Origin of the sequence: Amycolatopsis orientalis DSM 43388 (genome assembly GCF_000411975.1) — a bacterium.
Classification (GTDB): Bacteria; Actinomycetota; Actinomycetes; order Mycobacteriales; family Pseudonocardiaceae; genus Amycolatopsis; species Amycolatopsis orientalis_D.
The window spans coordinates 1-85158 of the sequence record NZ_ASXG01000014.1; the positions used below are offsets into that span (position 1 = coordinate 1).

Here is an 85158-nt window from a genome sequence, read left to right on the forward strand (position 1 = left end):
CATCCTTCCAGGCGAGGCCGAAGCCTCACAGGTGAGGTGTCAACCAAACCCTGAGCAGACCCCTTCACCGCCCAGCGCCACTAACCAGCCACACCCACGCAGTACCCGGCTGCACCGCCCAGCGGCGCAAAGACGCACGCTCCGCGCGCGAGAAACCACACCCACCCCGCACCGCCTAGCGGCGCGAAACGACCATGCCCGCCTAACCGCCCAGTTCCCGCAGCAAAGTCCCCGGCCCCAGCACCCGTGCACCGAGGTCGCCGACCCGGCCGCGCAGTTCGCGGTCTGCCGTGACGACCACGACGTGGTCGTCCGGGCGTTGCCGGGCGGCGGCGGTCACCTCGACGATCTTCGCGTCGCCGTCGGCCTCCGCCGAGACGACTTCGACGCCTGGGATCGGTTCCACGCCCCTGGCCTTGCCTTCGACCACCAGCACCACCCGGGGCCACCACGACCACGCCGGACCAGCGCCGATGCCCGTCACGTCGTCGCGCAGGCCGTTTTCGGCCGGGGCGGTCAGCTGGTCGCGCAGGCGTTCGGCGGCGCCGCGGCGGTCGCGCCACCAGCCGTCCGGGCGGGAGCCCATCACGTTCGCCGCGTCGACCACCAGCACCAGTTCCCGGCCCAGCTGTTCGCGCAGCACCGGCCAGGCGAGGGCGAAATCGCGGTGCAGGTCGAGCGCCGCCACCTCGTCCGGCGGGACCCAGCGCATCTCGGCGCTTTCCTCGTTCGCGACCTGTGCCTGCAACGCGCTGTCGGCCAGGCCGAGCACAGTCGTGTACCGCCATTCGCCGTGGTCCAGCACCGACGCGGACATCGCGCGGAACGCGGACGCCGGGATCGCGGCTTCCTCCCACGCCTCCCGAGCGGCGGCCTCGTGCACGGTCTCGCCGGCTTCGAGCGCGCCTCCGGGCAAGGCCCAGGTGCCGCCGTTGTGCACCCACCACGCACGCCGCTGCAGCAGCACGCCGCGAGCGGGATCGCACAACAACAACCCGGCCGCACCGAACGCACCCCAGTGCTGCCTGCCGCAAGAACACCGCACGAAGCGGTTGGCGGTCATCGGCGTCACCCGGCCAAGCCTTCCACAGAACCCTGCGAGTGCCTATGCCGAGGCTAACGGCTCACAGCGTGTCCATCGCCAGCGCCGCCGCGCCCACGATCGCCGTGTCGTCGCCGAGGTGCGCGGTGCGGATCCGCGCCAACGGCCGGTGCCGCGCCCCGGTGATCGCCCCGGCGTAGTGCTCGCGGGCCTCGTCCAGGAACAGCGGCGCGGACTCCGACACTCCCCCGCCGATCACGATGATCTCCGGGTCGAAGACGTCCGCCACCAGCGCCAGTCCCTCGCCGAGCCATTTCGCCAGCTCCGCCATGGCACGCAAGGCGATCGGGTCGCCCTCGCGGGCCGCGCGGGCCACCCGGCGGCCGGTGACCGACCCGGGATCGCCGGCGATTTCCCGGGACAGCACGGTGGACCGGCCGGGGTACCGCGCCAGCAGCTCGACCGCGGTCGCGGCCAGCGCCGTCCCGCTGCAGTAGCGCTCCCAGCAGCCGTACTTGCCGCACGGGCACGCCCGCCCGTCGCGCACCACGGTGAGGTGGCCGAGTTCCGGCGCGACTCCGTGCGCGCCGCGGTAGATCTCGCCGTCCAGCAGCAAACCCGCGCCGATTCCAGTGCCCAGCGCGACCAGCGCGGCCACCCTCGCCCCGCGCGCGGCGCCGAACCGGTGCTCGGCGACGACCGCCGAATTGACGTCGTGCTCCAGCGTCACCGGCAGCCCGACCCGCTTGGCGATCCGGTCCGCGACCGGCGCGTCGCGCCAGGCGAGATGCGGCGCGAACATCACCGTGCGGCGGTCCCGGGCCACGAACCCGGCCACCGCCAGGCCGACCGCGGCGACCTCGTGCCGGTTGCGCAGGCTTTCGATCACCCCGGCGATGGCGTCCTCGAGGGCGCTCTCCTCGCTCGGCGTCCCGACGCGCGCCGTGTCGAGCAGCGAACCGCGCTCGTCCACTACGCCGGCGCGCACGCTGGTGCCGCCGACGTCCACCCCTACGGTCAGCAATCAGTTCTCCCGCTCCGGCTGCCAGTCCGCACGCTTGCGGACGACGATGTGCTGGACCCGCGACGACGGCTCCGAAGACGCCGTCGCGGCGGCAGCGGCCGGATGCGCGGCGGGCCGGAACCCGGGCATGTGCACGCCCTCCTCCGGTTCCCACCGGTCCGCGAGCACCGCCCGCAGCAGCGCGACGAGCTGGGCAGCCTGTTCGAGGAGCCTGGCCACGAACTCCGGCCGCTCGCCGCGCACGACGGCGACGATCGCACACAGCGGGCACCAGCCGCATCCCGAAGTGCTGTCCTCCACATCGGGCGCGCCGGGTTCCTCCGGACGCGAGTGGTCCCCGTGCCCGGCCGCCATGACGCCTTCCAGCCACGGCGCGGCGCGTTCGATCACCATCTCGACCAGCAGCCGGATCTCCTCGGCCAGCTTGAGGCCGTCCGCGGAATACCCCGTCTCGTGCTCTTCGCTCATCCGGCTCCCCGGTTTCCGGCCAGGCTGACCACCAGGCCGTCGGCGTCGGATTCCGCGCCGGTGATCCGGCACGGGCGCAGCGTCTCGGGCAGGGCGACGAGCCGGCGGAACCCGTCCACGGTGATCGCCAGGTCGTCGTCCACGCGGGCCAGGTCGACCGCCGAATCCCGGTCGAGCGGGAGCGCGACCCGCAACCGGAAGCCGTCCCCGTCGGCCGCCACCGACAGCAGCGGCGTGACCGGTTTTCCGTTGCCGGACAACGGATCCCGGCTGCCGTACAGCTCGCGGGCCAGCTCGGCGAGTGCTTCCGCGCCCACCGGTTCGCTCGCCCGGTGCTCGACGCGGGCCAGCTCGCCCGGACCGAAGCCGGCCTCGGCCAGTTCCGCCAGCACCGCGTCCTGCTGCTCCCGCCGGGTGCGCAGCCACTTCGCCGCCGAACCGCGCCAGAACCCGGGTGCGGGCATGAGCCGGTTGGCGATCAGGCCGTCGACCGCGATGCCGCGCAACGCCAGCGACGTGAGCGTGCGCCGGGCCTCGGCGACCACCACGCGTTCCGGCGTCAGCACCAGCCGCACCGTCGTCACTCGCGGGTCGGTGAGCAGTTCGCGCAGCGCGTCGAGATGCGCGCCGAGCTTTCGCACCGAAGCCGCGACGCGCCGGTTGCCGAACACCCGGCCCAGGTAACCGGAGACGGCTTCCGGCAGCGAAAGCAACCGCAACGTTTCCGCGGTCGGACCGCAGTCGACGACCACGGTGTCCCACGGCCCCTGCGAAGCCAGCCGCCGCACCTCGCTCAGCGCGAGCAGCTCGTCGACACCGGGCAGCACGGTCAGCTCTTCCGCGTCCAGCACGTCCAGACCAGCCCCGGCCAGCACCTTCCGCAGTTCGCCGCGCAGCTCGTGCCAGGTGCGATCAGCCAGCGCCCGGGAGTCGACCTGCGCCGCCCACAGGCCGGCCGGCGTGCCGTCGCGGCGGAGGTCCACTTCGGCGGGTTCGGTGCCCAGCGGCGTGCCGAACGCGTCGCCGAGCGAATGCGCCGGGTCGGTGGACACGACGAGGGTCTTCCTGCCGCGGCCGGCGAGCGCGGCAGCGGTGGCCGCGGCGAGCGTCGTCTTCCCGACACCCCCCTTGCCGGTGAACAGCAGGATGCGCATCTAGCCCTCGGCCCTGCGCTTGAGCTCCTTGAGCGCGGTGTCCATGACCATTTTCTCCGCCTTGCGCCGCAGCAGCCCGATCATCGGCAGCGCCAGCTCCACCGACAGCGTGTAGGTGACGCGGGTGCGCCCGCCGCCGAGCGGTTCGAGCGCGTACCGGCCGTTCTGCGCCTTCTGCATCTGGCCCTTGACCAGATGCCAGCTGACGCCGAGGCCGGACTCGTCCCAGTCGTACTCGAGCGTGTACACGTCCTTGATGGGCCCGGCGTCGAGGGTGAGCTTCACCTGTTTCGCCCGGCCCCCCTCGTCGGTCGCGAGCACCTCGGTCTCGCGGACCGCCTTGGCCCACTCCGGGTACGCGGGGAAATCGGAGATCACCGACATGACCCGCGCGGGCTCGGCGTCGACCTCGATGGACTGCGTGGACTGCTCGGCCATGGGACGAAGCGTAGCCGGACGGCACAGTCACCAGCGCAGCACGTAGGGCTGCCCGGTCTCCTTGAAGTGACCCACGTTACGGCACTCAGTGTGCCCGACCCGGCGCCGCGCGGCCAGCGGCTGGTGCACGTGCCCGAACACCGACCAGCGCGGACGGTCGCGCCGGATCAGGTCCAGCAGCGCCTTCGACCCGAGTTCGGCGCGGCGCGCGACCACGTCGTAGGTCAGTTCGGGCACCGCCGGAGGGATGTGGGTGCAGAGCACCTCGACCCGGTCCAGCAGCGAAACAGCGGCGTCGAACTCCTCGCGCGCCCGCAGGTAGGGCCGCCAGGCCGCGCCCTTGCGCGGCCGCGGGAGCACGCCGTCCGGCAGCACCGCGCCGCCGGCGAAGCCGAACCGCAGGCCGCCGATGGTGACGACCTCGCCGTCGACCAGGTGCACGCCTTCCCCGGCGAACTCCGGCCACGCCGAGGGCGCGTCGACATTGCCGGGGATCGCGTACGTGGGCGCGGTCATCGAAGCGAACAACGTGGAGTACTGCTCCCGGACCGCTTCGTCGACCGCGGCGGCCGGATCGTCCAGGGTGGCCCACAGCGTGCGCGAGTAGGCGACCGTCTCGTCCCTGGTGCCTTCGCGGCGCAGGCGGGCGAACTCGCCGACCTTCTCCGCGCCGAACAGCACGCCCATGATGCCTTTGTCGTGGTCGTGGTAGTCGACGAAATCGAGCAGGTCGCCGAGCACGACCAGCGCGTCCGCCCCGTCTCCCGCCCGCTTCAGCGCGTCGGCGTTGCCGTGCACGTCCGAAACGACGTGAACCCGCACAAGAGCCTCCTACTCGACGGTCCGGGGCGGAACCCCCGGCTCGCGCCCGTCCTCGAGGATCTCCTTCAGCCCCAGCGCCACGTCCTTCGCCGCGCGCGCCCGCCGGTCGAATTCGCGGCGCAGTTCGCGCGGGCTCAGCTCGCGCGGGACGCCGCCGGGACCGGCGGGAGTGGCCCGGAGGAAGTAGTGCAGCACGGTGCCGTCGAGAACAGGTTCCAGCCAGACCTCCATGGTACCGATCAAGACGCCCGTGACGGTCCAGCGCAGACCCTTGTCCCCCCGGTCGGTGTAGACCCGCAATTCCAGGTCGGGCCAGTACCGCCGCCACGAGCGCGGGTCGGCGAAGGCGGCCGCGACGGTGGACGGGGGCACGACGAGGAAGGTCTCGTCGACAATGTCGAGAGCTGGCTGTTCGTGCACCCCGACACGATGTCACGACCTCGCCGCGCGCCCCGTGCCAGCATGGTCTTAAGGTCTACGGCACGCTAAGTTGACTGGCGGGTAACCGCACGCGTCGAACACGGAGGTCCACGTGCGCGAATACAGCGCCCCCGCCGGGAAGCCGGTGACCGACGACGAGAACCTGGCCGATGTCGTCTGGGCGAACGCGGAGCGGTTTTCCGACGTGGTCAGCTTCCGCAGGCAGGTCGAGGGCACCTGGCTCGACGTGACCGCGAAGGACTTCGCCGACCAGGTCGCGGCCGTGGCCAAGGGCCTGATCGCGGCGGGCGTCGGGCACGGCGACCGCGTCGCGCTGATGTCGAAGACCCGCTACGAGTGGACGCTGGTCGACTTCGCGATCTGGGCCGCGGGCGCGGTCACCGTTCCGATCTACGAGACGTCGTCGCCCGAACAGGTGTACTGGATCCTTTCCGATTCGGCGGCCAAGGCCGTCGTCGTGGAGACCGCCGCGCACCGGAAAGCGGTCGAGGAGATCAGCGGGCGGCTCAGCGCGCTCGAGCACACGTGGCAGATCGAGGGCGGCTCCCCCGCGGTCGACGAGCTGACCGCGCTGGGCGCCGAGGTCGCCGACGAGGACCTGCACACGCGCCGCCGGAGCGTGACCGCGAACGAGACGGCGACCATCGTCTACACCTCGGGCACCACCGGGCGGCCCAAGGGCGTCGAGCTGACCCACCGGAACCTGCTCGCCGAGATCCGCGCGGACATCGAAGCGTTCCCGGAGCTGATGGAGCAGGGCAATTCGCTGCTGTGCTTCCTGCCGCTGGCGCACATCCTCGCCCGCGCGATCGCGATCACCGCGCTCACCGCCCGGGTCACCCTCGGCCACACGCCGGACGTGAAGAACCTGGTCCCGGACCTCGGCACGTTCCGTCCGACCTTCGTGGTCGCCGTGCCGCGCGTGTTCGAGAAGGTCTACAACACCGCCAAGCAGAAGGCGCACTCCGAAGGCAAGGGGAAGATCTTCGACGCCGCCGAGGCCACCGCGGTCGCGTACAGCGAGGCACAGGAAAAGGGCGGTGCTTCGCTCGGACTGCGCGCGAAGCACCTGCTGTTCGACAAGCTCGTCTACGGCAAGCTCCGCGCCGCGTTGGGCGGCCGCTGCATCGCCGCGGTGTCCGGCGGGGCTCCGCTGGGCGCGCGGCTGGCGCACTTCTTCCGCGGCATCGGCGTGCCGGTGTTCGAGGGCTACGGCCTCACCGAGACGTCCGCCGCGGCGAACGTGAACACCAGCGCGGCGTTCCGCGTCGGCACCGTCGGGCGGCCGGTCGCGGGCACCTCGGTGCGCATCGCCGAGGACGGCGAGGTCCTGTTGAAGGGCGACGTCGTGTTCGGCCGGTACTACAACAACCCGGAAGCGACCGCGGAAGCGCTCACCGACGGCTGGTTCCACACCGGCGACCTCGGCGAGCTGGACTCGGAGGGCTTCCTCAAGATCACCGGCCGCAAGAAGGAGATCATCGTGACGGCGGGCGGCAAGAACGTCGCCCCGTCCGGGCTCGAGGACACCATCAAGGCCGCGCCGCTGGTGAGCCAGGTGATGGTGGTCGGCGACCAGCGGCCGTTCATCGCCGCGCTGGTGACGATCGACGAGGAGTACTTCCCGGCCTGGAAGTCCGCGCACGGCAAGCCGGAAGCGGCGACGGTTTCCGAGCTGGCCGAGGACCCGGACCTGCGCGCGGAGATCCAGGCGGCGGTCGACGAGGCGAACAAGCAGGTGTCGCACGCGGAGGCGATCAAGAAGTTCACCGTGCTGGCGAACGACTTCACCGAGGCGGGCGGCGAGATCACGCCGAGCCTGAAGCTGAAGCGCAATGTGGTGAACAAGAACTACGCTTCCGACATCGAGGCGCTGTACCGGAAGTAGCGCGAAACCGCGGCAGCGGAAACAGGCGAATGCCCGTGCGTCCGCCGGACGGCTGGACGCACGGGCACGTCTGTCGAGGGGCTCAGGCCTGCGGCGGCTGAGCCTGGTACTGCTGCTGCGGCGCCTGCCCGTACTGCTGCTGCGGGGCGGCCTGCTGCTGTTGCGGGGCCTGCTGCTGTTGCGGGGCCTGCTGGTGCTGCGGGGCCTGCTGCTGCGGCTGCTGCGGAGCGCCGTCCGGGACCACGTAGACCGCGGTGCCGTACGCGGCGATTTCGCTGGCCGTGCCGGCGATCTCGTTGCAGTCGAAGCGGAGCGCGAGCACGGCGTTGGCCCCGTGCTGCATGGCCTCCTGGCACAGCCGGAAAAGGGCTTCGTGGCGCGAGTCGGACAGCAGCTTCGTGAGGCCCTTGAGCTCGCCGCCTCCCATCGCCTTGAACCCGGACCCGATGTTGGAGAACATGTTGCGGCTGCGGACGGTGAGCCCGAAGACCTCGCCGAACACGCGGACAACGCGGTACCCGGGCAGATCGTTCATCGTCGACAGCAGGATCGGGAACTGCTGCGGTGGCGCGGCTTGAGTCATGCGCGGATCGTATCGTCGGCGAGCCGCTCACGCTGTGATTCGCGCGGTCCAGTCCAGATGATGCCGGTATGCCCAACCTCGCTCTTCGCCGACGTCCTGCCCCGCGCTGGCGGCCACGAGCTTCTCGACGCGGGCGCGCCGCAACCGTTCGTACGCCGCGAACGCGGCGGGCGCGTCCGGCAGATCGCGCAGGCACTGGCCGAGCACCACGGCGTCTTCCAGGGCCATCGACGCGCCTTGCCCGGCCGCCGGCGACGCGGCGTGCGCGGCGTCGCCGGCCAGCACCATCGACGGCGTAGACCACACGCGGGTGGTCGGCAGGTCGTAGGAGTGGCCGCCGTGCACGTTTTCGCCAGTCGCGGCCACGATCGCAGCGCAGGGCAGCGGATCGTCCGCGAAGGCGGCGTAAGTGAACTCCCGCCAGCCCTCCGGCGTGACGGCAGCGATCTCGGCCCGCGAACGCTCGGAATCGGGGACCCGGGCGAACCAGTACGTCGCGCCGTCCGGGTCGGTGGTGTAGCCGAACGCGGCGCGGCTGCCGCGGCACATCCGGTAAATGCCGGGCGCGGCGGGAAATCCTTCGTCGCGGGTGTAGCCGTAGACGACGGTCAAGCCGGTGAAGCGCGGCGGTTCGGCCCGCGGGTCGATGAGCGTGCGGACCACGGAATGCAGACCGTCCGCGCCAACGAGCAGATCGCCGGACGCGGTGGTGCCGTCCTGGAACGTCGCGGTGCCGCCGTCGGTCGCGGAAACGAGGCGCTTCCCGTGGACGATCTCGACACCGCGGCGCTGCGCTTCTTGTTGCAGCGCACGGTAAAGCGCGGCACGGGTGAGGGTGCGCGGGCCGTCCAGTTCGCGGTCGAATTCGTGGGCGCCGAGCGTGGTTCCGTCCGGGCCGAGCAGCGCCATCCCGGTCGAAGGGAAGGACGCTTCGATCACCGGACGGTCGGCGTCGATCGCGCGCAACGCGTTCATCCCGTTGTGCATCACGACGAGGAACGCGCCCGCGTCCGCTCCCCCGCTGGGATGCGCCTCGTACACGACCGGCTCGTGCCCGGCCAGCTGCAGCGCCATCGCCGTGACCGTGCCCGCGACTCCGCCGCCGGCGATCAAAACCCGCATCACGCCCCCCCTGGAAACGACTGTGCCGCCGCCACCGTAGCGGGTGGCGGCGGCACAGACCGGACCGAACATGACACCGGGGCGCGGCGTTTGCGGCCCGTGAAGGCCCCTTGAAGGAATCCGATTCCCTCAAGGGGCCCTTCACGGACGTCGAGATGCGGCCAGCGGGCCGGTCCGCGCGGTGAGTTTCCGGTGCCGGGCGATCAGCCGCGCTGGGCGACCGCGAGCCGCACGCAGACGGCGAGGGCGCGGACGGCCTCCTCGACCTCGGCCAGCTCGGGGAAGGTCGGCGCGATGCGGATGACCGCGTCGGCCGGGTCGTTGCCGTGAGGGTGGGTGGCCCCGGCCGGGGTCAGCGCGACGCCCGCCTCCTTGGCCAGCCGCACGACCTCCTTCGCGGTGCCCTCGGGCACGGTCAGCGAGATGAAGTAGCCGCCGGTCGGCTTGGTCCAGGTCGCCAGGTCGCTCAGCTCCTCGGTGAGGATGCGGTCGACGGCGGCGAACTTGGGCGCGATCAGCTCGGCGTGCTTGCGCATCAGCGCGCGGACGCCGTCGGCGTCCTTGAGGAACAGCGCGTGGCGCAGCTGGTTGACCTTGTCCGGGCCGATGGTGCGCTTGCTGAGCACGCTCTGCCACCAGGCGAGGTTCGCCTCGGACGCGCCGAAGAACCCGACGCCGGCCCCGGCGAAGGTGATCTTCGAGGTGGAGCCGAACACGAACGCGCGGTCCGGGTTCCCGGCCTCGGCGCAGAGCGCGAGGATGTCGGCCAGTTCCGGCTCTTCGTCGGTGAGGTGGTGCACCGCGTAGGCGTTGTCCCAGATGATCCGGAAGTCCGGCGCGGCGGCCGGCATCGCGGCGAGCCGCCCGGCGACCTCGGCGCTGAACGTGACGCCGGTCGGGTTGGAGTACTTCGGCACGCACCAGATGCCCTTGACCGCGGCGTCCTCGGCGACGAGCCGCTCGACGAGGTCCATGTCCGGGCCGGTCTCGGTCATCGGCACCGGGATCAGCTCGATGCCGAACCGCTCGGCGAGCGCGAAGTGCCGGTCGTAGCCGGGCACCGGGCACAGCATCGCGATCCGGGGCTCGTCGGCCCAGCGGCGCTCGGCGCCCGGCAGGGTGCTCAGCATCGCCTGTGCGATCGTGTCGTGCATCAGCTCCAGGCTGGAGTTGCCCGCCGCGAACAGCTGGTCGACCGGCACCTGCAGCGCGTCGGCGAAGATGCGGCGCAGCTCCGGCAGCCCCTTGAGCCCGCCGTAGTTGCGGGTGTCCGTGCCGTCCTCGGCTTGGTACCGGCCGTTGGGCAGCGTCAGGAGATCCGCGGAGAGGTCGAGCTGCCGGGGCGACGGCTTGCCGCGGGTGATGTCCAGGGACAGTCCGCGCTCGACCAGCGCGGCGTAGTCGCGACGGGCAGTGTCGACATCGACAGGAGCTGTGGTCATACCACCACGCTAAACCGCGCGCGCAAGCCAGTTCGGGTGACCCCCGGCTCGCGTGGGCTAGCGTGGGGGCCGTGCGGTACCTGGTGCATGCCGACCAACGGCAGTTCTCCTTGCGGGACAAGGACGCCTGGCGTCCCGGCGACGGCGGATGGACCGACGAGGCGGTGTCGGCGCACCGCGTCGCGGTAGAGCCTTCGTCGCTCTCCGTGGCGACCGCGCGCTCCGATTGGGTCGAGGTCGACGTGTCGGTCGGCACGTCCGCGCCGCCCCTGCGGCCGGAGGCGTCCCACGTGGTGGAAGCCGATCTCGACGTCCCCGGCGGCGAGGCGACGCTGGCCGGTCCCGCCGATTACGCCGGCCAGGAGCACCGGATCGCGGTCCCGCCCGGCCGGCACCGGGTCCGAGTGTCCTATGTGGAGAGCGGGCCGCCGGACGCGGACTGGCACGACCACGAGTTCGGCGAGCATTTCCGGTACGTGCTCGACCTGTGGCCGTCCGCCGGGGCCGCCCCGGTCGCCGTGCTGCGCCAGGGCCCCGAGGTCTGGGACGGCTGATATCCCGTTGGCGGCGGGCGGGCGCGGACGGCAGACTCGGCGGCATGCAGTGGATCACCACCGAGATCGGCGAAGAGTTCGTGCGCGGTGCGCTCGAACTGGAACCCACGCCGCGGGGTTTGCTGCCGCACCGGCTGACCTCGCGGGCGCGGGCGCAGAACACCGACAGCAGGCTCGCGATGGCGGAAACCCAGCCGTCCGGCGTCCGCCTGGTGTTCCGCACCGAGGCGACGGCGATCGAACTGGACACCCACCGCACGAAAGTCGGCTACGTGGGCGTTCCGCCGCTGCCGGACGGCGCGTACGACCTGGTGCTGGACGGGCGCCCGGCGGGCTCGGCGACCGTCTCCGGCGGCGACGAACTGATCCTCGACATGATGACCGGCGAGGGCGAAACCCGCCCCGGCCCGTCCGGCACGGTCCGGTTCTCCGACCTGCCTTCAGGCCCCAAGGACGTCGAGATCTGGTTGCCGCACAACGAAACCACGCGGCTGATCGCGTTGCGCACCACCGCCCCGGTCTCTCCGCTGCCGCCCGCGCGCCGGGTCTGGCTGCACCACGGCAGTTCGATCAGCCACGGCACCGGCGCGGCGGGCCCGTCGCAGACCTGGCCCGCGCTGGCCGCCGCTGCCGCCGGGGTCGACCTGATCAACCTCGGGTTCAGCGGGAGCGCCTTGCTCGACCCGTTCACCGCCCGGGCGATGCGGGACACGCCCGCGGACCTGGTGAGCGTGAAGCTGGGGATCAACGTGGTGAACGCCGATCTGATGCGGCTGCGCGCGTTCGGCCCGGCCGTGCACGGGTTCCTGGACACGATCCGGGAGGGACATCCAGACGTTCCGCTGGTCGTCGTTTCCGCGCTGCGGTGCCCGATCCACGAGGACACGCCGGGACCGGGCGCGCCGGACTTCAGCGCCGGAACGCTCCGGTTCAAGGCGACGGGCGATCCCGCTTCCGTGGCGGAAGGGAAGCTGACCCTGAAGGTGATCCGCGAGGAACTCGCGCGAGTCGTCCGCGACCGCGAGGATCCGGCGCTGCATTACGTGGACGGGCTTTCGCTGTACGGGGAAGAGGATTTCGCCGCGCATCCGCTTCCGGACGCGCTGCATCCGGACGCGGCGACGCATCGGCTGGTGGGAGAACGGTTCGCCAAGCAGGTCTTCGGCGACGGCGGCCCGTTCGCGGAGTGAAGTCCGTGGCCTCAGGCTGGCCGGCCTGAGGCCACGATCGTTCAGCGGGCGAACCGGCGGGCGAACTCCGCCATCCCTGTCGGGCGGATGTCCGGGTAACGGTCGTTGTCGAGCGGTTCCAGCTTCGCCTTCCCGGTGACCATCGCCCAGACATACTGCAGCGCAACGTAATCCGCGGGGGCGGCCGCGACAGACTTGCGCCGCTCGATCTCCGCCGCCAGGTCTTCGGTGCTGCCGAGGCGCCGCAGAGCGAGGCTCCGGCCCGAACCGCGCTCCAACGCCGCGTGGAAGTCCTTCATGGACAACACGTCCCCGGCCACCCGGACCGGTCCGGAAACCTCCGGGTCCAGCGCCACCGCGGCGGTGTAGGCCGCTGTGTCCGCGACGGTGGTGAAGTCGCACGGCTCGTCGCCGTCGCCCCAATAGCCGAACGTTCCCTTCTCCCAATCCACGATTTCCAGGAACGGCGCGGTCATCACCTCGTGGAACGCGCCGTTGAGGACCGACGTCACCTGGATTCCGGCCCCGGCGAACGCCTCGTGGGCCTTCCGCCGGTCGTCGAGGAAGACGTTGTCCCCGTCGTCGAGCCGGAACAAATCGACCGCGAAATCCGACGGGATCAGCCGGGACACGCCCGCCTTCTCCGCGGCGCGCAGCAGCGCGGCCTGCCCGTCCACGACGACGTCCGGGCCGCCTTGCACCGCCGAGACGACCACGTCCACGCCGTCGAGCGCGCGGTCGGGGCGCTCGAGCGTGCCCTGGACGATTTCCACTCCGCGTTCCTTCAGCGTCCGCGCCGCCTCGCTTCCGGCGGACTCCGGCCGGACCAGCGCCCGCACCTGCGCGCCGCGGCGCGCCAGGCTCGCCGCGATCTCGCTGCCGAGCATTCCGGTGGCCCCCGCGACCAGCACCTTCGTCACTTCTCATTCCTCCAGGATCACTGCCGCTTGACTTCGGCGATCGCGACGCTAATCCTTGAAACCCATTACAAGGTCAAGTCAGCGGAGCCAGGTCACATGCGCATCGGGGAACTGTCCAAGCGGACCGGCGTCGACGAGCAGCTGCTGCGGTACTACGAAAAACAGGGCCTCCTGCACCCGGCCCGCACGCCGAACGGCTACCGCGACTACGCGGAGGCCGACGTCGCCGCGGTGCGGCGCATCCGGGAACTGCTCGCCGCGGGCCTGCCGACCGCGACCATCGCCGAGATCGGCTCGTGCGTCCGGGACGAACCGCTGACTCCCGCGTGCGACGGGGTGCTCGAGCGGCTGCGCGGCGAACGCGACCGGATCGACGCGGCGCTGGCCCGGCTCCAGTCGTCCCGCGCGGCGCTGGACACAGTGATCCAGCGCCGGGCCGCGCCCTGACGGTCCCGGCTGCTAACTTCCGCCTCATGGCGGACCACACTCTCCAGCAGCTGCTCACCAGCGCCGACAGCGGCGTTCTCCTGTTCGGCATCACCCCGCCCCGCCTCAGCACCTCGCCGGAGCGGATCCAGGAGATCACCGCCGCCACGCTGGCCCGGCTCGGCTCGCTCGACGTGGACGGGCTCGCCCTCTACGACATCGACGACGAGAGCGACCGCAACCCGCAGGAGCGGCCGTTCCCCTACCTGCCGACCCTCGACCCGGCGGTCTACCACGCGGACTATCTCAGCGAGTGGGACCGGCCGGCGGTCATCTACCGCTGCGTCGGCAAGTACCCCGAGGCCGAGCTGCGGGACTGGCTGCGGGCCGCCGACACCGACCGCGTCCTGTCGGTTTTCGTCGGAGCGTCCTCGAAGGGCAAAGAGGTGCACACGCGGCTGCCCGAAGCGCAGAAATTGCGCCGGGAAGTCCGCCCGGACCTGCTGCTCGGCGGCGTCGCCATCACCGAACGGCCGGACGAGCACCTGCGGCTGATCTCCAAACAGCAGGCCGGTTGCGCGTACTTCATCTCGCAGGTGATCTACAGCGCCGACGCGGCCAAGAGCATGGTTTCCGACTACTTCTACACCTGCCGCGAGCAGGGCCTCGAACCCAAACCGGTCCTGTTCACCCTGTCGGTCTGCGGCTCGGCGAAAACGCTGGCCTTCCTGAAGTGGCTCGGCGTCCACGTCCCGCGCTGGCTGGAAAACTCGCTGCGGCACGCGGACGACACGCTGGCCGAGTCGTACGAGCAGTGTCTGGCGAACGCCCGCGAGCTGGCCGCGTTCTGCCGCAAGCTCGGGATGCCGTTCGGGTTTCTGGTGGAGAGCGTGTCGATCCGCAAGGTCGAGATCGAGGCTTCGGTGTCTCTCGCGCGCGAGGTGAGCGGGCTCCTCGGCCGGACAGCTACAGCGGGTCCAGCGCGGTGATCTTCCACTGACCGCCGGTGCGATGCGCGGTCACCGACAACTGCCCCACCGACGACTGCGGCGCACCACCACCGGGCAGGATCGTTTGCTGGTCAAGGAAAAGCAGCAAGCTCGCGTCGTCGCCGTGCAATGAGCGGACTCCGATCGCGCGCACTGTCGTCGTCCGGACGAGCTTTTCGTTCGTCGCGCGCTGGCGGGCCACGGCGAACTGGCTTTGGTACTGGCTCACCGCCGAGCCGGACAGGACGTCCGCGGCGGCGCGGGCGGTGCGGTCCAGATTCGCGTAGTCGTACGAAAAAACCGCCTTCACCGCCGCACTGACCTGATCCGTGACCTGTGCGGTCGCCACCGGATCGACCATCGCCTCGTCGTCCTCGGGCTGCAGCAGCGACGCCTGCACCCCGAACCACACCGCGCACGCCAGTGCTACCGCGGCCACCCCGGCGGCGATCGTCCGCCGGTTCACGAGCCCACCGCCTGCACGCCGCCGATCTTCCACGTGTCGCCGTCCCGCGCGAAGTCCACGGCCAGGCGGGCCTGTTTCGCCGCGGGCGGACCGTCGCCGGTGCTCACGCGGACATTCAGGACCGCGATCAGCCGTGCCGTTCCTTGCGCGGGATTCAGCTCGGTGACCGCGGCCTGCACCAGGGAAGCCGTCGACACCGTTTTGGTCCGCTTGGCGCGGTCGATCTGCAGTTGCCGGTCGCCGGAGAGGTCCTTGCCGTACTGGCCGGTGGTCGCGGCGATCCAGCGGTCCACGTCGACCGCGCTGGTGCGGTAGTCGATCGTGTTGAGCGTGACCAGTTGCGTGCTCGCGGCGGCCAGCACGGCGTCCCGGGCGCGGCCGCGGGCGAGGCTGTCGTCGTGCGCCGCGCTCCACCACGACCAGCCGAACCACGCGGCGGCCAGCACCGCGACCGCGGCGAGCGCGGTCAGCACCCGAGTGTTCCGGAAGACGCCCTCAGCCATCACGAACCGCCCAGCAACGCGCCGAGCCCGCCCTTCACCGGCGCGGTCAGCTGCCCCAGCAGGCCCGGCAGCTGCTGCTGCGAGCCCTGATCCGAAGGCGCGGAAGCCTGGGGCGCAGCCGGAATCGCGGGCGGCTTCCCCGCATACGGCGCGTTCTGCGCCCCGCGCACCTCGACCGGGCTGCCCGGCGGTTCCGCACAGTAAGCGTTCATGTTGACCGGCGCTTCGCTCGTGTCGTTGGCCGGACGCTGCTTCGTGCCCTCGTACCCCTTCGTGCACGAATGCGGATCGAAGAAGTTGAACACCACCCCGAGGTGCCCGGTGCCGTCCGGAGAGGTCGTCGGCGAGAACGCCGAGATCACCGGGTACGCCACCAGCAGCTCCTCGATCGCGTCCTTCCGCATCGACGTGACCTGCGCGGTGGTGAGCGAGTTCGCGAACAGCACCCCGAGGTCGGTTCCGGAGGTGGCGAGCACGTCGCTGATCTGGCGGCTCAGCTGCGGAGCCTCGTCGATCACCTTGCGGATCGCCGGATCCGACGACTTCAGCTGCCCGGCGATCGTCTTGAGTCCCGACGCGAACGCCGTGATGTTCTGCGCCTGCCGCTCCTGCGTCGCGAAGACCGTGCGCGAATTCGCCAGCAACCCCTGCGTGTCCGGCACGTACTGGGCGGCCGTCGCGGTGAGCGAACTGGTGCTGTCCAGCAGTTTCTGCAGCTGCGGCCCGGAACCGGCGAACGCGTCGTACGTCTCGTCCACCACGGTCTTCAACGAGTCCGGATGGACGCTCGCGACCAGGCCGTCGAGATGCGTCAGCACCGAATCCGGCGTCGCGGGCAGCGACGTGCGGTCCTGCGTGATCACCGACCCGTCCTCCAGATACGGCCCGGATTCGCGGTCCGGCAGCAGGTCCACGAACTGCTCCCCCACCGCCGAGCGGTTCGCCACCTGCGCGTGCAGCGCGGACGGGATGTCCGGGCCGCCGGAGTCGATGTCCAGCCGGACGTCGATGCCGTGCGGCGTGAGCGTCATCGCCCCGACCCGGCCGACCGTGACGCCGCGGTACGCGACCTCGGAGTTCACGAAAACCCCGCCGGAATCCGGCAATTCGAGCGTCACGTGATAGCCGCGGTTGCCGAAGATCCGGTCGAGACCGGCGTAGTGGCCGCCCGCGTACGTCACCGACACCACGGCGATCACGAAGAACACCAGCAGCTGGATCCGGGTTTTGCGCGTGGTCATCAGCCGCCTCCCGTCAGACCGCCGAGCAACCCGCCCAGCACGCCGCCGTAACCCGGCTTCGTCCCGCCCGCGGGCGGCGGAGTGGCGGGCAGCGGCAACGGCAGCTGCGGCGTTCCCTGCCCGGCGACCGGCGGAGTGGCGCCCGTCGCCGGCGGCGCCGGCAGCTGGAACGGCGGTTGCGACGAGTTCGTGAAGTTCTGCACCAGCTTGTCGAGATCGAGGTCGACCCGCGCGTCGACGTTCGCGTAGTCGCCCTTGATCACGTTGCCCGCGTAGTCCGGGAACGGGTAGGTGAGCAGGATCCGCAGCGCGTTCGGCAGGTCCTGGCCCGCCGCGCTGAGCTGGCGCAGCGTCGGCTCCAGCGCCTTGAGGTTCGCGACGAGCTGGTCCCGGCTGCGGTTCACCGTGTCGACCGCGACGCTGGACAGCTTGTTCAGCGCGTTCAGCATCCCCACGAGCTGGTCGCGCTGGTCGGCGACGATCTTCAGCCCCGGCGCGAGTTTGTCCAGCGCGGTGGCGAGATTCTGCTTCTGCCCGGCCAGCGTCGTGGACAGCTTGTCCAGCCCGTCGATGGCGCGAAGGATCTCGCCCTTGTGCCCGTCGAGCTGGGTGGCCAGTTCGTCCACTCGGGACAGCAGAGCGCGCATCTGCGGTTCGTTGCCCGACAGCGCGTCGTTGAGTTCGTGGCTGATGTTCTGCAGCTGGTCGACGCCGCCGCCGTTGAGCAGCAACGACAACGCGCCCAGCACCTCTTCGATCTCCGGGTTGCGGTTCGTGCGCCCGAGCGGGATCTGCGCCCCGTCTGCGAGCCTCCCCGCCGGTTTCTCCGCGGTCGGCGCGCTCAGCTGCACGAACTTCTCGCCGAGCAGGCTGGACTGGCGCAGTTCGGCCCGCGCGTTGGCAGGCAGCTGGACGTCGCCGTTCACCGTCATCGACACGAGCGCGGACCGGGTGTCCGGGGTGAGCGCGATGCGGTCGATCCGGCCGACCGCGACGTCGTTCACCTTCACGTTCGCCTGCGGCACCAGGTCCAGCACGTCGGTGAACAACGCCGTGACGTGGTACGGATGGTCGCCGACGTCCGGACCGCCGGGCAGCGGCGTCGAGTACAGCCCGTTGAACCCGCCGTCGCTGCACCCGGCGAGCACCAGCACCCCGGCGAGCACGCCCGCGAGTCGTTTGCGGAGGCGTTTCACTTGGCGCCTCCGGGTTTCTGCGTCAGCACGTCCGACAACGGCAGCGGCAACGGCGGCAGCTGGCCGTTCTGCAGCGAGTTCAGCGCCTGCGGGATGGACGGCAGCTTGAGCGTGCCGTCGAGCACCGGCGCGAGCTTCTTGCAGATGGCGCCGAGCGCGTCCGGCACATGCTTCGGCGTGCCCGCGCTGATCAGCCGGCAGACGGTCAGGATCGGCGGGTTGGTGATCTCGTTCAGGTTGTCGCGCACCGCGATCGTCCCGGACGCCGCGTCGTAGGTGTTGATGAAGTTCGTCGCCCCGGTCGGCGCGATGTCGAGCACCTCGGCGAGCGCGGCCCGCTGGTCCACCAGCACCTTGGTGAGCGAGGCCAGTTTGGCCACATTGGACGAAAGCCCGTTCTTGTTGTCCGCCACGAACTGCTTCACGTCCTGCAGCGAGGCGGACAGCGAATCGAGCGCGGCCCCGACGTCGTGCGAATCGTCGGCGAGGAACCCGCTGACGTCCGCGAGCCGCTGGTAGAACTCGTTCAGCTGACTGTCGCTTTGGGACAGTGCGGCGGTGAAGGAGTTCAGGTTCTTCACCGTGGAGAACAGGTCGTCCTTCGAATCGTCGAGCGTGCCGGCCAGTTCGGCGAGCCTCGTGACGGTCGAGTTCAGGTCCTTGCCGTTGCCCTTGAGGTTGGCCGCGGCGGTGTCCAGCAGATCGGAGAACGCGCCGTTTTTGTTGGCCCCGTTGGGCCCGAGCGCGGTGGACAGCTTGTCGAGACTCGCGTACAGGTCGTCCAGTTCGACCGGCGTCGCGGTTTTGTCGCGCGCCAGCACGGTTCCGCTCGCGATCGTCGGACCGCTGTCGTACGCCGGGGTCAGCTGGACGTACCGGTCGCTCACCAGGCTCGGCGCGACGACGACCGCGCCGACGTCCTTCGGGATCGGCACGTCGTCGTTGACCTTCATGTCCACGCGCACCGCTTGGCCCGCGGGCGTCACCGCGGTGACCTCGCCGACCGCGACGCCCAGCACCCGCACCGACGAACCGGCGTAGAGGCCGACGGTTTTGCCGAAGTAGGCCGAGATCTTCGTGCCGCCGGTGTCGCGCAGCACGAGATAGATGCCTGCGGTGAGCAGGAGGGCAGCCACGCAGGCGAGGGAAAGCCAGGTGACGAGGGAGCGGCGGGGCTTGGTGTCTACTGTCATGACAGTGCCCCCTTGAGTTCTCGTGAGTGTTCATGCCGGTTAGAACCGGCATGAACACTCACGACGAGCCGAGCGGTCATCGTCCACCCATCCCCTGATCCGGCGCGGAGATCGGCGGCGTGCAGCCCTCCGGGTTGATCGACAGCCCGCCCGCCGTGATCGTCGGCGGCAGCAAACCGCACAGATACCCCTCGAACCAGCGCCCGTTGCCGGTCGCGTTCGCGCCGACCCGGGCGAACGGGGCCATCAGCTGCAGGCTCCGGTCGAGGTTGCCCTGGTTGCGCTGCAGCACGTCGGTCACCTTCCCGAGCGCGGCGAGCGTCGGCCCGAGCTGCGTGCGGTTGTCCGCGACCAGCCCGGACAGCTGCTTGGAGATCTCCTGCGTGCCCTTGAGCAGCGTGCTGATCTGCTCGCGGCGCTGCTGCAGTTCGGTCAGCAGCAGGTTGCCGTCGCTGATCACCTGCTGCAGCTGCGCGTTCCGGTCGGACAACGTCTTCGAGATCTTGCTCGTGTTGGCCAGCAGCGCGTGCAGATCGGCGTCGCGCGAGGACACTGTCTTCGACAACGCCGACAGCCCGGACAGCGTGTCCTTCAAGTACTGCGGACTGTCCTTGAGGGAATCCGACAGCGCCGTGAAGCTCTGCGCGAGCTGCTTGGTGTCGATGTCTCCGACCGTGGTGGACAGCTGGTTGAACGCGTCCTGCAACTGGAACGGCGTCCGCGTGCGCTGCACCGGAATCGTGTCTCCGGGCTGCTGCGTGCCGCTGCCCTTCGTGTCCAGCGCGAGGTACTTCTCCCCCAGCAGCGTCTTGATCTCGATCGAGGCCGTGGAGGCGTCGCCGACGCGCACGCCCTTCACCCGGAACTTCACCAGCACCTGCTTGTGCCCCAGTTCCACCGAGGTCACCTGCCCGACCTTGACGCCTGCCACCTGCACCTCGTTGTCCGGCGCGAGCCCGGCGGACTCGGCGAACGCCGCGGTATAGGTGGTGCCGTTGCCGAACATCGGGATGCTGTCGGAAAAGTACGTCACGGCGGTGATCAGCACGATGAGCACGAGCGTCACCGCGCCGACGCTCGCCTGGTTCCGGTCCTTCAGCCGCTTCACGGGCCACACCTCGGCGCGCGTTCGGTGCCGGGGATCGGGACGATCGGCAGCGTCACGTCCAGCGAGGAAATGCCGACGGTGCCTTCGATCCCGCACAGGTAGTAGTTGAACCAGCTGCCGTAGCTCAGGGTCCGGGTGAACTTCTCCAGGTTGCCCGGCAGCACCTGCAGCAGATGCTCGACGAGCGGCTGCGCGTCGTTGAGGTTGTTCGACAGCTTCCCGAGCTGGGTCACGTCCTGCTGCACCGCGGGACGCGCGTCGGCGAGCAGGCCCGCGGTCGCGTTGGTCAGGTCGCCCAGCGCGCCCACCGCGTCGCCGATCGGCTTGCGCTGCTCGGCCAGACCGCTCACCAGCCGCTGCGTCTGGTCGACGAGGTCGCCGAGCTGCGGGCCGCGCGCGTTGACCGTGCTGAGCACCTGGTTGAGGTTGTCGATGACCTGCCCGATCACCTTGTCCTTGCCCGCGATCGCCGTCGTGATCGACGCGGTGTGCGACAGCAGGCTGGTGATCGTGCCGCCCTCGCCCTGGAAGACCTGCACGATCTCGGCGGAAAGCTGGTTGACCTCCTTCGGGTCCAGCGCCTTGAACAGCGGTTTGAACCCGTTGAACAGCACGGTCAGGTTGAGCGCCGGTTTCGTCCGCTCCGGCGGGATGGTGTCGCCGGGAGACAGCGTGTCGCCGCCGCTGACGTCGGTGCCGAGCGAGAGGTAGCGCTGGCCGACGAGGTTGCGGTACTTGATGGTCGCGGTGGCGAGCGAGGGCAGCTTGTACGCCGATTCGACGAGGAAGCGCACCTCGGCGTAGTTCTGCTCGCCCTGGTCGACCCCGATCGACTCGACCTGGCCGACCTTCACGCCGGAGATGCGCACGTCGTCGCCGGCCTGCAGACCGGACGCGTCGGTGAACTTCGCGACGTACGACGCGGTGTCGCCGAAGTTCGTGTTCGCGATCGTGGTGGCCAGCACCCCGGTCAGCAGCACGGTGACCAGGGCGAAGACGGCGATTTTGACCAGTGCCGGAACGAACGACCTCATTTCAGCTCCACCTCCGCCCCGCGGTACAGCGGTCCGACCAGCAGCGCCGACCAGCCCGGCACGTTGTCCGGCGTGGTGTTCAGCGTCGGCGAGGCCAGCAGGTCGAGCAGCTTCTGCTCGTCGGCCGACCCGGCGATGCTCGGCGCGCCGCCGGTCGAGCCGGACCCGCCGGGCAACGGGCCGTTCGTGAAGTCGCCGGGCAGCGTCCCGTCCGGATCGTGCGGCGGCGCGGGCTTGGTCGACCCGTCCTTCACCGCGCCGTCCGGCGGATACTGCGGCCAGCGCCCGGGTTTCGGCACCTGCGGGTAGCAGCGCGGGCCGCGCTTGTCGTCGTACTTCGGCTCGTCGACGCCGGGCAGGTACTTGCCGCGGCTCGCCGAGAACTCGATCGTCACGCGGCTGACCTCCGGATGCGCGGTGCCCTTGCCGAACGCCAGCTCGGCGTTCGGCACCGACCCGGCGAGCTGCTTGAGCAGGCACGGGTATTCCGGCGCGTACTTCGCGAGCACGTCGAGCGTGGGCTGCACGGCGGTGGTGAGGCGGATGATGTTGTCCTTGTTGACTTCCAGGAAGCGCGTCAGGTCGGTGGCGGTGCCGGTCACCGAGGAGTACAGATCGGTCAGGCCGCGCTGTTTCTCCACGATGGTCTGCGTCGTCGTGGTCAGGTCCGCCAGCGCCTGCAGCGCGTCCGGCGCGGCCTTGTCGTAGATGCCGGAAACGTTGGCCAGCCCGGTGATGTCGGCCTTCAGGTCGGGCAGCGACGGGTTGAGCTTGCCGAGGTAGTCCGACAGCTGGGTCAGCGTCTCGCCGAGCTTCTTGCCGCGCCCGTCGAGAGCGGCGGACACGGCGTTGAGCGTGCTCGAAAGCTTCTCCGGCTGCACCGCCTGCAACAGCGGCATGACGTGGTTGAGCACCTGCTCCAGCTCGATCGCGGTGCTGCTGCGGTCCTGCGGGATGACGTCGCCCGCCTTGATCGGCCGCTGCGGCCGCTCGGGCAGCTGGAGCGCGACATACCGTTCGCCGAACAGGGTTTTCGGCAGCAGCCGCGCCGAGACGTTCGACGGGATCACGTCGGTCTTGTCCGGCTGCAGCGCCAGTTCCAGCTCCGCGTGGTCGCCGGCCGGCCGCACGTCGCGGATCTCGCCGACGAGCATGCCGCGCACCTTCACGTCGCCGCCGACGCGCAGCTGGCTGCCGACGTGGTCGGTCTCCAGCTTCACCAGCGTGACCGGCGTGAACACCTTGCGGTAGGCCGCGATCGTCGTGGTGAAGAACAACGCCGCGACGACCAGGAAAACCAGCCCCAGCAGCTGGTACTGGAGCCGTTTGCGCAACTCTCGGCGGGTGCTCATCCGGATATCCGCACTGTCGTGTTCGCGCCCCAGATCGCGAGGCTCAGGAAGAAGTCCAGCACCGAGATCAGCACGATGGACGTGCGCACCGCCCGGCCGACCGCGATGCCCACCCCGGCCGGCCCGCCGGACGCGGTGTAGCCGTAGTAGCAATGGGAAAGGATCACCAGCACGCTGAACACGATCACCTTGGCGAACGACCACAGCACGTCCTCCGGCGGGAGGAACAGCGTGAAGTAGTGGTCGTAGGTGCCCGCGGACTGGCCGTAGAGCCAGATGGTGATCTGCCGCGACGCGAGATACGAGGAGAGCAGGCCCACCGCGTACAGCGGGATCACCGCGGTGACGCCGGCGAGCACGCGCGTGGTGACCAGGTACGGCATGCTCGGCACGGCCATCACTTCGAGCGCGTCGATCTCCTCGGAGATCCGCATCGCGCCGAGCTGGGCGGTGAACCCGCAGCCGACGGTCGCCGACAGGGCGAGCCCGGCCGACAGCGGAGCGACCTCGCGGGTGTTGAAGTAGGCCGAAATGAACCCGGTGAGCGCGGCGGTGCCGAGCTGGTTCAGCGCCGAATACCCCTGCAGGCCCACGATGAGACCGGTGAACAGCGTCATCCCGATCATCACGCCGAGCGTGCCGCCGATCACCGCGAGCCCGCCGGTGCCGAAGCAGACTTCGGTGAGCAACCGGGTGGTTTCGCGGCCGTAGCGGCGGATCGTGCGCGGCGACCAGGCCAACGCCCGGCCGTAGAAGGACAACTGCCTGCCGAGTCCTTCGAGACTCGCGCCGGGGCGCGCGATGATCTCGAGCGTCCGGTCGGACGCGCGCGTCTGCTCGATCGGTTCGGCCGTCATGTCACAACGCCTTCGGGGGCACGACTTTGAGGTACACGGCGGTCAGCACGACGTTGATCAGGAACAGCAGCAGGAAGGTGATCACCACCGCCTGGTTCACCGCGTCGCCCACGCCCTTCGGCCCGCCCGCCGGGTTCAGCCCGCGGAACGCGGCGACCACGCCCGCGACGAAGCCGTACAGGAACGCCTTGATCTCGCTGATCCAGAGGTCCGGCACCTGGGCGAGCGCGTTGAAGCTGGCCAGGTACGCGCCCGGCGTGCCGCCCTGCAGGACCACGTTGAAGAAGTAGCCGCCGAGCACGCCGACCACGCTGACCAGGCCGTTGAGCAGCACCGACACGACGATCGCGGCGAGCACCCTCGGCACCACGATGCGCTGCACCGGGTTGACCCCGAGCACCTCCATCGCGTCGATTTCCTCGCGGATCTTGCGCGCGCCGATGTCGGCACAGACCGCGCTTCCCCCGGCTCCGGCCACCAGCAGCGCCGTGATCAGCGGGCTCGCCTGCTGCACGATGGCGAGCGCGCTGGCCGCGCCGGTGAAGGACTGCGCGCCGATCTGCGTGGTCAGCGATCCGAGCTGCAGCGCGATGACCGCGCCGAACGGGATCGCGACCAGAGCCGTCGGCAGGATGGTCACGCTCGCGAAGAACCAGCACTGCTGGATCCATTCGCGGAACTGGAACGGACGCTTGAAGATCGCCCGCAGGACCTCCCAGGACAGCGTGGCGAGCCGGCCGACCTGGGTCAGCGCCGCGGTGCCCGGGAGAGTGACCGAGCCGCTTCCGCCCACCGCACCTCCCAGTAGTCACCCCCGAGTCTTGCCCATCCCCGCCCGCCGATTTCGGTTAGCGGTGTTCACTCCCGTCCCTTCGGCCCCCAGCCGTCACCCTAGGCGCACCAGCACCGGACGACCTCACAATTTCAGCGCGTGCGTCGCGGTCGCCCCGCCGTCGGCCACGAACTCGCCGCCGGTGCAGTACGAACTCTCGTCGCTGCCGAGGAACACCAGCAGCGGGGCGATCTCGTCGGCCCGGCCCACCCGGCCGAGCGCGACCTTCTTGCCCACCCAGGACACGTCCACGTCCGCGCCCGCCGCGTCGGACACCATCTTCGTGTCGATCATGCCCGGATGCACCGAATTGACCCGGATGCCGCGCGCGCCCAGCTCGAGCGCGGCGACCTTGGTCATCCCGCGGATCGCGAACTTGGTCGCGGTGTAGGCGACGAGGAACGGCATCCCGGCCAGACCCTCCACAGAGGACACGTTGACGACGGAGCCGCCGCCGGCCCCGGCCATCGGTTCAACGACCGAGCGCATGCCGAGAAACGTCCCGATCTGGTTGATCCGCACGACGCGCTCGTACTCGGCGAGCGGCGTCTTCGCGAGTTCGGAAAAGTACAGCACCCCGGCGTTGTTGACCAGCACCGTCGGCGGCCCGAACTCGGACACCGTGGTCTCGACCGCCGCGGTCCAGCCTTCCTCGTCGCTCACGTCGAGATGGCAGAACACCGCCGCGTCGCCGAGTTCGGCGGCCAGCGCCTTGCCTTCTTCGTCGAGAACGTCGGCGATCACCACCTTCGCGCCCTGCGCGACGAACGCTCGCGCGGCAGCCGCTCCCTGCCCGCGGGCCGCGCCGGTGATGAGGGCGACCTTGCCGGCCAGCCGGTGCTCAGTCATGCGTCCTCCGGTTTCAGGGCAGCGAGAGCAGTTCGGTCGCGGCGAACATCCGCTCCGGGTCCCGACCGGCGAAGTGCGCGCCGACGGTCGCGGCGAGTTCGCCGGTGGTCCAGGCGCCGTTCGCGGTGTCGAACCGCTCCTCCACCGACGGCGGCTTCAGCAAGGCGACCATGCCGCCGTGCACGACGAAAACCTGGCCGTTGATCGCGTCCGCCTCCGGGGAAGCGAGAAAAGCGACAAACGGAGCAACATGCTCGACGGACAACGGATCCAGGCCGTCCTTGGGCGCTTCGCCGAAGACGTCCGCGGTCATCGCGGTGCGGGCGCGCGGGCAGATCGTGTTGGCGCGCACGCCGTATTTCGCCAGCCCGCGCGCCGCGGACACGGTGAGCGCCGCGATCCCGGCCTTGGCCGCCGAGTAGTTGGGCTGACCGGGCGAACCGACCAGGAACGCCTCGGACGCCGTGTTCACCAGCCTGCCGTATACCGGCTGTCCCTCCATTTTGGAGCGATCGCGCCAGTACGCGGCGGCGTTGCGGGACAGCAGGAAATGCCCGCGCAGGTGCACCGCGACGACCTTGTCCCAGTCCTCGTCGGACATCGAGAACAGCATCCGGTCGCGGAGCACGCCCGCGTTGTTCACGACGATGTCGAGGCCGCCGAAGTGGTCCACCGCGGCCGACAGCAGTTCTTTGGCGGTCTCGGCCGCCGAGACGTCCCCGGCCACCGCGAGCGCTTTGCCGCCGCGCTGTTCGATCTCGGCCACGACGTCTTTCGCCTCGCCGATGTCGTTGACCACGACGGCCGCGCCTTCGCGGGCCAGCGCGAGCGCCTCGGCCCGGCCGAGCCCCGCTCCGGCCCCGGTGACGACAGCGACCTTGCCCTCGAGCGTCATCGAACCGCTCCAGCCCGTCGTGCGTTGTCCCAGCGGAGTAGTTCCACCCGCGAGCCTCCTCGTCGAAGCCTGCCTGTCGCAGCACAGACTAGAATCTGTTCTCGTATTGAGCAAGCCCCGATTAATCGGTCGTGAACAGGGCGTTCTTTGGGCAGTTCAGCACCGCTTGCGAAACACGTTCTACTTCTTCGTCCGGCACCGGTCCGATGACCAGGTTCTCGTCGTCGTCGAGATCGAAGACCTCCGGCGCGAACCCGACGCAGACCGCGTTCGCCTCGCACCGCGACCGGTCGACACTGACCTCCATGCTTCCTCCCGTCCGCCACTCCTGGTACAACTAGAACAGGTTCTAGCTTACCGCCGGGGCCCGGTACGACACCACAACGAGACCGGCGGGGTGGAGGTGACGGGTGCGGATCGACTACACGCCGCGGCAGCGGGCATTGGCCGCCGAGCTGCGGGAGTACTTCGCCGAACTGATGACTCCGGCGCGCCGCGAAAGCCTCGCCGCGCCGGGCGGCGAGTACGGCGACGGCTTGGCGTACAAGGAAATCGTCCGGCAGCTCGGCAAGGACGGATGGCTCGCGCTCGGCTGGCCGCGCGAGTACGGCGGGCAGGACCGGAGCATGCTCGACCAGCTGATCTTCACCGACGAAGCGGCGGTCGCCGGGGTCCCGGTGCCGTTCCTGACGGTGAACACCATCGGCCCGACGATCATGCGTTTCGGCACCCCGGACCAGAAGGCGTTCTACCTGCCGAAGATCGCCGCGGGCGAGCTGCATTTCTCGATCGGCTACTCCGAACCGGGCGCGGGCACGGACCTCGCCTCGCTGCGCACGCGGGCGGTCCGCGACGGCGACGAGTACGTGGTCAACGGGCAGAAAATGTGGACCAGCCTGATCGAGTACGCCGATTACGTGTGGCTCGCCGCGCGCACCGACCCGGAGGCGCGCAAGCACAAGGGCCTGTCGATCCTGATCGTGCCGACCTCCGCGCCCGGTTTTTCCTGGACGAAGGTGCACACCGTCGCCGGACCCGGGACCAGCGCGACCTACTACGACGACGTCCGCGTCCCGGTCGCGTCGCGGGTCGCCGAGGAGAACGCCGGCTGGCCGCTGATCACCAACCAGCTCAACCACGAACGCGTCGCGCTCACCTCGGCCGCGCCGGTGCGGAAAGCGCTGGCCGACGTCGTGGCGTGGGCCCGCGAGGAGTCGCTGACCGACCGTGAATGGGTCCGGACGCACCTCGCGCGCGTGCACGCGTACGCCGAGTACTTGAAGCTGCGGAACTGGAAGATCGCCTGGGCCGCCGCGGCCAGCGAACTCGGCCCCGCCGAGGCTTCGGCGACCAAGGTGTACGGCACCGAGATGGCGATCGAGGCATACCGGCTGCTGATGGAGGTCGTCGGCGCGGCCGCGGTGGTCCGCGACGGCTCCCCCGGCGCGGTGCTCGCCGGACGGCTGGAACGGCTGCACCGTTCGGCGTTGATCCTCACCTTCGGCGGCGGCACCAACGAGGTGCAGCGCGACATCGTCGCCGCCACCGCCCTCGGCCAGCCCGTGACGCGTTAGGAGTTCTCCCGGTGGACTTCTCCCTCACCGAAGCGCAAACCGACCTCTCCGCCCTGACCCGGCGGATCCTCTCCGACCAGGTCACCGCGGAATCCCTGGGCCCGCACGGGTCCGGCGGTTTCGATGCTCCACTGTGGACGGTTCTGGCGCGCTCCGGCGTGCTCGACGCCGCCTTGCCCGCGACGGTCGGCGGCGGCGGTTTCGGCTTGCTGGAACAGTGTTCGGTCCTGATCGAGATCGGCCGCGCGGTCGCCCCCGTCCCGTATCTGTCGTCGGTCGTCCAGGCCGGCTCGGTGCTCACCGACCCATTGCTGGCTGAGCGATGGCTGTTGCCGGTCTCGCGCGGCAAAGCCGTGCTCGCAGTCGCTTTGGGCGGTTCGTTCGTTGCCTCGGACGGACGCCTCACCGGTACGCAGACCGCGGTCCCCTTCGCAGCCTTCGCGGACGCCTTGCTCGTCGAAGCCAACGACGGCGTGTACATCGTCGAGAAGGACGCTGCTGGAGTCTCTATTGAAGCGCAGTCGACTACCGACCATGCTGACGCGGCTTTGGTGACGCTGTCCGATACCCCCGGAGTCGCTCTCGGCGACGTCGGCGAACAGCTGCGCCTTCGCGGCACGCTCGGCGCTTGCGCGCAGCAGTTGGGCGTGTTGGAACGGGCGCTCGAACTGACGGCTGCGTACACGCGTGAACGCAAGCAGTTCGACAAGGTGCTGGGCAGCTTCCAAGCCGTCCGGCACCGCCTCGCCGATGCGTACATCGACGTCGAAGCCGTACGACTGACGCTGTGGCAGGCAGCCTGGAAGCTCTCCGAAGGCCTCGACGCCGCAGCGGATGTGGCCACCGCGAAGTTCTGGGCCGCCGAAGCCGGACACCGGGTCGCGCACACCGCAGTGCACCTGCACGGCGGCGTCGGTATCGATGTAGAACACCCGGTGCACCGCTACTTCGCCGCCGCGAAGCGCCTGGAGTTCACCAGCGGCGGCGCGACCGAGCAGTTGCTGGGCCTCGGCGAGCTGGTGGTCAGTCCATCGGCGTGATGTGCCGCAGCCGACGCGGTCCGGTGTCCGGCCGCGTCGGCGGTGCGCCCACCACCAACCGCGCGTTGGCGACAAACGCGCCGTCCGGCGACGCGAGGATCGGATCCAACGCCAACGACCGCACCTCGGGGTTGTCCTCCGCGAGCGCCGCGACGCGCAACACCATGTCCTGCAGCGCCGCGAGGTCCGCAGGCTCGTCACCGCGATACCCCGTCAGCAACGGCGACGTACGCGGCTCGCGGATCAGCGTCGCCGCGTCGACGTCCGTCAACGGCACCGCCCGGTACGCGCGGTCGCCGAGCAGCGTGCTGACCAGCCCGGACAGTCCGAACGACACGAGCGTGCCGAACGACGGGTCGTCCTGGAGCCCGATAGCGCACGAAAGCCCCTTCGGCGCCATCTGTTGCACGTACATGTCTTCGTCACCCGAAACGGCCCGCAGATCCCGGTACGCGACGCGTACGGACTCTTCGGACATCAGGTCAAGCCGTACGCCGGCGAAATCCGGCCGCCCGCGCAACCGCTCGTCGACCGCCTTCAACGTGACGGGATACCCAAGCTCCGCCGCCGCAGCCACAGCGTGGTCCTCGCTCGACGCCACCCGGAACGGCACCACGTCCACGCCGTAACAGCTCAGCAGCCGCACCACGTCGTCGTCCGACAGCAGCGTCGAACTGCCGTCCTCCGGCAACAGCTCGCGCACGATCTCCTGCGCCTGCTCGACGTGCAGACCGCTGGGCCGTACCAACGTCCCCTGCGGCCGCTGCCGCCACGCCGCGTACCGCACCACGCGCGCCAACGCGTTCACCGCGCGCTCCGGACTCGAATACGACGGAATCGACCCACGCGTCGGCACGCCGTCGTCAGAAAGCACTGCCAGTTCGTCCGGCACGCCTTCCGCGGCGAGGAACGTCGAGACGATCGGCTTCGACTGCTTCATCTCCGACACTGCTTCGCGCAACGCTCGCGCGTACGCAGCTCCAGGAATCGCCACCGGCGGCGCGAACACTGCTATCAACGCGTCGGTATCCGGCGAGTCCAACGCCTCGCGCACTGCCGTCGCGAACTCGTCCGGCCCGGCCTGCGGCCCGATGTCGACCGGATCGAACGCCAGCCGCAGCCCCTCCGCACGGGCGGTGTCGGCGGCCAGCAACCCGATCGCGCTGGAGTTCCCGACGATCCCGATCCGCGGCCCGGCCGGCAACGGCTGATGCGCGAACACGAGCGCCGTGTCGAACAGTTGCGCCAACGACTCGACCCGCACCACGCCGGCCTGCTCGAACAGCGCCTGCACACTGGCCTCGTCGACCTCCGCCGAAGTCGCCGCGAGCTGCGGCCGCACCGCATGCCGCCCCGACTTCACCGCGACGATCGGCTTCGACCGCGCCAGCCTGCGCGCCAGCCGCGCGAACTTCCGCGGGTTGCCGAACGACTCCAGATACAGCAGCACCAGGTCGGTGTCCGGATCGGTTTCCCAGTACTGCAGCAGGTCGTTGCCGGACACGTCCGCCCGGTTGCCCGCCGAGACGAACGTCGACAGCCCCAGCCCGCGCGACCCCGCGTCCGCCAGAATCGCCGTCCCGAGCGCACCGGACTGGCAGAAGAACCCCGTCCGCCCGCGTTTCGGCAGCCGCGGCGCCAGCGTCGCGTTGAGCCGGACGTCCTTCGCGGTGTTCAGCACGCCCAGCGCGTTCGGCCCGACCACCCGCATGCCGTGCGCCCGCGCCTCGCCGACCAGCCGCAGCTCGGCGTGCAACCCGAGCGGCCCCGACTCCGCGAACCCGCCGGACACGATCACCAGCGTCTTGACGCCCTTGGCCAAACAGGCGTCCAGCACGGACTCGACGGCCTCCGCCGGAACCGCCACCAACGCCAGGTCGACCGGGTCCGGAATGTCCAGCACGGACGGATACGCCCGCACCCCGCGAACCGACCGGTGCTCCGGGTTGACCGGATACACCGCCCCCGCGAAATCCGCCGCGAGCAGGTTCGCGAACGCGACGTGCCCGACCTTGGTGGGATCCGCGGAGGCCCCGATCACCGCCACGGTCGCCGGATGCAGCAGATTGTGCACACTCCGCGCCTCGGCCGCTTGCTCCCGCGATCGCGCGACCGCGAGCGATTCCTCGGTCGGGTCGATGTCGAACTCGAGATGCAGCACGCCTTCCTCGATCGCGCGGCTGACCTGATACCCCGCGTCGCGGAACACGCGCACCATCGCCGCGTTCTCGCTCAGCACCTCGGCCACGAACCGCCGCAATCCGCACTCCGACGCCGCCGCGGCGAGGTGTTCGAGCAGGATCGACCCGAGCCCTCGCCCCTGATGCTTGTCGTCGACAACGAACGCAACCTCCGCCGACGGCCCGTGATCGAGCCGCTCGTACCGCCCCACGGCGACCACGTCGTCCCCGAGCAAGGCCACAAACGCGACCCGGTCGTGGTGGTCCACAGTGGAAAACCGCTCCAGATCCCGCGGTGGGATGCGCGGGTAGGCACCGAAGTACCGGAAATACCGGGTGCGGTCGGAAAGCCTGCTGTGCAAGGCGACGAGCCCGTCGGCGTCACTGGGCACGACGGGTCGCAAGTGGACAGTGCCGCCGTCGGAAAGGACTACGTCAGCTTCCCAGTCACGGGGGTAGTCATAGGGATCGCGCTTCCCGTCCGCGGCGGGATGCCCTGGGGCAGGCCCTTTCGCGGCTTCGCCAGCCGGTGCTTTGGTGCTGGCTGACTGGCTCGCCCCGTCGCTTCCGCCCGCTGCCGGATTCGCCGCCGCATCGCGTCCGGCCGCAGCAGAGTCGCCGGTTCCGAACTCGCTCGACATCGCATCGCCTCCCGCCGCAGGAAAGTCCTTCGCCGAAGCATCCCCTTGTGGAGCAGCACGTCCGCTCGCCTGGTTCGCCGCTGAAGCCTCGCCGGACGCACCGGACTCGCCACGCTGCGCTGGCGAGCCGCTTTCTCCGCGCCTGGCAGCCGATCCGGACGAAGCACCGCCGATCTGCGGAGTTCTGGCCCCTCCTTCCGGGCGACTGGTGTCGCGGCCGGGATGCGGAGCCGCTGAAACCTCGCCGGATGCATGCGTCTCACCGCCCCACGCTAGCCCGGCTGACGAGCCGCTTTCGCCGCGCCGGGCAGCCGAAGCAGCCGATCCGGAGGAAACGCCGCCAGGCTCCGGATTTCCTGCCGCACCCGTCCCTCCTTCGGGGCGACTGGTGGCGCGGCCGGGATTCGGAGAGTCGGGTCCGCCGGGCGCGCCCGTGCTGCTGGCGTCGAGAATGGGACTGCCCGCGCCGGGCCTAGCGAGGCCGGACTCGCCGGTGCCGGGGCTGAGCTTGCCGGGGCCGGACTCACCGGTCCCAGAGCTGCCGGTGCCGGACTCAGCGGCGCCAGAGCTGCCTGCGCCAGAGCTGCCGGTGCCGAGGCCAGGGGTGCCCGTGCCCGGGACGCCCACGCCGGGCCCACCCATGCCGGAGCCGCCCACGCCAGGCCCACCCCTGCCGGGGTCGCCCGCGCCGGACTTGCCAGTGCCGGAGTCTCCGGTGCCGAGGTCGCCGGCGCCGGGATGGCGAGGTCGGTCGGGCATGGTCAGTCCCTCGGATCGTCCGGGTCGAGGCCGTGCAGCGGGAAGATCGCGCGGCGGGTGTCGCGGATCGCGACGTCCACCGGGTCGTCCGCGTCGTCGCCCCACGGCTTGAAGGCGGTGTCCTTGCCGTCGGTCATCGCGGCGGGGAGGTCGGCGGCCGGGGCGGCGCGCTGGACCGTCGAGACCCAGCCGGCCGGCAGCGGCGTTTCCGGCGGGACGTCGCGGTCCAGCACGGTCGCCATCAGGTGCGTCCACGAGCGCGGCACCACGCGGATCAGCTGGTATCCCCCGCCTCCGACCGCCAGCCAGCGGCCGTCCGCGTAGCGCTCGGCCAGGTCGCGCAGCGTGGAGTAGATGGTGCGGTGCCCGTCGACCGACAGGGACAGGTCCGCCATCGGGTCTTCCTCGTGCGAATCGACCCCGCACTGGGTGACGAGCAGCTGCGGCCGGAACTCCTGCAGCACAGCGGGAACCACCGCGTCGAACGCCCGCAGCCACCCCGGGTCCCTGGTGTGCGGCGGCAGCGGGACGTTCACCGCCGTGCCGGCTGCCTTGCCCTTCCCGATTTCGGCGGAGTAGCCGGTGCCGGGCCAGAGCGTGAACGGGTGCTGGTGCATGGAGACGGTTAGCACGCGCGGATCGTCGTAAAACGCGGCTTGGACGCCGTCACCGTGATGCACGTCGGTGTCGACGTACGCGATGCGGTCGAAGCCGTGGTCGAGCAGCCACGAGATGGCGATCGCGCAGTCGTTGTAGATGCAGAAACCGGAGGCGTGGTCCCGCATCGCGTGGTGCAGCCCGCCCGCGATGTTGACCGCCCGCCGCGCCTCGCCGTCCGCGATCTTGCGCGCGGCGAGCAGCGTCGAGCCGACGACCAGCGCGGTCGCGTCGTGCATTCCGGCGAACACGGGGTTGTCGTCGGTCCCGAGCCCGTGCCCGACGTCCCACCCGACATTCGGCGCTTCCCGCACCGCGGCCAGGTACTCGGGAGCGTGCACGCGCAGCAGTTCCTCGTCGCCCGCGGCGGTGGGCACGAGCAGTTCGACCCCTTCGAGCACGCCCAGCTCAGTGGCGAGCCGCACGGTGAGGTCGAGCCGGACGGGGTTGAACGGATGCTGCCCGCCCAGGTCGTACTTCAGCAGCGACGAATCCCAGACAACTGCAGGCGACCACATGCACCGCACTGTACTTCCCCGTCGCGCCCGGAGCCGGGTTTCCGCCGGGGCGCGACTCAGCCGCCGCCACTTCCCCGCTGCGTCCCGAGCCGGGTTCCGCGGCGAGGAGTCACTCAGCCGCGGTCCCCCGCCCGGCTCCACAGCGTGAAGTCACTCAGCAACACGCTCCCTCAATCGTCACGGCCGAGCCCGGCTCCACCGCGGGAGGCGGGCTCAACCGCGCGTCCAGACGACGCCGCGCGCCTCGTACTCGAGCATCTCCTCCAGCCCGGCCGCCGCGTCGGAGCCGAGTTCCCGTTTCACCAGCCACAAGGCCAGGTCGAGGCCGCTCGTGATGCCGCCCGAGGTGACCACGTCGCCGTCGTCGACCACGCGCGCCTTCTTGAGCACTCCGCCCTGCTGGGCGAGCGTGTCGGTCGCGCCGTGGTGCGTCGTGCACGGACGTCCGCGCACCAATCCGGCTGCGCCGAGCAACAGCGTGCCCGTGCACAGCGACGCCAGGGTCAGTCCTTTGCGCGGCGCGGCGGCAAGGGCATCCGGCAGGACCTTGCGGTCGATCTCCGCCCAGATCCCCGGTCCCTTCCGCCTCCGGTAACCGCCGCCCGGCACGACGATGATGTCGGCGTCCTGGGGCGACCAGCCGCGTTCGACCTCCACCTTCGTCCCGTACGCCGCGCGTACCACGCCCGGGCCGTCCACTCGCACGTACGAAACTTCGGTACCGCGCTTCGCGTGCATACCCGCCGCGGAGAACACCTCGTACGGACCGGCGAAGTCCTGCTCCTCGACACCGTCGAACAACACGACCTGAACCCGCAACGGCCGCCGCACCGTCGAAGCGCCGGTCGTCGCCGAAGCCTCAGCCGGTATCGCCGCCGCCATCGCCGCTGACCCGCGCAGGAATGTTCTTCGCTCCATGAAAGCCGCCTCTCGCCTGGAAAGCCTTCCGGACGAGAAGTCGGCGCACAGCGCGGAAAGTTCCGGCGACGTCAGCCGCGCTCGGGACCAGTCGCCGCGGGACGCTCCGGATCGCGCGACCAATGCGACCACGACCCCGCGTACAGCGCGGCGGGCTCCGGATGCCCGGCGACCTCCAGCGCGAGCACCACCGACGACGCCGTGACTCCCGAACCGCAGTAGGCGCCGACCGGAACCCCGTCGGTCAAGCCCAGCGACGCGAACCGCGCGGCGAGCTCGGCCGGCGACTTCCAGCGCCCGTCCGCACCAGCGTGCTCGGACGACGGCGCGCTGACCGCACCGGGGATGTGCCCGGCCCGCGGGTCGACCGGCTCGGTCTCGCCGGTGTAGCGGGCGTGCGCGCGAGCGTCGAACAGCACGCCTTCGCGCGCGAGCGCCGCCGCGTCGTCCGCCGACAGGACCGGCATCGCGCCCGGACGGACCTCGACGTCGCCCGGCTCCGGCGAAGGCACTTCGGCCGTCACTTCCCGCCCCTCGGCCAGCCACGCAGCGTAACCGCCGTCGAGCACCGCGACCTCCGAATGGCCGCCCCAGCGCAGCAGCCACCAGGCGCGCGCGGCCACCGAACCGTCGGCGTCGTCGTAGACGACCACCGGACGCCCGGCCCGGACCCCGGCTTTCCGCAGCTCACGCTGCAGCACGGCCGGGTCGGGCAGCGGGTGGCGGCCGCCCTCGCCGGGCGGCGCGGCCAGCGCCGTGTCGAGGTCGACGAACACCGCTCCCGGCAGGTGTCCCTCCTGGTAGGACTCCGCCGCGGGCGGTCCGCCGAGCCGCCAGCGGACGTCCAGCACCGCTGGACGGTCCCGGTCGGTCAGCGCGGCGAGCTCAGCGGGCGAGATCAACGGTCGCATGCCCCCATCCTGCAGGTCCGGACGCGGTTCGCGCACCAGGGCAGGACTTTTCGCCGCCGCCGGGTCGTTACGCCGAGGCGAGCCGTCGCTGTCGGGGCCAACGACTACGATGAGCTACGCGGACGAAGGGGACAGCGTGAACGATCTCATCGACACCACCGAGATGTACCTGCGTACCATCTACGAGCTCGAAGAGGAAGGGGTCGTCCCGCTGCGGGCCCGGATCGCCGAGCGGCTGCAGCAGAGCGGCCCCACCGTGAGCCAGACCGTGGCCCGGATGGAGCGCGACGGCCTGGTCGTCGTCGCGGACGACCGGCATCTGCAGCTCACCGACCACGGCCACGACCTCGCCGTCGCGGTCATGCGCAAGCACCGGCTCGCCGAGCGCCTCCTCGTCGACGTCATCGGCCTCGAGTGGGAGCACGTGCACAACGAGGCGTGCCGCTGGGAGCACGTGATGAGCGAGGCCGTCGAGCGCAAGCTGGTGAAGCTGCTCGACCACCCGACCACGTCGCCGTACGGCAACCCGATCCCCGGCCTCGACAAGCTCGGCGACGGCGATCCCGCGCCGCGCGCCGAGGACGGCCTGGTGCGTCTCGACGAGTTCGCCCGCACCGGCGGCGGCGAGGTCGAGATCCGCCGCATCGCCGAGCACGTGCAGCTCGACGAGTCGCTGCTCACCGAGCTGCGTACGGTCGGCATCGTGCCCGGCGGCCTCGTCACCGTCGGCAAGGCCGCGGGCGGCAGCGCCACCGTCGAGGTCAAGGGCACCGAGAGCACGGCGCAGGTCTCCACCGCGGCGCTGCACGCCGTGCTGGCGCTCGCCAAGTGACGCCGGCGACCGACGCGGCGCGCGCGTTCCACGACGTCCACGGGCGGGCCCCGGCAGGCGTGTGGTCCGCGCCGGGCCGGGTGAACCTGATCGGCGAGCACACCGACTACAACGACGGTTTCGTCCTGCCCTTCGCGCTTCCGCACCGGCTGGCCGCGGCTGCGTCCCCGCGCGAGGACGGCAAGCTCCAGGTCGCCACGCTCGGCGACGACGGACAGCTGCAGCACTCCGGCCCGCACGACATCGCCGCGCTCGAACCGGGTTCGGTCGAGGGTTGGGCCGCGTATCCCTCCGGGGTGGCGTGGGTGCTGCGCGACCAGGGGTACGCGAGCGGCGCCGACGTGGTCATCGCCGGGGACGTGCCGTCCGGGGCCGGGCTTTCCTCCTCTCACGCGCTGGAATGCGCGGTTTCGCTGGCGTTGCTCGGCGTGGCCGGGGTGGAACTCGAGGACGGCGGCCCGGGCACTCCCACGCGGCCGGAGATCGCGCGCTGGGTGCAGCGGTCGGAAAACGACTTCGTCGGCGCGCCCACCGGGCTGCTCGACCAGACGGCGTCGCTGTGCTGCGAGGACTCGCGGGTGCTGTTCCTCGACGTCCGCTCGGGCGAGATGGAGCAGGTGCCGTTCCCGCTCGCCGAGGCCGGGCTCCGGGTGCTGATCATGGACACCCGCACCAAGCATTCCCACGCCGACGGCGGCTACGGCGCACGCCGGCGCGGCACCGAGCGCGCGGCGGAACTGCTCGGCGTGAAGGCGCTGCGCGACGTCGCCCTCGACGGTCTCGACGAAGCCCTCGGGCAACTGCCCGCGGAACTGGTTCCGCTGGTGCGCCACGTGGTCACCGAGAACCAGCGGGTGCTCGACGTGGTCGCGTTGCTGCGCCAGAACAAGCTCGCCGAGATCGGGCCGTACCTCGACGCTTCCCACGTGAGCATGCGCGACGACTACCGCATCTCGACGCCCGAACTGGACCTCGCGGTCGAGTCGGCCCGTTCGGCCGGAGCGCTGGGCGCGCGGATGACCGGCGGCGGGTTCGGCGGTTCGGCGATCGCGCTGGTCCGCGACGAGGATCTGGACGCAGTTCGCGGCGCGGTCGAAACCGCCTGCGAGCAGGCCGGATTCCGCCGCCCGCGGATGTTCACGGCGGTGCCGTCGCGCGGCGCGGGCCGCGACGACGCCTGATTTCCGGAGCAACCCCCGGAGGGTCCGTCGCGTCGCAGTGAGGGGAGACTGTGCCGCAGAGTCGCCACCCCTCAGCAGAAAGGCCTTGACGTGACGGACCAGCAGAGCCCCCTGAAACTTGTCGTGACGGGCGGCGCGGGGTACGTGGGCAGCGTGTGCGCCGCCCGCCTCATCGAAGCGGGTCACCAGGTCACCGTCGTGGACGACCTGTCGACCGGGCACGCGGACGCGGTGCACCCGCAGGCGCGCTTCGTCGAGGGCGACGCCGCCGAGGTCGCCGCGGACCTTCTCGGCGAGGGCTTCGACGGCGTGCTGCACTTCGCGGCGAAGTCGCTGGTGGGCGAGTCGATGGCCGACCCGGCGAAGTACTGGGAAGGCAACGTGGTGACCTCGCTGCGGCTGCTGGAGGCGATGAAGAAGCACGGCACGCCGCGCCTGGTGTTCTCCTCCACCGCGGCGACGTACGGCGAGCCCGACGTGTCGCCGATCCCGGAAACGGCCCCGACGCAGCCGACCAACACCTACGGCGCGTCGAAGCTCGCCATCGACCACGCGATCACCAGCTTCGCCCGCGCCCACGGCCTCGCCGCGGTCAGCCTGCGGTACTTCAACGTGGCCGGCGCCTACGGCGCGTTCGGCGAACGGCACACCACCGAAACCCATCTCATCCCTCTCGTCCTCCAGGTCGCCACCGGCGACCGCGAACACATCTCCATCTACGGCGACGACTACCCGACGCCGGACAAAACGGCCGTCCGCGACTACATCCACGTGGTCGACCTCGCCGACGCTCACCTCCTCGCCCTGCGCCACGCCGCCGCCGGCGAGCACCGCATCTACAACCTCGGCAGCGGCACCGGGTTCTCGGTGCTGGAGGTCGTGGAAGCCTGCCGCCGGGTCACCGGGCACCCGATCCCCGCCGTGGTGGCCCCGCGCCGCGCCGGCGACCCGTCGGTGCTCGTGGCGTCGAGCGACAAGGCCCACGGCGAACTCGGGTGGACGCCCAAGCTGACCGACCTCGACGGGATCGTGTCGGACGCTTGGCAGTTCACCCGGTCGCGTCGTTCCTGATCGCGGCTCCGAACGGGGCGGGGATCCGGCTGGACTCCCCCGCCCCGGTCTCGTCACGGCGAGCGGCCAAGGCACTCCGACGCCAGGACTCACCAGCTCGACGTGGAGGCGGACGACTCGGACTTGCCCAGCGGACGGCGTACCCCGCTCGGGCCCGCCCGCTGCCCCGCCACTCCGGCTCAAGCCACCGCCGTGCCTGGCTTCGCTCGAGAACCCGACCCCGTCACTACGGCCAGGAACCGCTTCCGCCGGGCGCTTGGCCTCGTCCCGCCGAGGCCCGTCCGCGCCGTCTGTCCTTCCGATCGAGAATCCCCGGCCCGGCACCACGAACAAGAGCTACTTGGGCCCGGGCTCACGGACTCCGTTCCAGCAAAGGCCCGTCCGCGCCGGCAGCTCTTCCGCTCCGGAGCCACGACCCGGCACCACGCCAGGAACCACTCTCGCCCGAGCGCATCGCCTCCAACTCCACCAAGACCCGTCCGCGCCATCAGTCCTTCCGCTCCGGAGCCACGACCCGGCACCACGGCCAGGGCGCGCTGGCTCCGTTCGCTAGGACCCACCCACGCTGCCCGTCCTGCCGACCGGAAACCCGGGGCTCATCACCCGCCGCCCAGGAACGGAAGCACCGTCAAGCCCGGCCGTCTCAGCCCCTTGGCGATCCGGTAGGACTCCCCGGTTCCGGCGGCGGAGACAAGCCGAGATCGACCGCCGTGCTGAGGTCGGCGAGGCCGGTCAGTTTCGCCGGGTCTGTGCCGATGTTCCACGCGGCCTGCAGCAACTGCGCCACCAAATGCTCCGGATCGGCCTCCACCGCGTTCGCCAAGGCCATCCCGGCGAGCGCGCCTTCTCCGCGCATCAACGCCGTGTAGCCGAGATGCAGGGCAGCCTCGGCTCGGTGCGGCGGCGGCAGTTCGCGGACAAGCGTCAGCCATACCTCTTCCGCCTCGCGGGTCAGCGACGTGTGCGGCGGGACCGCGAGCGCGAGGCAGGCGTCGCGGACCGGGGTGAGCATCAGCGCGTGGGCGAGGCGGACGGCTTGGTCGTCGTCGGGAGGTCCCGCCCCTCGGCGCTGCCGGAGGAACGCGGCGCGGAGTTCGGCTGCCGCGGCGTCGAGGACATCACTCGCCGACATTCCCGGACCGCACAACGGTTCCGGCGAGGACGCCAGCAGGTCAGCACGGCGGGCGATCGCTTCCGGAGAGCGCGGTTCCAGCACGGCAGCCAGCTCCTCGCGACTGCGGAAGACGACGAAACCCGCTTCCGTGGTCGCGGCGGCGAGGACGGTCTCCTGCGGGTCGGGCAGCACTCCGCGGCAGTCCGGATCCCGGTAGCACGACCAGGGCGCACCGGGTTCGATCGAGGAAGTCCACAGTGCGTGGAACAGCTTGAGTTGGTGCCGAGCCAGGCCGCGCTCCAGCTCGGCCGCCAGTTCCCGGTGCGGTGGACCGTTTTCGCTCCCCGAACCGCCGACGATGACGGCCGTGACGCCACTGTGCTCGTGGTCGGCGAACCGCGGGAGCAGCGCATCCGCTTGCTGTGCTTGAAGTTCTCGCGGCGGAAGGTCGGCGCGCAGGATCAGGCCGAGCGTCGTGCCGGGGGCGCGATGGCCCAGCAGCACGAGGGAATCGGCGGGACGGAATCCGAGCAGGTACGGGAGCGAGGCGATGAGGTCGGCCGGATTGCTGAGGGTGGCCCGGGAGATGCCGGGCGGCGTCGAGGTGGTCACGCCTCCACTGTGCGCCGCGAATCCGGGAAGCGGGGCCGGCCCGGCAAATCTGTGGACCAGCGCGGGCAGTTGTGGACAACCGCGGCATATCCGAAGAGACCCGGCGAAAATTGTCGGTGGCATGTGCCTCGATCGCACGAGTCCACAATGGACACAGTGGACACAGTGGGCACGTGCTGCCGGAGCCGGACCAGGCTCCGGCAGCACCGCCGGAAAACCGCTCAGCCGCAGTGTTCGAACGGGCTCGTGTACGAGGACGAGCCGACCGAACCGCCCCACTTGACGCACGTGGACCCGGCGCTCTTCTTCACCGGCCCGGCGTAGTAGGTGAAGTTCCCCGAATCCGTCGCCCTGGTCGACCCCTGAACCTCCAGGAACGCCGAAACCGGGCTGGCCGTCCCGAGGGAAACCGCCTTGAGGGTCGTCACGCAGTTCTCTTTGGACGACGAGTTGTACAGCAGGTACGCCGTGCCCGCGGTCCCCAGCGCCTGCTGGTCGATCACCGAGAAGCCCGACCCGCACACCTGCGTCGCCGAATACGGGTTGCCGCCGCAGCCGTTCTTGCTCGTGAAGTCCTTCTTGCCGTAGTACGGCACCGCGACGCCGTTCAGCACGGCCTTCTGCGTCACGCCGTTCAGGTTTTCTTCGAAATGCAGATGCGGCCCGGTCACCCCGCCGGTCGCGCCCGCTTTGCCGATCTCCTTGCCCTGCCCGACGCTCTGGCCCACCGAGACTTCCTGCTCGGACAGGTGCGCGTACCGGGTCCGCCAGCCGCCGCCGTGGTCCAGTTCGATCCAGCGGCCGTAGCTGGTGCTGCCCTCGTTCGCGACGCGCGTAACCGTTCCGGGCGCGGCCGCGAGCACCGGCATGCCGGTGATGCCGGACTTCTGGAAGTCGACCGCGTTGGCCGGGTTGTGGCCGCTGAAGGTCGCCGCGGTGACCGTGACGCCGCACTTGAACGGCACCTGGAAGTTGGGGGCCGCGGACGCCGTCGACTGGGCGGCGAGCGTCAGGCCGCACGCGTGCAGGGCCACCGCGGCCGCGGCCGCCGCGAGCCGTCTCAATCTGGACATGGGGCGTACCTCCTGGTGGGGGAAATGTCCGACGCCCTCCAGCCAAGCCCGAGCCAGTACATTTTCCGTACAAGACGACACGGGAGGGCTCATGGGCGCACCGGCGACCACGCTCGCCAAGGCGCGGCGGCGGTTCGAGGGCGCCGACTGGGTGCGCTGGGGCGTGCTCGCCGTGCCGACCCTGTTCGCGATCCCGCACGCGCGGCCTTGGACGTGGCCGCTGATCGCGCTGGTTCTCGTGCTGTCCGTCCCGGCGCTCTGGCTCACCCGGGAGTCGCGCCCGCGCTGGCTGATGCCCGCGACGATGATCGCCGTCGTCGTCGGCGCGGGTGCGCTCTGGCTCCTGCAGCCGACCAGCTGGACTTCGACGACGATATTCGGCGCGACCTTCTACGCCCTGCGCGTGTCCGGCCGGATCGCGGCGGCGATCTCGCTGGCCGCGGCCTCCGCCACGATCCTCGCCTGGTCGATCGTGTACGACCTCGACTGGCTGAACGCGGTCGCCCTCTTCGCGGTCCTCGTCGTGATGTTCCTGCTCGCCGCCAACCGCCGGAGCCGCGCGGAACGCCTGGAACAGACCGAACTCGCGCTCGCCCGCGCCCAGACCGCCAGCGAAGAGCACGCCCGCGCGGCGGCACTCGCCGAACGCGCCCGCATCGCCCGCGAACTGCACGACGTCCTCGCGCACTCGCTCGCCGGTCTCGCGCTCAATCTGCAGGGCGCGCGTCTGATGCTGGTCCGCGACGGTGCGAGCGAAGAGTCTCTCGCGCAGATCGAACGCGCGCAGAAGCTGGCCACCGAGGGCCTCGCCGAAGCACGCAAGGCGGTCGCCGCGCTGCGCGAAGACGCCGTACCCGTCGAGCGCTCGGTCTCGGACCTTCTCGCCGCGTACCGGCTCGACACCGGCTCTCGCGCCGACCTGGTGGTCGAAGGCGAATCACGCGAGCTGGACGCAGCTGTCGGCACGACGCTCGTACGTGCCGTACAGGAAGCTCTCGCGAACTCGCGCAAACACGCGGGCGGTCCCGCTGTAGACGTCACGGTGGCCTTCAAGAACGACGAAGTCGACTTAACGATCATTGACCACCAGGGCCGCCGTCCGCCGGAACCGCCGTCACCGGGATACGGTTTGCGAGGCATGGGCGAACGGGTTGCGCTGTTGAACGGGCAGCTCGAATGCGGCCCTGGGGAGGACGGATGGCGGATTCAGCTGACGGTGCCGGCGTGACGCTTCGCGTGGTACTGGCCGACGACCAGGCAGTGGTGCGCGAAGGCCTCGTCACGCTCCTCGGACTGCTGCCGGGCATCGAGGTGGTAGGCGCGGCTTCGGACGGCGTACAGGCTCTCGAGCTGGTCGGCGAGCACCAGCCGGACGTACTGCTGGTCGACCTGCGCATGCCGAACCGTGACGGCGTCGAGACAACGGAGTTGGTCCGCGCGCAGCATCCGAAGACCGAAGTCGTCGTCCTCACCACGTACGCCGACGACGAGTCCCTGCTCGCCGCGCTCAAGGCAGGCGCGCGCGGCTTCCTCACCAAGGACGCCGACGCCGACGCGATCGTCCGCGCGCTCCGCTCGGCCGCGGCCGGCCAGTCCACTGTGGACGGAGCGCTCCAGCAACGGCTGGTGGCTGCCGCGACGAGCCGCGCCCCGGTGCACCCGAAAGAGCTGGAAGGCCTCACCGCGCGCGAAGTCGAGGTGCTGCGGCTGATCGCGGCCGGCCTGTCGAACACGGAGATCGCGCGCACCCTCGTAGTCAGCGAGGCGACGGTGAAGACGCACGTCAACCACCTGTTCTCCAAGGCCGGTCTGCGCGACCGCGCCCAAGCCGTCGCCTTCGCCTACCGCGCGGGAATCGCCGAGTAGAACGCCTGCTTCCCGCCGACGATCGGCAACGTCACCGTCGTCCCGGTCAGGTCCAGCGACAGCCCGGCGCCGGGCTGCGGCCGCAGCGTGAAGTCGTGGTCGCTGGAGGCCAGCACGAACTCCAGGCGATGCCCGGCGGCCACGACGTAGTCCTTCGGCATCAGCGAAACCTCGATGCGGTACCGCTGTCCGGGGGTGATCGGCGACGTGACCGACGGGCTGATCCGGTTCTGCGGATCCGTCCAGCCGCGGCTGATCACGTGCGAAGTGCCGTCCGGCGCGCGGTCCAGCAGCACCGCGGTGACGTTCGCGGCCGGGCGGTCGAACGACAGCCGCAGCTCGGCTTTCGCGGCGCCGGACACCCGGACCGGCGCGGTGGTCGCGGAAGTGCGGTAGCGCAAGCGGTTCCCGGACGACGCCGCGTCCGCGAGCTGTTCGATCTTCTTGCTCGCGTCGTCGGCCAGCGTCTCGACGGTCGGACGGCCGGGCACCGGCCGCCGGTCGAGCGTCCCGGTCGAACGTCCGCCCGGCCACGGGTGCAATTCGACGTCCGAGGTGCCCGGTGCGGGCCAGTCGGCCTCGTCGACCCACGACTTGTCCTCGCGCTGAATGGTCGCCTTCGGCTCGCGCTCGATTCCGTTGCCGATGCCGTAGAGGTAGTGCGACATCCACTTGTTCAGCGTCGTGAGCCAGACGTCGCGGCGCAGCGAAATCGGGTCCGCGTGCCCGGATTGGTGCAACCAGATCTTGTGCTCGACGCCGTGCTTCTTCAGCGCCTCGTACCAGGTGGCGACCTGCTCGGTCTTCACGTTCCAGTCGTTCAGCCCGTGCACCGCGAGCACCGACGCGTGCACCTTGCCGACGTCATCGCGGTAGTTCCGCACGTCCCAGAACTGGCTGTAGTCCCCGGTCACGCGGTCCTGCGCGGCGGTCAGGCCGTCGAGCACCGGACGGCAGATCTGCCGGTCCGCGCGCGAGTAGACGTAGCCGGCGAGCACGTCCGTGTCCTCGCCCTGGTATCCGCCGGGAGCCACGACCGCGCCCGCGTTGCGGTAGTAGCCGTACCAGCTCGAAATGGCCGCGATCGGCACGATCGTCTCGAGTCCTTCGACGCCGGTGCTGGCCACTGCGTTGGGCAGCGTGCCGTTGTAGGACACGCCCATCATCCCGGTCTTCCCGGTGCTCCAGCTCGCCGCGACCGGCGCTCCGGCCTGGTCGTGCGCGGAAGCCCGGCCGTTCAGCCAGTCGACCACCGAGCGCGCGCCGATCGTCTCGTTGACGTCTCCGGTCGTCGGACAGCCGGTCGACAGCCCGGTGCCGAGGGATTCGCCGTACACGACCGCGAATCCGCGCGCGGTGAAGTAGTCCTGGTAGCTCCACCCGATCGGGGGCGCGACGTGCGGACCCGGCACGTACAGCTCGGTGTCGACGTTGTGGTTCGGCACGTCGTTGCCGCCCGCGAAATACGGGCTCGCTTCGTACACGACTGGCACCTTCATGCCCTGCTCCGTGGCGCGCGGACGCACCACCTGCGCGTGTACGAGGTCCGGCTTGCCGTCGTGGTCGCTGTCGACGGGCGCGGTGACCCAGACGTCCTCGCGAATCACGTCCGCCGGATCGAAGACCGGCTGCGCTTGACCGTCGGCGAAAACCGGCGCTGGCGGCGAAGCCGCTTCGGCGACCGCGGGCACGGACAACGTGGCCACTGCGACGAAAACGGCAGCGACCCGAGCGGCAACTCCCACCAGAACCCCCAAGCTGGACGAAGCAGGCGAGCACGTTGAGACTTCCGTCAACCGCAAGTTGCGTCAACCGACTAACGTCGGAGCCATGGACGCACCGATAGTCACGGTCACGGTCTATCCGCAGCACGCGCGCGTCACCCGCCGCTGTCACGTCACTCCGGCTGACGGGTCGCGCGTAGAGATCACGGGTCTCCCCCTGTCGCTCGACGCTGCTTCGGTGCGCGTCAGCGGTACGGGCGACGCGTTGGTCACGGGCGTCGACGTCGCGTACGCGCAACACGCCGCACCTGCGGACCCAACGCTGCGCGCGCTCGTGGAGCAGCGTCGCGTGGCTCAAGCGACTGTCGACGAGGTCGCGGACGATGAGAGTGCCGCAGCGGCGCGTGTCGACCTATTGACGGGTGTCTCGCGACGCAGCGGAGCAAGCTTCGCGAAGGCGTTGGCTGGCGGGGACGCGGAACCAGGGCGTGTCCAGGAAGTGAGCGAAGCACTCAGCACGCAGTTAGCCGTAGCGCTCAAGGAACGTCGCGCGCTCTCCACGAAGCTGGAACGCCTGCGCGAAGACCTCGCCGCGCTCGACCGGCAGATCGAAACTCGCAGCGCACAGTCCGAACAGGACAGTTCAACCATCGTGGTGGAGCTGGAATCCCCGGCCACCGCGGACATCGAACTGTCCTATGTGGTCCCCGGCGCGCGCTGGGAGCCAGGCTACGACGTCCGGGTACGCGGAACCGACGTCACCGTCACCTCGTACGGGCTCGTCAGCCAGCACACCGGCGAGGACTGGCCGGAGTGCGAGCTGACGCTGTCCACCGCCCGCCCGGCGAACACCGTGGTGATCCCGGAACTCCAGCCCTGGTACCTGGACCGGCGGCAACCGGAGCGCCGCTCGATGGTGCCGCCCGCACCCGGTGCCGCGATGGCGTACGGCGGTGCCGCGCCCGCCGGTCGAGACGGCTTCGCCGCGCACGTCGCCGAAGTCGAGCAAGGCACCACCGCGGTCACCTTCCGCCCCGCTCGTCCGGTCGCGATCCCGTCCGGCGCGCAAGGCCACCGGACGACGCTCGCGCAGCTGGAATTCACCGCGGAACTCGACTACGTAACCGCGCCGACGCAGGCCGAAGAGGCCTACCTGCGCGCGAAGGTCGTCAACACCGGCGAGCACACGCTCCGCGCCGGCCGCGCCGCGGTGTTCCACGAAGCCGAATTCGTCGGCAGCACACAGCTGGAACTGTGGGCGCCCGGCGAGGAACGCGAACTCGCGCTGGGCGTCGACGACCGCATCCGGGTCGAACGCGAACTGGTCAAGCGCAGCGCCGGCAAGGCGACGTTCTCCGCACAACGCCGCCGCGAAGCCGACTACCGGACGACGGTCACCAACCACAGCCCGCGCGAAGCCGTGGTGGCCGTGCTCGATCAGGCCCCGGTCTCGCGGGACGACGCGATCACCGTGCGGGACCTGCGGCTCAGCCCGGAGCCGGTCGAACGCACCGAACTGGGCCAGTTCACCTGGCGGCTCACGATCGCGCCCGGAGCGTCCGCGACGGTCTCGCTCGGCTACCGGGTGGACGTCGCGAAGGGCGTCGAGCTCAGCGGCTGGCGGGAGTGACGCGTCAGCCCTGGGAGATGTAGGCCTCCAGCTGTTCCTGGCTCTGCTCCAGCTGCTCCATCCGGATCTTCACCACGTCGCCGATGCTCACGATCCCGGCGAGGCGCCCGCCGTCGAGCACCGGCACGTGCCGGATCCGCCGTTCGGTCATCACGACGCTGAGCTGGTCCACCGGATCGTCCGGGGTGCAGCTGGCGACCATGGTGGTCATGATGTCGGCGACCGGCCCCTGAAGGACCGAGGGCCCGTGCTCGTGGAGCTTGCGCACGACGTCGCGTTCGGACACGATCCCGGCGATCCCGCCTTCGGCGTCCACCACGACCATCGCGCCGACGTTGTGCCGGGCGAGTCCCGCCAGCAGCTCGGCGACCGTCGTCCCCGGCGACACAGTGGCGACCGTCGCGCCCTTGCGCTGAAGCACATCCGCAATCCGCATGGCGATGCCCTCTCCTCGGTGAGTCGGGTCACCCCAGGTTAGGGCTCCGCCGCCGAGTGCGAAAGTCCAGCGGGACGCGTCCGTTCGTGGTAACGCGCTCATCCGTCGAGCACCCGGCGCAACCGGGCGAGACCAGGACCGATCTCCTCCGCCGCGATCGCGCCGTAGCCGAACAGCAGCCCGTGCCGCCGCGCCTCGACGGAGAAATCGCCGAGCGAAAACAGCCGGACGCCCACCCCGGCCGCCTTTCGCGCGAAGCCGCGCAAATCCCGATCCGCCGACGCGCTCAGGTGCAGCCCCGCCGACGCGGGCACCGGTTCCAGCAGGTCGCCGAACCCGGCCCGGAGGCGGTCCACGAGGAGGTCGTGCCGGGCGCGGTAGATGCCGCGCATCCGGCGGACGTGCCGGGCGAAGCCGCCTTCGGCGAGGAAGGCCGCGACCACTGCCTGTTCGATGCCGGGCGAATGCCAGTCGGCGAGGTATTTCGCCTTCACGATCGCTTCCGCCAATGCGGGCGGAGCGGCGAGGAAACCCAGCCGCAGCGCGGGTGACAGGACCTTCGAGAACGAGCCGACGTAGACCACCCGGCCGTGGGAATCCAAGCTGTGCAACGGTTCCAGCGGGCGCCCGGAGTAGCGGAATTCGGTGTCGTAGTCGTCCTCGACCACCACTGCCCCGTGGTCCTCGGCCCAATCCAGCAACGCGCGCCGGCGAGCTGGCGACATCGCGACCCCGAGCGGGTACTGATGCGAAGGCGTCACGTGCACCAGCCGCGTGCCCGGCGGGATCGCGTCGACCACGATGCCCTCGTCGTCCACCGGAACCGGCGCGACGCGCACCCCGAGCGTGCCCAGCAGCAGCCGCGGCGGCGGATAGCCGGGATCTTCGACGGCGGCCAGATCTCCGGGCCGCAACAGAACCCGGGCCACGAGGTCGATCGTCTGCTGCGCGCCCGAGGTGATCACGAGGTGTTCCGGGAGCACCCGAACGTTCCGGGACACCGCGAGGTGCCGCGCGAGTTCGGTGCGCAGCCGCCGATCGCCTTGCGGTTCGCCGTAAGTCATCAGCTCCGCGCGGGAACTGCGCAACGCCTGGGTCGTCAGCCGTCGCCAGGTATCGAACGGAAACAGCCGCACATCCGGTACCCCGGCGCGGAAATCGAACTGCGGCGGGTTGGTGAACGCTTTCGGCGGCGAAGGCACGTCTGTCCACTCCGGACGCGGCTGAACCCCCTCCGCGGACCCGGCCGGTTCGGCGGGCCTCGGCGCGGCACCGGCGCGCACGTAGGTACCGGCGCCGACCCGTCCGGTGAGAAATCCTTCCGCGGTGAGGCGTTCGTACGCAGCGGTGACGGTGGTGCGCGAAACGGCCAGCTGGTGTGCCAGTTCGCGGGTCGGCGGAAGCACGTCGCCGTCGCGGAGCCGTCCGTCGAGCACCGCCTCGCGGATCTGGCGGTAGATCGCATCGCGATGGCCGCGGGTGCCGGACAGGTCCAGGTGCAGGTCCACGAATCCAGCCTAGATTGGTCCACCTCAGTTGGCCCGGCTTTGGCTCTCTTCCTGGACCGATCTGCCGGTTAGCGTGAGCCCATGACCACGTTCGACCTCGACCGGCAGTCCCTGCTCGTCCTCGACCCGATCGTCGCGAAGACCACCGCCGCGGACCTCGACCGGCCCACGCCGTGCGCCGGCTGGACGCTCGCGGACCTGCTTCGCCACCAAGTCAGCGAAAACCACGCCTTCGCCGAAGCCGCGCGCAACGGCTCCGCGAAGGACTGGGACCGCGGCCAACTCGGCGAAGACCCGTACGCCGCGTACGCAGCTTCAGTGACCGACTACCTCGCCGCGTATGGCGAAGCCGACGTCGCGGAGCGCCAGATCGCCATCAACACCTTCGGCACCTTCCCGGGCACCGTCGCGATCGCGATGCACCTCGTCGACACCGTCGCGCACGGCTGGGACCTCGCCAAAACCCTCGACGTCCCCTACGACCCGGTACCGGAGGCCGTGCACGCCGCGCTGCAGTTCGCGCTCATGATTCCGACCGATCCGGAGGAACGCGTCAAGCGAGGCACCTTCGCGCCGGTGGTGCCCGTCGGCGCCGACGAAAGCGAACTGGACCAGTTCCTCGGCCTGCTGGGCCGCGACCCGCGGTGGCGCGTCAGCTGACCTGGTCCGCCGGGGCCGACCAGGTGTCGCAGGCGGCCGGACCGGCCCCGGTGTAACCGGCCTTCGCCCAGGCCAGCTGGTTCGCGCGGGTGCCGTGGTCGCCGCTGTCGTCGGCGCGGCCGTAGTCGGCGACGGCGGCGTTCGCGGTGGCCCGGCTGATCGACCCGCGATCCGCCGCGGCGTTGAGGAACAGCGCGCCGAAACAGTTCGCCTGCAACTCGATCCGGCGCACGACCGCCTTGTCCGCGTCGCTGGTCGGCTCCGGCGACCCCATCTCCGTGCTCGCCGCGTCGAGGATGCCGCTCTCGCGCTGGACGTGGTGGCCGTACTCGTGCGCGAGCGTCGCGAGGTGCCGGGCCCGGCTCAGCCCGGCGTCCGACAGCATCCACTCGGTGGGCGCGTAGATGGTGGCGTCGCCGCCGCAGTAGTACGCGACCGCTTCCTCCCGGGACGGCGCGCTGCCGCACGCGCTGGTCTTCGGCAGCGTGACCGACACCTTGACCGGCAGGTTCGGCTCGCCCGCTTTGTCCAGCGCGGGCTGCCACGCCTGTTTCAGGCAGCCCACGAGCGTCGTGTAGAAGGTCTTGAGCTGCTCCGCGTCCCGGCTGAGGTCCGGCAGGTCGCACGACACCGGACCGAGCGCGACCCCCTTGGCCAGCAGCGGGTTGCCGCTGAGCTTGCGCACCGGTTTGGCGTCCTGGCGGTCCGGCATCGCGTCGGCGTCCGGGGCCGCGATCGCGTGCCCGGCCACCTCGTGCGGCACCGCGGCCATCAGCGCGAGCGTGGCCGCGACGATCGCCGCGGCGGCGACCGCGCCCAGCGCTCTGCCCGCTGTGCGGCGCGGGGCCCGCGGCGCCGGAGGAGGCCAGGAGCCTCCCGCGTGATACGTCATTCCTCCCCCTCCCGGCCAGCATACGGAGACCGGCCGCCGTCCTGGATCACGAAACGGGAACGCCGGGCTCCTGGCCGGATCCGCGAGAGACAGCGAGACTGGACGCTATGACTGTCGAAGATCCGTACCTGTGGCTGGAAGACGTGACGGGCGACGAGGCGCTCGAATGGGTCCGTTCGCGCAACGCGGAGACGCTGGACGTGCTCACCGCGAGCGAGAGGTTCGGGCAGCTGCGGGACTCGATCCGCGAGGTGCTCGACGCGGGCGGGCGGATCCCGTACGTCGTGCGCCGGGGGACGCACTACTACAACTTCTGGCAGGACGCCGACCACCCGCGCGGCCTGTGGCGGCGCACCACGCTGGAGCAGTACCGCACCACCGAACCGGACTGGGAGATCCTGCTCGACGTCGACGCGCTCGCCGCGGCCGAGGACGAGAACTGGGTCTGGAAGGGCGCCGCGGTGCTGCGTCCCGGGCACCGGCTCGGCCTGGTCCAGCTGTCGCGCGGCGGCGCGGACGCGACCGTCGTCCGCGAGTTCGACCTCGACGCGCACGAGTTCGTGGAGAACGGGTTCACCCTGCCGGAAGCGAAGCACCGGATCGGGTGGATCGACGCGGACCGGGTGTACCTCGGAACGGACTTCGGCCCTGGCTCGCTCACCACCTCCGGATATCCGCGGCTGGTCAAGGAATGGCGGCGCGGCACCCCGCTCGAAGACGCGGTTCTCGTCGCCGAGGGCAAGCCGGACGACGTCGCGGTGAGCGCGTACCACGATCCGACCGAGGGCTTCGAGCGCGACTTCGTGCGCCGCGCCATCGACTTCTACCGCACCGAGTACTTCGAGCGGACCCTGTCCGGACTGACCAGACTGGACCTGCCCGAGGACGTCGAGGTGTCCGTGCACCGCGAATGGCTGCTCGTGCACCCGCGCAGCGCGTGGACCGTCGGCGGCGCCGAACACCCCGCGGGCACGCTGCTCGCGATCCGCTATGAGGCGTTCAAGTCCGGCGACCGCGAGTTCACCGCGCTGTTCACCCCGGACGCGCACACGTCGCTGGACTACTACGCCTGGACTCGCAACCACCTCCTGCTCGCGACCTTGCACGACGTCAAGTCGGAGCTGCGCGTGCTGACGCCCGGCCCGGACGGCTGGGCCGAGGCGGAACTGGGCGGCGCGCCGGAATTCGGCAGCGCGGAGATCGTCGACACCGAACCGGACGTCGACGACGAGTACCTGGTGGATTCCTCCAGCTACGTCCAGCCGTCCACGCTCACCCGCGGCGTCGTCGGCGGCGACGTCGAGGTGCTGAAGCAGGCTCCGGAGTTCTTCGACCCGACCGGGATCGAGGTCAGCCAGTACTTCGCGACCTCGGACGACGGCACGAAGATCCCGTACTTCGTGGTCCGTCCGCCCGGCGCGGAGAACGGCCCGACGCTGCTCTACGGATACGGCGGCTTCGAGGTTTCGCTGACCCCGTCGTACGGCGGGGTGGTCGGCCGGGCCTGGCTGTCGCGCGGCGGCACGTACGTGGTCGCGAACATCCGCGGCGGCGGCGAATACGGCCCGGAATGGCACATGCAGGCAGTGAAGGAGAATCGGTACAAGGCGTACCAGGACTTCGCGGCGGTCGCGCGCGATCTCGTCTCGCGCGGCATCACGACGAAGGAACGGCTCGGCATCCAGGGCGGCAGCAACGGCGGGCTGCTGATGGGCGTCATGCTCACCAGCTACCCGGAGCTGTTCGGCGCGATCGTGTGCCAGGTGCCGTTGCTCGACATGAAGCGCTACCACCTGTTGCCGGCCGGGGCGTCGTGGATGGCCGAATGGGGCGACCCGGACGTTCCGGAAGAGTGGGAGTACATCTCGAAGTACTCGCCGTACCAGAAGGTCTCGGCGGACGGCGACTATCCGCCGATCCTGTTCGTCACCTCCACCCGCGACGACCGCGTGCATCCCGGGCACGCGCGCAAGATGGTCGCGCGGATGCGGGAACAGGGCCACGACGTGGAGTACTTCGAGAACATCGAAGGCGGCCACGGAGCGGCGGCGGACAACGAGCAGCTCGCGTTCCGTTCCGCGGTCGCGTACGAATTCCTCTGGTCGAAGCTTTCCTAGACCAGGTCCCGGGGCCGCGCCCGCACGCGCGGCCCCGGGCGGATCGACGGTCCTTTGCGGACCTCCGCGAGCGCTCGCTCGAACTGTGCCCAGGCGTCGGTGACGAACGCCAGCCACGGCACGCCGAGCCGCCGCAACGCGCGTCCGTGGCCGACGAGCACCCCGCCGGTTTCCAGCGTCGCTCTCGCCCGCCACTTCGCCGAAGCCGCGATTCTCTGGCGCCGCAACCGATCCACGTGATAAGCCAGCCGCCGTTCCAGTCCGGCGAACACGCGCGCGGCGACCTCCGTGGTGGCCGGGTCGCGAGTGCCGTCCCGCAACGCGCGGTAGTAGCCGAGCGCGAGCACGTCGGAGATCAGCTGGCTCATCACGTCGCTTTTCCTTGACGGGCCTGCGGTTTCGAGCAGCCGGTCGACCAGCTGCCGGTCCTCGCCCGGCGGCCGGAACCGCCGGACGCTGCGCGCCACCACCGGATCCAGCCGCACCCCGCTCCCCCACGCTGGTTGCGGCCGGATTTTCCGCCGCCGCTCCTCCGCCTCGAACACCACACTCCAGTCCACGGCGGTCATGCTGCCGCCCGGATGTGCCGGTCCGGCGGGGAGGATGTGGAGATTCGGTGGAGCTGCCGGAGCGGCACGCCCTCGCTTGTCACTGTACCTACTAGTATGTACAGTCAAGGCATGTCCACGAGAGACCAGCTCGTCGCGAGCACTCAGGACCTGCTGTGGGAGCGGGGGTACATCGGCACCAGCCCGAAGGCCATCCAGCAGCGCGCCGGGGCCGGGCAGGGCAGCATGTACCACCACTTCGCCGGCAAGGCCGACCTGGCGCTCGCCGCGATCCGGCAGAACGCCGCCGATCTGCGCGCCTCCGCCGAGGCCGCGTTCGCCCAGGGCACGACCGCGTTCGACCGCGTTTCCGCCTATCTGCTGCGCGAACGCGACGTCCTGCGCGGCTGCCCGGTCGGCCGGCTGGCGCTGGACCCCGAGATCGTCGCGAACCTGGAATTGCGTGCGCCGCTGGAGGAAACCTTCGACTGGCTGCGCGGCCGTCTCGCCGAAGTGCTCGCCGAAGGCATCGCGAACGACGAGCTGCCGAGCGATCTCGACCCGGCGACGACAGCGACGGCTCTGGTCGCGGTGCTGCAGGGCGGGTACGTCCTGGCCCGCTCGTCCGGCACGGCCGAGCCGTTCGACCAAGCGGTCCGCGGCGCGCTCGCGCTCCTCGGACGGCGGTGACACCGATGTACGCCATGCAGTACGAAATCGAGCTGCCCGCTGGATACGACATCGAGCACCGAGTCGCGACCCGAGGCCACCGCACCGACGCGTTCCCCGGGTTGGGGCTCAAGGCGTATCTGGTGCGTGACAACCACTACGCACCGTTCTACCTGTGGACCGACACCGCCGGAATGAGCCGGTTCCTTTGGGGCGGCGGGGGTTTCGAAGGCATCGTCCAGGATTTCGGCCGGCCGCCGGTGCACCACTGGACAGTCGCTCGCTGCCTGGCCGGTCCCGCACGAGCGAGCGCCGCGAAGTTCGCGACCAAACGCGTCGGGCAGTTCGTGGACGACCTCGACCGCGAACTCGCCGAACTCGCGCAGCTGTCCCGAAACCCGTCCGTGCATACCACCGCGCTGGCCATCGACCCGCGTCGCTGGGAAGTCGTGCGCTTCACCCTCTGGACCACCGCCCCGGCCGAGGACACCGATGTCCAGTATCGGGTGCTGCACCTGTCCCGTCCGAACCTCGACCAGCTGAACTGAGAGGTCCCGCCATGCCGCTCGTCCGCATCGACGTCCTGTCCGAACCCAACGCCGAGCGTCTCCCCGCCATCGGCGAGGCCGTGCACCAGGCGATGACCGAAACCATCGACGTCCCCGTCGACGACCGGTTCCAGATCCTGAACAGCCACGCCGCCGGCGGATTGCGTTACGACCCAGGCTATTTCGGGGTCCGCCGCGACGACGACATCGTCTACATCGCCATCACGATGCGCGCCGGCCGCACCGACGAGCAGAAAACCGCGCTGTACCGGCGAGCGACCGAACTCATCGCCGAGGCGACCGGAATCGAACCGCGCAACGTCTTCTTCAGCCTGACGGAAAACCACGAGGTCGACTGGTCATTCGGCGACGGGGTCGCGCAAATGCTGCGCTGAAGTTTCTCCGCGCGGGCGTCAGAGCAGGATGACGGTGCGCTCGCCGGGTGCGTCCTGGTGCGTCCAGGCCGCCTCGACCTGGTCGAGCGGGAACGGATGCGGGCGCACGGCCATGCCGCCGGCGGCGATCGCGGCGACGAGTTCGGTGAACTCTCGTTGCATGACCTGCGGCTCCACCGCGCCGAAGCCGCTGCCGAGGATCCGGAACGCGTTGGAGCGCAGCGCGTGCCCGGACAGGGTGATCGAGTCTCCGCCCATGCCGCCGATCTGCACCCAGTCGAGCAAGCGGGTGTGCTGGGTACGCGCGCCGAGGACAGCGCGCATGGCGAGTTCGGTGGGCGGCCCCCACACGTAGTCCAGGACCACGTCCACCTCCGCGGCGGCTTCGGCGAGCGCGACCGCGGTGGCGTCCTCGTCGGGCACGAGCTGGACGACGGCGTCCGCACCCTCGCCCTTGAGTTCGTCGAGGCGGGCACGGTTGCGTCCGGCGGCGACCACCCGCTCCGCGCCGAGGTGCTTGGCGACCTTGACGGCCGTCGAGCCGGCGTTGCCGGTCGCGCCGTGCACCAGGACCGACTGCCCGGCCTGGAACGGGACGCGCGTGCGCAGCGCGGTCCACGAGGACAGCGCGGGGTTCATGGTGGCGGCCAGGAGTGCGGGATCGGTTCCGTCCGGGACCGGGATGACGGCGGCCGGATCGACGACGATGCGCTCGGCCAGCGTGCCGGCGCCCATGAGCATGACGTAGCCGAGGCTGCCGTCCGGCCGTCGGACGACCGCGTCCGCACCCGCCAGCGCGGGCAGGGTCCGCGGACTCGTGTAGTGCTTTCCGGCGGCGATCCCGCGGGTGGCGGGGTGCACGCCGACGGCGAGGACGTCCACCGTCTCCTGGCCGTCGGCGGCCTCGGGAGCAGGGACGGAGCGGTAGTGCGGCGGCTCGTCGAAGGACTCCACGAGCGCGGCGTTGATCATGGACATGGGTGCCTCCTTTAGCGGTCTCAGGTTTTAGAAACGGTTCCGTATCTTATAGCACTGAGCTTAGGACGGCGGGTTAAGATACGCAAGCGGGTCTAACCGCATGGGTGAACACGGCGGGAACGGGCAACCGGAGAGGACAGTGGTGAGCGAGCGGGACCAAGCAGAGGGCACTCCCACCCGGCGCAGGGGTGCCGCGCTGGAGAGCGCGCTCATCGATGCCGCCTGGGAGATTCTCGTCGAGCAGGGCTACCACGGTTTCACCTACGAGGCGATCGCCGCGCGCGCGGGAACCAGCAAGCCGGTGCTCTACCGGCGCTGGCCGCGGCGCGAGGACCTCCTCATCGCCACGCTCACCCGGCACTGGCGTCCCCTCGATCTTCCGGACACCGGCAGCCTGCGCCAGGACGCGCTCGCCCTCCTGCGCACGATCAACGCCGAGCGGGACCGCACCGTGGTGCTTCTGCACCTCCAACTGGCGGACTACTTCCGCGAAACCGGCACCAGCTTCAACGACCTGCGCAGCCGGATCCGGCTCGCGGACCAGCCGGCGCCCTTCGCGACGCTTGTCGCCCGCGCCGTCGAGCGCGGCGAGCTGACCGAGGCACCGCGGTCCGAACGCGTGGTGAACCTGCCCTTCGACCTGGTGCGCCACGACATGCTGATGACCATGGGCGCGGTGCCGGACGCGTCGATCGTCGAAATCGTGGACCAGGTGTGGCTGCCGCTGCTGGGCCTGAATCCGCCTGGCAGGCAAGGAGAACTCTGAGCGGCAGTTTTCCGCGGTGCCTTCCTGAGCTTCAGGCGGACCCTGAAACCGAGAAAGGGGGCGCGGCATCGCCGCGCCCCCTTTGCTCAAGGATGGATCAGCTGCAGCCGGACGTCGCGCCGCAACCCTCGCAGGCGTAGCAGGAACCGGCGGGCCGCATCTTCGTACCGCAGGTCATGCAGAGCGGTGCGTCCGCGGCTTTGCCGAGGTGGAGTTCCATCAGCTCGGCCGTGCTGTGCGCGTCGCGCGCCGGAGTGTCCTTCGCGGACTCTTCGGTGCGGACGGGCGACGCGTCGACGCTGCCGCGCAGCGCGTCGAGGTCGACGTTCTGGCCGCCGTAGTTCGCCTCGACCTCGGCCGAGCGTTCGTCCGCGGTGAAAATGCCCAGCTGGGCCCGCTTTTCGTACGGCAGGTAGTCGAGTGCCAGGCGGCGGAACAGGTAGTCCATGACGCTCGTGGCGATCCGGATGTCCGGGTCGTCGGTCATGCCGGCCGGCTCGAAGCGCAGGTTGGAGAACTTCGAGACGTAGAACTCGAGCGGGATGCCGTGCTGCAGGCCGACCGAAATGGACATCGAGAAGGCGTCCATCACGCCGGACAGCGTGGAGCCCTGCTTGCCGAGCTTCACGAAGATCTCGCCGAGGCCGTCGTCCGGGTACGACCCGGCGTGCAGGTAGCCCTCCGCGCCGCCGACGGTGAACGAGACCGTCTGGCTCGGGCGCTTCTTCGGCAGGCGGCGGCGCACCGGGCGGTATTCGACGACCTTCTCCGGCTCGGCTTCCGCTTCCTTCTTCTTCGCCGTGGACAGCGGCTGGCCGACCTTGCAGTTGTCGCGGTAGATCGCGAGCGCCTTGAGGCCGAGTTTCCAGCCCTGGAAGTAGATCTCCTCGACGTCCTCGACGGTCGCCGACTCCGGCATGTTGACCGTCTTCGAGATCGCGCCCGAGATGAACGGCTGGACCGCGGCCATCATCCGCACGTGGCCCATCGGCGCGATGGACCGGTCGCCGACCGCGCAGTCGAACACCTCGTAGTGCTCGGGACGCAGGCCCGGCGCGTCAACGACGTGGCCGTGCTGCGCGACGTATTCGACGATCGCCTCGACCTGCTCGGGCTGATAGCCCAGCACCTTGAGGGCGCGCGGCACGGTCTGGTTCACGATCTGCATGGACCCGCCGCCGACGAGCTTCTTGAACTTCACCAGCGAGAAGTCCGGCTCGATGCCCGTGGTGTCGCAGTCCATCATGAAGCCGATGGTGCCGGTGGGCGCGAGCACCGAGGCCTGCGCGTTGCGCCAGCCGTTGCGGACGCCGAGGTCGATGCCCTTCTGCCACTCCTCCGACGCGAGCGCGCGGACCGCGACGTCGTTGCTGTGGTAGGTGCGGATCAGCTCGTTGGCCGCGGCGTGCTTGCGCATGACGCGCTGGTGCGCTTCGGCGTTGCGGGCGTAGCCCTCGTACGGTCCGACGACGCCGGCCAGCTCGGCCGAGCGCCGGTAGGACACGCCGGTCATCAGGGACGTGATCGCGGCGGCGAGCGCGCGGCCGCCCTCGGAGTCGTACGCGTGGCCCAGCGCCATCAGCAGCGCGCCGAGGTTGGCGTAGCCGATGCCGAGCTGGCGGAACTTGCGCGTGGTGTCGGCGATCGGCTCGGTCGGGAAGTCGGCGAAGCAGATCGAGATGTCCATCGCGGTGATGACGAACTCGACGGCCTTCGCGAAGAGCGGCGCGTCGAACGTGCCTTCTTCGGACACGAACTTCAGCAGGTTGAGCGACGCGAGGTTGCAGCTCGAGTTGTCGAGGTGCATGTACTCGCTGCACGGGTTGGACGCGGTGATCCGGCCCGATTCGGGGCAGGTGTGCCAGTCGTTGATCGTGCTGTCGTACTGCACGCCCGGGTCGGCGCATTCCCACGCCGCCTGCGCCATGCTGCGGAACAGCTTCTTCGCGTCGGTGCGGTCGATGACCTCGCCGGTGAGCCGGGCGCGCAGGCCGAAGTCCGTGCCGTTCTCGACGGCGTGCATGAACTCGTCGGACACGCGGACCGAGTTGTTCGCGTTCTGGTACTGCACCGAGGAGATGTCGGCTCCGGAGAGGTCCATGTCGAACCCGGCGTCGCGGAGGACCTTGATCTTTTCCTCTTCGCGCGCCTTGGTCTGGATGAACTCCTCGATGTCCGGGTGGTCGACGTCGAGCACGACCATCTTCGCCGCGCGCCGGGTGGCCCCGCCGGACTTGATGGTGCCCGCGGAAGCGTCGGCGCCGCGCATGAACGAGACCGGGCCGGACGCGGTTCCGCCGGAGGTGAGCAGTTCCTTCGAGGACCGGATGCGCGAGAGGTTGAGGCCCGCGCCGGAGCCGCCCTTGAAGATCAGGCCTTCCTCGCGGTACCAGTTGAGGATCGACTCCATCGTGTCGTCGACGGCGAGGATGAAGCAGGCGGACACCTGCTGCTTCGAGGACGTGCCGACGTTGAACCACACCGGGGAGTTGAAGCTGAAGACCTGGTGCAGCAGCATCCAGGTGAGCTCGTGTTCGAAGATCTCGAGGTCGGACGGGCTCGCGAAGTAGTCGTGTTCGGCGGCGGCCTTCACGTAGGTGCGCACCACGCGGTCGATGAGCTGCTTGAGGCTGCTCTCGCGCTGCGGGCTGCCGACCGCGCCGCGGAAGTACTTGCTGGTGACGATGTTGGTCGCGTTGACCGACCAGAACTCGGGGAATTCGACCCCGCGCTGCTCGAAGTTGACGCTGCCGTCGCGCCAGTTCGTCATGACGACGTCGCGGGTCTCCCACGCGACCTCGTCGTAGGGGTGGATCCCCTCGGTGGTGAAGACCCGCCGGACGGTGAGGCCCTTGTTCGGCTTCTTGTTCTGTCCGGCCGCGGCGCCGGTTCCCACGGTTTCGGTCATGCGGTCCTGTCCCTCGCTCCCCGCGACCCGGTGACGGCTCAGTCGTCGCCGGCGCGCTCGCCTTCCTGGTCCTCCGCAGTTCCCGCCATGGCTTTCCGCAGGTCGGCGATCTCCTTCTCGAAGTCCTCGACCGAGGAGAAGGAGCGGTAGACGCTGGCGAACCGGAGATACGCGACGCCGTCCAGTTCGCGCAGCGGGCCGAGGATGGCGAGGCCGACCTCGTGGCTGGGGATCTCGGCCAGGCCGGCGGACCGGATCGACTCCTCCACGCGCTGCGCGAGCTTCTGCAGCGCGTCGTCGTCGACCGGACGGCCCTGGCAGGCCCTCCGCACGCCGTTGACCACCTTGTCCCGGCTGAACTGCTCGGTGACGCCGGACCGTTTGACCACGGCCAGCACCATCGTCTCCGACGTGGTGAAACGCCGTCCGCACTCGGCGCACGAACGCCGCCGCCGGATCGCCTGTCCCTCGTCCACCTCTCGGGAGTCGACGACCCGAGAGTCCGCATGCCGGCAGAACGGGCACCTCATCCGCCGATCACCTTCCCCTCCGCGCCGGTCGATTCCTGTCCCAACCGGCCCCTGCCGCCACGCTACGGCCTGGACCGCGGTCACCGCGCGCGACCCCGCGCCTGGTGATCGACTTGTGGACATCCGGTGGGCAACTGCCGGCCGGGTGTGGACAACTGCCGCCAGTCTACCCCTACCTGTGGACCAACTACAGCGGTGTAACTACTAGATATAGGGGTAGACCATAGATCGCCTCCGGAGCGGGCGCAAGGAACCCGAGAGGGTGAAACAGCGGTTGCGCAAGATGCGACCGGGTGGTTTCCGACAGTCATGACCCGGCCGTGCCCGATTCCCCGCCGGACCAGGCGATCGGAACGGTGAGCGGCATGCCGGGAAGCAGCGCGGTGTCGTCGAGATTGTTGAGCTCCTTGATGCGCTCGACGACCGCGCCCTGGTCGGCGTCGGGTGCGAACCGGGCAGCGAGCGAGCCGAGCGAATCGCCGGGCTGCACGGAAACGGAGGCGGTCCGCGACGGCACCGGCCCGCCGGACACGCCCGCGCCGAACACGCCGAGCCCGGTGACGATCAGGCATGCCGCGAAGGCGATGGCGAACAGCCACGGCCACCGCACCGCCGGCCGCGCCGGAGCGGAGCAGGCGACGCCGCCACGCCGTCCGGCAACGACCCTCGCCCGAGACGGCGGCCGCAACGGCTCGCCGCGCCGCTCGCGCGCGGTGCGCCCCGGGTTGGCCGGAAGGGCCGCCGGAATGTGCCGGACCGCGGTGCGGCCGCGGGGCTTGCGGAACTCGCGGACCGGGGCGTCTTCTGTTTCGACGGCGGAGGGGGCCGAAGTCTGGAACCCGGCGCGCTCGGCGGACCGGGCTGCGGCGCGACCACGGGCTTCGCGGATCGGCGCTGCTCCGATTTCGACGGCAGCGGGAGCCTCCGTCCCAAACCCGGCTCGCTCGGCGGACCGAGCCGCAGTACGGCCACCGGACTTGCGGACCGCAGCTTCCCCGGTTCCGATGGCAGAACTAGCGGACGTCTGGAACCCGGCTCGCTCGACGGACCGGACCGCGGCGCGGCCACGCGGCTCGCGGACCGGCACCTCTTCGATTTCGACGGCAGCGAGAGCCGCTGTCTCGAACCCGGCTCGCTCGGCCGACCGGACGGCGGCGGCGCAGGGCAGCTGGCCGATCTCGGTCGTCGCCCGCGCGCCTCGCTGGACCGCGGGCGAGAATCCGGCGGATTTCACTGCCGACCGCGCGCCCACCGGACCGGCAACCGTGGCCGCGTCCCGGCTGGGCGGCATCGGCGCGGCCGAGGTCGCGAACTCCGCGGAATCCGCCGCCGAGTGCGCGTCGGCCTGCCCCGGCCCGTGCGACACGGACCGGATGGACTCGGCCAGTTCGCCACCGGCGAGCCCAGCCTCCTCAGCGGCTCGCCAGGCACGCTTCCGACCGGCCGAACCTCGCGAGCCTTCCCGGAAATCGCCCGCACTGCGACCCCACCGCGAGTCGCGCGAAGCCTCGCCGGGCCACTCCGCGCCAAGTCCACGCCGGACGTCTCCCCGGCCGCGAAGCTCCACCACCTCGGCAGAACCGCCCGCCGAGCCCGGATCAGCGCCGGATTCGGTCTCGGCGCCGTGCGGAACACCATCCTTTCGGGTGGTGTCTACGCGCTCCGAGCGCCGCCGCGAACGGCGTGCCGGAGCGCCGGACCCGGATTCCCTCCGGGACTGCGCCGCTCCGTCCGACGCGGCGCCGCCCTCGACGGGGCGGACGGCGGGGACGGGCCGGAGCGGGCGGGCGAGCCCTCGATCTGCCAGGATCGACATGGCGGAACCTCCTCATGACCTGCGGATCCGTCCGGTCCGGGCCGTACACCTGCGCCGCAGCGGTCCAGATCGAACAGGCGTTCTATCGAACGTCCGTGCGAAGGTCTACCACCCCGCACCGACAAAATCGAGAGGACACGGCGTGTCGATCGAACAGATGTTTGAAATCGTCGCGCGCGGTGGCTAACGTCGGTGACCAGGACATCTGCCGGACCGGCTCCGGCGGGTGCCGCCGGACGGGCGTTCGCGGAAAACGCGGCTCCCGGACCGGCGCACGCGGACACGCGCGGGACGCCGACACGGCGACCGCGGGACAGCTGGAGGCGACGCAGCGTTGGAGAAGGACACGGTGAAGGGCACCGCGGCGAAGGGGGCCAAGGCGGCCTCGCGGGGCAAGGGGTCCGCACAATCCGCGCGCGAATCCGGCGACGAGAGCACGGGAAAGGTGAGCGCCATGCCGGAGGTGTACGACGTTGACGAGACGCTGACCGTCCGCCAGCAGCAGGTGCTCGACGTCATCCGCACGTGGGTGACCCGCTTCGGCTACCCGCCGAGCGTGCGCGAGATCGGCGAGGCGGTGGGGCTCACGTCCACGTCGTCGGTGTCGCATCAGCTGCGCGCGCTGCAGCGCAAGGGCTACCTGCGCCGCGACGCGAACCGCCCGCGCGCGGTGGGCGTGCTCGCCTCCACTGACGACAACCCGATGGGCATCGAGATGGACCAGCAGCCGTCCGTGCCGAAGGCGGCGTACGTGCCGCTGGTCGGGCGGATCGCGGCAGGCGGTCCGGTGCTCGCGGAACAGGCCGTCGAGGACGTTTTCCCGCTGCCGCGCGAAATCGTCGGCGAGGGCGAGCTGTTCCTGCTGAGCGTCACCGGCGACTCGATGGTCGACGCCGCCATCACCGACGGCGACTGGGTCGTCGTCCGGCAGCAGCCCGCCGCGGAGAACGGGGACATCGTCGCCGCGATGATCGACGGCGAGGCCACGGTGAAGACGTTCAAGCGCAAGGACGGGCACGTCTGGCTGATGCCGCACAATGACGCGTACGAGCCCATCCCCGGCGACGACGCCTCGATCCTCGGCAAGGTCGTGGCGGTGCTGCGCCGGCTTTGAGCCGTGGTTCGCTCCCCTCCCCCGCGCTGGGTGAAGGGCAGGGAGCCAGGGACAGGTTTTACTGATAGCTGTGGTGGTGCACCAGGACAGGCGCGGCACCACCAGGTGCTACCCCTTGCCTGCGCGCACGGACTTCCACGAGCCGTGCCTTCGCAGGCGAGCTCCAGTGCGCGGTAGCGCTCGTTGCTCCAAACGCGTGGTCGGCGTCGTTGTGGGGTTGGGAGCAGGAGCGTCGCCGTGCCAGATGCGGCGTCGGGCGCGGCAGGATCGCGTGCGGCGCCTTGCCAGATGCGGCGACGCACCATCTGCGGATCGAGCAGGGCCACGGTAGAAGCGGCGCGCCAAGGGTGCCAGCGAGTCAAACGGAGCGCTTCAGCGGCGAGTCAAGAACGGTGTCTCGTCAGGAGCAGCGCGTCAGGAACGGCGGCGTTTCCTGGCCACCAAGAACCAGGCACCGAGCACCACCACCGCGGCGACGACGGCAGCGGGAATGATTGGGAATCCTCCTGCGTCCTGCTCGGCAGGCTGCGGGGCAGGCCCGGGTTTAGGCGCGGGTGCTCGCGGCGTGACCAAGGCCGTCGCGTTCTTGATTGCCCGCACTGGTTCCCCGACGCCTTCGCTCGCGGACAGCAGCGTTCCGTCCGGTTCGAAAGCGATGGCTTCGCCCTGCTTTTCGTTCGGCAGCGGAATCCGGACGGGTTCGCGTTGCAAAGCAGCCGCCACATCACCGTCCGGGGCCGCGTACAAGTACGCGTCCGTGTAAGTCCGCAGCGCGATGACCTTGCCGTCCGCGCTGGTCGCGCCTCCGGTGATCAGCGCCGAACCGAAGGAACCCACTGGGCCGCCCGGGGTGTCGGTGCTGTGGACGCGCAGGGTGCCGACCTGCTCCAGCTTCGTCGGGCCGGGCGCCGCTAGCGGATCGGAAGGTTGGTAGACCTTTGAGGTGCCCAGCAAGTCTTTGGTCACCAGGAACGGCGTGCCGGACTGGTCCAGAACCAGGGCTTCCGTGTCGTGCGGACCGTCCGGATAGGTCAGCCGATGCACGACTACCGGACCACCAGCCGGTTTCAGTTCCAGCAGCGCGACGGTTTCTCGCTGAGCCCGGTTGTCACCGGTGTCGGAGAGCCACAGCGTGCCGTCCTTGCCGCGAGCAAGATCCTCGACGTCGTACGGATCCGTCGGGTCGGTCAGGACGTCCTTGACCTGGCACTCCCGATCGAGAACGAAGACCTGCATCTTCGTGCCGCCGTCGTTGATCGCGTACCAGTGCTCGCCGTCGGAGACCAGGCCGGACAGTTCGTTGAGGCGCTTGTCCGCGACCTGGCACAGCGTTTGCGGAGCAGGAGCTGCCGCGGCCGGGATCGCGCCAGCGAGCATCAGGACCCCCGTCAGCGCCAGGACGACCCGCACCAGTTCACCTCCGTAGTGCACGACCCGCTCGGGCCGTGCACTACGGAAGACGTTCAGAGCGTCGAAGCGTTGGTTTCGAACGCCCGCAGCGCCGCGGCGAGGTCGGCCCGGACCCGCACCCGCAGGCGCGTGCCGTCGGCGACGTGCTCTTCCTCCAGCACCTCGCCTTCCGCGTGCGCCCGGGACACGAGTTCGCCACGCGAATACGGGACCAGCGCGTCGATCACCGTTTCCGCCCGCGGCAGCCGCTCGGCCAGCACCTCGGCCAGGTCGGCCACGCCCGAACCGGTGCGCGCGGAGATCTGCACCGAACCGGGCAGCGCGTGCCGCAGCCGGGCCAGGGTGACGTCGTCGGCCGCGTCGGCCTTGTTGATCACCAGCAGCTCCGGCGGGAGCGGCTCCTTGCGGCTGCGGGTGATCTCGGCGAGCACCTCGCGCACTGCGTTGACCTGGTCTTCCGGTGCCGGGTCGGAACCGTCCACGACGTGCAGGAGCAGGTCGGCGTCGGCCGCCTCCTCGAGCGTCGAGCGGAACGCGTCCACCAGCTGGTGCGGCAGGTGCCGCACGAACCCGACGGTGTCGGTCAGCGTGAACGTGCGCCCGTCGGCCGTCTGCGCCCGCCGCGTGGTCGGGTCCAGGGTGGCGAACAGCGCGTCCTCCACCAGCACCCCGGCCCCGGTCAGGGCGTTGAGCAGGCTCGACTTGCCGGCGTTCGTGTAGCCGACGATCGCCACGCTCGGCACCTCGTTGGCCACGCGCTTGCCGCGCTTGGTCTCGCGGATGGTGTCCATCGCGGCGATCTCCCGGCGCAGCTTCGCCACGCGCTTGCTGATCCGCCGCCGGTCCGTCTCCAGCTTCGTCTCACCGGGCCCGCGCAGGCCCACGCCGCCGTTCGCGCCGCCCGCGCGGCCGCCGGCCTGCCGGGACAGCGCCGAACCCCACCCGCGCAGCCGCGGGACGAGGTACTGCAGCTGGGCCAGCTCGACCTGCGCCTTGCCCTCCTTGGACCGGGCGTGCTGGGCGAAGATGTCGAGGATGAGGGCGGTCCGGTCGATCACCTTGACCTTGACCTTCTCCTCCAGCTGGCGCAGCTGGCCGGGCGAAAGCTCGCCGTCGCAGATCACCGTGTCGGCGCCGGTGGCCACGACCACGTCGCGCAGCTCGCGCACCTTGCCGGAACCGACATAGGTGGCCGGGTCGGGCTTCTGCCGCCGCTGGACGAGGCCTTCGAGCACCTCCGAGCCCGCCGTCTCGGCCAGGCGCGCCAGTTCGGCCAGCGACGCCTCGGACTGCTGGGCGGTGCCTTCAGTCCACACGCCGACCAGCACGACGCGTTCCAGCCGAAGCTGCCGGTACTCGACCTCGGTGATGTCCTCGAGCTCGGTGGACAGGCCCGCGACCCGGCGCAAGGACGCCCGGTCCTCGAGCTCCATCTCCCCGACCGAGGGGTCGTAGGGGTCGTTGTCGTCGTAAAAGTCTTCGTGTGTCTGTTCTGTCATCGTGCCTCCATGGTCCCACGTTTCCGCGCGGGAGCCGAGTGGATTACCTGCTGGGATAGATCGAGACGTACACGGCCGTGCGTTCCGAGGCCGGATCACGCGGTCTGGCCTTGAATTCTTCGAGAAGTCCGTAGAGCCGCCGCTTGAACTCCTCGACGTCCTCGGCACCCACCTGGACCACGAGCCGGGCCGTCTCGGTCTCCGCCAGGTTCGTCTCCGCCATTTCGGCCAGATAGGCCTCGAGCATGGCCTGGTTGACCGAAACCGCGTCCTCGCCGTCGTTGTCCAGCTGCCAGGAAAGCCCGGTGGACAGGTACGGGATCTCCTTCGCCCCGCGCGCGCCCCGGCGCGGTTCCTGCGGCACGAGAAAACCGGTGTCCACCAGCCGTCGCACGTGGTGCAGCGTCGTCGCCGGGTCGCGGCCGAGCCGCGCCGCCAGCTCCTTGTTCGTCATCGCCTCGAAAGAGGTCAACCGGATGATGCGCAACCGTATTCCGGACGCGAGCGCGGCCGCCTCGGCTTCGGTGGAGGGTCGTCGTTTCTGCGGCACCCGAGCAGCCTAGACACAGTGATTGACACTTTCCAATCACTCGGCAACACTCGATCGGGTGCGTCGCGACTCACTGTTCTTCCACGCCGATTTCCGCCGGCTGTGGGCCGGGGACACGGCGAGCCAGCTGGGGATGTTCGTCGGGATCACGGCCATTCCGCTGCTCGCCGCCGTCACGCTGGCCGCCACCCCGTTCGAGATGGGCCTGCTGACCATGGCCGAGACGCTCGGCTTCCTCGTCATTGGCCTGCCCGCGGGCGTCTGGGTGGACCGGATGCGCAAGCGGCCGCTCATGCTCGCCGCCGACCTGGTCCGACGGTGTTCTTCGACGTCTCCTACCAGGCGTATCTGCCCGCGCTCGTCGGCCGGGAAAAGCTGCTGGAAGGCAACGCGAAGCTGCAGGGCGTGCAGTCGTCGGCGCAGATCGCCGGACCGAGTCTCGCCGGCGTGCTCGTGCAGTTCGTCGGCGCGGCCAGCACGGTGCTGGTCACCGGACTCGGCTACCTCACTTCCGCGCTGTGCCTGTGGCGCATCCGCACCGTCGAAACCCGCCCGGAGCGCACCGCGCAGGACCGCCTGGTGCCGCAGATGCTCGAAGGCCTGCGGTTCGTCGTCTCCGACCGGCCGCTGCGCTCGATCGTCGCCTGCACCGCCACCTCGAATTTCTTCGGCGGAGTGACGCAGGCCGTCCAGGTGCTGTTCCTGACGCGCACGGCCGGGCTGAAGCCGGCGGAGGTCGGCGTCCTGCTCGCGGTGAGCGGCATCGGCGGCATCGCGGCCGCGCTGTGCGCCGGGCCGATCGTCCGCAGGATCGGGCAGGCGCGGTCGATCTGGCTGGTCCCGGTGCTGTTCTGGCCGGGCGAAATCCTGATCCTGTCCGCCGCGCCGGACTGGCGGATGGGGATCGCCGGACTGGGCATGGCCGCGTTCGGGTTCGGCGTGATCCTCTACAACATCGCCCAGGTCTCCTACCGGCAGGCGATCACGCCGGACCGACTGCTGGGCCGGATGAACGCGAGCGTCCGGTTCGTCGTCTGGGGAGCGCTGCCGCTCGGCGGGCTGCTGGGCGGCGGGCTCGGCGAATGGCTCGGGCTCACCGGCGCGCTGTGGATCGGGACCGTCGGGCCGATCGCCGGCGCGCTGTGGGTGATCTGCTCGCCGCTGCGGCGGATGCGGGACCTGCCCACAGGCGGGGAAATCGCTGTACCCGCCCCGTAAAGTGCGGGCATGGACGAGAAGATCCCGCACAGAGTCGGCGTCGACGGCCTGACCGCCAAATGGGTACCGGTGTGGGAACGCGAAGGCGTATACCGGTTCGACCGGACGCGCCCGGACGTCTACTCGATCGACACGCCGCCGCTGACCGCGAGCGGTTCGCTGCACATCGGGCACGTCTTCTCCTACACGCACACCGACGTTCTCGCGCGCTACCAACGGATGCGCGGCCGTTCGGTCTTCTACCCGGTCGGCTGGGACGACAACGGACTGCCGACCGAACGCCGCGTGCAGAACCATTTCGGCGTGCGCTGCGAGCCGTCGCTGCCCTACGACCCGTCGTTCACCCCGCCGGAAAAGCCCGGCAAGAACGCGATTCCGGTGTCCCGGCGCAATTTCGTGGAGCTGTGCCGGCAGCTGACCGAGACCGACGAGAAGGTGTTCGAGGAGGTCTGGCGGAGCATCGGGCTTTCGGTGGACTGGACGCTGGCGTACCAGACGATCGATCCGGCGACCACGGAAATCTCGCAGCGCGCGTTCCTGCGCAATCTCGCGCGGGGCGAGGCCTACCAGTCCGAGGCTCCGACGCTGTGGGACGTCACCTTCCGCACCGCTGTCGCGCAAGCCGAACTGGAGGACCGGGAACGGCAAGGCGCGTATCACGACCTCGTGTTCACCACCGGTGACGGCACGGAAGTGCTGATCTCCACGACGAGGCCGGAGCTCCTACCCGCGTGCGTCGCGCTCGTCGCGCATCCGGATGACGAGCGGTACCAAGGCCTTTTCGGGAAGACCGTGCGCACTCCGGTGTTCGGCGTCGAGGTGCCAGTGCACTCGCACCACCTCGCGGATCCGGAAAAGGGCACCGGCATCGCGATGGTGTGCACCTTCGGCGACACCACCGACGTCACCTGGTGGCGCGCGCTGCAGCTCGAAACCCGTCCGGTGCTGGGCCGCGACGGCCGGTTCCGCGCCGAGCCGCCGCAGGGCGTTCCCGCCGACCGGTACGAACCCCTCGCGGGCAAGACTGTCCACACTGGACGGCAGATCGTGGTCGACCTCCTGCGGGAGGCGGGGGCGCTGCGCGGCGAGCCGCGGCCGATCACGCATCCGGTCAAGTTCTACGAAAAGGGCGACAAGCCACTGGAAATCGTCACCAGCCGGCAGTGGTACCTGCGCAACGGCGGACGCGACGAAGCCCTGCGCGCGAAACTGCTGGAGCGCGGCGAGGAGCTGAACTGGGTCCCGCCGCACATGCAAGTCCGCTACCGCAGCTGGGTCGAAGGCCTGACCAGCGACTGGCTGATCAGCCGCCAGCGGTTCTTCGGCGTGCCGATCCCGGTCTGGTACCCGCTGGACGCCGACGGGGAGCCGGACCACGACGCGGTGCTGACGCCCGAGGACGCGAGCCTGCCGGTGGACCCGAGCACCGACGTTCCGCCGGGCTACGCCGAGGAGCAGCGCGGCGCGCCGGGAGGGTTCGTCGCGGAGGCGGACGTGATGGACACCTGGGCGACGTCGTCGCTGACGCCGCAGATCGCCGGGCGCTGGAGCCTCGACGACGACCTGTTCCGGCGCGTGTTCCCGTTCTCGCTGCGGCCGCAGGCGCACGAGATCATCCGCACCTGGCTGTTCTCCACCGCGGTACGCGCCGAACTGGAGGAAGGCGTGCTGCCGTGGCGGGACGCGGTGATCTCCGGCTGGGTGCTCGACCCGGACCGCAAGAAGATGTCGAAGTCGGTCGGCAACGTCGTCACTCCGGCGGATCTGCTGGAGCGGCACGGTTCCGACGCGGTGCGGTATTGGGCGGCGAGCGCGCGGCCGGGCGTGGACACAGCGGTCGACGAAGGCCAGATGAAGGTGGGGCGACGGCTCGCGACGAAGCTGTTGAACGTGAGCCGGTTCGTGCTCGGTCTCGGGTCGCCCAAGCCGGAATCCGTCGCGACGGAGCCGCTGGACCGGTCCGTGCTCGCTGCGCTGGCGAAGGTGATCGAAGAGGCGACGGCCGCGTTCGAAGCGCTCGACCAGGCGCGCGCGTTGCAGGTGACCGAGACCTTCTTCTGGACGTTCTGCGACGACTACGTGGAGCTGGTGAAGGGACGCGCGTACGGCGATCTCGGCACCGACGCGGCGGAATCGGCCCAGGCGGCGCTGCGGACGGTGCTGTCGGCGTTGGTGCGGATGTTCGCGCCGGTGCTGCCGTTCGCCACCGAAGAGATCTGGTCGTGGTGGCAGGAAGGCTCCGTGCACCAGGCTTCCTGGCCGACCCCGCCGGAGAGCGACGGGGACCGCACCCTGCTGCCGCTGGCCGGTTCGGTCATCGCCGCGGTGCGCCGGGCCAAGTCCGACGCGAAGGTTTCGATGCGGACCGCCGTCGAAACGCTGTCGGTCACCGCTCCGGCGGACGTGCTCGAAGGCTTCGCCGGAATCGCCGAGGACGTGCGGATCGCCGGGGTGGTGAACACCGTCGCCACCCAGGAGGGCGAACTCGCGGTGGCGGTGACGATCAGCTGATCAAGCGCCCGCGGCGAGCCACCAGGCCTCGTCGAGCTCGCCGCGGGCCACGATCTCGGCCGGTCCGGTCAGCGTGGATTCGCCGCGCCCGACGGTGACCGACACCCGGCCGCCCGGGATGTCCACTGTGGACTCGCCGGTGTCCTTGCCGGCGAGGTGCAGCGAGGCGGCCACCGCGGCGACCGTGCCGGTGCCGCAGGCGCGCGTCTCCCCCACGCCGCGTTCGTGGACGCGCATCCGCAGCGCTCCCTCGCCTAGCACGTTGACGAACTCGAGGTTGACGCCGGACGGGAAGAAGTCGTGGTCGAAATCGGGCTGGTCGCGCAGGTCGAGGCCGGCGATGTCGGTGTCGGTGACCGACACCAGGTGCGGGTTGCCGACGTTCACCGCGACCCCGGAGAACGGCTGCCCGGCCACCACGGTCACCGACGTGCCGGTGATCGCCGCCGGGCCCATCTGCACGGTGACCGAACGGTCCGGGTGCACGACGACCGGACGGTCGCCCGCGCGGGTGCCGATGACGAACTCGCCCGCCTCGGCCAGCCCGGCGTCGACCAGGTAGCGCGCGAAAACGCGGGTGCCGTTGCCGCACATCTCGGCGATCGAGCCGTCGGCGTTGCGGTAGTCCATGAACCACTCGCCCGCCGAAGACACTGCCTCTTCGCTCATTTCGGTCGCCCGGACGACGCGCAGCACGCCGTCCGCGCCGAGGCCCCGCTGCCGGTCGCACAGCGCGGCGACCCGCTCCGCCGTGAGGTCCAGGCGGCCGGCCGCGTCCGGCAGCAGCACAAAATCGTTCTGCGTGCCGTGGCCCTTGAGGAATTCGATGCCGCCCATGCGTCCAGGCTACTGGTCGAGCGCGGCGAGGACCCGCGCGGCCAGGTCCGCCGAGCCGCCGTCGAACCACTGGATCCGCTTGTCCCGGCGGAACCACGACCGCTGCCGCCGCACGAACCGCCGCGTGGCCTGCGCGGTCGCCGCCGCGGCCGCCGCGAAATCGCCTTCGCCGTCCAGTTCGGCCAGCACCTGCTGGTAGCCGAGGGCCCGCGAAGCGGTTTTCCCGTCCCGCAAACCGCGGTCGAGCAGCGCGCGCACCTCGTCCACGAGACCGGCCTCGAACATCCGCTCCACGCGCAGGTCGACGCGCTCGTCCAGCTCGGCGATCTCGCGATCGATCCCGATCAGCACGGTGTCCCAGCGCGCCGGGCCCGGTTTCGGCAGGTTCGCCGAGAACGGCTCGCCGGTGATCTCGATGACCTCCAGCGCCCGCACGATGCGGCGGGTGTTCGTGGGCAGGATCGCCGCCGCGGCGGCCGGGTCGCGCTCCCCCAGGCGGGTGTAGAGCGCGGCGGTGCCGAGTTCCGCTGCCTCTTCGTCGAGCCGCGCGCGCACCGCGGGATCGGTGCCGGGGAACCGGAGATCGTCCAGGACCGCTTGCACGTACAGCCCGGAGCCGCCGGTCAGCACCGGAACCCGGCCCGCGGCGAGAATCCGCTCGATCGTGCCGCGCGCGTCACGCTGATAGGCGGCGACCGAGGCGGTCTCGGTCACGTCGAGTACGTCCAGCAGGTGGTGGCGGACCCCTCGCCGCTCCTCCATGGTCGCTTTGGCGGTGCCGATGTCCATGCCCCGGTAGAGCTGGAGCGCGTCGGCGTTCACCACCTCGCCGTCCAGCGCCAGCGCGAGTTCGACGGCCAGCGCGGTCTTCCCGGTGGCGGTGGGGCCGACGACGGCCACCGGACGGGGCCGCTGAGCAGGGCTGATCACGCCGGAGAACGCTACCCGGCCGGGGCGGGACGCGGGCACGGAGCGTCAGGGAGAAGTAGGATCAACGCTTTCAGGCGGCTCATCCAGTACCACGGCGCGCGCTGAGCTGCTTGAATGCCGCTGGGGCCCCATGCCCCCGGCAAAGCACGACAACAGCGTAACCCGGCCCCGCTCCCGCGGCGGGGCGCCCGCAGCCGCGGGCGTACAGGCGATAAGGAGCCTGCGATGGCCCAGGAGAACACGTCCCCCGGCACCCCGGCGCCGCACCCGGTGCCGCACGCGCAGGGCGCCGGCCATGCCGCGCCTCCGGTGCCGCCCGCCGAGCCCAACCCCGCCACCTGGGGCCGGGTCGACGGGGAAGGCACTGTTTACGTCTTCACCGCCGACGGCGAACGCGAGGTCGGGGTCTGGCAGGCAGGCACCCCCGAGGAAGGGCTGCTGCACTACGCGCGCCGCTTCGACGACGTGCGCACCGAGGTCGAACTGCTCGAAACGCGGCTGAAGTCCGGAGCGGGCGATCCGAAGCACGCGCTGCAGAGCGCCACCCAGATCCGCGACGGGCTCGGCGAGGCGGCCGTCGTCGGCGACCTGAAGGCGCTCGCCGCGCGGCTCGAGTACGTGATCGGGCTGGCGGTGAAGGCGCTGGTCAACGTCAAGCACGAACGCGAGGAAGCCCGCGCCGCGGCCGTGGCGCGCAAGCAGGCGCTGGCCGACGAGGCGGAGAAGATCGCCGCCGAGTCCACCCAGTGGAAGGCCGCTGGCGACCGGCTGCGCGCGATCCTCGACGAATGGAAGACGGTCAAGGGCGTCGACCGCAAGACCGACGACGAGCTGTGGAAGCGCTTCTCGAAGGCCCGCGAGGCGTTCAACCGCCGCCGCGGCTCGCACTTCGCCGAACTGGACAAGCAGCGGGCGAGCGCGAAGCAGCGCAAGGAAGAGCTGATCGCCGAGGCCGAGGCGCTGTCCGACTCCGACGACTGGGGCGCCACCGCGGGCCGGTACAAGGAGCTGATGGCCGAGTGGAAGGCCGCCGGGCGCGCTCCGAAGGACAGCGACGAGGCGTTGTGGCAGCGGTTCCGCGCCGCGCAGGACGCGTTCTTCGCCCGCCGCTCGGCGGTGTTCTCCGAGCGCGACGCGGAGTTCGCCGGCAACGCCCAGCGCAAGGAAGAACTGCTGGTCGAGGCCGAGAAGATCGACGTGGCAGCCAATCTCGACGCGGCCAAGGCGGCGCTGCGCCGGATCCAGGAGCAGTGGGACGAGATCGGCAAGGTCCCGCGCGACCGCATCCGCGAACTGGACGGACGGCTCAAGGCGGTGCAGGACGCGGTGAAGTCGGCCGAGGACAGCCGCTGGCGGCGCACCGACCCGGAGGCGCAGGCGCGCGCCGCGCAGTTCCGGGAGCGGGTCGAGCAGTTCGAATCGCAGGCCGCGAAGGCCCGGGCCGCCGGGGACGAGCGACGGGCGAAGAAGGCCGAGGAACAGGCCGCCCAGTGGCGGGAGTGGATGGAGGCCGCGGAAGCCGCGGTCGCCGATCGCTGACCTGAGTCACGAAACGGCCGGTACCGCTCGGTACCGGCCGTTTTCGTCGCCAGGCTCTGCCTGTCCGTTTCCGTGCGGAGCCGTACTCGACATCGCCGGGGTGGTATCAGCATGCCGATCGGTTTCCCCAGGATCGGACCGCACCCGATCACCACGACCCGGCGCCCCCGAGCGGAACGTCGCAGAAGTCCAGCAGGCGAAGGATCCCGCCCGGGGTGCACGCGGGGAAGCCCGGCTCGCCGAACGCAATGCTCGCGAGACTCCGCATGGTCAAGCAGTCAGGAGCGGGAGAACGCCGTCCGCATCCAGAGCGTCGCCAGGATGATCGTCGCGATCCACGCCACGATCATGCCGATCCCCGGACCGTCTCCGGCCGCTCCGCTGGCGTGCGCGGACTGCTGCGACCAGATCGCCAGCATGCCGTCGACCGAGGCGAACCAGCCGCCCGCGGCGCTGCACCACGCGACCCACCAGCGGCGGGACACGAGCGCGACCGCGCCGATGAACAGGCCGACCCCGGTGGATGTCACGGCGAACAGCTGCGGGACCCCGCCCGCCTGGCCGGCCAGGGTCTCCCAGCCCGCGCGGCCTTGGGCCCACGGCAGGATCTGCGCCACGAGCAGCACGAACATCAGCACCGAGATGGTGAAGCCGCGCCTGCCCAGCTCGACCGTCCGCGCCACGCGGCGGCCCGCGTCGTCGATCTCTTCGCTCAGCTGCCGGTCGACGTCGGCCGGCGTTCCCGGTTCGCTCATCCTGCACACCCACTCACCGGGGCCGGCTGCGCCGCCGGGGCTCCGAAGCCCGGCAGTCCCAGGGTGACCCCGCTCGTCTTGGGCCGAAGACCGGCTTCGGCGTTGTCGCCCGCTCGCGTGCGGCGATGGGTCAGAAGGTCGCCGTCGGCCACGAGGTGGTGCGGCGCGCCGTAGCTGATCACCGTCTCCACGACGTCGCCCGGCCGGACCGAGCGGTCGACGGCCGGACCGGACGGCGTGAAGTGCACCAGCCGTCCGTCGCGGGCGCGTCCGCTCATCCGGTGCGTCTCCGCGTCCTTGCGGCCCTCGCCCGCGGCGACCAGCAGCTCGACCCGGCGGCCGACCAGCTTGCGGTTTTCTTCCCAGGAGATCTCGTTCTGCAGCTCGACCAGCCGGTCGTAGCGCTCCTGCACGACCTCCTTGGGCAGCTGCCCGTCCATCTCCGCGGCGGGCGTGCCGGGGCGCTTCGAGTACTGGAAGGTGAACGCGCTGGAGAACCGCGCGGCGCGCACGACGTCGAGCGTCGCCTGGAAGTCTTCCTCGGTCTCGCCGGGGAACCCGACGATGATGTCGGTGGTGATGGCGGCGTCCGGCATCGCGGCGCGCACCTCGTCGAGGATGTTCAGGAACCGCGTCGACCGATACGACCGGCGCATTTCCCGCAGCACCCGGTCCGAACCGGACTGCAGCGGCATGTGCAGCTGGTGGCAGACGTTCGGGGTCTCGGCCATCGCGTCGATCACGTCCGAGGTGAACGCGGCCGGATGCGGCGAGGTGAACCGCACGCGCTCCAGCCCCTCGATCCCGCCGGTGGCGCGCAGCAGCTTGCCGAACGCGAGCCGGTCGCCGAACTCGACGCCGTAGGAGTTCACGTTCTGGCCCAGCAGGGTCACCTCGAGCACGCCCTCGGCGACCAGCGCCTCGACCTCGGCGAGGATCTCGCCGGGACGGCGGTCGCGCTCCTTGCCGCGCAGCGACGGCACGATGCAGAACGTGCAGGTGTTGTTGCAGCCGACCGAAACCGACACCCAGCTCGCGTAGGACGATTCGCGGCGCGCGGGCAGCGTGGACGGGAACGTCTCGAGCGATTCGAGGATCTCGACCTCGGCCTCGGCGTTGTGCCGCGCGCGCTCCAGCAGCGCCGGCAGCGAGCCGATGTTGTGCGTCCCGAAGACGACGTCGACCCACGGCGCGCGCTTGACGATGTCGCCGCGGTCCTTCTGCGCGAGACAGCCGCCGACGGCGATCTGCATGTCCGGATTGGCGACCTTGTCCGGGCGGAGGTGCCCGAGGGTGCCGTAGAGCTTGTTGTCCGCGTTCTCCCGCACCGCGCAGGTGTTGAACACGACCAGATCCGGCTTCGCCTCTCCCGCGGCGGGGACGTAGCCGGCTTCCTCGAGCTGCCCGGCGAGCCGTTCGGAGTCGTGCACGTTCATCTGGCAGCCGAACGTGCGAATGGAGTACGTCCTGGGCTGCTGATTCTTGCTCATCGCAGCTAAGGGTAACCCTGGTGCCGACAGGAGCTGTCCGCCGCCCGCCTGGCTGTCCGACCTCGCGTCGTCAGGATTGACGAGACGATCAGCTGCCTGCTTCAAGCACCTTCCGTCCAGAACCTGTTGAGCCGCGCTATCGCCTCATCACGACCCATCGCAGCAACCTCGGCCTCAGGCATCCCAACCTGATGAATCAGCGTGTGGACAACCTGCGCGGGAACTGCAGCCTCGGCGACAGGGCGGATAACTGACCTCTCCGGGACTTCACCTTCCTTCACACATGCCCAGAACTCAGCTTCGGACACGCAGAGCTGATCGCGCAGGATGGCCCGCCACATGGCGGCACCGTACGTCGTCCGATTCGGCGGACGAGAAATCCTCGTTCGCAGCACCCGCCCATCAGGCAGATACAACTCGTACGTCACGTGGTGCGTCACCGAGCGCCCGCGCGCGTCCCTGACCAGCTGCCATCCCTCAACCTGACAGAAGGTGTCGTGATCGGCCCGGGTGGGCGCAGGCCAGCTCATCGATCGCCGTTCACCAGCCAGGCCTGCAGTTCGGAATCACTGCTGAGCTCGATCAGCTGCACCAGCCCCCAATTGTCCCGGTGGTTGGGGGCATCACGCAGATGATCCTGCCAATCGTCGGCGTACTCCCGCAGGGCTTGAACCATGTCAGCAACAGCGTCATCGAACGACTCCGCGTCCGCCGCGACCGGAAGCCCCGGGATGAAGACCGACCAGCCCCCTGCTTCTCCCACAACCTGAGCACGAGAGGGAACGACGGACATGAGGAAATGCCGGAGCCGCCCCACGTCGACGATCGCGACCCGGCCGCTGTCGCGACGAACGGTAGACACACGCCCCTGCCCAGCAGCGTCGAAGACGTTCTTCAAGTGCTTGCGAGCTTCGCTGACGCTGTCGTAGTGGACCGAGGCGTTCACTGCAGCTCCCTCCCGACACACGTGGACTACCGACGACGCATGGCACGCACGATGGTTGATGCAATCCAGTATGAAGTTGTACACCACGTACGTCAAGTACATCGTGTACATGAGGTGCTCGACGCCAACCCAGCCGACGCGAAGCCTGAGACAGCAGAAGATGTCGCCTGCGCAGGCTCCGCCAACCGGCACTCAGCTCGGAACCCCTGAACCAGAATCGGCCCGTTGGCCGCTCGGTTGCAAATCTGGACAGACCTACGTGCGGATCTGGTACGTTTTCGCGTTCATCGTGCTCCAGCGTAAACCCCGGGGGCCGCGCCTGGCCCGGCACCCGCCCGCCCGGGCGTTATCGGACCGGCGCCCACGCAATTCCGCTAATCGGGAAATGTGCCGTTGACCGGGAACGGAAATGCGCCGAAACGGCCATCGGCGAACAATTTCCGCTATTGTTTTCCGTGCGCTGCCGAAGATAAGATCAGCGCTATTGTTCCGAATCGGACCGCCGCCGCTCTGGAGGAAAAGTGCGCAAGGTTTTCGCCTGCTCCGCGGCTGCTGTCGCGAGCACGCTCGTCGCCGCCGCCGTGGCGGCCGCGCCGGTCGCCGCGGCCCCGGCCCCGCGGTCAGTCACCTGGTCGGCCGACCCGGCTGACGGCGTCGGAGCATTAAACTCGATCCAGTGCGCCGACGGCCACTTCAAGACCGCGACCGACGCCGCGAAGGGCAAGGTGTGGGTCGCCGAGCAGCTCGCGCAGGAGGAACGCTGCGAGGCGGTCGGCCCGGACCTGACCGCGGGCAAGACCTTCTACCTCGGCTGGTCGTCGAAGTACCGCATCACCGACTCCACCAGCCGCTACGTGTTCCAGCTGAAATGCAGCCCGAGCACCGGCACCGCGAACCACCCGATCGTCCTCGAGGTGATCGGAGGGAAGCTCCGGCTCGAGGAGTGGACGACCGACCACACGAGCGTCAAGCTCTGGGACACGCCGATCTCGAACGACCAGTGGCACGACATCGCCTTCCGGATCTCGACCGATCGCACCAAGGGCACGATCCAGTTCTGGTTCGACGGCAAGCGGCAGACGTTCTTCGACGGGTCGACCACCTACACCGGCACCACGATCGACGGAGACCGCAACTACCTGAAGTGGGGCGTCTACCACCAGGCCGACCAGACGGCGACGCAGTGGCTCGGCAAGATCCGGATGGGCGACAGCCTGGCCGACGTCACCGGCTGACCTCTGGCACCATCGCCCCATGCGATGGAGGCTGACCGCGGCGCTGGCAGTGCTCGTGGTGCTGCTGAGCGGGTGCGGGCCGAGCTTCGCGAACCTGCACCTGCGCGTCGCGGCCGGGTCGGTGGGCGGTGTGTACCACGACCTCGCCGGGCCGCTGGCGTCGGCGTGGGCGGGCGAACTCGGCATCGAAACGCCCGAGGTGCTCGCCACCCAGGGGTCGCGCGACAACCTCAACCGAGTGCTTTCCGGGGGCGCGGACGTCGCGTTCGTCGCCGCGGACCTGGCCGCGGACGCGGCGGCCGCGCACCCCGGCAAGCTCGCCGCGCTGGCCCGCATCCACGACGACTACCTGCACATCGTCGTCCGCAAGGATTCGCCCTACACGTCGGTGCCGATGCTGCGCGGCCGGCACATCGCGGTCGGCTCTCCCGAATCGGGCGTCGAGTACATCGCCGACCGGGTGCTGCAGGTCGCCGGGCTGAGAAGCGCGGTCGAGGTGAACCAGCTGAGCCTCGAGGAGTCGCTCTCCGCGCTGGCCAGCGGCAAGATCGACGCGATGTTCTGGTCCGGCGGACTGCCGACGCCGCTCATCACCGAGTACAACCGCAAGGTCGGCCTGCGGCTGCTCGACATGTCCGCGCTGATGCCGGGCATGCAGCGGTTCAGCCCGGTGTACGGCACCGCGACCATCCCGGGCAGCACGTACGACCAGCCCGGCCCGGTCACGACCCTGGTGGTGCCGAACTTCCTGGTCGTGCCCACCTCGATGTCCGCCGACGTCGCCGAAGCGCTCACCAAGGGCCTGTACGACGCCCGGCCGCGGCTCGCGGCGGTCAACCGGGCCGCGCTGTCGATCGACGTGCATCCGGGGATCGAGACCGGACCGCTGCCGCTGCATCCCGGCGCGCTGGCGTACTACCGCGCGGAGAAGGTCTAGCGCGCGACCGGGAAGTCCATCGCGACCCGCAGCCCGCCTCCGTCGGGAAGGGACAACCGCAGCTCGCCGCCGGAATGCCGGACGATCTCGGTCACGATCGCCAGGCCCAGGCCCGACCCGGGCACGTTCTGGTGCGCCGTGCTGCGCCAGAACCGGTCGACCGCCCGCTCCAGTTCGTCTTCCCGCAGACCGGGGCCGTGGTCGCGGACCGAGACCGTCACGCGGTCCCCGGCCACGCTCGCGGCCACCTCGACCGAAGTGCCGGACGGGCTGAACTTGAGCGCGTTGTCCAGCAACGCGTCGAGCACGACCTCCAGCCCGCGCGGCGGCACGAGCACCCGCGCACCGCCGACGTCCACCGCGCTCTCCAGCGACACCTCGCGAGCCGCGCCGACCACCGACCAGTCGGCGACGCGATCGGCGATCACCTCGGCGAGGTCCTCGGAAACCAGCTCGCCGCCCGCGGATTCCGCGCGGGCCATCGACAGCAGCTCGTCGAGGATCTGGTTCAGCCGCTTGGCGTCCACCTGCGCCGCTTCGAGATCGGCGGCCGCGGCGTCGTCGGCGACCTGGCCGTCGAGATTGCCCAGCCGGATCTTCAGCGCGGTCAGCGGATTGCGCAGCTGATGCGAGGCGTCCGCGACGAACGCGCGCTGCGCGGCCAGTGCTTCGGACACGCTCGCCGCCATCCGGTCGAACGACCGCCCCAGCTGCCGCAGCTCCGGCGGACCGCCGCTCTCCCCCACCGGCTCCGCCTCTCGGCCGCTGACCACCGACGCGACCAGCGCGCCCGTCGCCTCGTCGAGCCGCCGGACCGGCCGCAGCGTCCAGCGCACCACCGGCAGCGCGACGAGCAGGGCGAGCCCGAACGCGACCAGCGCGCACGCGGCCAGCATCAACCACTGCCACAGCAGCTGGGTGCGGACGTGATCGGTCGCGGATTCCGTCACAACCGCGCCGCGCACCTCGCCGTCGATGAGGATCGGTTCGGCCAGCACCAGCGGTTTCGTCGCCCACGGCAGCAGCAGCGGCCCGGCTTCGGGCGGACGGGCGGCGAGCGCCTCGTTCACCGGCACCCGGATCGCGTCCCGGTCGACGCGCGCGGCGTCGGTGCCGCCCAGCGAACTCAGCACCGGGTCGCCGTCCTGGTTCACCACGATCACTTTCACGCCGTACACCTCGGTGTAGCGGCGCAGTTCGGGTTCCAGCAGCCCCAGCTGGTTGTCGAGCAGCGGACGCTGGGCGAGCGAGGCGAACCGCGAGGTGTCGGTGAGCCGGTCGAGGAAGAGCTTCTGCTGGAGGCTGCTCGCGATGCTGAGCGCCAGCGGGATGCCGAGGCCGAACACGAGCAGCGCCACGAGCGTGACGACGATGCCCTGCAGCCGGACGCGCATCGGTCAGTCCCGCCGGATGCCCAGCCGGTAACCGACGCCGCGGACCGTCTCGATCAGCGCCGGGCGGCCGAGTTTCGTGCGCAGGGTGGCGACGTGCACGTCCAGCGAACGGCTCTCCGCGGCGCCCCGGTGTCCCCACACCTCGTTGAGCACCTGCTCGCGCGAGCATACCGCGCCGCCCGCCGCCGCGACCAGCGCGAGCACCTGGAACTCCTTGCGGGACAACGCGATCGGCTCGCCCGCGACCAGCACCTCGTGCCGGGAGAGGTCGATCCGCACGTCGCCGACCTCGACCACCGGCACGGACGGCGCGGGCCGTTCCACGCGGCGGCGCCGCACGGCTTCGACCCGCGCGAGCAGCTCCTCCACGTCGTACGGCTTGACCAGGTAGTCGTCGGCGCCGGCGCGCAGGCCGTGCACTCGGTCGTTCACCTCGCCGCGCGCGGACACCACGATCACCGCGACGTCGCTGACCGCCCGGATCTGCCGGCAGAGCACCACGCCGTCGACGTCGGGAAGGCCCAGGTCGAGGAGGATCACGTCGACGTCGTGGACCCGGTCGAGCACCCCAGCCCCGGACGGCAGCCGCTGCATGGTGAGGCCGCGGCGGACCAGCGCGGGCACGAGCGCTCCGGCGACCCGGTCGTCGTCTTCCACCAGCAGCACGCGCACGCTTGCTCCTCCCCGGTGATCCAGACCACGGTAGCCGGAACTCTAAGGCGCCACGCCCGGCGGACACGGTGCGTGGCGGCCGACACAGTCCCGACTAGGCTGAACGCTGCCGACGGCCGCGCATCCGATACGTAGTTGAAACCCTAAGTATTGCTCAAGCCGTCTTTACAAGAGATGTCCCGGTAGTAGGTTTCCGCAAGCGTTGCGGAACCCCCGGTTCCGCGGACGTCGCTGACCAACGGAGCTCTGGAGGCCACGATGACCACCGAGGTGGCGACGCCGATGATCAAGGCGGCCGCCGTGAACAAGTACTTCGGCGATCTGCACGTGCTGCGCGAGATCACGCTCGAGGTGCCGCGCGGGCAGGTCGTCGTCGTGCTCGGGCCGTCCGGGTCGGGCAAGTCGACGCTGTGCCGCGCGATCAACCGGCTCGAGCCGATCAACTCCGGCGAGATCGCCGTGGACGGCGTGCCGCTGCCCGCCGAGGGCAAGGCGCTCGCCGCGCTGCGCGCCGACGTCGGCATGGTCTTCCAGCAGTTCAACCTGTTCGCGCACAAGACGATCCTCGAGAACGTCATGCTCGCCCCGGTCAAGGTGCGCAAGACCGCGCAGGCCGAGGCCCGCAAGACCGCGATGGAACTGCTCGAGCGCGTCGGCATCGCGAACCAGGCCGACAAGTACCCGGCCCAGCTGTCCGGCGGCCAGCAGCAGCGCGTGGCGATCGCCCGCGCGCTCGCGATGAAGCCCAAGGTGATGCTGTTCGACGAGCCGACCTCGGCGCTGGACCCGGAAATGGTCCAGGAGGTGCTCGACGTGATGACCGGGCTGGCGAAGGACGGCATGACCATGCTCGTGGTCACGCACGAGATGGGCTTCGCCCGCCGCGCCGCCGACCGCGTGATCTTCATGGCCGACGGCGAGATCGTCGAGGACACGACGCCGGAGGAGTTCTTCACCAAGCCCAAGTCCGACCGCGCGAAGGACTTCCTCGGCAAGATCCTGACCCACTGACCCGTTCGGGGGAATCCCCCGGCGCCCCGGGTCCGGGGTGGCTGTAATCGGCCCGGACCGGTTCCGACGTTCCCGGACAGAAGTTTCCCGGACAGACATTGGAGAGACTGACATGAGGATCCGCACCCTCGCGGCCACCCTGCTCGCCGGCGGGCTGCTGCTCACGGCCTGCGGCAAGGAAGGCACCCCGGCCGGTTCCGGCGGGGACGCCAACACGAACACCGCCGCGCTGCCGACCTACGAGGTGGCCAAGGACGTCAAGCTCGACGGCTCGCCGGTGTTCGCGAAGATGAAGTCCGCCGGCACCATCACCATCGGCGTCAAGGACGACCAGCCCGAGCTGGGCCAGAAGGACCCGAAGACCGGCAAGTTCCAGGGCTTCGACATCGAGATCGCCCGGATGGTCGCGGCGGGCCTCGGCTTCAGCGAGGACAAGATCAAGTACACGACGGTCGACTCGGCCGCCCGCGAGCAGGCCATCTCCAACGGCCAGGTCGACCTCTACGTCGGCACCTACACCATCAGCGACAAGCGCAAGAAGCTCGTGTCGTTCGCCGGCCCGTACTTCCAGGCCGGGCAGGACCTGCTGGTGCGCAAGGACGACAACTCGATCACCGGGCCGGACACGCTGAAGGGCAAGAAGGTCTGCTCGGTCACCGGATCGACCCCGATCCAGCGCGTGCGCGAGCAGAAGCTGACCGACCAGATCGTCGAGTTCCAGAAGTACTCGCAGTGCGTGGAGAAGCTGACCACCAAGGACGTCGACGCGGTCACCACCGACGACGCGATCCTCAAGGGCTACGCGGCGCAGGACCCGGACAGCTTCAAGGTCGTCGGCAAGCCGTTCTCGAAGGAGCCCTACGGCATCGGCCTGAACAAGGACGACAAGGTGCTGCGCGACAAGATCGACGACCTGCTGCAGGCCGCCGAGTCCAACGGCACCTGGAAGAAGATCTACGACGCCACCCTCGGCAAGTCCGGCGCGCCCGCGACGCCGCCGGCCATCGAGCGGTACTGACCTGATCTCCGGCGGCCGGTGGGCGAAGTTTTCGCCCACCGGCCGCCGCACACCCACTATCGGCACACGGACGCGGGGAAGGCTCCATGGACGTCCTGCTCGACAATCTGGACCTCTTCGGTCCGTTCTTTCTGACCACGATCGAACTGTTCCTGATCGCGGGAGCGTGCAGCCTGGTGCTGGGCACGATCCTCGCGATGCTGCGGGTGAGCCCGGTCCCGGTGCTGCGCGCGATCGGCACGACGTACGTCACCATCCTGCGCAACACGCCGCTGACGCTGGTGTTCGCGTTCCTCGTGTTCGCCTACCCGCTGCTCGACATCGTCAAGATCGACTACTTCCCGACCGCCGCGGTGGCGCTGACGATCTACACGTCCGCGTTCATCTGCGAGGTTGTGCGCTCGGGCATCAACACGGTGCCGCTCGGCCAGGCCGAAGCGGGCCGCGCGCTGGGTCTGTCGTCCGGGCAGATCCTCGGCGGCATCGTTCTCCCGCAGGCGCTGCGGTCGGTCGTGCCGCCGCTGGTCAGCATGCTCATCGCGCTGCTGAAGAACACGACGATCGCCAGCGGGTTCTCGGTCGCCGAGGCCGGCGCGATCCGGCAGTACGTGTCCGAACGCGGCGACAACCAGATGATCGCGCTGCTGTGGGTGGCACTCGGCTTCATCATCCTCGTGTCGGTGCTGTCGCTCGTGCAGCGCAGCCTGGAGAAGCGCTGGAGCGTGGCCCGATGAGCACGGTTCTTTTCGACACTCCGGGCCCGAAAGCACGGATGCGGCACCGGATCTACGCGGCGCTGGGCATCGTCGTGGTCGCGGCGCTGATCGCGTTCGTGATCTACCGCTTCGTCGACAGCGGCCAGTTCACCGGCCGGAAGTGGGAGTGGCTGCAGTACTCCCAGGTGCAGAGTGACCTCGCGAGCGCCGTCCTGGCGACCGTGAAGGCCTTCGCGCTGGGCGCGGTGCTGGCCATCGTGTTCGGCGCGCTGTTCGCCGCCGGACGGCTCTCCGATCACACGTGGGTGCGCGGGATCTGCACGTTCGTCGTGGAGTTCTTCCGCGCGATCCCGCTGCTGATCCTGATGTTCCTGTTCTACTACGGCCTCCCGACCCTCGGCGTCGACACGTCGCCGCTGTTCGCGGTCGTCCTCGGCCTGACGCTTTACAACGGCTCGGTGCTCGCGGAGGTGTTCCGCGCGGGCATCCTGGCGCTGCCGAAGGGCCAGAGCGAAGCCGCGTACGCGCTCGGCATGCGCAAGACCCAGGTGATGTTCACGGTCCTGCTGCCGCAGGCGCTGCGCGCGATGCTGCCGACGATCATCAGCCAGCTGGTGGTGCTGCTCAAGGACACCGCGCTCGGCTTCCTCGTGACGTACCCGGAGCTGCTCTACTACGCCCGCTACATCGGCAGCCAGGGCGCGTTCGGCCGCCCGATCGTCCCGTCGACCCTCGTGGCCGCCGCGATCTACATCGCGATGTGCCTCCTGCTGACCGCGCTCGCGACGTACCTGGAACGCCGCAACCGCCGCAGCAAGAAGCACATCGAGACGGACGAGGGCACCAAGCAGGCGGGGCTCGTCGCCGGCGCGTCCACCAACGTGCTCGGTGGTGCTGGGCCGGTCTGACGGTTCGTTCTTTTCGCTGGAAACCCCTGGTGCCGCTTTTCTGGCGGCGCTGGGGGTTTTTCAGCTGTGCGCCGTCGGGTGTCGTGGCTGGTACAGCGGGAGAAGGCTGCCGCTGGGAAGGCGGAGCGACACTCGGGTGCCCCAGGATGCGGTCGTCGGCTCGCCGTCCACTTCGGCTCCTTTCGCGGTCAGCTGGCGGACTGTTTCGGCTAGGTTGTCGCACATCAGATAGAACTCCTGTTGCGGCGCTCCCTCCGTGGGATGCACTGCCAGTTCCGTTGGGGGCAGGCGGAAAATGAGCCAGCCGTCGCCTGCGTCGACGTGTCCCAGTTCTAGGACGTCCTTGAGGAACTCTCGATCTGCTGCCGCGTCCTTGCTGTAGAGGATTACGTGTGAGCCGGTGATCATTGTTGTCCTTCCGGGAAGTTCTTGCTGGGCAACGGGAATCGCCTTGTTCGCGGGGACGAGCCGATCGAGTGATGCGGTCCGGGCGCGGGCCCTGCTAACGTTGAGTTCATCAAAGCAGTACATCTCAAGTGACGTGAGCCCGCGAGCTTTCTCGCAGCGGCCGTTGCGATTCCCTTTCTCTCCCAGTGCGTTGGCCAGCGCATTGGTCGGTGTGGTCTCGCCTGCGCGCGGTGAGGGCACGCTGTCCGGAACGGGAATCGCGACGACTGTGCGGGAGACCCGTCGCCGAGGCCTAGCCGCCGGGTTCGTCCCGTCATCACGATCGGACTCGTCAGCCAAGGAGGGACCGCCTATCGCCCAACCACAACTGAATACGCCCGCAACCCCGCGCGTGTGGAGTCGATGCGTCCGGAGTGCAGACCCGTAGCGAGCGAACGAGCAGGCACGCCACCTGCGGGCAGGCGGGCACGCCACCGCGAACGAGCATGCTCACCTCCGTTAACCATGCTCACCTCTGTCAACTCGGCAGGCCCGCCCTTCGAGCAGGCAAGCCCACTGGCGGGCACATAGGCGCCTTGAGGAGAGCCCGTCTCCGCTGGTCGAATCGGCCAAGCCGAGTTCGTGCAGTCGGGTCGGCAGGTCGTCAGCGGAAGCCAGACTTCCGGGGCTGACAGGCCAGTCACGTCGAGCAGGCAGGCACCCGACGACGACGATGAGCAGGCTGACCTTCGCGAACGGCAGGCACGCCGCCGCGAGCAAGCCAGGCCCACTCCCGCGAGGCGCCAGCCGTGCCACGGCGAGCAAGCCAGGCCCACCCTGCAAACCGCGAGGCCCGCCACGGCAAGCAGGCACGCCCACCCCGCGGCCGCCAGGCACGCCATGGCAAGCAAGCCAGACCCGCCCCGCGAACCGGCGAACCCGCCACGGCACGCAAGCCACGCCCGCCCCGCGAACCGGCG

79 protein-coding genes and 1 pseudogene are annotated in these 85158 nt (G+C 70.2%); 29 read left to right on the forward strand and 51 right to left on the reverse strand.

Features of this window, described 5'->3' with window-relative positions:
• Window positions 1-202 precede the first annotated feature (202 nt).
• The 7 genes from L942_RS01065 to L942_RS01095 are packed head-to-tail and all read right to left on the reverse strand — an operon-like array spanning window position 203 to window position 5368.
• Window positions 203-1072, reverse strand: a complete 870-nt coding sequence (locus L942_RS01065; protein WP_037353658.1) for an NUDIX domain-containing protein — start codon at window positions 1070-1072, stop codon at window positions 203-205.
• Between the two features lie 52 nt (window positions 1073-1124).
• Window positions 1125-2051: an ROK family protein gene (locus L942_RS01070; RefSeq protein WP_037353660.1), complete on the reverse strand. Its 927-nt coding sequence runs from the start codon at window positions 2049-2051 to the stop codon at window positions 1125-1127.
• Between the two features lie 15 nt (window positions 2052-2066).
• Window positions 2067-2534 (reverse strand): hypothetical protein, encoded by a 468-nt coding sequence (locus L942_RS01075; protein ID WP_037353662.1) that lies wholly within the window; start codon window positions 2532-2534, stop codon window positions 2067-2069.
• Window positions 2531-3688 (reverse strand): ArsA family ATPase, encoded by a 1158-nt coding sequence (locus L942_RS01080; protein ID WP_037353671.1) that lies wholly within the window; start codon window positions 3686-3688, stop codon window positions 2531-2533. The genes L942_RS01075 and L942_RS01080 overlap by 4 nt, the downstream gene beginning before the upstream one ends.
• Window positions 3689-4126 carry an SRPBCC family protein gene (locus tag L942_RS01085; protein WP_037353674.1) on the reverse strand — a complete coding sequence of 146 codons (438 nt, stop codon included), beginning with the start codon at window positions 4124-4126 and terminating at the stop codon, window positions 3689-3691.
• A gap of 27 nt (window positions 4127-4153) precedes the next feature.
• Window positions 4154-4948 carry a metallophosphoesterase family protein gene (locus tag L942_RS01090; RefSeq protein WP_037353676.1) on the reverse strand — a complete coding sequence of 265 codons (795 nt, stop codon included), beginning with the start codon at window positions 4946-4948 and terminating at the stop codon, window positions 4154-4156.
• A gap of 9 nt (window positions 4949-4957) precedes the next feature.
• Window positions 4958-5368 carry a hypothetical protein gene (locus L942_RS01095; RefSeq protein ID WP_037353678.1) on the reverse strand — a complete coding sequence of 137 codons (411 nt, stop codon included), beginning with the start codon at window positions 5366-5368 and terminating at the stop codon, window positions 4958-4960.
• Between the two features lie 112 nt (window positions 5369-5480).
• On the opposite strand from L942_RS01095, the gene L942_RS01100 reads away from it, so the two are divergent.
• Complete coding sequence (locus L942_RS01100) at window positions 5481-7277, forward strand: AMP-dependent synthetase/ligase (RefSeq protein WP_037353680.1); 1797 nt, start codon at window positions 5481-5483, stop codon at window positions 7275-7277.
• 82 nt (window positions 7278-7359) lie between these two features.
• On the opposite strand, the gene L942_RS01105 is transcribed toward L942_RS01100, so the two are convergent.
• From L942_RS01105 to L942_RS01115, 3 genes are all read right to left on the reverse strand, one after another.
• Window positions 7360-7860, reverse strand: a complete 501-nt coding sequence (locus tag L942_RS01105) for a YbjQ family protein (RefSeq protein WP_037353683.1) — start codon at window positions 7858-7860, stop codon at window positions 7360-7362.
• A 27-nt stretch (window positions 7861-7887) separates the two neighbouring features.
• Window positions 7888-8982, reverse strand: coding sequence for an FAD-dependent monooxygenase (locus tag L942_RS01110; protein ID WP_037353685.1), 1095 nt, complete (start codon window positions 8980-8982; stop codon window positions 7888-7890).
• Between the two features lie 203 nt (window positions 8983-9185).
• Window positions 9186-10424, reverse strand: coding sequence for an aminotransferase class I/II-fold pyridoxal phosphate-dependent enzyme (locus tag L942_RS01115; protein WP_037353687.1), 1239 nt, complete (start codon window positions 10422-10424; stop codon window positions 9186-9188).
• A 71-nt stretch (window positions 10425-10495) separates the two neighbouring features.
• Here L942_RS01115 and L942_RS01120 point away from each other — a divergent pair, with 71 nt between their 5' ends.
• Together L942_RS01120 and L942_RS01125 are read left to right on the forward strand one after the other, a co-directional pair.
• Window positions 10496-10978, forward strand: a complete 483-nt coding sequence (locus L942_RS01120) for a hypothetical protein (protein WP_037353689.1) — start codon at window positions 10496-10498, stop codon at window positions 10976-10978.
• A 44-nt stretch (window positions 10979-11022) separates the two neighbouring features.
• Window positions 11023-12168 carry a GDSL-type esterase/lipase family protein gene (locus tag L942_RS01125; RefSeq protein WP_037353692.1) on the forward strand — a complete coding sequence of 382 codons (1146 nt, stop codon included), beginning with the start codon at window positions 11023-11025 and terminating at the stop codon, window positions 12166-12168.
• A gap of 41 nt (window positions 12169-12209) precedes the next feature.
• Here the strand turns inward: L942_RS01125 and L942_RS01130 are convergent, their stop codons facing one another.
• Window positions 12210-13088, reverse strand: coding sequence for an NmrA family NAD(P)-binding protein (locus L942_RS01130; protein WP_037353694.1), 879 nt, complete (start codon window positions 13086-13088; stop codon window positions 12210-12212).
• 96 nt (window positions 13089-13184) lie between these two features.
• On the opposite strand from L942_RS01130, the gene L942_RS01135 reads away from it, so the two are divergent.
• Window positions 13185-13535, forward strand: coding sequence for a MerR family transcriptional regulator (locus L942_RS01135; protein WP_037353696.1), 351 nt, complete (start codon window positions 13185-13187; stop codon window positions 13533-13535).
• A gap of 26 nt (window positions 13536-13561) precedes the next feature.
• Window positions 13562-14503: a methylenetetrahydrofolate reductase gene (locus L942_RS01140; protein ID WP_037353698.1), complete on the forward strand. Its 942-nt coding sequence runs from the start codon at window positions 13562-13564 to the stop codon at window positions 14501-14503.
• Here L942_RS01140 and L942_RS01145 read toward each other — a convergent pair.
• The 13 genes from L942_RS01145 to L942_RS01205 all read right to left on the reverse strand — a co-directional run bounded on the left by L942_RS01145 (window position 14481) and on the right by L942_RS01205 (window position 26336).
• Complete coding sequence (locus L942_RS01145; protein WP_235078839.1) at window positions 14481-14969, reverse strand: hypothetical protein; 489 nt, start codon at window positions 14967-14969, stop codon at window positions 14481-14483. The genes L942_RS01140 and L942_RS01145 overlap by 23 nt on opposite strands.
• A complete protein-coding gene (locus L942_RS01150; protein ID WP_037353700.1) occupies window positions 14966-15472 on the reverse strand; it encodes a hypothetical protein in 507 nt (168 codons plus the stop codon). Before L942_RS01150 ends, L942_RS01145 begins: the two co-directional genes overlap by 4 nt.
• Window positions 15472-16713, reverse strand: coding sequence for an MCE family protein (locus tag L942_RS01155; RefSeq protein WP_037353703.1), 1242 nt, complete (start codon window positions 16711-16713; stop codon window positions 15472-15474). Before L942_RS01155 ends, L942_RS01150 begins: the two co-directional genes overlap by 1 nt.
• Window positions 16713-17909, reverse strand: a complete 1197-nt coding sequence (locus L942_RS01160) for an MCE family protein (protein WP_037353706.1) — start codon at window positions 17907-17909, stop codon at window positions 16713-16715. The genes L942_RS01155 and L942_RS01160 overlap by 1 nt, the downstream gene beginning before the upstream one ends.
• On the reverse strand, window positions 17906-19102 hold the full coding sequence (locus L942_RS01165) for an MCE family protein (RefSeq protein ID WP_037353710.1): 1197 nt from the start codon (window positions 19100-19102) through the stop codon (window positions 17906-17908). Before L942_RS01165 ends, L942_RS01160 begins: the two co-directional genes overlap by 4 nt.
• Before the next feature lie 76 nt (window positions 19103-19178).
• On the reverse strand, window positions 19179-20210 hold the full coding sequence (locus tag L942_RS01170; protein WP_037353817.1) for an MlaD family protein: 1032 nt from the start codon (window positions 20208-20210) through the stop codon (window positions 19179-19181).
• Complete coding sequence (locus L942_RS01175) at window positions 20207-21244, reverse strand: MCE family protein (protein ID WP_037353712.1); 1038 nt, start codon at window positions 21242-21244, stop codon at window positions 20207-20209. The genes L942_RS01170 and L942_RS01175 overlap by 4 nt, the downstream gene beginning before the upstream one ends.
• Complete coding sequence (locus L942_RS01180) at window positions 21241-22596, reverse strand: MCE family protein (protein WP_037353714.1); 1356 nt, start codon at window positions 22594-22596, stop codon at window positions 21241-21243. Before L942_RS01180 ends, L942_RS01175 begins: the two co-directional genes overlap by 4 nt.
• A complete protein-coding gene (locus L942_RS01185; protein WP_037353716.1) occupies window positions 22593-23453 on the reverse strand; it encodes an MlaE family ABC transporter permease in 861 nt (286 codons plus the stop codon). The genes L942_RS01180 and L942_RS01185 overlap by 4 nt, the downstream gene beginning before the upstream one ends.
• 1 nt (window position 23454) lies before the next feature.
• Complete coding sequence (locus tag L942_RS01190; protein ID WP_037353718.1) at window positions 23455-24246, reverse strand: MlaE family ABC transporter permease; 792 nt, start codon at window positions 24244-24246, stop codon at window positions 23455-23457.
• 123 nt (window positions 24247-24369) lie between these two features.
• Window positions 24370-25134, reverse strand: a complete 765-nt coding sequence (locus L942_RS01195; RefSeq protein ID WP_037353720.1) for a glucose 1-dehydrogenase — start codon at window positions 25132-25134, stop codon at window positions 24370-24372.
• 13 nt (window positions 25135-25147) lie between these two features.
• The gene (locus tag L942_RS01200) at window positions 25148-26029 is read right to left on the reverse strand and encodes a 3-oxoacyl-ACP reductase (RefSeq protein ID WP_037353722.1); all 882 of its coding nucleotides are present in this window, start codon (window positions 26027-26029) and stop codon (window positions 25148-25150) included.
• Window positions 26030-26150: 121 nt separating this feature from the next.
• Window positions 26151-26336, reverse strand: coding sequence for a ferredoxin (locus tag L942_RS01205; RefSeq protein WP_037353724.1), 186 nt, complete (start codon window positions 26334-26336; stop codon window positions 26151-26153).
• Window positions 26337-26439: 103 nt separating this feature from the next.
• On the opposite strand from L942_RS01205, the gene L942_RS01210 reads away from it, so the two are divergent.
• Together L942_RS01210 and L942_RS01215 are read left to right on the forward strand one after the other, a co-directional pair.
• Window positions 26440-27603, forward strand: a complete 1164-nt coding sequence (locus L942_RS01210; RefSeq protein WP_037353726.1) for an acyl-CoA dehydrogenase family protein — start codon at window positions 26440-26442, stop codon at window positions 27601-27603.
• A gap of 11 nt (window positions 27604-27614) precedes the next feature.
• On the forward strand, window positions 27615-28643 hold the full coding sequence (locus L942_RS01215) for an acyl-CoA dehydrogenase family protein (RefSeq protein ID WP_037353728.1): 1029 nt from the start codon (window positions 27615-27617) through the stop codon (window positions 28641-28643).
• Here the strand turns inward: L942_RS01215 and L942_RS01220 are convergent.
• The 4 genes from L942_RS01220 to L942_RS01235 form a co-directional block, all read right to left on the reverse strand.
• Window positions 28627-31464 carry a bifunctional acetate--CoA ligase family protein/GNAT family N-acetyltransferase gene (locus L942_RS01220; protein ID WP_037353730.1) on the reverse strand — a complete coding sequence of 946 codons (2838 nt, stop codon included), beginning with the start codon at window positions 31462-31464 and terminating at the stop codon, window positions 28627-28629. The genes L942_RS01215 and L942_RS01220 overlap by 17 nt on opposite strands.
• A gap of 761 nt (window positions 31465-32225) precedes the next feature.
• Window positions 32226-33398 carry an acetoin utilization protein AcuC gene (locus L942_RS01225; RefSeq protein ID WP_037353731.1) on the reverse strand — a complete coding sequence of 391 codons (1173 nt, stop codon included), beginning with the start codon at window positions 33396-33398 and terminating at the stop codon, window positions 32226-32228.
• Between the two features lie 213 nt (window positions 33399-33611).
• Window positions 33612-34316: a DJ-1/PfpI family protein gene (locus L942_RS01230; protein ID WP_037353820.1), complete on the reverse strand. Its 705-nt coding sequence runs from the start codon at window positions 34314-34316 to the stop codon at window positions 33612-33614.
• A 71-nt stretch (window positions 34317-34387) separates the two neighbouring features.
• The gene (locus tag L942_RS01235; protein ID WP_037353733.1) at window positions 34388-35227 is read right to left on the reverse strand and encodes a sulfurtransferase; all 840 of its coding nucleotides are present in this window, start codon (window positions 35225-35227) and stop codon (window positions 34388-34390) included.
• 109 nt (window positions 35228-35336) lie between these two features.
• Between L942_RS01235 and L942_RS01240 the strand changes: the two genes are divergently transcribed.
• The 3 genes from L942_RS01240 (at window position 35337) to galE (ending at window position 38311) form a co-directional block, all read left to right on the forward strand.
• On the forward strand, window positions 35337-36059 hold the full coding sequence (locus L942_RS01240; protein WP_081654896.1) for a metal-dependent transcriptional regulator: 723 nt from the start codon (window positions 35337-35339) through the stop codon (window positions 36057-36059).
• Window positions 36056-37240: a galactokinase gene (gene galK / locus L942_RS01245; protein WP_037353734.1), complete on the forward strand. Its 1185-nt coding sequence runs from the start codon at window positions 36056-36058 to the stop codon at window positions 37238-37240. Before L942_RS01240 ends, galK begins: the two co-directional genes overlap by 4 nt.
• A 90-nt stretch (window positions 37241-37330) precedes the next feature.
• Window positions 37331-38311, forward strand: a complete 981-nt coding sequence (galE, locus tag L942_RS01250) for a UDP-glucose 4-epimerase GalE (protein WP_037353738.1) — start codon at window positions 37331-37333, stop codon at window positions 38309-38311.
• Window positions 38312-38954: 643 nt separating this feature from the next.
• Here galE and L942_RS01255 read toward each other — a convergent pair.
• Together L942_RS01255 and L942_RS01260 are read right to left on the reverse strand one after the other, a co-directional pair.
• Window positions 38955-40037, reverse strand: a complete 1083-nt coding sequence (locus L942_RS01255) for a DUF4192 domain-containing protein (protein WP_037353740.1) — start codon at window positions 40035-40037, stop codon at window positions 38955-38957.
• A gap of 221 nt (window positions 40038-40258) precedes the next feature.
• Entirely contained in the window at window positions 40259-41110 is an 852-nt protein-coding gene (locus tag L942_RS01260) for a M23 family metallopeptidase (RefSeq protein WP_037353746.1), read from the reverse strand.
• Window positions 41111-41201: 91 nt separating this feature from the next.
• Here L942_RS01260 and L942_RS01265 point away from each other — a divergent pair, with 91 nt between their 5' ends.
• Together L942_RS01265 and L942_RS01270 are read left to right on the forward strand one after the other, a co-directional pair.
• A complete protein-coding gene (locus L942_RS01265) occupies window positions 41202-42338 on the forward strand; it encodes a sensor histidine kinase (RefSeq protein ID WP_051165654.1) in 1137 nt (378 codons plus the stop codon).
• Window positions 42335-42976: a response regulator gene (locus L942_RS01270; RefSeq protein WP_037353828.1), complete on the forward strand. Its 642-nt coding sequence runs from the start codon at window positions 42335-42337 to the stop codon at window positions 42974-42976. The genes L942_RS01265 and L942_RS01270 overlap by 4 nt, the downstream gene beginning before the upstream one ends.
• On the opposite strand, the gene L942_RS01275 is transcribed toward L942_RS01270, so the two are convergent.
• The gene (locus L942_RS01275; RefSeq protein WP_235078840.1) at window positions 42952-44682 is read right to left on the reverse strand and encodes a Xaa-Pro dipeptidyl-peptidase; all 1731 of its coding nucleotides are present in this window, start codon (window positions 44680-44682) and stop codon (window positions 42952-42954) included. The genes L942_RS01270 and L942_RS01275 overlap by 25 nt on opposite strands.
• A gap of 124 nt (window positions 44683-44806) precedes the next feature.
• Between L942_RS01275 and L942_RS01280 the strand changes: the two genes are divergently transcribed.
• Window positions 44807-46330: a DUF4139 domain-containing protein gene (locus L942_RS01280; RefSeq protein ID WP_037353754.1), complete on the forward strand. Its 1524-nt coding sequence runs from the start codon at window positions 44807-44809 to the stop codon at window positions 46328-46330.
• Window positions 46331-46334: 4 nt separating this feature from the next.
• Here L942_RS01280 and L942_RS01285 read toward each other — a convergent pair whose 3' ends face one another.
• Window positions 46335-46766, reverse strand: a complete 432-nt coding sequence (locus tag L942_RS01285; RefSeq protein ID WP_037353756.1) for a CBS domain-containing protein — start codon at window positions 46764-46766, stop codon at window positions 46335-46337.
• 98 nt (window positions 46767-46864) lie between these two features.
• A complete protein-coding gene (gene pdxR / locus L942_RS01290) occupies window positions 46865-48274 on the reverse strand; it encodes a MocR-like pyridoxine biosynthesis transcription factor PdxR (RefSeq protein WP_037353759.1) in 1410 nt (469 codons plus the stop codon).
• Window positions 48275-48355: 81 nt separating this feature from the next.
• Between pdxR and L942_RS01295 the strand changes: the two genes are divergently transcribed.
• Window positions 48356-48934: a TIGR03086 family metal-binding protein gene (locus L942_RS01295; protein WP_037353761.1), complete on the forward strand. Its 579-nt coding sequence runs from the start codon at window positions 48356-48358 to the stop codon at window positions 48932-48934.
• Here L942_RS01295 and L942_RS01300 read toward each other — a convergent pair.
• Window positions 48927-49826 carry a neutral zinc metallopeptidase gene (locus L942_RS01300; RefSeq protein WP_037353764.1) on the reverse strand — a complete coding sequence of 300 codons (900 nt, stop codon included), beginning with the start codon at window positions 49824-49826 and terminating at the stop codon, window positions 48927-48929. The genes L942_RS01295 and L942_RS01300 overlap by 8 nt on opposite strands.
• Before the next feature lie 107 nt (window positions 49827-49933).
• On the opposite strand from L942_RS01300, the gene L942_RS01305 reads away from it, so the two are divergent.
• The gene (locus tag L942_RS01305) at window positions 49934-51943 is read left to right on the forward strand and encodes a prolyl oligopeptidase family serine peptidase (RefSeq protein ID WP_037353765.1); all 2010 of its coding nucleotides are present in this window, start codon (window positions 49934-49936) and stop codon (window positions 51941-51943) included.
• Here the strand turns inward: L942_RS01305 and L942_RS01310 are convergent.
• Window positions 51940-52512, reverse strand: coding sequence for a hypothetical protein (locus tag L942_RS01310; protein ID WP_037353766.1), 573 nt, complete (start codon window positions 52510-52512; stop codon window positions 51940-51942). The two genes, L942_RS01305 and L942_RS01310, sit on opposite strands and share 4 nt — an antisense overlap.
• 111 nt (window positions 52513-52623) lie before the next feature.
• On the opposite strand from L942_RS01310, the gene L942_RS01315 reads away from it, so the two are divergent.
• From L942_RS01315 to L942_RS01325, 3 genes are read left to right on the forward strand one after another with little or no spacing between them, the layout of a single operon-like run.
• Entirely contained in the window at window positions 52624-53181 is a 558-nt protein-coding gene (locus L942_RS01315; RefSeq protein ID WP_037353834.1) for a TetR/AcrR family transcriptional regulator, read from the forward strand.
• Between the two features lie 5 nt (window positions 53182-53186).
• Window positions 53187-53708: a DUF4865 family protein gene (locus L942_RS01320; protein WP_037353769.1), complete on the forward strand. Its 522-nt coding sequence runs from the start codon at window positions 53187-53189 to the stop codon at window positions 53706-53708.
• Window positions 53709-53719: 11 nt separating this feature from the next.
• Window positions 53720-54103 (forward strand): tautomerase family protein, encoded by a 384-nt coding sequence (locus L942_RS01325; RefSeq protein ID WP_037353770.1) that lies wholly within the window; start codon window positions 53720-53722, stop codon window positions 54101-54103.
• 18 nt (window positions 54104-54121) lie between these two features.
• Here L942_RS01325 and L942_RS01330 read toward each other — a convergent pair whose 3' ends face one another.
• Window positions 54122-55081, reverse strand: coding sequence for a quinone oxidoreductase family protein (locus tag L942_RS01330; protein ID WP_037353772.1), 960 nt, complete (start codon window positions 55079-55081; stop codon window positions 54122-54124).
• 139 nt (window positions 55082-55220) lie between these two features.
• On the opposite strand from L942_RS01330, the gene L942_RS01335 reads away from it, so the two are divergent.
• Window positions 55221-55847 (forward strand): TetR/AcrR family transcriptional regulator, encoded by a 627-nt coding sequence (locus L942_RS01335; RefSeq protein WP_037353773.1) that lies wholly within the window; start codon window positions 55221-55223, stop codon window positions 55845-55847.
• A gap of 97 nt (window positions 55848-55944) precedes the next feature.
• Here L942_RS01335 and L942_RS01340 read toward each other — a convergent pair whose 3' ends face one another.
• From L942_RS01340 to L942_RS43570, 3 genes are all read right to left on the reverse strand, one after another.
• A complete protein-coding gene (locus tag L942_RS01340) occupies window positions 55945-58755 on the reverse strand; it encodes a vitamin B12-dependent ribonucleotide reductase (protein ID WP_037353775.1) in 2811 nt (936 codons plus the stop codon).
• 38 nt (window positions 58756-58793) lie between these two features.
• Window positions 58794-59285, reverse strand: coding sequence for a transcriptional regulator NrdR (gene nrdR, locus L942_RS01345; protein ID WP_037353776.1), 492 nt, complete (start codon window positions 59283-59285; stop codon window positions 58794-58796).
• Between the two features lie 307 nt (window positions 59286-59592).
• Window positions 59593-60651: a LysM peptidoglycan-binding domain-containing protein gene (locus L942_RS43570; RefSeq protein WP_235078841.1), complete on the reverse strand. Its 1059-nt coding sequence runs from the start codon at window positions 60649-60651 to the stop codon at window positions 59593-59595.
• 904 nt (window positions 60652-61555) lie between these two features.
• Here L942_RS43570 and lexA point away from each other — a divergent pair.
• A complete protein-coding gene (gene lexA / locus L942_RS01355) occupies window positions 61556-62215 on the forward strand; it encodes a transcriptional repressor LexA (RefSeq protein ID WP_037353845.1) in 660 nt (219 codons plus the stop codon).
• 414 nt (window positions 62216-62629) lie between these two features.
• Here lexA and L942_RS01360 read toward each other — a convergent pair whose 3' ends face one another.
• The 3 genes from L942_RS01360 to L942_RS01370 are packed head-to-tail and all read right to left on the reverse strand — an operon-like array spanning window position 62630 to window position 65674.
• Window positions 62630-63625 (reverse strand): hypothetical protein, encoded by a 996-nt coding sequence (locus L942_RS01360; protein WP_037353847.1) that lies wholly within the window; start codon window positions 63623-63625, stop codon window positions 62630-62632.
• 53 nt (window positions 63626-63678) lie between these two features.
• Entirely contained in the window at window positions 63679-65124 is a 1446-nt protein-coding gene (gene hflX / locus L942_RS01365; protein ID WP_037353778.1) for a GTPase HflX, read from the reverse strand.
• Between the two features lie 43 nt (window positions 65125-65167).
• Window positions 65168-65674, reverse strand: a complete 507-nt coding sequence (locus L942_RS01370) for an ArsR/SmtB family transcription factor (RefSeq protein WP_037353779.1) — start codon at window positions 65672-65674, stop codon at window positions 65168-65170.
• A 58-nt stretch (window positions 65675-65732) separates the two neighbouring features.
• On the opposite strand from L942_RS01370, the pseudogene L942_RS01375 reads away from it, so the two are divergent.
• Window positions 65733-66892: pseudogene (locus L942_RS01375) on the forward strand (MFS transporter).
• A gap of 9 nt (window positions 66893-66901) precedes the next feature.
• Window positions 66902-69403 carry a valine--tRNA ligase gene (gene valS, locus L942_RS01380; RefSeq protein WP_037353781.1) on the forward strand — a complete coding sequence of 834 codons (2502 nt, stop codon included), beginning with the start codon at window positions 66902-66904 and terminating at the stop codon, window positions 69401-69403.
• On the opposite strand, the gene dapF is transcribed toward valS, so the two are convergent.
• Window positions 69404-70240, reverse strand: a complete 837-nt coding sequence (dapF, locus tag L942_RS01385; RefSeq protein ID WP_081654898.1) for a diaminopimelate epimerase — start codon at window positions 70238-70240, stop codon at window positions 69404-69406.
• Window positions 70241-70249: 9 nt separating this feature from the next.
• Window positions 70250-71170, reverse strand: coding sequence for a tRNA (adenosine(37)-N6)-dimethylallyltransferase MiaA (gene miaA / locus L942_RS01390; protein WP_037353850.1), 921 nt, complete (start codon window positions 71168-71170; stop codon window positions 70250-70252).
• A gap of 225 nt (window positions 71171-71395) precedes the next feature.
• Here miaA and L942_RS01395 point away from each other — a divergent pair, with 225 nt between their 5' ends.
• Entirely contained in the window at window positions 71396-72709 is a 1314-nt protein-coding gene (locus tag L942_RS01395) for a DUF349 domain-containing protein (RefSeq protein ID WP_037353782.1), read from the forward strand.
• Between the two features lie 278 nt (window positions 72710-72987).
• Here the strand turns inward: L942_RS01395 and L942_RS01400 are convergent, their stop codons facing one another.
• The 4 genes from L942_RS01400 to L942_RS01415 all read right to left on the reverse strand — a co-directional run bounded on the left by L942_RS01400 (window position 72988) and on the right by L942_RS01415 (window position 75900).
• On the reverse strand, window positions 72988-73464 hold the full coding sequence (locus L942_RS01400; RefSeq protein WP_037353785.1) for an Rv2732c family membrane protein: 477 nt from the start codon (window positions 73462-73464) through the stop codon (window positions 72988-72990).
• Entirely contained in the window at window positions 73461-74954 is a 1494-nt protein-coding gene (gene miaB, locus L942_RS01405) for a tRNA (N6-isopentenyl adenosine(37)-C2)-methylthiotransferase MiaB (protein ID WP_037353787.1), read from the reverse strand. Before miaB ends, L942_RS01400 begins: the two co-directional genes overlap by 4 nt.
• 101 nt (window positions 74955-75055) lie before the next feature.
• Window positions 75056-75295 (reverse strand): hypothetical protein, encoded by a 240-nt coding sequence (locus L942_RS45165; protein WP_235078842.1) that lies wholly within the window; start codon window positions 75293-75295, stop codon window positions 75056-75058.
• A gap of 185 nt (window positions 75296-75480) precedes the next feature.
• Window positions 75481-75900 carry a prevent-host-death protein gene (locus tag L942_RS01415; protein WP_037353853.1) on the reverse strand — a complete coding sequence of 140 codons (420 nt, stop codon included), beginning with the start codon at window positions 75898-75900 and terminating at the stop codon, window positions 75481-75483.
• Between the two features lie 521 nt (window positions 75901-76421).
• Here L942_RS01415 and L942_RS01420 point away from each other — a divergent pair.
• Together L942_RS01420 and L942_RS01425 are read left to right on the forward strand one after the other, a co-directional pair.
• Window positions 76422-77135, forward strand: a complete 714-nt coding sequence (locus tag L942_RS01420; RefSeq protein WP_037353794.1) for a heparin lyase I family protein — start codon at window positions 76422-76424, stop codon at window positions 77133-77135.
• 19 nt (window positions 77136-77154) lie between these two features.
• Window positions 77155-78072, forward strand: coding sequence for a TAXI family TRAP transporter solute-binding subunit (locus L942_RS01425; protein WP_037353796.1), 918 nt, complete (start codon window positions 77155-77157; stop codon window positions 78070-78072).
• Here the strand turns inward: L942_RS01425 and L942_RS01430 are convergent.
• Together L942_RS01430 and L942_RS01435 are read right to left on the reverse strand one after the other, a co-directional pair.
• Window positions 78069-79466 carry a sensor histidine kinase gene (locus tag L942_RS01430; protein WP_037353798.1) on the reverse strand — a complete coding sequence of 466 codons (1398 nt, stop codon included), beginning with the start codon at window positions 79464-79466 and terminating at the stop codon, window positions 78069-78071. The two genes, L942_RS01425 and L942_RS01430, sit on opposite strands and share 4 nt — an antisense overlap.
• A gap of 3 nt (window positions 79467-79469) precedes the next feature.
• Window positions 79470-80138: a response regulator transcription factor gene (locus tag L942_RS01435; RefSeq protein WP_037353800.1), complete on the reverse strand. Its 669-nt coding sequence runs from the start codon at window positions 80136-80138 to the stop codon at window positions 79470-79472.
• Window positions 80139-80420: 282 nt separating this feature from the next.
• On the opposite strand from L942_RS01435, the gene L942_RS01440 reads away from it, so the two are divergent.
• The 4 genes from L942_RS01440 (at window position 80421) to L942_RS01455 (ending at window position 83791) form a co-directional block, all read left to right on the forward strand.
• A complete protein-coding gene (locus L942_RS01440; RefSeq protein ID WP_200862670.1) occupies window positions 80421-81149 on the forward strand; it encodes an amino acid ABC transporter ATP-binding protein in 729 nt (242 codons plus the stop codon).
• A gap of 112 nt (window positions 81150-81261) precedes the next feature.
• A complete protein-coding gene (locus tag L942_RS01445) occupies window positions 81262-82167 on the forward strand; it encodes a glutamate ABC transporter substrate-binding protein (protein WP_037353806.1) in 906 nt (301 codons plus the stop codon).
• An 86-nt stretch (window positions 82168-82253) separates the two neighbouring features.
• Complete coding sequence (locus L942_RS01450; RefSeq protein WP_037353809.1) at window positions 82254-82901, forward strand: amino acid ABC transporter permease; 648 nt, start codon at window positions 82254-82256, stop codon at window positions 82899-82901.
• Complete coding sequence (locus L942_RS01455; RefSeq protein ID WP_037353813.1) at window positions 82898-83791, forward strand: amino acid ABC transporter permease; 894 nt, start codon at window positions 82898-82900, stop codon at window positions 83789-83791. The genes L942_RS01450 and L942_RS01455 overlap by 4 nt, the downstream gene beginning before the upstream one ends.
• Window positions 83792-83851: 60 nt before the next feature.
• On the opposite strand, the gene L942_RS45170 is transcribed toward L942_RS01455, so the two are convergent.
• Window positions 83852-84538 (reverse strand): VOC family protein, encoded by a 687-nt coding sequence (locus L942_RS45170; RefSeq protein WP_235078843.1) that lies wholly within the window; start codon window positions 84536-84538, stop codon window positions 83852-83854.
• Between the last annotated feature and the right edge of the window lie 620 nt (window positions 84539-85158).

What these genes read in the sequence shown, in the direction of transcription:
- L942_RS01075 (WP_037353662.1), bottom strand. Translation starts at nt 2,534, where the DNA reads ATGAGCGAAGAGCACGAGACGGGGTATTCCGCGGACGGCCTCAAGCTG.
- L942_RS01080 (WP_037353671.1), bottom strand. Translation starts at nt 3,688, where the DNA reads ATGCGCATCCTGCTGTTCACCGGCAAGGGGGGTGTCGGGAAGACGACG.
- L942_RS01085 (WP_037353674.1), bottom strand. Translation starts at nt 4,126, where the DNA reads ATGGCCGAGCAGTCCACGCAGTCCATCGAGGTCGACGCCGAGCCCGCG.
- L942_RS01105 (WP_037353683.1), bottom strand. Translation starts at nt 7,860, where the DNA reads ATGACTCAAGCCGCGCCACCGCAGCAGTTCCCGATCCTGCTGTCGACG.
- L942_RS01110 (WP_037353685.1), bottom strand. Translation starts at nt 8,982, where the DNA reads ATGCGGGTTTTGATCGCCGGCGGCGGAGTCGCGGGCACGGTCACGGCG.
- L942_RS01115 (WP_037353687.1), bottom strand. Translation starts at nt 10,424, where the DNA reads ATGACCACAGCTCCTGTCGATGTCGACACTGCCCGTCGCGACTACGCC.
- L942_RS01125 (WP_037353692.1), top strand. Translation starts at nt 11,023, where the DNA reads ATGCAGTGGATCACCACCGAGATCGGCGAAGAGTTCGTGCGCGGTGCG.
- L942_RS01135 (WP_037353696.1), top strand. Translation starts at nt 13,185, where the DNA reads ATGCGCATCGGGGAACTGTCCAAGCGGACCGGCGTCGACGAGCAGCTG.
- L942_RS01140 (WP_037353698.1), top strand. Translation starts at nt 13,562, where the DNA reads ATGGCGGACCACACTCTCCAGCAGCTGCTCACCAGCGCCGACAGCGGC.
- L942_RS01150 (WP_037353700.1), bottom strand. Translation starts at nt 15,472, where the DNA reads ATGGCTGAGGGCGTCTTCCGGAACACTCGGGTGCTGACCGCGCTCGCC.
- L942_RS01155 (WP_037353703.1), bottom strand. Translation starts at nt 16,713, where the DNA reads ATGACCACGCGCAAAACCCGGATCCAGCTGCTGGTGTTCTTCGTGATC.
- L942_RS01165 (WP_037353710.1), bottom strand. Translation starts at nt 19,102, where the DNA reads ATGACAGTAGACACCAAGCCCCGCCGCTCCCTCGTCACCTGGCTTTCC.
- L942_RS01175 (WP_037353712.1), bottom strand. Translation starts at nt 21,244, where the DNA reads ATGAGGTCGTTCGTTCCGGCACTGGTCAAAATCGCCGTCTTCGCCCTG.
- L942_RS01180 (WP_037353714.1), bottom strand. Translation starts at nt 22,596, where the DNA reads ATGAGCACCCGCCGAGAGTTGCGCAAACGGCTCCAGTACCAGCTGCTG.
- L942_RS01185 (WP_037353716.1), bottom strand. Translation starts at nt 23,453, where the DNA reads ATGACGGCCGAACCGATCGAGCAGACGCGCGCGTCCGACCGGACGCTC.
- L942_RS01195 (WP_037353720.1), bottom strand. Translation starts at nt 25,134, where the DNA reads ATGACTGAGCACCGGCTGGCCGGCAAGGTCGCCCTCATCACCGGCGCG.
- L942_RS01200 (WP_037353722.1), bottom strand. Translation starts at nt 26,029, where the DNA reads ATGACGCTCGAGGGCAAGGTCGCTGTCGTCACCGGGGCCGGAGCGGGG.
- L942_RS01205 (WP_037353724.1), bottom strand. Translation starts at nt 26,336, where the DNA reads ATGGAGGTCAGTGTCGACCGGTCGCGGTGCGAGGCGAACGCGGTCTGC.
- L942_RS01220 (WP_037353730.1), bottom strand. Translation starts at nt 31,464, where the DNA reads ATGTCGAGCGAGTTCGGAACCGGCGACTCTGCTGCGGCCGGACGCGAT.
- L942_RS01225 (WP_037353731.1), bottom strand. Translation starts at nt 33,398, where the DNA reads ATGTGGTCGCCTGCAGTTGTCTGGGATTCGTCGCTGCTGAAGTACGAC.
- L942_RS01230 (WP_037353820.1), bottom strand. Translation starts at nt 34,316, where the DNA reads ATGGAGCGAAGAACATTCCTGCGCGGGTCAGCGGCGATGGCGGCGGCG.
- L942_RS01235 (WP_037353733.1), bottom strand. Translation starts at nt 35,227, where the DNA reads ATGCGACCGTTGATCTCGCCCGCTGAGCTCGCCGCGCTGACCGACCGG.
- L942_RS01240 (WP_081654896.1), top strand. Translation starts at nt 35,337, where the DNA reads ATGAGCTACGCGGACGAAGGGGACAGCGTGAACGATCTCATCGACACC.
- L942_RS01260 (WP_037353746.1), bottom strand. Translation starts at nt 41,110, where the DNA reads ATGTCCAGATTGAGACGGCTCGCGGCGGCCGCGGCCGCGGTGGCCCTG.
- L942_RS01265 (WP_051165654.1), top strand. Translation starts at nt 41,202, where the DNA reads ATGGGCGCACCGGCGACCACGCTCGCCAAGGCGCGGCGGCGGTTCGAG.
- L942_RS01280 (WP_037353754.1), top strand. Translation starts at nt 44,807, where the DNA reads ATGGACGCACCGATAGTCACGGTCACGGTCTATCCGCAGCACGCGCGC.
- L942_RS01285 (WP_037353756.1), bottom strand. Translation starts at nt 46,766, where the DNA reads ATGCGGATTGCGGATGTGCTTCAGCGCAAGGGCGCGACGGTCGCCACT.
- L942_RS01295 (WP_037353761.1), top strand. Translation starts at nt 48,356, where the DNA reads ATGACCACGTTCGACCTCGACCGGCAGTCCCTGCTCGTCCTCGACCCG.
- L942_RS01300 (WP_037353764.1), bottom strand. Translation starts at nt 49,826, where the DNA reads ATGACGTATCACGCGGGAGGCTCCTGGCCTCCTCCGGCGCCGCGGGCC.
- L942_RS01305 (WP_037353765.1), top strand. Translation starts at nt 49,934, where the DNA reads ATGACTGTCGAAGATCCGTACCTGTGGCTGGAAGACGTGACGGGCGAC.
- L942_RS01310 (WP_037353766.1), bottom strand. Translation starts at nt 52,512, where the DNA reads ATGACCGCCGTGGACTGGAGTGTGGTGTTCGAGGCGGAGGAGCGGCGG.
- L942_RS01315 (WP_037353834.1), top strand. Translation starts at nt 52,624, where the DNA reads ATGTCCACGAGAGACCAGCTCGTCGCGAGCACTCAGGACCTGCTGTGG.
- L942_RS01320 (WP_037353769.1), top strand. Translation starts at nt 53,187, where the DNA reads ATGTACGCCATGCAGTACGAAATCGAGCTGCCCGCTGGATACGACATC.
- L942_RS01325 (WP_037353770.1), top strand. Translation starts at nt 53,720, where the DNA reads ATGCCGCTCGTCCGCATCGACGTCCTGTCCGAACCCAACGCCGAGCGT.
- L942_RS01330 (WP_037353772.1), bottom strand. Translation starts at nt 55,081, where the DNA reads ATGTCCATGATCAACGCCGCGCTCGTGGAGTCCTTCGACGAGCCGCCG.
- L942_RS01340 (WP_037353775.1), bottom strand. Translation starts at nt 58,755, where the DNA reads ATGACCGAAACCGTGGGAACCGGCGCCGCGGCCGGACAGAACAAGAAG.
- nrdR (WP_037353776.1), bottom strand. Translation starts at nt 59,285, where the DNA reads ATGAGGTGCCCGTTCTGCCGGCATGCGGACTCTCGGGTCGTCGACTCC.
- lexA (WP_037353845.1), top strand. Translation starts at nt 61,556, where the DNA reads ATGCCGGAGGTGTACGACGTTGACGAGACGCTGACCGTCCGCCAGCAG.
- hflX (WP_037353778.1), bottom strand. Translation starts at nt 65,124, where the DNA reads ATGACAGAACAGACACACGAAGACTTTTACGACGACAACGACCCCTAC.
- valS (WP_037353781.1), top strand. Translation starts at nt 66,902, where the DNA reads ATGGACGAGAAGATCCCGCACAGAGTCGGCGTCGACGGCCTGACCGCC.
- dapF (WP_081654898.1), bottom strand. Translation starts at nt 70,240, where the DNA reads ATGGGCGGCATCGAATTCCTCAAGGGCCACGGCACGCAGAACGATTTT.
- L942_RS01395 (WP_037353782.1), top strand. Translation starts at nt 71,396, where the DNA reads ATGGCCCAGGAGAACACGTCCCCCGGCACCCCGGCGCCGCACCCGGTG.
- L942_RS01400 (WP_037353785.1), bottom strand. Translation starts at nt 73,464, where the DNA reads ATGAGCGAACCGGGAACGCCGGCCGACGTCGACCGGCAGCTGAGCGAA.
- miaB (WP_037353787.1), bottom strand. Translation starts at nt 74,954, where the DNA reads ATGAGCAAGAATCAGCAGCCCAGGACGTACTCCATTCGCACGTTCGGC.
- L942_RS45165 (WP_235078842.1), bottom strand. Translation starts at nt 75,295, where the DNA reads ATGTGGCGGGCCATCCTGCGCGATCAGCTCTGCGTGTCCGAAGCTGAG.
- L942_RS01425 (WP_037353796.1), top strand. Translation starts at nt 77,155, where the DNA reads ATGCGATGGAGGCTGACCGCGGCGCTGGCAGTGCTCGTGGTGCTGCTG.
- L942_RS01430 (WP_037353798.1), bottom strand. Translation starts at nt 79,466, where the DNA reads ATGCGCGTCCGGCTGCAGGGCATCGTCGTCACGCTCGTGGCGCTGCTC.
- L942_RS01440 (WP_200862670.1), top strand. Translation starts at nt 80,421, where the DNA reads ATGATCAAGGCGGCCGCCGTGAACAAGTACTTCGGCGATCTGCACGTG.
- L942_RS01445 (WP_037353806.1), top strand. Translation starts at nt 81,262, where the DNA reads ATGAGGATCCGCACCCTCGCGGCCACCCTGCTCGCCGGCGGGCTGCTG.
- L942_RS01450 (WP_037353809.1), top strand. Translation starts at nt 82,254, where the DNA reads ATGGACGTCCTGCTCGACAATCTGGACCTCTTCGGTCCGTTCTTTCTG.
- L942_RS01455 (WP_037353813.1), top strand. Translation starts at nt 82,898, where the DNA reads ATGAGCACGGTTCTTTTCGACACTCCGGGCCCGAAAGCACGGATGCGG.